At 60.3% G+C, this 100,532-nt stretch carries 61 protein-coding genes and 3 tRNA genes; 28 read left to right on the plus strand and 36 right to left on the minus strand.

Annotated features, from left to right (window positions below; genetic code table 11):
* Nucleotides 1–138 precede the first annotated feature (138 nt).
* The 3 genes from ACIONG_RS13315 (at nt 139) to ACIONG_RS13325 (ending at nt 6,156) form a co-directional block, all read left to right on the plus strand.
* Nucleotides 139–1,029 (plus strand): LysR family transcriptional regulator, encoded by an 891-nt coding sequence (locus ACIONG_RS13315; protein ID WP_201239074.1) that lies wholly within the window; start codon nt 139–141, stop codon nt 1,027–1,029.
* 69 nt (nt 1,030–1,098) lie between these two features.
* Complete coding sequence (locus tag ACIONG_RS13320; RefSeq protein ID WP_401299997.1) at nt 1,099–4,377, plus strand: PAS domain S-box protein; 3,279 nt, start codon at nt 1,099–1,101, stop codon at nt 4,375–4,377.
* Nucleotides 4,378–4,464: 87 nt separating this feature from the next.
* Nucleotides 4,465–6,156, plus strand: a complete 1,692-nt coding sequence (locus ACIONG_RS13325) for an Hsp70 family protein (protein ID WP_401300000.1) — start codon at nt 4,465–4,467, stop codon at nt 6,154–6,156.
* On the opposite strand, the gene ACIONG_RS13330 is transcribed toward ACIONG_RS13325, so the two are convergent.
* The 10 genes from ACIONG_RS13330 to gltX all read right to left on the minus strand — a co-directional run bounded on the left by ACIONG_RS13330 (nt 6,153) and on the right by gltX (nt 15,398).
* A complete protein-coding gene (locus ACIONG_RS13330; protein ID WP_401300003.1) occupies nt 6,153–8,831 on the minus strand; it encodes a DUF805 domain-containing protein in 2,679 nt (892 codons plus the stop codon). The genes ACIONG_RS13325 and ACIONG_RS13330 overlap by 4 nt on opposite strands.
* Nucleotides 8,828–9,523, minus strand: a complete 696-nt coding sequence (locus tag ACIONG_RS13335) for a DUF1266 domain-containing protein (protein WP_213028125.1) — start codon at nt 9,521–9,523, stop codon at nt 8,828–8,830. Before ACIONG_RS13335 ends, ACIONG_RS13330 begins: the two co-directional genes overlap by 4 nt.
* A gap of 187 nt (nt 9,524–9,710) precedes the next feature.
* Complete coding sequence (locus tag ACIONG_RS13340; RefSeq protein WP_103304855.1) at nt 9,711–10,157, minus strand: Hsp20 family protein; 447 nt, start codon at nt 10,155–10,157, stop codon at nt 9,711–9,713.
* A 121-nt stretch (nt 10,158–10,278) separates the two neighbouring features.
* Nucleotides 10,279–11,238, minus strand: a complete 960-nt coding sequence (locus ACIONG_RS13345; RefSeq protein WP_103304854.1) for a tRNA-dihydrouridine synthase — start codon at nt 11,236–11,238, stop codon at nt 10,279–10,281.
* 160 nt (nt 11,239–11,398) lie between these two features.
* On the minus strand, nt 11,399–11,848 hold the full coding sequence (locus ACIONG_RS13350; RefSeq protein WP_103304853.1) for a thioesterase family protein: 450 nt from the start codon (nt 11,846–11,848) through the stop codon (nt 11,399–11,401).
* Between the two features lie 46 nt (nt 11,849–11,894).
* Nucleotides 11,895–12,728, minus strand: coding sequence for an alpha/beta fold hydrolase (locus ACIONG_RS13355; RefSeq protein ID WP_401300008.1), 834 nt, complete (start codon nt 12,726–12,728; stop codon nt 11,895–11,897).
* Between the two features lie 30 nt (nt 12,729–12,758).
* Complete coding sequence (locus ACIONG_RS13360) at nt 12,759–13,298, minus strand: TetR/AcrR family transcriptional regulator (RefSeq protein WP_401300011.1); 540 nt, start codon at nt 13,296–13,298, stop codon at nt 12,759–12,761.
* Between the two features lie 182 nt (nt 13,299–13,480).
* Nucleotides 13,481–13,556, minus strand: a tRNA-Glu gene (locus tag ACIONG_RS13365).
* Between the two features lie 81 nt (nt 13,557–13,637).
* A tRNA-Ala gene (locus ACIONG_RS13370) sits at nt 13,638–13,713 on the minus strand.
* Nucleotides 13,714–13,916: 203 nt separating this feature from the next.
* A complete protein-coding gene (gltX, locus tag ACIONG_RS13375; RefSeq protein ID WP_401300013.1) occupies nt 13,917–15,398 on the minus strand; it encodes a glutamate--tRNA ligase in 1,482 nt (493 codons plus the stop codon).
* Nucleotides 15,399–15,626: 228 nt separating this feature from the next.
* Between gltX and ACIONG_RS13380 the strand changes: the two genes are divergently transcribed.
* Together ACIONG_RS13380 and ACIONG_RS13385 are read left to right on the plus strand one after the other, a co-directional pair.
* Entirely contained in the window at nt 15,627–16,676 is a 1,050-nt protein-coding gene (locus ACIONG_RS13380) for an HlyD family secretion protein (RefSeq protein ID WP_315445779.1), read from the plus strand.
* 49 nt (nt 16,677–16,725) lie between these two features.
* A complete protein-coding gene (locus tag ACIONG_RS13385) occupies nt 16,726–18,216 on the plus strand; it encodes an MDR family MFS transporter (protein ID WP_177431418.1) in 1,491 nt (496 codons plus the stop codon).
* A 139-nt stretch (nt 18,217–18,355) separates the two neighbouring features.
* Here ACIONG_RS13385 and uvrB read toward each other — a convergent pair whose 3' ends face one another.
* A complete protein-coding gene (uvrB, locus tag ACIONG_RS13390; protein ID WP_095123435.1) occupies nt 18,356–20,371 on the minus strand; it encodes an excinuclease ABC subunit UvrB in 2,016 nt (671 codons plus the stop codon).
* Nucleotides 20,372–20,708: 337 nt separating this feature from the next.
* Between uvrB and ACIONG_RS13395 the strand changes: the two genes are divergently transcribed.
* Both ACIONG_RS13395 and ACIONG_RS13400 read left to right on the plus strand, forming a co-directional pair.
* Nucleotides 20,709–21,905 (plus strand): amino acid aminotransferase, encoded by a 1,197-nt coding sequence (locus ACIONG_RS13395; protein ID WP_401300018.1) that lies wholly within the window; start codon nt 20,709–20,711, stop codon nt 21,903–21,905.
* Between the two features lie 226 nt (nt 21,906–22,131).
* The gene (locus ACIONG_RS13400) at nt 22,132–22,332 is read left to right on the plus strand and encodes a hypothetical protein (RefSeq protein WP_053118898.1); all 201 of its coding nucleotides are present in this window, start codon (nt 22,132–22,134) and stop codon (nt 22,330–22,332) included.
* Here ACIONG_RS13400 and ACIONG_RS13405 read toward each other — a convergent pair.
* Nucleotides 22,329–22,559 (minus strand): hypothetical protein, encoded by a 231-nt coding sequence (locus ACIONG_RS13405; protein ID WP_103304846.1) that lies wholly within the window; start codon nt 22,557–22,559, stop codon nt 22,329–22,331. The two genes, ACIONG_RS13400 and ACIONG_RS13405, sit on opposite strands and share 4 nt — an antisense overlap.
* Before the next feature lie 228 nt (nt 22,560–22,787).
* Here ACIONG_RS13405 and ACIONG_RS13410 point away from each other — a divergent pair.
* Nucleotides 22,788–22,863: transfer RNA gene (locus ACIONG_RS13410), tRNA-Asn, on the plus strand.
* 119 nt (nt 22,864–22,982) lie between these two features.
* On the opposite strand, the gene ACIONG_RS13415 is transcribed toward ACIONG_RS13410, so the two are convergent.
* Entirely contained in the window at nt 22,983–24,506 is a 1,524-nt protein-coding gene (locus ACIONG_RS13415) for a nucleobase:cation symporter-2 family protein (RefSeq protein WP_103304845.1), read from the minus strand.
* 289 nt (nt 24,507–24,795) lie between these two features.
* On the opposite strand from ACIONG_RS13415, the gene ACIONG_RS13420 reads away from it, so the two are divergent.
* Nucleotides 24,796–25,125, plus strand: a complete 330-nt coding sequence (locus tag ACIONG_RS13420) for a BrnA antitoxin family protein (RefSeq protein WP_315445781.1) — start codon at nt 24,796–24,798, stop codon at nt 25,123–25,125.
* Nucleotides 25,126–25,128: 3 nt separating this feature from the next.
* On the opposite strand, the gene ACIONG_RS13425 is transcribed toward ACIONG_RS13420, so the two are convergent.
* Both ACIONG_RS13425 and xth read right to left on the minus strand, forming a co-directional pair.
* Nucleotides 25,129–25,956 carry an arylamine N-acetyltransferase gene (locus ACIONG_RS13425; RefSeq protein WP_401300023.1) on the minus strand — a complete coding sequence of 276 codons (828 nt, stop codon included), beginning with the start codon at nt 25,954–25,956 and terminating at the stop codon, nt 25,129–25,131.
* A gap of 100 nt (nt 25,957–26,056) precedes the next feature.
* The gene (xth, locus tag ACIONG_RS13430) at nt 26,057–26,851 is read right to left on the minus strand and encodes an exodeoxyribonuclease III (protein WP_401300026.1); all 795 of its coding nucleotides are present in this window, start codon (nt 26,849–26,851) and stop codon (nt 26,057–26,059) included.
* Between the two features lie 128 nt (nt 26,852–26,979).
* Here xth and ACIONG_RS13435 point away from each other — a divergent pair, with 128 nt between their 5' ends.
* Nucleotides 26,980–27,561, plus strand: a complete 582-nt coding sequence (locus ACIONG_RS13435) for a GNAT family N-acetyltransferase (protein WP_401300029.1) — start codon at nt 26,980–26,982, stop codon at nt 27,559–27,561.
* Nucleotides 27,562–27,564: 3 nt separating this feature from the next.
* On the opposite strand, the gene ACIONG_RS13440 is transcribed toward ACIONG_RS13435, so the two are convergent.
* Complete coding sequence (locus ACIONG_RS13440; protein ID WP_401300032.1) at nt 27,565–29,007, minus strand: mechanosensitive ion channel domain-containing protein; 1,443 nt, start codon at nt 29,005–29,007, stop codon at nt 27,565–27,567.
* A gap of 219 nt (nt 29,008–29,226) precedes the next feature.
* The gene (locus tag ACIONG_RS13445; RefSeq protein ID WP_213028117.1) at nt 29,227–30,093 is read right to left on the minus strand and encodes a pirin family protein; all 867 of its coding nucleotides are present in this window, start codon (nt 30,091–30,093) and stop codon (nt 29,227–29,229) included.
* A 371-nt stretch (nt 30,094–30,464) separates the two neighbouring features.
* Between ACIONG_RS13445 and dkgB the strand changes: the two genes are divergently transcribed.
* Entirely contained in the window at nt 30,465–31,268 is an 804-nt protein-coding gene (gene dkgB, locus ACIONG_RS13450) for a 2,5-didehydrogluconate reductase DkgB (protein WP_401300036.1), read from the plus strand.
* Nucleotides 31,269–31,272: 4 nt separating this feature from the next.
* On the opposite strand, the gene ACIONG_RS13455 is transcribed toward dkgB, so the two are convergent.
* The 8 genes from ACIONG_RS13455 to ACIONG_RS13490 all read right to left on the minus strand — a co-directional run bounded on the left by ACIONG_RS13455 (nt 31,273) and on the right by ACIONG_RS13490 (nt 42,742).
* Nucleotides 31,273–34,491, minus strand: coding sequence for an ATP-binding protein (locus tag ACIONG_RS13455; RefSeq protein ID WP_401300039.1), 3,219 nt, complete (start codon nt 34,489–34,491; stop codon nt 31,273–31,275).
* A gap of 10 nt (nt 34,492–34,501) precedes the next feature.
* Nucleotides 34,502–35,128 carry a response regulator transcription factor gene (locus ACIONG_RS13460; protein ID WP_103304835.1) on the minus strand — a complete coding sequence of 209 codons (627 nt, stop codon included), beginning with the start codon at nt 35,126–35,128 and terminating at the stop codon, nt 34,502–34,504.
* 135 nt (nt 35,129–35,263) lie between these two features.
* Nucleotides 35,264–35,686, minus strand: coding sequence for a chemotaxis protein CheY (locus ACIONG_RS13465; protein WP_401300043.1), 423 nt, complete (start codon nt 35,684–35,686; stop codon nt 35,264–35,266).
* A gap of 155 nt (nt 35,687–35,841) precedes the next feature.
* The gene (locus tag ACIONG_RS13470; protein WP_103304833.1) at nt 35,842–36,231 is read right to left on the minus strand and encodes a hypothetical protein; all 390 of its coding nucleotides are present in this window, start codon (nt 36,229–36,231) and stop codon (nt 35,842–35,844) included.
* A 168-nt stretch (nt 36,232–36,399) separates the two neighbouring features.
* Entirely contained in the window at nt 36,400–37,116 is a 717-nt protein-coding gene (locus tag ACIONG_RS13475; protein WP_007913384.1) for an MgtC/SapB family protein, read from the minus strand.
* 142 nt (nt 37,117–37,258) lie between these two features.
* Nucleotides 37,259–39,958, minus strand: coding sequence for a magnesium-translocating P-type ATPase (gene mgtA / locus ACIONG_RS13480; protein WP_213028111.1), 2,700 nt, complete (start codon nt 39,956–39,958; stop codon nt 37,259–37,261).
* A gap of 835 nt (nt 39,959–40,793) precedes the next feature.
* On the minus strand, nt 40,794–42,128 hold the full coding sequence (locus tag ACIONG_RS13485) for a lysine N(6)-hydroxylase/L-ornithine N(5)-oxygenase family protein (protein ID WP_401300047.1): 1,335 nt from the start codon (nt 42,126–42,128) through the stop codon (nt 40,794–40,796).
* A gap of 131 nt (nt 42,129–42,259) precedes the next feature.
* Nucleotides 42,260–42,742, minus strand: coding sequence for a sigma-70 family RNA polymerase sigma factor (locus ACIONG_RS13490; protein ID WP_103306732.1), 483 nt, complete (start codon nt 42,740–42,742; stop codon nt 42,260–42,262).
* A 321-nt stretch (nt 42,743–43,063) separates the two neighbouring features.
* Between ACIONG_RS13490 and ACIONG_RS13495 the strand changes: the two genes are divergently transcribed.
* The 3 genes from ACIONG_RS13495 to ACIONG_RS13505 are packed head-to-tail and all read left to right on the plus strand — an operon-like array spanning nt 43,064 to nt 47,603.
* A complete protein-coding gene (locus tag ACIONG_RS13495; protein ID WP_401300050.1) occupies nt 43,064–44,227 on the plus strand; it encodes an efflux RND transporter periplasmic adaptor subunit in 1,164 nt (387 codons plus the stop codon).
* Nucleotides 44,228–46,201, plus strand: coding sequence for a MacB family efflux pump subunit (locus ACIONG_RS13500; RefSeq protein ID WP_103306730.1), 1,974 nt, complete (start codon nt 44,228–44,230; stop codon nt 46,199–46,201).
* A 7-nt stretch (nt 46,202–46,208) separates the two neighbouring features.
* On the plus strand, nt 46,209–47,603 hold the full coding sequence (locus ACIONG_RS13505; protein ID WP_213028109.1) for an efflux transporter outer membrane subunit: 1,395 nt from the start codon (nt 46,209–46,211) through the stop codon (nt 47,601–47,603).
* Nucleotides 47,604–47,780: 177 nt separating this feature from the next.
* Here the strand turns inward: ACIONG_RS13505 and ACIONG_RS13510 are convergent, their stop codons facing one another.
* Nucleotides 47,781–49,406 carry a PvdJ/PvdD/PvdP-like protein gene (locus ACIONG_RS13510; RefSeq protein ID WP_103306728.1) on the minus strand — a complete coding sequence of 542 codons (1,626 nt, stop codon included), beginning with the start codon at nt 49,404–49,406 and terminating at the stop codon, nt 47,781–47,783.
* 207 nt (nt 49,407–49,613) lie between these two features.
* On the opposite strand from ACIONG_RS13510, the gene pvdM reads away from it, so the two are divergent.
* From pvdM to ACIONG_RS13535, 5 genes are all read left to right on the plus strand, one after another.
* The gene (gene pvdM, locus ACIONG_RS13515) at nt 49,614–50,984 is read left to right on the plus strand and encodes a pyoverdine-tailoring dipeptidase-like protein PvdM (RefSeq protein WP_401300055.1); all 1,371 of its coding nucleotides are present in this window, start codon (nt 49,614–49,616) and stop codon (nt 50,982–50,984) included.
* The gene (locus tag ACIONG_RS13520) at nt 50,981–52,267 is read left to right on the plus strand and encodes an aminotransferase class V-fold PLP-dependent enzyme (protein WP_401300058.1); all 1,287 of its coding nucleotides are present in this window, start codon (nt 50,981–50,983) and stop codon (nt 52,265–52,267) included. The genes pvdM and ACIONG_RS13520 overlap by 4 nt, the downstream gene beginning before the upstream one ends.
* A gap of 36 nt (nt 52,268–52,303) precedes the next feature.
* Nucleotides 52,304–53,191, plus strand: coding sequence for a formylglycine-generating enzyme family protein (locus tag ACIONG_RS13525; RefSeq protein ID WP_103306725.1), 888 nt, complete (start codon nt 52,304–52,306; stop codon nt 53,189–53,191).
* A 109-nt stretch (nt 53,192–53,300) separates the two neighbouring features.
* Nucleotides 53,301–54,950 carry a cyclic peptide export ABC transporter gene (locus tag ACIONG_RS13530; RefSeq protein WP_401300061.1) on the plus strand — a complete coding sequence of 550 codons (1,650 nt, stop codon included), beginning with the start codon at nt 53,301–53,303 and terminating at the stop codon, nt 54,948–54,950.
* 115 nt (nt 54,951–55,065) lie between these two features.
* Nucleotides 55,066–57,546, plus strand: coding sequence for a TonB-dependent receptor (locus ACIONG_RS13535; protein ID WP_177431461.1), 2,481 nt, complete (start codon nt 55,066–55,068; stop codon nt 57,544–57,546).
* A 100-nt stretch (nt 57,547–57,646) separates the two neighbouring features.
* Here ACIONG_RS13535 and ACIONG_RS13540 read toward each other — a convergent pair whose 3' ends face one another.
* From ACIONG_RS13540 to ACIONG_RS13570, 7 genes are all read right to left on the minus strand, one after another.
* A complete protein-coding gene (locus ACIONG_RS13540; RefSeq protein WP_401300064.1) occupies nt 57,647–58,603 on the minus strand; it encodes an alpha/beta hydrolase in 957 nt (318 codons plus the stop codon).
* A 74-nt stretch (nt 58,604–58,677) separates the two neighbouring features.
* A complete protein-coding gene (locus ACIONG_RS13545; RefSeq protein ID WP_401300067.1) occupies nt 58,678–72,336 on the minus strand; it encodes a non-ribosomal peptide synthase/polyketide synthase in 13,659 nt (4,552 codons plus the stop codon).
* 13 nt (nt 72,337–72,349) lie between these two features.
* Complete coding sequence (locus ACIONG_RS13550; RefSeq protein WP_401300070.1) at nt 72,350–80,173, minus strand: amino acid adenylation domain-containing protein; 7,824 nt, start codon at nt 80,171–80,173, stop codon at nt 72,350–72,352.
* Entirely contained in the window at nt 80,170–83,571 is a 3,402-nt protein-coding gene (locus ACIONG_RS13555; protein WP_401300073.1) for an amino acid adenylation domain-containing protein, read from the minus strand. Before ACIONG_RS13555 ends, ACIONG_RS13550 begins: the two co-directional genes overlap by 4 nt.
* A 187-nt stretch (nt 83,572–83,758) precedes the next feature.
* Entirely contained in the window at nt 83,759–84,742 is a 984-nt protein-coding gene (locus tag ACIONG_RS13560; protein WP_401300076.1) for a TauD/TfdA family dioxygenase, read from the minus strand.
* 39 nt (nt 84,743–84,781) lie between these two features.
* Nucleotides 84,782–85,522 (minus strand): thioesterase II family protein, encoded by a 741-nt coding sequence (locus ACIONG_RS13565; RefSeq protein WP_401300079.1) that lies wholly within the window; start codon nt 85,520–85,522, stop codon nt 84,782–84,784.
* 72 nt (nt 85,523–85,594) lie between these two features.
* Nucleotides 85,595–86,767: an MFS transporter gene (locus ACIONG_RS13570; RefSeq protein WP_103306716.1), complete on the minus strand. Its 1,173-nt coding sequence runs from the start codon at nt 86,765–86,767 to the stop codon at nt 85,595–85,597.
* A 272-nt stretch (nt 86,768–87,039) separates the two neighbouring features.
* Here ACIONG_RS13570 and ACIONG_RS13575 point away from each other — a divergent pair, with 272 nt between their 5' ends.
* From ACIONG_RS13575 to ACIONG_RS13590, 4 genes are all read left to right on the plus strand, one after another.
* Nucleotides 87,040–87,840 (plus strand): glucose 1-dehydrogenase, encoded by an 801-nt coding sequence (locus ACIONG_RS13575; protein WP_401300083.1) that lies wholly within the window; start codon nt 87,040–87,042, stop codon nt 87,838–87,840.
* Nucleotides 87,833–89,659, plus strand: coding sequence for a glycoside hydrolase family 15 protein (locus tag ACIONG_RS13580; protein WP_401300086.1), 1,827 nt, complete (start codon nt 87,833–87,835; stop codon nt 89,657–89,659). Before ACIONG_RS13575 ends, ACIONG_RS13580 begins: the two co-directional genes overlap by 8 nt.
* A gap of 402 nt (nt 89,660–90,061) precedes the next feature.
* On the plus strand, nt 90,062–90,460 hold the full coding sequence (locus ACIONG_RS13585) for a hypothetical protein (protein ID WP_401300089.1): 399 nt from the start codon (nt 90,062–90,064) through the stop codon (nt 90,458–90,460).
* A gap of 66 nt (nt 90,461–90,526) precedes the next feature.
* Nucleotides 90,527–91,906: a hypothetical protein gene (locus ACIONG_RS13590; protein WP_401300091.1), complete on the plus strand. Its 1,380-nt coding sequence runs from the start codon at nt 90,527–90,529 to the stop codon at nt 91,904–91,906.
* Here ACIONG_RS13590 and ACIONG_RS13595 read toward each other — a convergent pair.
* Nucleotides 91,863–92,870, minus strand: coding sequence for a GlxA family transcriptional regulator (locus ACIONG_RS13595; protein WP_401300094.1), 1,008 nt, complete (start codon nt 92,868–92,870; stop codon nt 91,863–91,865). The genes ACIONG_RS13590 and ACIONG_RS13595 overlap by 44 nt on opposite strands.
* 89 nt (nt 92,871–92,959) lie before the next feature.
* On the opposite strand from ACIONG_RS13595, the gene inhA reads away from it, so the two are divergent.
* The 4 genes from inhA to ACIONG_RS13615 all read left to right on the plus strand — a co-directional run bounded on the left by inhA (nt 92,960) and on the right by ACIONG_RS13615 (nt 97,145).
* A complete protein-coding gene (gene inhA / locus ACIONG_RS13600) occupies nt 92,960–93,646 on the plus strand; it encodes an isonitrile hydratase (protein ID WP_213028097.1) in 687 nt (228 codons plus the stop codon).
* Nucleotides 93,647–93,875: 229 nt separating this feature from the next.
* Nucleotides 93,876–94,667, plus strand: coding sequence for a CPBP family intramembrane glutamic endopeptidase (locus ACIONG_RS13605; protein WP_213028096.1), 792 nt, complete (start codon nt 93,876–93,878; stop codon nt 94,665–94,667).
* A 102-nt stretch (nt 94,668–94,769) separates the two neighbouring features.
* Nucleotides 94,770–96,335, plus strand: coding sequence for a PAS domain-containing methyl-accepting chemotaxis protein (locus tag ACIONG_RS13610; protein ID WP_123533088.1), 1,566 nt, complete (start codon nt 94,770–94,772; stop codon nt 96,333–96,335).
* Between the two features lie 339 nt (nt 96,336–96,674).
* Nucleotides 96,675–97,145 carry a hypothetical protein gene (locus ACIONG_RS13615; protein ID WP_401300099.1) on the plus strand — a complete coding sequence of 157 codons (471 nt, stop codon included), beginning with the start codon at nt 96,675–96,677 and terminating at the stop codon, nt 97,143–97,145.
* A gap of 208 nt (nt 97,146–97,353) precedes the next feature.
* Here ACIONG_RS13615 and ACIONG_RS13620 read toward each other — a convergent pair whose 3' ends face one another.
* Nucleotides 97,354–97,719, minus strand: coding sequence for a DUF6124 family protein (locus tag ACIONG_RS13620; RefSeq protein ID WP_401300102.1), 366 nt, complete (start codon nt 97,717–97,719; stop codon nt 97,354–97,356).
* A gap of 1,432 nt (nt 97,720–99,151) precedes the next feature.
* The gene (locus ACIONG_RS13625; protein WP_401300105.1) at nt 99,152–99,832 is read right to left on the minus strand and encodes an alpha/beta family hydrolase; all 681 of its coding nucleotides are present in this window, start codon (nt 99,830–99,832) and stop codon (nt 99,152–99,154) included.
* Nucleotides 99,833–99,927: 95 nt separating this feature from the next.
* Here ACIONG_RS13625 and ACIONG_RS13630 point away from each other — a divergent pair.
* Nucleotides 99,928–100,532 (plus strand): cbb3-type cytochrome c oxidase subunit I (locus ACIONG_RS13630; RefSeq protein ID WP_401300108.1); only part of this gene is annotated, 605 nt, incomplete at its 3' end.

Consider the following 100,532-nt stretch of genomic DNA (forward strand, 5'->3'; position numbering starts at 1 on the left):
GACGGTTCCTCATCAGCTTGTTTCTATGCCCTGGGCTTATCAATAACCCTTTGGCTTGTGAGGCCGATCCTATGGGGTTAGATTAAATAACTCAAATTCATATTTTTTATGCTTTGGATAACCAACTGGAATACAACCATGGATCTGGCCAACCTCAACGCTTTTATCGCGATTGCTGAGACCGGCAGCTTCTCCGGCGCCGGCGAACGCCTGCACCTGACGCAACCGGCCATCAGCAAGCGCATTGCCGGACTGGAGCAACAACTGAAGGTGCGACTGTTCGATCGCCTCGGTCGTGAAGTCGGCCTGACCGAAGCCGGCCGCGCCCTGCTGCCGCGGGCTTATCAGATTCTCAATGTTCTGGACGACACCCGTCGGGCGCTGACCAATCTGACCGGTGAAGTCAGCGGCCGGCTGACGCTGGCCACCAGTCACCACATCGGCCTGCACCGTTTGCCACCGTTATTAAGGGAATTCACCCGCCGCTACCCACAAGTCGCGCTGGATATTCAGTTCCTCGATTCGGAAGTGGCCTACGAGGAAATTCTCCATGGCCGTGCGGAGCTGGCGGTCATTACCCTGGCGCCGGAGCCGCACACGCTGGTCAAAGCCACGCCGGTCTGGGACGACCCGCTGGATTTCGTGGTCGCCCCCGAGCATTCGCTGATCAGCAATGGCGCCGTCAGTCTGGCGGACATTGCCGGTCATCCGGCGGTTTTCCCCGGCGGCAACACATTTACACACCATATTGTCCAACGATTGTTCGAGGCCCAGGGGCTGACGCCGAACATCGCCATGAGCACCAACTATCTGGAAACCATCAAGATGATGGTCTCCATCGGCCTGGCCTGGAGCGTGTTACCGCGCACCATGCTCGATGATCAGGTGGCAAGCATCGCTTTGCCGGGCATACAGCTCAGTCGCCAGCTAGGCTATATCGTGCACACCGAACGGACGCTATCGAATGCGGCAAGAGCATTTATGGCCTTGCTGGATGCTCAAATCGATCTGCCAGGGACTCTGGGCTAACTTGTGCTACTCCTATAGAGCCGCTGTCCCTGTGCCTAAAATGCCACCACCGCTCAAGGCCTGTTAACGATGCCGAAATCTGTTGACCGAATTCCGCCGATGCCGCGCATTCAAGCCATTGACCCGCGACGTTCCGAGCAGAGCTGGGAGAGCGCGCCTCAATTGCTCGCCGCGCTCAACGGCGCTCGGCTCGGCGCCTGGTATTGGGACATCGAGCGCGGGCAGATCAGTTGGTCACGGGGCACCCAGGCATTGTTCGGCTTCGATCCGCGCCAGCCACTGCCGGAAGATCTTGAATACCTCGATTTGCTGCCGCCGGAAGACCGCGCGAAAACCGTCCGCGCCTTCCATGCAGTGATTGCCGGCGCGCCGCTGGAACAGGCGATGCATCACCGCATCCGCTGGCCCGATGGCAGCCTGCATTGGCTGGAGATCAACGGCAGCCTGCTTCCGGACAAAAACGGCCGCCCCCGAATGATCGGGGTGATTCGCGAAATCACCCACCAGCGTCAACGCGAACAGGCCCTGAGCAGCTCGGAGAAACGTTTCGCCACCCTGTTTCACCTGTGCCCGAACATGGTCTTGCTCACCCGCCAGGAAGACGGCCTGATCAGCGAGGCCAACCAGTATTTTGAAAGCCTGTTCGGCTGGCCGGTGCAGAGCGCGATTGGCCGCACCACTCTGGAGCTGGGCCTGTGGGTGCACCCCGAGCAACGCGCCGAACTGGTCAAGAAAACCAAGGCCAAGGGCGAACTGGTCAGCATGGAAGTGCAGTTTCGTGAGAGTAACGGGCAGATTCACGACGGCATTCTCAGCGCCCAGAAAGTCGAGCTCGAAGGCCAGCCGTATCTGCTCAGCACCTTCCTCGACACCACCGAGCGCAAAGCCGCCGAACACGCCCTGAAAGACAGCCAGGAACGCCTCGACCTCGCGCTGGATTCGGCGCAGCTGGGCACCTGGGACTGGCACATCCCCAGCGGTATGCTCTATGGCTCGGCGCGCGCCGCGCAATTGCACGGGCTGGAGCCGATACCGTTTCATGAATCGTTCGACGAGTTTTTCGAAGGCGTGCCCGGCGAAGAGCGCGACAGCATGCGCGACGCCTATCGCAGCCTGCGCGAAGGCCCGGCGGGCAATTACCAACTGACGTATCGCGTGCAACTGCCTGACGGCAGCTCACGCTATCTGGAAAGCCGTGCACGCCTCTATCGCGACGACAACGGTGCGCCGCTGCGCATGGCCGGCACGCTGTTGGACATCACCGATCAGGTCGAGCGCGAACAGCGGCTGGTGGCGTCCGAAGAGAAATTTGCCACGCTGTTCCAGGTCAGCCCCGACCCGATCTGCGTGACACGGCAGGACAGCGGCGAATTCATCGAAATCAACTCAAGCTTCACCCAGACTTTCGGCTGGAGCGCCGCCGACGTGATCGGCCGCACCGCCGAAGACATCGGCCTGTGGGACGCCTCGGCGAAAAGCCTGCAACGCATCGAACGGGTGATCCGCGAACAAGGCCTGAGCAATGTCGCGATTATTGTTCAGCACAAGGACGGCCAGTCACTGACCTGTGTGATTTCCAGCCGGCAGATAAGCGTCGGCAATCAGCCCTGCATTGTCACCACCCTGCGCGACATCACGCAGCAGCAACGCTCGGAGGCCGCGCTCAAGGCCAGCGAGGAGAAATTCGCCAAGGCCTTTCACTCAAGCCCGGACGCAATCACCATCACCGAACGCGATACCGGACGCTATCTGGAGGTCAACGACGGCTTCTGTCGCCTTACCGGCTATCGCGCCGATGAGGTGGTCGGCAAAACCGTGTATCAGGTCGGCATCTGGGCCGAGGAGAAACAACGTTCTGCGCTGCTGGCCGAACTGCAGATCAAGGGCCGCGTGCACCATCAGGAAATGCTCGGGCGCAACAAGCGCGGGGAATTGCTGACGCTGGAAGTGTCGGTCGAACCGATCACCCTGAATGAAACGGCATGTCTGCTACTGACCGCCCGCGACGTCAGCCTGCTGAAAAACGCCGAAGCACAGATTCGCCATCTGGCCTACCACGACCCGCTGACCAACCTGCCCAACCGTGCGCTGCTGATGGATCGCCTGAGCCAGCAGATCGCCCTGCTCAAGCGCCACAACCTGCGCGGTGCGCTGCTGTTTCTTGACCTCGACCATTTCAAACACATCAACGACTCGCTTGGCCACCCGGTCGGTGACACGGTGCTGAAGATCATCACCGCACGGCTCGAAGCCAGCGTGCGCATGGAAGATACGGTCGCCCGTTTGGGCGGCGATGAGTTCGTGGTGCTGCTCAGCGGCCTGGAAGGCTCGCGCAACGAAGTCAGCGCGCAGGTGCGCGAACTGGCCGACACCATCCGTGAATTGCTTTCGGAGCCGATGTTCCTAGACGGTCAACGCCTGCAAGTGACGCCGAGCATCGGCGTGGCACTGATTCCCGACCACGGCTCGACCCCGACCGACCTGCTCAAGCGTGCCGACATCGCCCTGTACCGGGCCAAGGATTCCGGGCGCAACACCACGCAGATGTACCACAACACTATGCAGAAAGCGGCCAGCGAACGGCTGCGCATGGAGACCGACTTGCGCCTGGCCTTGTCTCGTGGCGAATTCAAGGTGCATTTCCAGCCACAGGTCGACGCACGGGACAACCGCATCATCGGCGCCGAAGCCCTGGTGCGCTGGAATCACCCGGAGCTCGGTGCACAATCGCCGACCGAGTTCATCAAGGTGCTGGAAGACAGCGGCCTGATCCTGGAAGTGGGCACCTGGATCCTCGACGAAGCCTGCGAGGCGTTCAAACAACTGATCGCCACAGACCTGATCAACCCTTTCGACTTCAGCCTGTGCGTGAATATCAGTCCACGCCAGTTCCGCCAGAACGACTTCGTCGAACGCATCGAACACAGCATGACCAGCCACGGCCTGCCCTGCACGCTGCTGAAACTGGAAATCACCGAAGGCATCGTCATTCAGAATCTGGAAGACACCATCAGCAAAATGCGTCGCCTGAAAAAACTCGGCGTGAGCTTCGCCATGGACGATTTTGGCACCGGTTATTCGTCGTTGACCTACCTCAAGCGCTTGCCGGTGGACACGCTGAAAATCGACCAGTCGTTCATCCGCGATGCAACCACCGACCCGAACGACGCGGAGATCATCCGCGCCATTGTCGCCATGGCCCGCAGCCTCGAACTCGAAGTGATTGCCGAAGGCGTGGAGACGCCGGAGCAACTGGCGTTCCTGCAAGGCCTGGGTTGCCACTTGTATCAGGGTTATCTGCACAGTCGGCCCTTGCCGCTGGAGGACTTGAAAAAACTGCTGCCCTGACGCGCCCAATTTGCAACAACCGCGCAATTGCCAGGGTTGGCGGCAACCTGTAGGGTCGCTTTTTTTTGCGCCGTTTCGAGATCAGTCATGCAGGATGCAACCCTTCCCCGCCCGGCCCTGCTGGGCATCGACCTTGGCACCACCAACAGCTTGATCGCCGTCTGGCAGGACGGTCAGGCACGGTTGATTCCCAACGCCCTCGGAGATGTGTTGACCCCGTCGGTGGTCAGCCTCGACGAAGACGACACGATTCTGGTGGGCAAAGCCGCCCGCGCCCGCCTGACCACACACCCGGAGCGCAGTGCTGCGGCCTTCAAGCGGTTTATGGGCAGTGACAAACAAGTCGAACTCGGCAGTCGTCAGTTCAGCCCCGAGGAGCTTTCGGCGCTGGTGCTCGGCTCACTCAAGCAGGACGCCGAAGCTTTTCTTGGCCACCCCGTCTCGGAAGCGGTGATTTCCGTACCGGCGTATTTCAGTGACGAGCAACGCAAACGCACAATGTTTGCCGCTGAACTGGCCGGACTGTCCGTCACGCGCCTGATCAACGAGCCGACCGCCGCGGCCATGGCTTATGGGCTGCATGAACAGAAATTCGAACGCACGCTGATCTTCGATCTGGGCGGCGGCACCTTCGATGTCACGGTGCTGGAATACGCGCTGCCGCTGATCGAGGTGCATGCGTCCACCGGCGACAATTTTCTCGGTGGCGAAGACTTCACCGCCGCGTTGCTGCAAGCCTGCCTCAAGGACTGGCAACTGACCCCTGCAACGGTCGACGCGCAAGCCATGGCCAGCCTTGGCGATGCGCTGGAGCAGCTCAAGTGCAAACTGGGCGAAGGCAGACAGCAGCTGAGCTGGCGACATGCCGAGCAGACATTCGAGTGGTCGCTGGACGAGGCCGCTGCGGTGAAAATCTGGGAACCGCTGCTTGGCCGTTTGCGCGCACCGATCGAACAGGCCCTGCGCGATGCCCGGCTCAAGCCACGCGACCTCGACAGTCTGGTGCTAGTGGGTGGCGCCACGCGGATGCCGGCGGTGCAGCAATTGGTCGCCACGCTGTTCGGGCGCCTGCCTTACCGTCATCTTGATCCGGACACGATTGTTGCGCTTGGTGCGGCGACGCAAGCGGCGTGCAAGGCCCGCGATGGCGCGGTAGAAGAACTGTTCCTGACCGATGTCTGCCCGTACACGCTGGGGATTTCGACCATGCGCGGCGATGACATCAAAGGCGCGTTCTCACCCATCATCGAACGCAACACCATCATTCCGACGTCACGCGTGGAGCGCTACCACACGACCTCGCCTAGGCAGGAGTTCATCCGCATTGCGGTTTATCAGGGTGAACGGCCGTGGGTGCGCGACAACATTTTCATCGACGCCTTCGATGTCACGCTGACACCCACCGATCACATCCAGGCGCTGGACGTGCGCTTCAGTTACGACATCAATGGTTTGCTCGAAGTCGACGTCACGTTGCTGGAAACCGGCGAACGCCATAGCCACAGCATCGACCGCAGCCCTACCGGGCTTGACGAGCAATCGCGCCAGGCCAGCCATGAACGCCTGACCAGCCTGAAAATACACCCCCGCGATGCCCTGCCCAACCGCACCCTGCTGGCGCGACTGGAACGTGCGTGGATGCAAAGCCTCGGCGACGACCGGCAGCGTATCGCCGAGTGGCTGGACAGTTTCACTTCGGTGCTGGGTGGTCAGCGATCGGAAGAAATCGCCAGCCACCGTTCACAACTCAACAAAGTTCTGGATGAGCTGCGTCTCTAGCCGTTGAGTCGACGCAACGCGGCCTGCAAACCACCGGATAACGTGTCTTCTCGATCACTGTCCGGTGGTACACCGTAGCGGTTGGGCAACTTCTCACCGGGAAAGCCGAACAGCACCAGCGGCAGAAATGGCAAGACCGGGGTCAGGCCGGCCAGAATCAGAAAGCTTGCAACACCTCGGCCCATGTCGTGCAGACGCCTCAGAATGGCACTGAGCATCAGCATCAGCGCCACTGCCAATACCACGAAAGCGGAAAACATCGAGCCACTGAACAAGGCCAGCAATGGCGTAAGCAGCACGATACCAATCACCTGACCGATAAATGCCTCGCGCCCCAGTCGTGTGCCAAGACGCCAGAACGCGGTTGCAGGCGTCGGCCGAGTGTCAGCCTTGGCCAACAGCAAACGCTCTGACCACGACAGTAATGCACTAAAGGCAAAGCGTAAGCCGAGGCCATTGTGCGTGTTGTCCTTGGCCTGCTGCATGCGCATCAGGATTTTCTGTCGCGGCACCCCGGCGCTACCGTAACGCGCCATATCCTTGAGCACATCCAGCGCCAGGTAAAACGCGTCGGTGTAATCAACGCCGTCATCCTCCAGCACCTCACGCGGCGGGCGTGTGGGTTCACCTTTGATCAGACTGTGGCGGAATCCGTCGAACCAATCCTGTGGATTGACGACTTCGGTGATGCTCTCAAGCAGGTATTTGCGCTGTTGCGCATTGAGCAGCGGATCGTGATACAGCACCCCAGCCAACAGCATGCGACCGAGCAAATCCTCATTGAAACGGCTGATGTCGCTGCGCATGCACTCGTACAAACGGTCATTGCTCAACAGCCTTGCGCTGTCGAGCGCTTCCTGGACGCTGAACAGTTTACGCGCGAGCAAGGCATGCACCGGGTCGGCTGCTTGCAGCCAGCCCAGCAGGCCACTGGCGCTGCCCTGCTCGCGATTCAATCGACACAGCAGCGGCTGCAAACGCGCCAATGGATGCTCACGCGCAACGCTCATCGAATCAATGCAGTGCGCCGATTGCGCACCCAGCCAACGTGTCGGCTCGTCGAGGGTCGCCAGCAAGTACAGCGCCTGACGATGCCATTCCCAGACGGCGTCAGGGTTATCGATGGCCGGCAGTAGCATGCCTTGCTCGGCCAACTGCGCTTGCAGCTTCAAGCCATCGAGCACGACGTCGCGCTTGCTCAGACTGAATGCTTCGTCCAGCCGGGCCAGCGACCGCGTGTCATAGGCTCGCAAACGGCGCATCCACAGCAGGCTGAGCTCCAGCGGCTCGCCCTTTTGCAGTTCCGGCGGCAGCTGCGCCGATTCTTCGCTGGTCAGAAACGCATGCAAGGCACGCGGAATGGGGGCCTGGGTCAACCAGCAGATCTGTTGATCGGCTTGGTACTTGAAGCCTTCCAGCACCAGCTGATCAAGAATCTCAGGAGCCTCTGGTGCATCCATGACGCGTTGCAGCAAGGGCACATCGCCGCGGTGCAAAGCCCAGGCGTGCTGGTACAGCACCTGAAGTGCCGGGTCGTCGCTGGCAATAATCAGCCACGCCAGCAAAGGTAGTTCGTCACCGCTGATGCGCCACTCGACAAAGGCATCGGCGATGCCCTGCAAGTCCAGCTGCCGCGCGCGAAACCAGCGCCCCAAGGTTTCCGGACGCTGCGAAGGACTGCCATATTCCTGGGTGACATCACTGAGGTCAGCGGACCAGTCGCGGAAGTTTTCCAGACGATCAAACGCCTGGATCAGCAGCGGCAAGCGCTGTGGTTGATGACGCGCGCACAGATCCAGCAACCAAGTGGCGGCCTTGGGATGGTGATGCTCTCGCCAGAGTTGCACCCAGGCCTGAAGCGCCAACTCTTCCATGCCCAGCGCACTGCGCTGACAGGCCAGCAGATAAAGCCAGTCAACGTCGTCCGGCGCCAGCCGATGCTGCTCACTGATGATGTCGAGAAAGTCTTTACTGGCAATGCCGGCCTGACTGAACTGGATCGCCAGACGTTGCACCAGCGCATCATCGGCAGGCAGCGGGATACAGGTGTGCAGGCTGGCGAAATAGCGGAAATCGTCGAGCGAAGCGTTATGGTGAAGATGATTCAGCGTGCGCACATACCAGAGCGCTTCCAACTGCGCGACGACGGGCCAATGGCACATCAACGACGTGTCGAACGGGTCCGGTGCGGCTATCCGCTTCAAGAACTCATCGACATGTCGGGCGCTGTCGAAAGCCAGATCGAGCATCCGGCTCGCCCAGCCCAGGCGCTGCGCCAACAAGCGTGCGCAGGCGTGGGAAATCGGTCCAGCGTCGAGCAACTCACGCAACAATGGCCAGCAAACATCGTCCAACACGTCCAGAGGCAGGCGATCCAACTCAAGGTTGAATGCCTGCCAGGCTGCAGGACTGAAGCGACGTGTCGGATCGATCAGCAGCGCTTCGAAATCTGCCAATGTCTGGTCGGCAGGACTCGCCTCGTCATCGACTGGTTCGCCTGCCTCGTCCGGCTGCTCACGGGCGAAACGCATTGCTAGCTCGTACGCTTCGCGCAATGCCTGAAATCCTTCCGGATCGGTTTCAGGATGATGTTGCGGCAAGCGCGCGCGATAGGCGCCGCGAATGACGTCATTGTCTTTGGTGGGCTCGATACCCAAGCGAATCCAGCAGCTCATGACCAGTCGAACTCCCCTAATGAGTCGGGCCTTTCAGGCAGATGCAAGGGCATGTCCCAGGGCAACTGGGCAAAGAATTCGCGGGCATCGCGATCAAGCTTTCTGATGACCACCGTGGTGCCGATGTAGTCGCCTTGCCGATCGTATTCGTGGGCAAGTTCCTCATCTTTATTGCCCAGGCAATGCCAGAAGGCTTTACCGATGACAAAGCCATTCAGGTAACTCGTCCAACTGTCGTAGTAGTACCGCGCACGCGCCGCCATGCGGCCATGCAGCCAGAGACTTTCGGTGAGATCGATCCAGCCGTGCAGCACCGCCGAGCGCAGCAGAAAGCCCATTCGGCCAATGTCCCAGGCGCGAATACCGCCAGAGCCACACTCGCCGAACGTACGGCTGGCCAACTCATAAAAGGCGCGTTGGCGGGTATCCAGCGTGTCTAGCAGGGCTTGCCATTCAGACGGCAGACAACGTTCCCACTGTCGGTAGGCTTCGTTCAAAGAGGTCGCGTGCCCGGTGTCGGCCGTGCTCAACATGTCGAGCAATTGCGCGCGCGTGGTAATGCCCCAGCCGCCTTCGACATCGACGTGTTTGAGGTCGAAGCAGTAAGTGGGGGCGGCGTAGTCGGCATCGGGATTGAGGGCGACCAAAGGCGCAGAAAGCGCGTATAGCCAGCGCTGTTCCATTTCGTCCATGAACAAAGGCTCCGGGCCAGCGGAAATGAGAGAGTGCCGGCCTTGTTGGCGCGGATTGTAAAGAGCCGTAGCCGCAGCGGCAAACAGTGCGTGCGGTTTTCCTGCGCGCATAAAAAAGGCCCCGACGTATCGGGGCCTTCATTCAGCGGCTCAGCGCTTGATCAGACGATCGTGTATCTGCCTGTGATCAATGCTGCAGAACCGGTTGCTGCGTCCCGTTGATCGGGATGCGTTTGGCTTTCGCTTCTTCCGGGATCACCCGCAACAGGTCGATGCTCAGCAGACCGTTGCTCAGGCCGGCGGCCTTGATTTCGATGTGATCGGCCAGACGGAAGGACAGCTTGAACGCACGCTGGGCAATGCCCTGGTGCAGGAAGGTCACGCCTTCGTTGGCATCACGCTTGCCGCCACTGATGGTCAGCACACCCTTCTCGACTTGCAGCTCCAGGTCTTCTTCCTGGAAACCGGCTGCCGCCACGACGATGCGGTATTGGTCGTCGCCGTGTTTTTCAACGTTGTAGGGTGGATAGGTGCTGCCTGGCTCATTGCGCAGGGCGGTTTCGAACAGATCGTTGAAACGGTCGAAACCTACCGAGGAACGGAACAATGGCGCGAGGGAAAATGCAGTACTCATGGTTCAAATCTCCTGAAAACAATCAGCAAGGTTTTATGTCTCCGCGACCCGAATTCGGCATCGCGTAACCCTTAGATAGGGACCGCTGAAATGATTTCAAGAGATTATTTGCAGATTTTTTTCAGGCCGCTTCGGCGACCGGCAGACCAAGCAAACGCGAGACCTGATCAGGTTCCGTCTCGCGGCGCAGGACGGTGAACAGCTCGGTGGCTTCGGGATAATTGCGCGTCAGCATGGCCAGCCATTGCTTCAAACGACCCGGCGATTGGCGCGCAGTCATCTGCGCTTTGGCCTGTAGCCAGAAGTCCTGGATCAGCGGCAGCAGCTCGGTCCAGGTCATTTCCACGACCTCTTCACCGGCGCGTGCGGCAGCGATTTGTTTGGCCAGATCCGGGCGCGAGACCAGACCGCGACCGAGCATGATGTCTTCCACGCCGCTGATTTCGCGGCAACGGCGCCAGTCTTCGACGCTCCAGATATCGCCGTTGGCGAACACTGGCACCTTGACCACGTCCTGCACCCGCGGGATCCACTCCCAGTGCGCCGGCGGCTTGTAGCCATCCATTTTGGTTCGGGCGTGAACCACGATGTGTTCGGCGCCGCCCTCGGCCAGTGCCGTCGCACAGACCAGCGAACCGTCCGGGCTGTCGAAGCCCAGGCGCATCTTGGCAGTGACGGGAATATGCGCCGGTACGGCACGACGCACGTGCTCGACGATCTGGTTGAGCAGTTCAGGCTCCTTGAGCAGCACTGCACCGCCACGGGACTTGTTCACGGTCTTGGCCGGGCAGCCGAAGTTGAGGTCGATCACTTCGGAACCGAGCTCGCAGGCCAGCGCCGCGTTTTCCGCCAGACACACCGGGTCAGAACCCAACAATTGCACGCGCAGCGGCACGCCGGAACGGGTGCGCGCGCCGTTGAGCAGCTCCGGACCGAACTTGTGGAAGTAGGCCGGGGTGAGCAACTGGTCGTTGACCCGAATGAATTCAGTGACGCACCAGTCGATGCCGCCAACGCGGGTCAGCACGTCGCGCAGGATGTCGTCGACCAACCCTTCCATGGGCGCCAGAGCAATTTGCATGGGGAAAACACTACTTAAGGAAAAAACGTGCGGCAGTTTACTGGATATCGCAAGAAATCGCAGAAACCTTGTGGGAGCGAGCCTGCTCGCGATCGCGGTGCTTCAGTCACATGTGCATCGGCTGACATAGCGCGATCGCGAGCAGGCTCGCTCCTACAGTTTAGATTTGGACAGATTCTGAGGGCTGGATCGCCGGGCCATAGCCTTCGATGAACTCGGCCGGCATGCGCTTGGGTTTGCCAGTGGACAATTCAATGCAGACAAACGTGGTCTGGGCGCGCAGCAGTGTGGTGTTATCGCTTGGACGCTTTAGCTGGAAATGCCGGGTCATTTTCAGGCGCTGGTCCCAATCGACGATCCAGGTCGCCAACTGCAGTTCGTCGCCTTCATAGGCAGCGGCCAGATAATCGATCTCGTGGCGCACCACCGCCATCGCCCGGTCCAGGCGCCGGTACTCGACCAGATCCAGCCCCAGACGCTGCGAATGACGCCAGGCGCAGCGTTCGAGCCAGGTCACATAGACCGCGTTGTTCGCGTGGCCCAGCCCGTCGATGTCCTCGGCGCCCACTTGCAGATCAATGGTAAACGGCGTTGCCCGATCCCAGCCCATGCCCCACTCCCGGTCAATTTATTCAACCGGGGCAGTGTAACGGAGCTCACGCCGATTGGCGCGCCTGAAGGCTACGGCCCGCCAGCAGTGATAACACGCCATCAATCACCCGAGGGTCGGCCAGCACGTGCTGATGACCACCGCTTTCGAGGCGCAGCAAACGGCTGTCGAACCAGGATTCGTGGATCAGTTGCGATTCTTTGACTGAGACGAAATTGTCGTCCTCGGCGTGCACGATCAGACCGGGCATGTCCAGTTGATAGTGGGCTACATCAAGGGTCGCGGCGCGCATGCCGACATCCTGTTCGACCTGACGGATGAAAGCGGAACGCGCTCGTGGCGGCATCCCAACGTAACGAGCAAAACCCCGCAGCACACCGAGGATGCGAGCAGGAGCGGCAATGCTGACGAGGGTTTCGGTGCGCAGGCCCAATTGCACGGCGAGCATCGCACTGGCGCCACCCATGGAGTGGCCGATGACAGCTTGCAACGGCGGCAGTTCGGCGGCGGCTTCTAGCATGGCGCGGGCGAACAGTACGACATTGGCCTCACGTCCCGGCGACCGACCGTGGGCCGGGCCATCGAGTGCGACGACGGTGTAGCCCGCTTCAACCAGCGCGGTGATCAATGCAGCGAATTGGGTTGGCCGCCCTTCCCAACCGTGCATCAGCAGCACCGTCGGGCCTTGCCCCCAGCGCAGCGCCGATAAACCAAAGCGCAAGGTGATCCGTTCGGAATTGGCCAGTAATGGCAACTCCCAATCCCGCAGCGGCAAAGCTCGCGGCGTCATGAACGCCAGACGCATTTTGCTTGCTACCTGTTTCGGTGCAATCCAGCCCAAGGTGCCATTTACGCCACGAATCCACTTCAACGTGTTCATCGCTCTCTCCTCAGGCGTGTTGCCTTCAGGTCAACGCACCGCCGACTTGGCAGCGCGCAGCAATCGATCGGACAAATCTCCAGGGCCGAGCGCTCTTGCGAGGGCCAGACCACCCACCATCAAGGCCACATCGGCCAGGGCTTTGTCGGTGTCCTCAGGGCGGGACGCCAACTGCGCAATCATCAATTCCAAGTGTTCGTTGAGCGCGATTCGGAACGAGTCCGGCAAGCGACCCAGCTCACCGATGGACGCCGGAATCGGGCACGCCGCGTCACTGGAATCGCGGTGCTTGCGCGACAGGTAGAACGCTGCGACCAGCGCGCGACGTTCTTCGCCAGTCAGTTCGGCATCCATGTCGGCAATCAGGTCGCGGCGGCGCCCCAGCAATTGCTTGAACGCTTCGAGCATCATCGCGTCCTTGCTTTCGAAGTGCGCGTAGAAGCCACCGACGGTCAGGCCGGCCGCGCCCATCACTTCGCCCACGCTAGGGTCTGCCGGGCCGCGCTGGATCAGCGCAGCGCTGGCAGCCTTGAGGATGCGTTCGCGGGTTTGAGCTTTTTTATCGTTCATCGTTGCCTCCGAATATTACGACTAGAATATTATTCGCATAATAATATTCTGCAAGTCAAGGATATGACCGCTGGTCTGAAGCACAGTGTAAGGAAAAAGGAGATTTGGCCAAACGCCAGACAAACAAAAGGGCCATTCAATAATTGAATGACCCTTATAAAATCCCGCAGAGCGGGTAATCGTGGCGTCCCCTAGGGGACTCGAACCCCTGTTACCGCCGTGAAAGGGCGGTGTCCTAGGCCACTAGACGAAGGGGACACAAACCCTTCTATACAACTGATCAGTGCTGAGATCTGATCGATTCAAGGCCGGCGTGGCCAGACCTTGAACTTGTAAAATTGGTGGAGCTAAGCGGGATCGAACCGCTGACCTCCTGCATGCCATGCAGGCGCTCTCCCAGCTGAGCTATAGCCCCTCATCGTTGATGTCATCGCTGAGGACGGGGCGAATCTTAAGGGCGTATCGGAGGGCTGTCAAACTTATTTTTAAAATATTTCAAAGTTTTTTGCCGACATAACAATCACTTACCGCCCTCCCCCCGAAAATCCGGGGGAAAAACGCCGAAGGCCGGAATCAAACGATCCCGGCCTTCGGTTGTTCCTGCAGAGTCAGGCGTGCTTAAGCGATAGCGCCCAGCAGCTTTTCCCACTCTTTGTTTTCTTTCTTCGACACGCCGCCCAAGAGGTCAATCGCCTGACGCAGACGGAAACGGGTCAGGTCCGGGCCGATGATTTCCATGGCATCGAGCACCGACACCGAACTCGCCTGCCCGGTAATCGCGGCAAACATCAGCGGCATCGCATCACGCAGTTTCAGCTCGAGGGATTCGACCACCGCCTGAATCGTCGCGGTGATGTGGTCTTTTTCCCACTGACGCAGGCTTTCCAGCTTCCACAGGATCAATTGCATCAACTGGCGAACCTGATCACCGGAAAGTTTCTTCGACTCGAACAGCTTGGCATCCGGATTGACGCCGCCGGCGAAGAAGAACCCGCCCAGCGGTGCGACCTGGCTGAAGGTTTCAACACGACCCTGCACCAGCGGCGCGATCTTCATCATGTATTCCGGGTTCAACGCCCAGGTCTGCAAACGGCTGGCGAACTCTTCCACCGGCAGATCACGCAGCCACTGGCCGTTGAGCCACGAAAGCTTCTCGATGTCGAAGATCGGCCCGCCGAGGGACACGCGCTTGAGGTCGAAGTTGTCGACCATTTCCTGCAACGAGAACTTCTCGCGCTCGTCCGGCATCGACCAGCCCATGCGGCCGAGGTAGTTGAGCATCGCTTCCGGCATGAAACCCATGCGCTCGTAGAACGTCACCGAGGTCGGGTTCTTGCGCTTGGACAGCTTGCTCTTGTCCGGGTTACGCAGCAGCGGCATGTAACACAGCTCCGGTTGCTCCCAACCGAAGTACTCGTACAGCAGAATCAGTTTCGGCGCCGACGGCAGCCATTCTTCGCCACGCAGAACGTGGGTGATGCCCATCAAGTGGTCGTCGACCACGTTGGCGAGAAAGTACGTCGGCAGGCCGTCGGTCTTCATCAGTACTTGCATGTCCATGCGATCCCACGGGATCTCGACATCGCCACGCAGCATGTCTGGCACCACGCAGACGCCTTCGCTCGGCACTTTCATACGGATTACGTGCGGTTCGCCGGCAGCCAGGCGGGCTGCGACTTCTTCCTTCGACAACAACAGCGCGCGGCCGTCGTAACGCGGGGTTTCGCCACGAGCCATTTGCTCGGCGCGCATCTGGTCCAGTTCTTCAGCGGTGCAGAAGCACGGGAACGCGTGGCCCATGTCGACCAGTTGCTGGCAGTACTTCTGGTAAATCTCGCCGCGCTCGCTCTGACGGTAAGGACCGTGCGGACCGCCAACGTCCGGGCCTTCGCTCCAGTCGATACCGAGCCAGCGCAGGGCGTCGAAGATCTGCTGTTCGGACTCGCGAGTCGAACGCAACTGGTCGGTGTCTTCGATGCGCAGGATGAACTCACCGCCATGCTGCTTGGCAAAGCAGTAGTTGAACAATGCGATGTAAGCGGTACCTACGTGGGGGTCCCCGGTAGGCGATGGCGCGATGCGAGTGCGGACGGTGGTCATGGCATGTCTCGAAAAGAATGAAAAGCAAAACAATCAAGCGGCGAATGGTAACAGGCGACACCCGCCCCGCTCCAGCGGGCAGGGCATTTAAGCCAAGTTTGCGGCTGGAACACCCATAGACTGCGGTGAATGGCCGAATATCAACAGATGGCATTTACCGTTTATCGGCTGTATGCCAGATTCGTCTGCTGATAACTTTCCTTACAATTCCTCGACTACAGTTTGCCCATGCCTGCCCAACTCAAGCGTCGCCTGTTTATTTTCCTGCTTCTGGTCCTGTTGATCGCCGGGGGCTTTTTCGCCCATTGGTTTTTCAAGGGGCGCTTTTATGAAAGCACCGACAACGCCTATGTCCAGGGCGAAATCACCCGTGTCTCGAGCCAGTTGAGCGCGCGCATCGATGAAGTGCTGGTGCAGGACAACCAACATGTGGAAAAAGGCCAGTTGCTGGTGCGCCTTGAACCCAATGATTTCCGCCTGGCCGTGGATCGTGCCAATGCCGCCCTCGCCACCCGCGAAGCCGAACGCCTGCAAGCACAGAGCAAACTGACCCAGCAATCGAGCCTGATCGCCGCCAGCGATGCGCAAGTGGCGACCACGCAAGCGACGCTTGGCCGCTCGCAAATGGATTTGTCGCGAGCGGAAACCCTGCGCAAGCCCGGTTACGTTTCCGAAGAACGGGTGACCACCCTCTCCGCCGATGCCCACATTGCCCGCTCGCAAGTGGCCAAGGCCCAGGCCGACGCGCAGGGTCAGCGTCAACAGGTCAACGCCCTGAGCGCCGAGATCAAACGCCTCGACGCGCAGATCGCCAACGCCCGCGCCGACCTTGCGCAAGCCGAACTCAACTTGACCCGCAGCGAAATCCACGCGCCGATCAGCGGCCTCGTCGGCCAGCGTGCCGCACGCAATGGTCAGGTGGTGCAGGCCGGCGCCTATCTGTTGTCGATCGTCCCGGACGAAGACATCTGGGTGCAGGCCAACTTCAAGGAAACCCAGATCGGCCACATGCAGCCCGGGCAGAAAGCCGAGCTGACCTTTGATGCCTATGGCGATACGCCGATCGAAGCGCGGGTCGACAGTCTGTTCGCCGCCTCCGGCGCGCAGTTCAGCCTGCTGCCGCCGGACAACGCCACCGGCAACTTCACCAAGGTCGTGCAGCGGATTCCCGTGAAGCTGACCTTCAAGGCCGATAACCCGCTACGCGGCAAGATTCGTCCGGGCATGTCGGTCACCGCCACCGTGAATATCAAAGACGCTCCAGACGATGGCCGGTGATTCGCTGATCCGCCCGGTCGGCGAACCGACCCGGCGGGACTGGATTGCGGTGATGAGCGTGATGCTCGGCGCCTTTATGGCGGTGCTCGATATCCAGATCACCAACTCTTCGCTCAAGGACATTCAGGGCGCGCTGTCGGCGACGCTGGAAGAAGGCTCGTGGATTTCCACCTCGTATCTGGTCGCGGAAATCATCATGATCCCGCTGACCGCATGGCTGGTGCAGTTGCTCTCGGCGCGGCGCCTGGCGGTGTGGGTGTCGCTGGGTTTTCTGGTGTCATCGCTGCTGTGCTCAATGGCCTGGAGTCTGGAGAGCATGATCGTCTTCCGCGCCATGCAAGGCTTTACCGGTGGCGCGCTGATCCCGCTGGCGTTCACCCTGACGCTGATCAAACTCCCCGAACATCACCGCGCCAAAGGCATGGCGATGTTCGCCATGACCGCGACGTTCGCCCCGTCCATTGGCCCGACGCTGGGCGGCTGGCTCACGGAAAACTGGGGTTGGGAATACATTTTCTATATCAACATTCCGCCTGGGCTGATCATGATCGCCGGGTTGATGTATGGGCTGGAGAAGAAAGAAGCGCATTGGGAGCTACTGAAAAGCACCGATTACACCGGCATTCTCACGCTGGGTATCGGCCTCGGCTGCTTGCAGGTTTTTCTCGAAGAAGGCCACCGCAAGGACTGGCTCGAATCGAGCCTGATCGTGACCCTCGGCAGCATTGCCCTGGTGAGCCTGATTACCTTTGTGATCGTGCAGATTTCCAAGCCCAATCCGCTGATCAACCTTGGCATCCTGCGCAATCGCAACTTCGGCCTGTCGAGCATTTCCAGCCTGGGCATGGGCGTCGGGTTGTATGGCTCGATCTATCTGTTGCCGCTGTACCTGGCGCAGATTCAGAACTACAACGCCCTGCAGATTGGCGAAGTGATCATGTGGATGGGCGTGCCGCAGCTGTTTCTGATTCCGCTGGTGCCGAAACTGATGAAGTTCGTCTCGCCGAAATGGTTGTGCACGATCGGGTTTGGCTTGTTCGGGCTGGCGAGTTTTTCTTCGGGAGTGCTCAACCCGGATTTCGCCGGGCCGCAGTTCAATCAGATCCAGATCATTCGGGCGCTGGGGCAGCCGCTTATTATGGTGACGATTTCGCTGATCGCCACGGCGTACATCCTGCCGCAGGACGCGGGGTCGGCGTCGAGCCTGTTCAACATCCTGCGTAACCTCGGCGGTGCGATCGGGATTGCTTTGCTGGCGACGCTGCTGGATGCGCGGACCAAGACTTACTTCGATTATTTGCGTGAGGCGGTGGTGCCGACCAACCCGCAAGTGGCGGAGCGCCTGGCGTCGATGAGCGATCGGTTTGGCAGTGATACGGCGGCGCTGGGCAAGTTGAGTGAGATCGTCCATCAGCAGGCGGCGATCATGGCTTACAACGATGCGTTTCACTTTGTCGGGATTGCGCTGGGGATCAGTATGTTGGCGATCTTGCTGACCAAAAAATTGCCGCAGGGGCTGAAGGCTGGGGAAGCCCACTAACTTTTGTGATGCCTGCACCGACCCCATCGCTGGCAAGCCAGCTCCCACAGGGATTGATGGTGTATACAAATTTTGTAAGCACCAAAGAAACCTGTGAGAGCTGGCTTGCCAGCGATAGGGCCAGATCAGGCAATGAACATCAAACAGCCAGAAGCCGCTCACGCAATTTGGCGATTTCATCACGCATCTGCGCTGCCGCTTCAAACTCCAGATCCCGCGCCAGCTGATACATCTTCTCTTCCAGCGCACGAATACGCTTGGTGATCTCGCTCGGCGAGCGCAGTTCGGCTTCGTACTTGGCGTTTTCCTCGGCAGCCTTGGCCATGCCTTTACGCTTCTTGCTGCGCGAACCGGGCACGGTGGCGCCTTCCATGATGTCGGCGACGTCCTTGATCACGCCTCTTGGGGTGATGCCGTTTTCCAGGTTGAAGGCGATCTGTTTGTCGCGACGACGCTCGGTCTCGCCAATCGCCCGCTCCATCGAACCGGTCATACGGTCAGCGTAAAGAATGGCTCGACCATTGAGGTTCCGCGCCGCACGGCCAATGGTCTGGATCAGCGAACGCTCGGAGCGCAGGAAACCTTCCTTGTCCGCATCGAGAATCGCCACCAGCGACACTTCCGGCATGTCCAGGCCTTCACGCAACAGGTTGATCCCCACCAGCACATCAAAGGTGCCGAGGCGCAGGTCGCGAATGATCTCGACCCGCTCAACGGTGTCGATGTCCGAGTGCAGATAACGTACACGCACGCCGTGGTCGGCGAGGTAGTCCGTAAGGTCTTCGGCCATGCGCTTGGTCAGCGTGGTGACCAGCACTCGCTCCTCGACCGCCACACGTTTGGTGATTTCCGAGAGTAGATCGTCGACCTGAGTCAGCGCTGGACGCACTTCGACTTGCGGGTCGACCAGACCGGTCGGACGCACCACTTGCTCGACCACGCGCCCGGCATGTTCAGCTTCGTAATTGCCCGGCGTCGCCGAGACGAAAATGGTCTGCGGGCTGACCCCTTCCCACTCGTCAAAACGCATCGGCCGGTTGTCCAGCGCCGACGGCAGACGGAAGCCGTATTCGACCAGGGTTTCCTTACGCGAACGGTCGCCTTTATACATCGCGCCGACTTGCGGCACGCTGACGTGGGATTCGTCGATCACCAGCAAGGCATCGGCCGGCAGGTAATCGTAAAGGGTGGGCGGCGCCGCACCGGCCGGGCGCCCGGACAGGTAGCGCGAGTAGTTTTCGATGCCGTTGCAGTAACCCAGCTCGAGGATCATCTCCAGGTCGAAACGGGTGCGCTGCTCCAGACGTTGGGCTTCGACCAGTTTATTGTTGCTGCGCAGGTATTCGAGGCGCTCCTGCAATTCGACTTTGATGTGTTCGATGGCGTCGAGCAGGGTTTCCCGTGGCGTCACATAGTGGCTTTTCGGGTAGAAGGTGAAGCGCGGCATCTTGCGGATGACTTCGCCGGTCAGCGGGTCGAACGCGGAAATGCTCTCGACTTCGTCATCGAACAGCTCGATGCGGATCGCTTCCAGGTCCGATTCTGCCGGGTAGATATCGATCACATCGCCGCGTACGCGGAAGGTCGCGCGAGCAAAATCCATGTCGTTGCGGGTGTATTGCAGGTCGGCCAGCCGTCGTAGCAATGCACGCTGATCGAGTTTGTCGCCGCGATCGACATGCAACACCATCTTCAAATAGGTTTCCGGGCTACCCAGCCCGTAGATGCACGACACCGTGGTGACGATGATCGCGTCCTTGCGCTCGAGCAGCGCTTTGGTCGCCGAAAGCCGCATCTGTTCGATGTGGTCGTTGATCGACGCATCCTTCTCGATGAAGGTGTCGGACGACGGCACATACGCTTCGGGCTGGTAGTAGTCGTAGTAGGAAACGAAATATTCGACGGCGTTGTTCGGGAAGAACGCCTTGAACTCGCCATACAGCTGCGCGGCAAGGGTCTTGTTCGGCGCCAGCACCAGCGTCGGGCGCTGGATCTGCGAGATGACATTGGCGATGCTGAAGGTCTTGCCCGAGCCGGTCACACCGAGCAGCGTCTGGTGCGCCAGCCCGGCTTCGATGCCCTCCACCAATTGGCGGATGGCTTCTGGCTGATCGCCGGCGGGCTCGAAGCGAGTGACTAGCTGGAATTCGGACATACACACCTCTGGGATCGCGGCGCTCCGAGCAAAGCGGAGTACCACGGGGACGACCGCAAACGACCGATGTCGCGCAAGAAAAAACCTGGATTGTGCTCAATGTGGTGGCGATTGCCTCACCTTTCAAGGCAAACGTCCTACATCCGGTAAAGACTCTGACACGGTCAATCGACTAACGGTCAAGAAATAATCGGAAAAACTTACCCGAAAAGCCGATTCGCCTGTCGCCATTGCTCAGTGATGGCCTCTATACTAGCTCCCCGTTTGTGCACCGCTCTAGTGCATTCGGCTGGAGCGCGACACGTCCCTCCACACTCCATTCAGAGCCGCCGTAATAATGAGCCTGTTCTCCGCTGTCGAAATGGCACCCCGCGATCCAATCCTGGGCCTCAACGAAGCATTCAACGCCGATACCCGGACCACCAAGGTCAACCTGGGCGTGGGTGTTTACTGCAACGAAGAGGGGCGAATTCCACTTCTGCGCGCCGTGATCGAAGCTGAAACCGTTCGCGCTGCTCAGCACGCTTCCCGTGGCTACCTGCCGATCGACGGCATCGCCGCCTACGATCAGGCGGTGCAAAAGCTGCTGTTCGGGAACGACTCGCCGCTGATCGCTGCCGGTCGCGTCATCACCACTCAGGCCGTCGGCGGGACCGGCGCACTGAAAATCGGTGCCGACTTCCTCAAGCAACTGCTGCCGAACGCTGTCGTGGCAATCAGCGACCCGAGCTGGGAAAACCACCGCGCGCTGTTCGAAACCGCCGGTTTCCCGGTGCAGAACTACCGCTACTACGACGCCGCCACTCACGATGTGAACCGTGCCGGCCTGCTCGACGACCTCAACGCCCTGCCGAACGGCTCGATCGTTGTGCTGCACGCCTGCTGCCACAACCCGACCGGCGTCGACCTGAGCCCGGCTGACTGGAACAACGTGCTGGAAGTGGTCAAGGCCAAAGGTCACGTGCCGTTCCTCGACATGGCGTACCAGGGTTTTGGCGATGGCATCGACGAAGACGCCGCCGCTGTGCGCCTGTTCGCTGAATCGGGCCTGACCTTCTTCGTCTCGAGCTCGTTCTCCAAGTCGTTCTCGCTGTACGGCGAGCGCGTCGGTGCGCTGTCGATCATCAGCGAATCGAAAGAAGAAAGCGCCCGCGTACTGTCGCAAGTCAAACGCGTGATCCGCACCAACTACTCCAACCCGCCGACCCATGGCGCAAGCATCGTCGCTGCCGTGTTGAACAGCCCGGAACTGCGTGCGCAGTGGGAGGCCGAGCTGGCGGAAATGCGTCTGCGCATTCGCGGCATGCGTGAGCAAATGGTCAACCTGCTGGCAGAGAAAGCGCCACAGCGTGACTTCAGCTTCGTCGGTCGTCAGCGCGGCATGTTCTCCTACTCCGGCCTGACCACTGAACAGGTTCATCGCCTGCGTAACGAGTTCGGCATCTACGCCCTGGACACCGGCCGTATCTGCGTGGCTGCGCTGAACCAGAGCAACATCAAGGCTGTGACGGACGCGATCGTTCAGGTCATCTGATTTCGCCGCGTGATGAAAAACGGGAAGCCTTCGGGCTTCCCGTTTTTATTTGCCTGATTAACCGTGCCCATAACCTCTAGACTGCACATAAATCGAAACTGTAGGAGTGAGCCTGCTCGCGATAGCGTCTGATCAGTTGACGCTGCACTGCCTGACGCACCGCTATCGCGAGCAGGCTCACTCCTACAGGTTTTGTGTACACCCGGGATATCTGATGAGAGACAACATGAAAAACGACAACCTGCGCGCTGACCGTGACGATCTGGATGATTTCATCCCCCGTGCTTCGGCCAAACGTGAAAAAAGCCTGGTGCTGCAAGTTGCCGCCGGCGTCTTCCTCGGTGGACTGGTCCTGTGGCTGGTGCAACTGGCGGCGACGGCGGCTTACGCCAAACTGATGCTCGGCACCATCACCTTCGGCAGTTAAGCCAGCTCGGTCGCGCGCTGACTGGCAGCATCGTCATAGGCGACGTAAAGCGATTCGGCGATCTGGCTTTTGATCGCCTTGGTGCTTTCAAGCCCGAGGACAAATCCTTCAGCCTTGCCGCCGGCGCGGTTCAGCTCTTCAGCCGTACTGGCCTGAGTGATTGCATCGAAGAGTTTTTCGGCGTGTGGGCCAACCCCTTTGGGCAGGCTGATCTGAGTGATGCTCATGCGAGCACCTCGCTGTTGCAGGAATTGCGGACTGGGTGATTCATGGCGCGTACCTTTTCGGCGAATGGCCGGCAGCGCGTGTGACCACTTCCGGGCAGCCATGGTAGACCTCTGATACGGTTCTGGTAACCGCCAATCGAGGATAAACCACCGTCCGTCCCGCGAAATCACTTATTTTCCTGATCGACGCTTGACTTCTCTTTTTGAATCAGTAACATACGCACCAATTCCGCAATAGCTCAGTTGGTAGAGCAAATGACTGTTAATCATTGGGTCCCTGGTTCGAGTCCAGGTTGTGGAGCCAAATAGCAAAGCCCCTGAATCGAAAGATTCAGGGGCTTTTTTGTGGGCGCTTGAAAAGATCAAAAGAAAAGGGCCGATCTGCGCTTAACAGATCGGCCCTTTTCTATTCAGACGCAGCGGTCAGACATGTTCGCTGCTTTTCACCTGCGCTTTCGGCGCGCCATGTCCGTGGTCGTGATCATCCGGCTCGATCACCGGCACTTCCTTGCCATCGCAGTCATGCAGTTTGCCGTCGCTGAAGTAATCGCCTTCACGCAGCGCTGCCAGATCGCGATAACGCAGGGTCCGCTCTTCCGCTGCCGCAAACACTGACTGCTGATCCGAGTTGCCGGCGGTGAAGTGGTTGAACGCCAGGTTGAGCAGGATCGCCATGATCGCCGACGAACTGATGCCCGAGTGGAAAATGGTCGCGAACCAGCTCGGGAAGTGATCGTAGAAGTTTGGTGCAGCAATCGGGATCATGCCGAAACCGATTGAAGTGGCGACGATGATCAGGTTGACGTTGTTGCGGTAGTCCACCTTCGACAGCGTACGGATACCGCTCGCGGCCACGGTACCGAACAACACGATACCGGCGCCGCCGAGTACCGAGGTCGGCACTGCCGCAATCACCCGCCCCATGAACGGCAGCAGGCCGAGAATCACCAGGAAGATACCGCCGGTGGCCACTACGTAACGACTCTTGATGCCGGTCACCGCCACCAGCCCGACGTTCTGGGCGAAGGCGCTTTGCGTGAACGAACCGAAGATCGGCGCAAACATGCTCGACAGCATATCGGCCCGCAGACCGTTGCCCAGACGTTTGGAGTCAACCTTGGTGCCGATGATTTCACCGACCGCCAGAATGTCCGCCGAGGTTTCCACCAGGGTCACCATGACCACGATGCACATCGACAGAATCGCGGCGAAGTGGAAAGTCGGCATGCCGAAATGGAACGGCGTCGGGAAGCCGAACATCGGCCCGGTGGTGACGCTGGAGAAGTCCGCCATGCCGAGGAACACCGCCAGCACCGTGCCGATCACCATGGCCAACAGGATCGACAGACGCGAGATGGTCGAGCTGCCGACCTTGCTCAGCAGCAGCACCAGCACCAGCGTCACCGCCGCCAGACCGATGTTTTGCATGCTGCCGAAGTCCGGCGCGTGGCTGTTGCCGCCCATGGCCCAGCGTGCGGCCACCGGCATCAGCGTCAGGCCGATGGTGGTGATCACAATGCCGGTGACCAGCGGCGGGAAGAACTTGGTGATTCGCGAGAACACCGGAGTGATCAACAAGCCGATCAACGAGGCTGCAATCACCGCGCCCAGCACCGACTGGAAACCGCCCTCCCCGCCACTGCTGACAATCGCAACCATGGTCGCCACGCCGGAGAACGACACGCCCTGCACCAGCGGCAACTGACAGCCAAAAAACGGCAGACCCAGGGTTTGCAGCAGTGTCGCCAGCCCCCCCGCAAACAATGAAGCAGCAATCAACAAACCGATGTCCGCCGGGGACAGGCCGGCCGCCTGGCCGATGATCAGTGGCACCGCAACGATACCGCCGTACATGGTCAGAACATGTTGCAGGCCGTAAGCCATATTCGCGCCGACCCCGAGATTTTCGTCCTCGGGCCGTTGGTGTGAAACATGGGGCGTTTTCATGGTGGGGGGTTCCCTGGTTTTTGTTATGCGCACACTGTATTCAATACTCGGGACAAATGTCCATAGAGTTGTATACAACTTGTCAGTCACATAATGGATAGGTAGCCACCCACGCTTCTATGCCAGCGCTTCCCTTCCCCACAAATCCGGCAACACATGCCTTCCCGTCCTCCTGTCATCTACCACTAGGCTGAAGTGTCCATGGCGACCGACGGTACAGGCACGCTCTTCTCTATGCATATAAAGTATGCATAAGTGATGTGCGCAATATTCAAAGGGAATGTGCCTTATGAAAGACGAATTCGACTTCTCACAGAGCAAACGTGGCGCAGTGGCTACCAAGGGTAAAACCCGCATCACCATCATGCTCGACGATGCCGTTATCGATGCCGCACGCATCGCGGCGCAAAACGAGGGTTTTGGTTATCAGACGGTGATCAATAACACCCTGCGCCATGCCTTGCTGGATGGCGCAAGTAAACCGGAACAGGCCGATTCATCTCAGCCTGGGCAGCTCAAGCAAGGCATCACTGCCGGCGACCTCAAGAGTCTTGAGAAAAAGCTGTCAGCGGCCGCCGGGGAAATTCGTCGAGTACTGGAAGCGGATACAAAGCCCTAGGCCTCAGGCCGGCACGATCATCCGCGCCAAAGCACCGCGTACATGCGGCTGCTCGGGCAAGCGAAGATCGAATTCCTGCTCCAGCAATGCAATCAGTTCATCGACGTCCGTTACTTCACGCCGCTCACTGCTTGCCCCCATGCGATGGAGGGCAAAGCTGCCGTTGTTCAATGTCTTACGCCAGCCATCGCCGGTACGCGCAACCATCAGCCGCTGAGCGAATGGCGAATCTGGATGCGTCGAGACGTACCAGTTGCCGATGGTGTAATCGATGTCTTCCTGGCGTTGCAGATCGAACAGGTACATCGAGCGCCACTCACCTGCAACGTTGGCGCGCAGCATGTAGCCATCGGGTTGTTTTTCGATGCGATAGGGTTCGTGCGGAGTGGCTTGCTCGTCTTCGGTATCGAGGATCAACGGCGCGGTCGGCACCATGCCGCCGAAGCCGACATCGGTGATGTAGCGCACGCCGTCGAGGGTTACCAGGCTCAAGCGGTGAGTCCGTGCCGTCCAGGTGCCTTCGGGTTGATTCATGACCACGCGGCCGCTGATCGCCCGAGCGTCGAAGCCCAATTCCCGCAGCAAGGTAAAAAACAGCTTGTTCAGCTCGTAGCAGTAACCGCCACGGCCATCGTGCAGGACTTTCTGCTCGATCGAGGCAAGATCGATCGGCACTGGCGCGCCGCTGATGGTCGACAGATTTTCAAAGGGGAAGGCACCGGTATGGCGCAATTGCAACTGGCGTAAGGTTTCCAGGGTCGGCGCTGGCGGTGCGTCGAACCCCAGGCGTTGCAGGTACAGCTTCGAATTCGTCAGGCGTGGCTCACTCATTGCTCGGTCCTTAGGCATGGGGCCGCAGATCACTGCGTTGGTGGTCGCCATGTATACGGGATCAGGCGCTGTTCTCGACAATTGATTTCACCAATCGCCTCTAGCGTTTTTTCCTTGAACCGATTCGAATCCACGTCGGCGCATGATCGCTCGCGTGCGCTTCGTTGCGCACCCAGGCGTCTACGCCGGCCTCGTGCAAGTACGGACTGAGTGCTGGATTAAGCAGCAGATGGTCAATGCGCAAACCGGAATTGCTTTGCCAGTGTTGGCGGAAGTAATCCCAGAAGGTGTAGAGGCGATCTTCGGGATACAGATGCCGCAGCGAATCGGTCCAGCCCTGGTCCAGCAATCGTTGATAACACTCGCGGCTTTCGGGTTGCAGCAAGGCATCCTTGAGCCATGAACGGGTGTTGTAGATGTCCATGTCGGTGGGCACGACATTGTAGTCACCGGCCAGCACCACGGGGTGATCGCTGCTTTGCAGGTCTTTTGCGTAGCTGATCAACCGCTCGAACCACGCCAGTTTGTAATCGAATTTCGGTCCCGGTTGCGGGTTTCCGTTGGGCAGGTACAGGCAACCGACCAATACGCCATGCACCGCCGCTTCCAGGTAACGGCTGTGCTTGTCATCGGGATCGCCCGGTAAGCCGCGTCGGCTCTCTAGCGGTTGCGCGTCACGGGCGAGAATGGCCACGCCATTCCATGACGCCTGCCCGTGCCAGATCGCGCCGTAACCGGCGGCCTCCAGTTCGGCCGCGGGAAAGGCGCTGTCGAGCGATTTAAGCTCTTGCAGACAGACGATGTCCGGTTGCTCGCGCTTGAGCCATTCCAGCAGATTCGGCAGCCGTGCGCGCAGGCCATTGACGTTGAACGTGGCGATTCGCAGGTTTTTCATCGACTGAGGCTCCTGCCCCTGGCATGTGAAAATTGTGACCTTGCGAGCACTGTGCGGGTTGCATCGGATATCGCCGCTACGGCGTAATAAGCGCTCGTCTTTGCCCGAACTGTCGAGAGCCGCACTCCATGCACACCACACTGCAAGGCCAGCGCATTGTCCTGCGCCCGCTTCAATACTCGGACGCCGGTGCGCTGGTCCGCGCTGCCGCTGACGGCGAGCTGTGGAATCTCACCGTGACCGTTGTGCCGTCCGCGAGCACCGTCGACAGCTACCTGAAAAAAGCCCTCGATGGGCGGGATGCCGGCACGGTGCTGCCGTTTGCCATCACCTTGAAGGACAGCGGCGAAGTGATCGGCTCAACGCGCTTCTGGAAGATCGACCCGCTCAATCGCAAACTGGAAATCGGCAGCAGCTGGATCTCGGCGAGCTGGCAGAAGTCCTTCGTCAACACCGAAGCCAAATACCTGATGCTGCGCCACGCCTTCGAAGAGCTCGAATGTGTGCGTGTGCAATTCACCACCGACGAGAACAACCAGAAATCACGCCAAGCGATCCTGCGCCTCGGCGCGCAGCAGGAAGGCATCGTCCGCCACGAACGGATCATGCCGGACGGGCGCAAGCGCAACTCGGTCCGGTTCAGCATCATCGACGACGAATGGCCGCAAGTGCGCCTGCACCTGGAGCAGAAACTCGCCGGCTACGCGTAAGGCTCAGGCGCGATTGCGCAGCCATTGCAGGAAGCCTTTTTTCGGCACCACCACCGGCGCTTCCTCGGTCAGCGATTGCGCCTTGTGCAGACGGTAATCGAGCAGGGTTTTCATGGCGTCGCTGATGTCGTGACGGGCGTCGAGGCACGGCTTGAGGTAAGTTTTCTCGATGCGGTACAGGGCGCAGAAGGTCTTCGCGGCAAACTTCGCCGGCACCGAGGAATCGGAAAGAATCCCCGCCTCACCGATGACCTCGCCGGGGCCCATGCGTCCGGACTCGAACGGCGCTCCATGGCGGGTCAACGTCACCGTGACCACACCCGATTCGATAATGAACAAATGATCGCTGACCTCCCCCGCCTCAAGGATTGTCTCGCCAGCCCGGAAGCTTTGCAGGGTCATGTTCTGGCTGAAGGTTTCTTTTTCTTCCTGACGCAATGTGGAAAAAATCGGCGAGCTGTCGAGCAACGCCCGAGGCCGCGACAGATTGGTCGGTGCACTGCTTTCATCAGTCGACAGCAGATTGACCCCGGATGCCTGCAAGTGCCGATACGCCAGATCGAACAGCTGATTGCGCACCACCCGTTTCTCGCCCATCGAGGCGACGAAACCACTGATTTCGTATTCCGCGCCACTGCTGCCGGAGCTTTTCAGTGCGACGCTCGGCGCAGGTGTGTCGAGCAACTGCCGACAGCCCTGCATCGCCCGCTCCAGTGCGTCGATCACCGAGTTGGGTCGCGCGTGTGGGCTGACCTGTACGCTGACCGCGACGCCGAACATGTTGCTCGGCCGGCTGAAGTTGATGATCTTGGCCTTGGCCGCCAGCGAGTTGGGAATCACCGCCATGCAGCCCTGACTGGTTTGCAGGCGTGTGGCGCGCCAATCGATATCGGTGACCCGGCCTTCGGTGCCGTCGATGGAAATCCAGTCATCCAGCTGATAAGGCTTGGTGGTGTTGAGGACGATCCCGGAAAACACGTCGCTGAGCGTGCTCTGCAAGGCCAGACCAACGATGATCGCCAGGGCGCCGGAGGTGGCGAGCACGCCTTTGACCGGCAGATCCAGCACATAGGCGAGTGCCGCGATGATCGCAATGAGGAAAATCACCGCGCCGAGCAAGTCCTGCAATAGCCGCCCGGTGTGCCCGACCCGCTGCATCATCACCGCGCCGATCAACACCGTCAGGGTGCGTGCGCCGAACAGCCACCAGCCGATCTGCAACCCGGTCGCCGCCAGGTGCAACGGCACGTTATCGGCCCATGGCGCAGGTTCCATCGGGTTGAGGCCTTCGTTGAACAGCAGGATGCTGAACAAAGTGAAAATCAGCACCCGCACCAGCAGTTTCCATTCACTGCCATGGGAGCTGATCAGGCGCCACAGACCGAGATCGAGGAGGATCAGGATCAATGCGCAAAACAACGGGTGTTCAGTCAGCAGAGACAGCATCAAACAACTCCGACGAGGGCCAATCGCGAGAAGATCGCACAGATTGGGACAGTGTAGGAGCAATTGATTTCAGAGGATGAACACCCGCGCGAAAACACCACAAAACGAAGTGTGGGAGCGAGCCTGCTCGCGAAAGCGGTGGATCAGTCAAAGGTGCATTGACTGACATGACGCCTTCGCGAGCAGGCTCGCCCCCACAGGGTGAGTGTAATGGCGGGATCAGCCGTGCATCCGGCCAAAGCGCCCGGACTGGAAGTCGGCGAAGGCCTGATGGATTTCCTGCTCGGTGTTCATCACGAACGGCCCGTGACCGACAATCGGCTCGTCGATCGGCTCGCCACTGAGCAACAGCACCACCGCATCCTGACTCGCCTGGAGTGTGAGTTGCCGGCCATCGCGTTCGAACAACGCCAGTTGCCCTTGCTCCGCTGATTCCTGTCCATTGATCTGCACCGAACCCTTGAGCACCACCAGTGCAGTATTGCGCCCCTCGTGCAGATCCAGCGTCAGCAACTTGCCGGCGTTCAGCCGCAGATCCCACACATCGATTGGCGTAAAGGTCCGCGATGGGCCTTTATGGCCATCAAACTCACCAGCGATCAAGCGCAGGCTGCCGGCGTTGTCCTTCAGTGCAATGCTCGGAATGTCACCATCGAGGATTGTCTGATAACCCGGCGCAGCCATTTTGTCCTTGGCCGGCAGATTGACCCATAGTTGAACCATTTCCAGCTTGCCGCCAGTCCGGGCGAAGTTATCCGAATGGAATTCCTCATGGAGGATTCCGGAAGCGGCGGTCATCCATTGCACATCGCCAGGGCCAATGGTGCCGCCACTGCCGGTGGAGTCGCGGTGCTGCACTTCACCGTCATAAACAATCGTCACGGTTTCAAAACCACGGTGTGGATGCTGCCCCACGCCGCGCCGCTCGCTGGTTGGCGTGAATTCGGCAGGCCCGGCGTGATCGAGCAGCAGAAACGGGCTGATGTGTTGGCCCAGGTTGTCGTAGGAAAACAGTGTGCGTACCGGAAACCCATCGCCGACCCAATGGCCGCGAGGGCTGGTGTAGATACCGATGATGTTTTTCATGGTGGGCTCCAGATCAGTGAGTGACGCAATGGATTGAGCTTAAATCCATGACCATTAATGCACTAGACGGCAAAAACCGGTCTCAGCGTTCTATCTGAAGAACAGTGCGTTCGCGGGCAGACTCAAAACCGAGGCGCCGCCATCGCGGGCAAGCCCGACTCCCACAGGGATCTCCAGTGAACTCGGACTTTGCGAACACGCGAGAACCCTGTGGGAACTGGCTTGCCTGCGATGAGGCCAGCCCGGACAGCACGGATCCCGGAAAAGATTCATGACCTGAGGTCAAAGGTGCTTTGCCCCCCCGACGGTTTTTCTCACGGAAACAGACGCGGATACTCCTGCCCATTCCCACTGCAACCCTGGAGTCCTTCATGTCTGTTCCCGCTTTCGGTCTTGGTACGTTTCGCTTGCAAGGCCAGGTGGTCATCGATTCGGTGAGCACCGCCCTTGAACTCGGCTACCGGGTCATCGACACCGCACAGATCTACGAAAACGAAGCCGATGTCGGCCAGGCCATCGCCGCCAGCGGTATCCCTCGCGAAGAACTGTTTATCACCAGCAAGATCTGGGTCGCCAATTTTGCCGGGGATCGCTTGATCGAGAGCCTCAAGGAGAGCCTGCAAAAACTGCAGACCGATTACCTCGACCTGACTCTGATCCACTGGCCATCGCCGGACAATCAGGTGCCTGTCGAAGAATTCATGAGCGCGCTGCTGGAGGCCAAGCGTCTGGGCCTGACCCGGCAGATCGGCATTTCCAACTTCACCATCGACCTGATGAAACAGGCGATTGCTGCCGTCGGTGCCGACCACATCGCGACCAACCAGATCGAACTGCACCCGTACCTGCAAAACCGCAAAATGGTCGAATTCGCCAAGAGCCAGGGCATCCACATCACCTCGTACATGACCCTCGCATACGGCGAAGTGCTGAAGGACCCACTGATCCTGCAGATCGCTGAACGCCTGCATGCCACCCCGGCGCAAGTCACGCTCGCCTGGGCCATGCAATCGGGTTACGCGGTGATTCCATCGTCGACCCGGCGCGCCAACCTGCAAAGCAACCTTGGCGCCACGGCACTGACGCTGAGCGAAGCCGACATGGCGCACATCGCCACGCTCGATCGCGGCCATCGCCTGACCAGCCCGAAAGGCATTGCGCCCCTCTGGGATTGACGGCTCAGACCTGAAGACGCTGCGCGAGGCCATGCATGGCCGCGCGCAGCGTATCGATCGCCAGTCCCATGGCCACGGCTTCGGCCTCGCGGCAGGCCTGCTCCAGATCAGCGCAGGCCGATACCACCCGCGCCGCCCCGACCATCTGCGCGCCACCCTTGATATGGTGGGCCAGTTCGCGCAGCCCTTCGCGGTCATGCTCATGGAGCAGATCGTCCAGTCGCAGCAGGTCGCGGTGCAGACTACTCAGCACTTCCTCTCGCAAGCGCTCGATCAGCGAGCGATCGCTGCCGGCCATCTGTTCCAGCGTACTCAGATCAATTTCTGTCAGGGGATCTTCCACGGTCGGCTCGACCTCTATGTCGCCATGGCTGGCGCCATTCAACGCCTGCTGCAAATCGTGCAGGCGAATCGGTTTGAACAGGCATTCGTCCATACCGGCATCGAGACAACGCACCTTCTCCTCGACCTGTGCGTTGGCGGTAAAGCCGAGAATCAGACAAGGCGCCTGCCCGCTCGCCGCCTCCTCCTCACGAATGGCCATAGCCAGTTCGTAGCCGTTGCGCCGGGGCATGTTGCAATCGGTGATCACCACATCGAATGGCTGTGCCCGCCAACGCTCCAGCCCGGCGTGGCCGTCCTCGGTATCAACCGTGCGATGGCCAAGCTCACTCAACTGCCAGCACAACAACAAACGGTTCACCGGATGATCGTCGACCACCAGAACGTTCAGTGAGCATGCAGCAGCGACCCGTGTTGCAACGTGCGCTGGCGCTTGCGCGAGTGCGGCCAGCAGCGGCAGTTCGAGGCTGACTTCAACTTGCGTGCCGTAACCCGGCTCGCTGTCCAGGCGCAAGGCACCGCCCATCATTTCGCAGAGACTGCGGCTGATTACCAGGCCCAGCCCGGCGCCGCTACGCAGCGGTTGCGCGGTATGACTCGCTTGCACGAACGGACTGAACAACCGCTGCCGATCCTGCGCGCTGATGCCGATCCCGCTGTCCTCGATGAGCACCTTCACCGCCACGTACTCGGTGGACGTAACCGTCAGCGCAAGCCGCAGACTCACCTCGCCCTGTTCAGTGAACTTGATGGCATTGCTCAGCAGGTTCGACAGCACTTGCTTGAAGCGTGTCGGGTCAATCAACACATCGACGTCGCTGCGCCCATCGAGTTCGATATGCCACAGCAAGCGCTTTTGCCGCGCCAGCCCCTCGAACACCCGGCAGACCGACATCACCAGTTCACGCAGGTTGACCCGCTCAGGGGCCAGAGACAGATGCCCGGTTTCAATACGGGCGATATCCAGAATGTCGCCGATCAATGCCAGCAGTTGTTGTCCGGCGTTGGAGGCCACTTGAATTGCCAGGCGATCGGTCACGCCCTCATCGGCCCGTTTCAAGGCCAGTTCGAGCATGCCGATCAACGCATTCATCGGTGTACGGATTTCATGGCTCATGGTCGCCAGAAACGTGGTCTTGGCCCGGTTGGCGTCATCTGCCGCTTCCTTGGCTTGCTGCAATTGCTGCAACCACTGCTGACGCTGACGGATCTGCCAGCGCTGAAATCCGATCCAGCCCAGCGCCAGTACCAGCAAGCCCGCCGCACCGAAAAATCCGAGGAGGATCTCGCGGCGATGACGCAACCAATAGCTGTCATCGACCACCACATCATGGCTCCAGCGTTCAACCAATTCGTCCATCTGTTGCGGAGCGATGCTCAGCAGGGCTTTATTCAGGATCGAGTGCAGCACTGCCGCCTGCGGCGCAGTGGCCAGTGCAATACGTGCCGGTTGATCGCCGACGGTGCTGGTGATGCGCAGACGTTCGCGGTAGTGACGGGCGATCAGATATCGCGCCACCAGCAATGAGCTTACGGTGGCATCGACCTGTCCTTTGGCAACCTGCGCCATGCCTTCGGCGGGGCTTGCGACTTCGACAAAACGTATGCGCGGTACGCGCCCCTGCAGGTATTCGCGCAACGGATGACCGCGATAAATGGCCAGACGTTTGCCCACCAGATCGTCAAGCGTGCGCGGGCTCTGCACCGTGACTGCACTGACCAGCACGAACGGGTTGTTCAGATAAGCGCGGGTGAATTGCAGTTCGCTTTCCCGTTCACTGCTGGGTGTCACCACGGGCAGCACATCCAGTTCACCGGCCTGCAACTGCGTGATCTGGCGATCCAGCGAAACGCCACGCACGATGTCGAAATTCAGTCCGCTGCGTTGACTGATCAGGCTCAGCAGTTGCGCCGACAGCCCGTTGAATCGGCCATCGGCATCGAAAAAAGTCAGCGGCGCGAAGTCTTCGATGCCGCCCACGCGCACCACCGGATGTTGCTCCAGCCAATGCTGTTCGGCGGCACTCAGTTGCACCCTTGCCTGTCCCGCCATTTCGGCAGGTCCGGCGCTCCAGCGCTGTTCTATGCGTTGTCGATGCTCCATCGGAATGCTCGCCAATGCCTTGTCGACGATACGCTTGAGGCGCACCTCGCTGCGCAACAACGCAAAGCCGAACGGGTTGGCATCAAGCCCTGCCGGCCCGGCCAGATGCAGGTCGTTGCGATAATTGGTGTTGATCAAATAGTTGGCACTGATGAAGTCGCCCAGATACACCTCATCGGCGCCGAATGCCACGGCGCCGAGAGCGTCCATCGCCGAGGGATAACGCTGCACACTCGCTTGGGGGTAGAACGCCTGCACGATCGCCAGTGGCAGATAATCTTCGACCATGGCGACGCGCTTGCCCGCGAGATCTTCGGGCATCGTTTCGTCGAGCCGGGTCACCAGCATCGGCTGATCTTCAGCGTAGGCGCGGGACAGAACGAACGCAGGATCGGCGGTCTCGAAACTGTTGGACGTGCCCAACAGTTGGAGGTCGCCGCGCTTGAGTGCTGCCATCGCCAAATCCCGGTTGGCATAGCGCCGCACTTCAATATCGGTTCCGAGCAGTTGCGCCAGCAGGTCGGCGTAATCGGCCGTGAGCCCTTCCAGCTCATGCTGATTACGAGTGATCTCGAACGGTGGGTAATCCGGCCCGGAAATGCCCATGTGCAGCACCGGATGCTGACGCAGCCATTGCCGATCCTGTTCGTCCAGGCGAACCTCGACCGGTTCCACGCTGGCGCGGGTCAGGACCTCCAGCACCTTTGGCATTTCATTGGCCCAGCTCGAGACCACGAGGCTCAGCCACAACCCGCCAATCTGAACGACGCGGATCATGCCCGGCCGCTCAGATCAAATGATTGCGCTTGGCGAAATCGCGCAAGTGCACCGCTGAACTCACCCCGAGCTTCTTCATCAGACGGGTTTTGTAGGTACTGATGGTCTTGTGGCTCAGGTGCATCTCTTCGGCAATCGCCTTGTTGGCCTTACCTTGGCCCAGTTGCTCGAAAATGCTCAATTCGCGATCGGAGAGCTGATCGATCATCTGCTTTTCCGTGGTTTGCACAGCATTCAACGTGCTGACATTGTCCGGCATCGCAGAAAAATAGGTGTAACCCGACATCACCGCCTGAATGGCTTTGTGCAGTTGTTCCAATTGATTGGTTTTGGTCACGTAGCCCATGGCCCCGGCGCGCAGACAACGCTCCTGGTAAAACAAGGGGTCGTGGGAACTGAAAACGAGGACGCGACAGTCAAGTTCGTTGGCTTTGATCCGCGTCAGTACTTCCAGGCCGTCAAGGCTCGGCAAACGCAGATCGAGCACCACCAGCCGGGGTTTGTGCGTGCGGATCAGTTGCGACACCTCGTTGCCATTGGACGTTTCATGGACTTCCTTGAAACCTTCGGCTTTCAGCACGATGCGGATGGCAGCGCGCACCACCGGATGATCATCGACGATCAGCGCTGACTTCATGGCCACTCCCGGGGCAGATTCTAACGATGAAGCCACCGGCGTGGATCGATCCGGACTCAGTGGCTGCGCGGTGACTGTTGCACGGAACGGAAAGTGAATCACCTGTCAGGTCTGACAGTTGCGGTCAGCGTATTTCTATGCATACGCCCGACGCTGCACTGCTGGCTCCGGCTTCCACTGCGAAACATCGACGTGAGCCATCAAGTGCCTGATTGCCTGTTCATTAGGTAACGGCACATGACTGATCAGCACATTGTCCTGAGCGAAACCTGAAATCGCCTGCAGCGGCGCCGAGGGTTCGTTGTAGATCAACGCATGACGCACCTGTGGGTTATCGAGGAAGAACCCCAGCAGATCCAGCGACCCTGCCGCCAGACCGGCGTCGATGACCACGGCATCGAACGGTTCACAACCGTAGTCGACCAGCGTCAGCAGTTCGCCGAGGTTCTGCACCGGGGCCACGCGGTAATAATCGAGACCATTGAACAGGCGCTCGATTTTCATCCGGTGGAAGTGCTGCGGATCGGCGATCAGGATACGCAGGGCTTTGTTGGTCATGCTCAATCTCCAGAGAGGCAGGGTTCTGAGTGCGGCAAGACTACGCAAGCTCAACGGTAGGTTCTGTAGGACTTTTCCTAAAAACCGAACAATCAACCGAGATCTACCGGGTCCATGGACGCAGCCGCAAGCGGCACCGGGAGGTTGCTTGTCTTCTAAACATCAAGCTGCGCCAGCAGTGCACCCAGCGTCTGTCGATCCGGTGTGCGGGTCAGATACAACTGGCGTTGATGGTTGGCGTAAATCGTCTCGGTCTGCGGCTGACCGCGCCGCGCATCGTGAATGACACAGTGGCGAATCTGTGAATTGCTCTGAAAAAAGCGCACCGGGTCGACACCGGCAGCGGCGATCAACTCACCGTTGATCACCATCAGATCAAAGCGCTGGAACGGGTCATGGGCGTAGTGAGTCAAGGCCAGCAATTCACGAAAAGAATGCACCGGTGTGAGATTCCGGTAGCCCAGTTCGTTGAAGATCTTCGCGATTCTGCCTTGCAGAACACTCTGCTCTTCGGCAATGACCACTCGCCAGTATTTGTAGGACATAGGATTTAACAGCGTGGGAAAAGGTGCTGACCACGCTACTCACCCCCATTTAAAACCTCTGTAGGAAAATTCTTAAAAGCGGCCGGAAACCTCGCAAAAACCGGCAAGATCAAAGTCGTGGACTGCCAGATTAATCCTGTGGGCACGTGGGAAACGCCCAAGCGGAGCCTACTCGGTTGTACTCGGACTCCAGAACGCCTGCACCACCAGCGCCGAAGTCGAGATCCGTGCAACCAGTGCATCCAGTTCATCACCATCGACCGAAGTGGTCGCCAGTGTCGCTTCGATCTCGATTTCATCGGCACCAAACGCGTGTACGTCGACATCGCTGGCCGGATAGTTGCTGCGTTCCAGTTCCGCTTCGAGCAAGGCAAACACAGCCGTTTGCTGTGAGCGCCGGGCGATGACGTAGACGATGTTGGTGACTTCGGCCGAGACCACGTCCAGTGGCTGACGGTTGATGTTATTGACGATGGGACGCAGCAACGTGTTGGCGGCGAGGATGAACAGCGTGCCGAGCACGGCTTCGGCGAGCAGGTCGGCACCGGCGCAGGCGCCGACCGCCGCCGAGGTCCAAAGGGTGGCGGCGGTGTTGAGGCCACGGACGTTGCCTTCTTCGCGCATGATCACCCCGGCACCGAGAAAACCGATGCCGGAAACCACGTAGGCGACCACCCGCACTGCGCCTTCGGCACCGGCGAGACGGTTGGCCATGTCGACGAAAATTGCCGCACCGACCGCCACCAGCACGTTGGTGCGCAGACCGGCGGTGCGTTGCCGGTACTGGCGTTCGAAGCCGATCAGGCCGCCGAGGATGAAGGCGGCGCTGAGGCTGACGAGGGTGTCGAGCAGGGAATCGAGGTTGAGATTGTTGATGGCTTGCATGATGAAATCCTTGAAAAACACGCGATCTCTGTAGGAGTGAGCCTGCTCGCGATAGCGGTGTGTCAGGCGCTGGAAATCTTGACAGACAGATTGCTATCGTCGGAACGCCGCCCGGAGCAGGCTCACTCCAACAGGGGCAGCATTACTGCCAGCCGAACCGGCGGATGTAGAAACCTTTGACCGCCTGAGTCAGCGCCATGTACGCCAGCAGAATCACCGGCAGGAACACGAAGTACAGCGATGGCAACGCCTGCAGTTTGAAGTAATGCGCCAGCGGCCCCATCGGCAGGAAGATCCCCACCGCCATGATGATCCCGGTCATCACCAGCAGCGGCATCGCTGCACGGCTTTGCAGGAACGGAATCTTCGGCGTACGGATCATGTGCACGATCAGCGTCTGGGTCAGCAACCCGACCACGAACCAGCCGGACTGGAACAGCGTCTGGTGATCCGGGGTGTTGGCATCAAACACGTACCACATCAAGGCGAACGTAGTGATGTCAAAGATCGAACTGATCGGCCCGAAGAACAGCATGAACCGACCGACATCACCCGGCTGCCAGCGTTGTGGTTTCTTCAGCATTTCCTCGTCAACGTTGTCGAACGGAATGGCGATCTGCGAAATGTCATAGAGCAGGTTCTGCACCAGCAGGTGCATCGGCAGCATCGGCAGGAACGGAATGAACGCACTGGCCACCAGCACCGAGAACACGTTGCCGAAGTTGGAGCTGGCGGTCATCTTGATGTACTTGAGCATGTTGGCGAAGGTCCGGCGCCCTTCGAGCACGCCCTCCTCTAGCACCATCAGGCTCTTTTCCAGGAGGATGATGTCCGCCGCCTCCTTAGCGATGTCCACCGCGCTGTCCACCGAGATACCGATGTCAGCCGTGCGCAGCGCCGGGGCGTCGTTGATGCCATCACCCATGAAGCCGACGACGTGGCCGTTGCCCTTGAGAATGCGCACGATGCGTTCTTTGTGCGACGGCGTCAGTTTGGCGAAGACGTTGGTTTTCTCCACGGCCACCGCCAGTTCGGCATCGCTCATGCGTTCGACGTCATTGCCCAACAGCAAACCTTGCTGAGCGAGGCCGACTTCGCGGCAGATCTTCGCGGTGACCAGCTCGTTGTCGCCGGTCAACACTTTCACAGCCACACCATGCTCGGCCAAGGCCTTGAGCGCTGGCGCGGTGCTTTCTTTCGGTGGATCGAGGAACGCCACGTAGCCGATCAGCGTCAGTTCATTTTCATCGGCCAGGCTGTAAGTGTCGCGACCTTCAGGCATCGAGCGGGCGGCCACGGCCACCACGCGCAAGCCTTCAGCGTTGAATGCTGCAGTGACCTGACGAATACGGGTCAGCAATTCATCGCTCAAGGCTTCATCGATGTCGCCATGACGCACGCGGCTGCATACCGCCAGCACTTCTTCCACCGCGCCTTTGCAGATCAGTTGATGCGGTTGGCCGCGCCCTTCGACCACCACCGACATGCGCCGGCGATTGAAGTCGAACGGGATCTCATCGACTTTGCGAAACGCCGTGCCGACCTTCAGCTCACGGTGGACTTCCACGTGTTCCAGCACCGCCACGTCCAGCAGGTTTTTCAGGCCGGTCTGGTAGTAGCTGTTGAGGTAGGCCATTTCCAACACGTCATCGGAATCTTCACCCCAGACGTCGACATTGCGCGCCAGGAAGATTTTGTCCTGGGTCAGGGTGCCAGTCTTGTCGGTGCAGAGCACGTCCATCGCGCCGAAGTTCTGGATGGCGTCGAGACGTTTGACGATGACTTTTTTGCGCGACAGAAACACCGCGCCTTTGGCCAACGTCGAGGTGACGATCATCGGCAGCATTTCCGGGGTCAGACCCACGGCAATCGACAGCGCGAACAGCAATGCCTCGGTCCAGTCGCCCTTGGTGAAACCGTTGATGAACAGCACCAGCGGCGCCATGACGAACATGAAGCGAATCAACAGCCAGCTGACTTTGTTGACGCCTTGCTGGAACGAAGTCACCGCACGATCGGTGGCGCCGACCCGCTGCGCCAAAGCACCGAAATAAGTGCTGTTGCCGGTGGTGAGAATCACCGCCACCGCCGTGCCGGACACGACGTTGGTGCCCATGAACAGGATGTTGTCGAGTTCCAGCGGATTGCGTGTGTCGCGATCAGCCTGACGCGCAAACTTCTCCACGGGCATCGATTCACCGGTCATTGCGGCCTGGCTGACGAACAGATCCTTGGCGCTGAGCACCCGGCAATCGGCGGGAATCATGTCACCGGCCGACAGCACGATCAGATCCCCGGGCACCAATTGCTTGATCGGCAATTCGCTGCGCGGCGCATCCCGGCGCATCACCGTGGCGGTATTGCTGACCATGGCTTTCAGTGCATCGGCGGCCTGATTGGATTTGCTTTCCTGCCAGAAGCGCAGCAGCGTCGACAGCACCACCATCGAGAAAATCACGACGGCTGCTTTAAGGTCTTCAGTCAGCCACGAGATCACCGCCAACAGGGTGAGCAGCAGGTTGAACGGGTTTTTGTAGCAGTGCCACAGGTGGATATACCAGGCCAGTGGTTGCTCGTGCTCGACCTCGTTAAGGCCGTATTGCGCACGCAGGGCATCGACTTCGAAATCGGTGAGGCCGTCGGAATGCGTGCCCAGTGACGACAGCAACACACCGCTGTCGCAATGCGCGGCATCGACCAGGGTGTTGGCCAGGGTTGGCGGGACTTCACGGCTGACCGTGGTGTCGTTGATGGTTTCCAGCAAGGCCAGGCGACGGAAGTGCCGGGCGATGTGGCGGGTCCGCAGAAAACCTGCGAAAAATTCCTTGAGCGTAAGTTTCATGGCTGTTGCCCCTTTGGTCAGCCGGGAAACCGTCAAGCAGGTACGGCCGCGCCTCGTCCGCCGGGAAAACCGGCACGGCAAGGCTTGGCGCGCCGGTCAGAAAAGACAGGCGTGTCGATAGGGCTGCGATGACGACAATAAAGTCGAAATCACGCTCTTTCAGTGTCGATGAGAAGGACTTCAAGACATGACCAAGGACTGGCCATGTACGGGATGCCGCTGCTCGCTGTTACGGCGAGACAACGGCACAAAAGAGGCGCGTTATCTTGCCGAGAATCTGCCGGTTACCGAGACCGGCCGACAACTGTCACTCGAACAAGTACCCACTGTGGGTCTCCGCTATTGATGAAAACGCGCGAAGCTTACGCCCCGATGTCTGGAGAGTAAACCCGCAAAAGGAAGTGTGTCGGGGAATGTGGGGGATGTTCAGGAAGGGTTCAGGATTGTGAAGTTCTGGTGTTTTCGAAGGCCCCATCGCGAGCAGGCTCACTCCTACATTGGTCCTGCGTACACAGAACATTGTAGGAGTGAGCCTGCTCGCGATAGCGGTGGTCCATCAAAGGTGATGGTGCCTGACCCGCCGCCATCGCTGGCAAGCCAGCTCCCACAATGTTTTGTGTGATGTCCGCTACCGCTAACACAACACCGCCCCCTGTGGGAGCTGGCTTGCCTCGCGATAGCGGTGGTTCATCGAAGGCAATGGAGCCTGACCTGCCGCCATCGCTGGCAAGCCAGCTCCCATAATGTTTTGTGTGATGTCCGCTACCGCTAACACAACACTGATCCCTGTGGGAGCTGGCTTGCCAGCGATAGCGGTGTATCAGGCAATACAGAGTTAGCTGGCAGTCGCCAACAACAGATCAGCCATCGAACGATGCCCACGATGCTTGCCGTGCTCATACAGCGAGCCGGCAATCTCGTCCGCACGAATCGGCAACACCGACAGCAATGTATCGCTCAGACCATGGCTGGCCTGGCAGAAGCCCTGCATGTAGATGCCGGCCTTGCAGCGCTCGTCGGTAATCAGTTTGTAGTTGCGATCGACCTCGAACTCACCCAGGTACTCTTCCAGCGGCGCCAGCAATTTGCGGTGCATCTGGCGCTCGTAACCGGTGGCCAGCACTACGGCGTCGTAAAGGCGCACGGTGACTTCGCCAGTGGCGTTGTTGCGCACGGCCAGTTCGATACCGTTTTCGGTCGCGGTGGCTTTCTCGACGGTGGTCAGGGTGCGGAACGCATGACGGGCAATCCCGGAAACCTTCTGGCGATAGAAGATGCCGTAGATGCGCTCGATCAGGTCGATGTCGACCACCGAGTAGTTGGTGTTGTGGTACTCGTTGACCAGACGCTCCCGCTCGGCGCTGTTCTGCTGGAACACCAGATCGGTGAACTCCGGCGAAAACACTTCGTTGACGAACGGGCTGTCATCCGCAGGCTTCAGCGCCGAACCGCGCAGGATCATGTCGACCTGCACCGACGGGAACGAATCGTTCAGATCGATGAACGCTTCCGCCGCGCTCTGCCCACCGCCGATGATCGCAATGCTCATTGGCTGATTGTTCACGCACGGCTGCTCGGCCATTTGCGACAGGTATTGCGAGTGGTGGAACACGCGGGTATCGCCCTTCAGCGCCTTGAACGCCTCTGGAATACGCGGGGTGCCGCCGGCACTGACCACCACCGAACGGGTGGTGCGTACATGTTGCAGGCCCTGGTTATCGCGGGAAATAACGCGCAGCGCTTCAACCTGATGGTTGTGCAGCACCGGCTCGATGGTCAGCACTTCCTCGCCGTAACGGCTCTGCTCGGAGAACTGCCCGGCCACCCAGCGCAGGTAGTCGTTGTACTCCATGCGGCACGGGTAAAAAGTGCCGAGGTTGATGAAGTCGACCAGACGGCCGTGGTACTTCAGGTAGTTGACGAACGAGTACGGGCTGGTCGGGTTGCGCAGGGTCACCAGATCCTTGAGAAAGGAAATCTGCAACTCGCTCTGCGTCGACAGAGTGTTGCCGTGCCAGCTGTAGTTGGCCTGCTTGTCGAGGAACAGCACATCCAGCTCACCCTGAGTCGGGCCGCGCTCTTGCAGAGCGATGGCCAGCGCCAGGTTCGAAGGGCCGAAACCGACGCCGATCAGGTCGTGAACGATGGGCGATGCAATTGCCTGTGTCATTTCCAGTGTCCTCTGGATGAACCCCTCAACGCGGGGATAAAGCCTGGGTGGCCTGACCGGCCTGAATCAGGTCAGCAGGTCGTCTGTTGAGTAGGAACGAGGACGATGAAAGGAAATTTAACCGGGAAGGATCAATGGGCATCCCATTGTTTGATCCGCAACCGGCAGTGTTTCATGGCGTTGACGATGTGTTTTTCCACCAATGCCTTGGAAATCCCGAGGTGCTCGGCAATTTCCGGATGGGACAGACCTTCGATCTTGCGCAGCAGAAAACATTCACGGCAGCGCGGCGGCAGCTCTGCCAGCGCGCGCTGGAGCATCTCCAGACGTTGACCATGATCAAGGGTGCCATGGGGCGACGGGGTGAAATAGCGCTCTTCATTGTCCAGCACATCAAGTGACTCGACCTGACGCAGGGCATTGCGTCGATGATCGTCGATGACCAGGTTCAATGCCGTGCGATAAAGAAAGGCGCGCGGTTGTTCGATCGGCGTGTCGCTGGAACGCTCCAGCACCCGCACATAAGCGTCATGCACCACATCTTCGGCCACCTGACGGTTGCCTAGCTTGGCGTTAAGGAAACACACCAGCTCGCGATAGTAGTTTTCCAACATGACTCCCGACCGCATCGTTGCAGATCCTGTCCTTGAGCGCACCGATCCGGCCGCGGAATACGCAGTAGCAAGATAGTGGCAACTTGAGGGGCGTAATTTATAGTAATTCTCATATAGATTTAAAGCGCTGATTCCATATCCCGACCAAATAGTCCTGTCCGGACACCTGTTACATGATGTGTTAGCGCTTAAATTCCCTTGCACATGCCTCGTTTACAGGACAGCTCCCCGTATCTGTCGTGCCTTGCGACAGCGTTCAGCGCCCCTGCACGCCTGTGTACTGGCCGGATGACGGGCCGAATCCACTGGCCGGAACCCTGCATGAAACGTCCCCGCCCCGCCCGACGCGCCTTGTTCGCCGCCCTTTGCCTGATTCCCGTGATCGCTGTTGCCGCGTGGCAAGTCCTGCCACCCGGGCGCAACGCTCTCGCTACGGTGCAAGTGACCCGCAGCAATATCGAAAACAGCGTGACCGCGCTGGGCACGCTGCAGCCACGCCGTTACGTGGACGTCGGTGCGCAGGCATCCGGGCAGATCCAGAAGATTCATGTCGAGGCTGGCGACACGGTCAAGGAAGGCCAGTTATTGGTAGAGATCGACCCATCCACGCAAAAGGCCAAACTCGATGCCGGGCGGTTTTCCATCGAGAACCTCAAGGCGCAGTTGCAGGAGCAACGCGCCCAGCACGACCTCGCGCAGCAGAAATACCAGCGCCAGCAGAAACTCGCCGCGGGTGGCGCCACCCGTGAGGAAGACGTGCAGACGGCCCGCGCCGAAGTCCGCGCGACCCAGGCGCGCATCGACATGTTCCAGGCGCAGATCCGTCAGGCCCAGGCCAGCTTGCGCAGTGACGAGGCGGAGCTCGGCTACACGCGGATTTTTGCGCCAATGAGCGGCACCGTGGTCGCCGTGGGCGCCCGCGAAGGCCAGACGCTCAATGCGCAACAGCAAACCCCGCTGATCCTGCGCATCGCACGACTGTCGCCGATGACCGTGTGGGCCGAAGTTTCCGAAGCGGACATCGGCCACGTCAAACCCGGGATGACCGCCTACTTCACCACCCTCAGCGGCGGTAGCCGGCGCTGGAGCAGCACGGTGCGGCAGATTCTGCCGGTGCCGCCGCGCCCCCTCGAACAGAACCAGGGTGGCAGCCCCACCAACGGTCGCAGCGGCAGCGAACGCGTGGTGCTCTACACCGTATTGCTCGACGTCGACAACGCCGACAACAGCCTGATGACCGACATGACCGCGCAGGTGTTCTTCGTCGCGCAACAAGCGCAAGACACCCTGACCGTGCCCACCGCAGCCCTGCAACCAGGTTCACGCCCGCAGTGGCAACGGGCGCAGATCGTCGCCGCCAACGGCGAAGTTCTGTCCCGCGAGGTACGCACCGGCATCAGCGACCGCCTGCGCACACAAGTGCTGGAAGGCCTGGCCGAGGGCGATCACATCCTCAGCGCGCCGACCACCGGCAGCGGAGGCTGAATGCAGACGCCTCTGATTGACCTGCGGCAGATTCGCAAATCCTACGGCGGCAATGACAGTCCGCTGGTGGAAGTGTTGCGCGGCATCGATCTGTCGATACATGCCGGCGAATTCGTCGCCATCGTCGGTGCGTCCGGCTCCGGCAAATCGACATTGATGAACATCCTCGGCTGCCTCGACCGCCCCACCAGCGGCGAATACCGTTTTGCCGGTGAAGACGTCGCGCAACTCGACACCGATGAACTGGCCTGGCTTCGCCGCGAAGCATTCGGTTTTGTGTTCCAGGGTTATCACCTGATTCCGTCCGGCTCCGCCCAGGAAAACGTCGAGATGCCGGCCATCTACGCCGGCACCCCGGCCGCCGAACGCCACGCCCGGGCCAGTGCCTTGCTGGAGCGGCTCGGCCTGGGCAGCCGCACCGGCAATCGCCCGCATCAGCTTTCCGGCGGTCAGCAACAGCGGGTATCGATTGCCCGCGCGCTGATGAACGGCGGCCACATCATTCTCGCCGACGAACCCACCGGCGCCCTCGACAGCCACAGTGGCGCGGAAGTCATGACCCTGCTCGACGAACTCGCCGGTCAGGGCCATGTGGTGATACTCATCACCCACGATCGCGAAGTCGCACAACGGGCCAAACGCATCATCGAAATCCGGGACGGCCTGATCATCAGCGACACCGCCGAACACCCGTCAGCCGCGCCCCGCACTGCCAACCCCGGCGCTTTGCAAGCGGTTGATCTGCGCCAGCGCCTGAGCACCGGCAGTACGCAGACCGGCGCCTGGAAAGGTGAACTGGTCGACGCCGTGCAAGCGGCGTGGCGAGTCATGTGGATCAATCGCTTTCGCACCGCCCTGACGTTGCTGGGAATCGTCATTGGCGTTGCTTCGGTGGTAGTGATGCTGGCGGTGGGCGAAGGCAGCAAACGCCAGGTAATGGCGCAGATGGGCGCTTTCGGCTCCAACATCATTTACCTAAGCGGTGCGGCGCCCAACCCGCGCACGCCGCCGGGCATCATCACCCTCGACGACGTCGCCGAGCTGGCCGCCCTGCCCCAGGTCGAACGCATCATGCCGGTCAATGGCTCCACCGCCGGTGTACGTTTCGGCAATGCCGACCACAGCAGTTACGTCGGTGGCAACGACACTAATTTTCCAACCATTTTCAACTGGCCGGTGGTTCAGGGCAGTTACTTCACCCAGGCCGATGAAGACAGCGCCGCCGCCGTGGCGGTGATCGGCACCAAGGTCCGCGACAAGCTGCTCAAGGATGTCGCCGACCCCATCGGCCAGTACATCCTCATCGAAAACGTACCATTTCAGGTCCTCGGAGTTCTGGCCGAGAAAGGCTCAAGCTCCGGCGATTCCGACAGCGACAACCGCATCGCCGTGCCCTACTCGGCGGCCAGCACGCGTCTGTTCGGCAGCCGCAATCCGGAATATGTGGTGATCGCCGCCAAGGACGCACGCAAAGTCAAAGACGCCGAGCAGGCGATCGAACAGGCAATGCTGCGCCGGCACAACGGCAAAAAGGATTTCGAACTGACCAACAATGCCGCGATGATCCAGGCCGAAGCGCGCACGCAAGGCACGCTGTCGCTGATGCTCGGCGCCATCGCTGCCATCTCCTTGCTGGTCGGCGGTATCGGTGTGATGAACATCATGCTCATGACCGTACGCGAACGCACTCGGGAAATCGGTATTCGCATGGCCACTGGCGCCCGACAGCGCGACATCCTGCGCCAGTTTCTCACTGAGGCGGTGATGCTCTCGGTGGTCGGCGGCATTGCCGGTATCAGCCTGGCGATGCTGGTCGGCGGCGTCCTGTTGTTCAGCGGCGTGGCAATCGCATTTCAATGGCTGGCCGTGCTCGGCGCTTTCGCCTGCGCGCTGGTCACCGGCGTCCTCTTCGGCTTCATGCCTGCCCGCAAGGCTGCCCGGCTCGACCCGGTCACGGCCCTTACCAGTGAATGATCGATCTATGAAAGCGCCACTGACAATCCTTGCCGCCAGCCTGTTGCTGGCAGCCTGCAGCAGCCCTGCGCCGCGCCCCGACAGCGGCGTGCAGCCACCGCTCGCCTGGCAATCGCCTGACCATCCCGGCGCCGTGCAAGGCAATCGGCAGTGGTGGACGCAGTTCGGCAGCCCTGAACTCGATCAACTGGTCGAACAGGCGCGGCTGGGCAGCCATGACCTCGGTGCCGCCGTTGCGCGGGTCAGACAGGCTCAGGCCAGTGCGACGATTGCCGGCGCCCCGCTGCTGCCGGAAATCAAGGCCGGCCTCAATGCCAACCGACAGAAACTGTTGCACGGCAAGGGCTACAGCCAACTGGACGTCAACCCGGATAACCGCTCGCTGGATTATTACGATGCCGAGTTGAGCGCCAGTTACGAAATCGACTTCTGGGGCGGTAAACGCGCCACACGCGACAGCGCCGTGTTCGGTGTGCAGGCCAGCGAGTTCGACCGTGCCACCGTCGAACTGACCCTGCAAAGCGGCGTCGCCACCAGCTACACCCAGGCCCTGGCCTTACGTGAGCAGACGCGTATTGCCGAGCTCAATCTGGCCAACGCGCAAAACGTTCTGCACCTGGTGCAAACCCGTTTCGACGCCGGCAGCGCTACCGCGCTGGAACTGGCCCAGCAAAAAAGCCTGGTGGCTGAACAGCAGCGCAAATTGCCGCTGGTGCAGCAACAGGCCCGCGAAGCATTGATCACCCTCGCAGCCCTGCTCGGCCAACCGGTGCAGGCACTGTCGTCCCTGCAACAACCGTTCGAGCAGTTGCAGTGGCCGAACATCGCCAGTGGCGTACCCAGCGATCTGCTGAGCCGGCGTCCGGATATCGCCAGCGCCGAAGCCAGACTGGCAGCGGCCCAGGCTGACGTCACCGTGGCCCGGGCGGCCATGCTGCCGAAGATAACCCTGACAGCCAGCCTCGGCACCGGCGCCGATCTGGCGGCGGATCTGATGCGTACAACGTTCTACAACCTGTCCTCGGGATTGACCGCGCCGATCTTCAACAACGGCCGATTGAGTGCTGAACGCGATAAGGCCAGGGCGCGTCAGGACGAACTGCTGGAGTCATATCGCGGGGCAATCATCAACGGTTTTGCCGACGTCGAAAAAGCCTTGAGCAGCATTCGCGGCCTCGACGAACAGCGCCAGTGGCAAAGCGAAGAACTGAGCCAGGCGCAAACCGCATTCGACATTGCGCAAAGCCGCTATCAGGCCGGCGCCGAAGACTTGCTGACGGTGCTGCAAACCCAGCGCACCTTGTATGCGGCGCAGGACATGAATGTGCAACTGCGCTTGTCGCGACTGCAGGCGAGCATTGCCTTGTACAAAGCGTTGGGCGGTGGTTGGCAAGTCATCTGAGCGCAAATTAGCGACTGTCCCGACGCCTTCGCGAGCAGGCTCGCTCCCACATTGGATCTGCGTCGTTTACAAAGTCCCCTGTGGGAGCGAGCCTGCTCGCGACAGCGCCAGGTCAGGCGAAACCAATCTCTCAGGGCAAAAAAAATCGCAGCACCGGGCTGCGATTTTTTTTTGCGCTTAGAGTTGCCGCCCCTTCACTTTCAGATGCCGGGCATACCACGGCCGCTGCGGCACTTTGCGGAACAGGTCGGCCATGTTGTCTTCATCGCCAAAGGTGATGCGCAACGCGAGCTTCATCGTTTCCGGGTCCATCTCCACCGAACGCCCGATTTGCAACCCTGGCACGGTGCTGCAGCCATGGGTATCCGGGCCCAGCCAAGGATCATCCACTTCGACCCAGCGCCCCGGCGCGAACCACGGCACGCCGTTGACTTCCAGCCGGCTGACCTCGCCCGGGTGAAAACGCTCATGAGCACGGAACCAGTCTTCGATACGGTCATCGATCCAGCCGTGGAAACGCCAGAACACCGGGTTCACATGGGAGGAAAACGGGTCGCCGAGGAAGTCGTTTTCCGGGGCGTACCAACGCGCGGCAAAATCCGCCTGATCCCGCGCCATCGGCACTGGAATGTCATTGGACGGATCACGTGCCACCGACGCCCAGCGCATGTGCAACCAGTCGTGCAGGCCCAGTTCGACTTCCGAACCGAACTGGCCGAGGGTGAGTTTCGACAAGTAGCGCGGATCGCGGTATTGCGATTCCCACACCTGGAAATTGCTGTGGTAGGTCTCGGCCGCTTTGATGTCGCTGACCCATTTGGTGTATTCGTCATCGCCTTCGGTCAGCCACGTCGGCGGCAGTGCGTTGCCGTCATGATTGTCGAAGTAACGGGCGAACCCCTGGCGATCACGCTCCAGCTCCGGTTGCGGCATCGGGAACGCCTGCCATGACGGCAAGTCCTGCATCGAACGGGCCTTGCCCAGCATGTGTCGATGCATGAAGAAAAAGTCGATGCCCGAGCCGTTGCGATCCTTGCTCGGCCCACGGGCATCGCGCTCCTTGTCACGGGGGCCGGGTTGCCAGCCGATACCGCGCAGGGCTTCGCGTTTTTTCTCCGAGAGCTTGTGCCACTTGTCGCGGCTGGCGTGCCAGAGCTGGTGGAACAGCCGATGTTCCGGCGCGACCAGCCACGCCAGCAATGTCGGGTTCAACCCGGTGCGCTCGCGAGCCTCGGGAAAACGTCGCTTGATGGCGATGAAATGATTGTCGAGTTCGGGCAGAGCCAACGGTCGATCCAGGCGCGACACTTGCCCGGTGAACGTGCCGCTGCCGGCATTGCCGAACGCCGCCCAGACTTCGTCCAGTTTCACTTTGAATTCGTAGACTGGCGGCGCTTGCAGCGTATCGGTACGCATCAGCCGCCAGTACAACTCGGCGCCGTTGCCTGGCGCCAGATCGCCGACCACTTGGTAACGCGCAGGTTCTTCGGAACGCAGGTTGGCGCCGGTATCGAGATAGCCGCGCAAGCCGCGACCACGGTGGGCAATGTCGAGAAACAGTTCCAGACCTTCGCGCGGCAAGCCATCGAGTCCGGCAGCAGCTCCGCTGAAACGGATATCCCACACGCCGCGCAGGTTGTCCGCCAACTGTTGGCCGGCCGTATCGGCCAGGTCGACCGTCGCCTCTCCCGGGGTGATCGGAAACTCCTCACGGGTCAGCTCGCGATGTGCATAAAAAGCGGCAGGCAGCGCAGCGCCCGTGAGTGCCATGCCCGCCATGAACCAGCGTCGAGAGATCGTCATTGCCCTACCTGTGTCAGCCATGAAGCAGGCTTTATCCAAGCTAGAACGTTTTCTCGTCGGGGAAATTTACGGCCCCGGCAAAAGATCGCTACGCGTCGTCAGCGCTTTTCCTGCGCGCGACTAAATTACCCGCCCGACCACTCGTTCCTCCCAGATAGCAAAGGCCCCTGCGCCTGCACCTCGACGGCGAACCTGAATGAGATGGCAATGACAAAACCGCGTTCGAAAAAGGCTCTATTTATCGGCCTGCCGCTGGCCTTGGCGATCAGCGCCGGCGCAGGGTTTCTGGCTTGGAATTACTGGTTTCGGGACAACCCCGGCTATCCGGTAAAAGTGATGAAACAGGCGACCGAGCTGCAGGACCGCATCCTCTCCTTCGACAGCCACATCACCGTGCCCCTGAGTTTCGGCGCCCACGGCAACGAAGCCGACAAGGACGGCTCCGGGCAGTTCGACCTGATCAAGGCCAATCGCGGCCGCTTGTCCGGCGCTGCGCTGACGGTGTTCGGCTGGCCGGAAATGTGGAACGGTCCGAACGCTCCGCATCGCCCGACCGAAGGTTTTGTCGAAGAAGCCCGTAACCAGCAGGAAGTGCGCTACAAGATCATCACTGGCATGGTCCGCGACTTTCCCAATCAGGTCGGCATCGCCTACACCCCGGATGATTTCCGCCGTCTGCATGGTGAAGGCAAGTTTGCGATTTTCATCAGCATGCTCAACGCCTATCCACTGGGTAACGACCTGAGCAAACTCGACCTGTGGGCCGGACGCGGCATGCGTATGTTCGGCTTCAGCTATATCGGCAACAACAGCTGGGCGGACTCGTCGCGCCCGTTGCCGTTCTTCAATGACTCCCCTGATGCCCTCGACGGTCTCTCCGATATCGGCAAGCAAGCGGTGCACCGTCTGAACGATCTGGGTGTGATCATCGATGTTTCGCAGATGTCGACCAAAGGTCTGGAACAGGTTGCGCAATTGAGCCGCACACCGTTGGTGGCCTCGCACTCGGCACCGCGTGCGGCCGTGGATATTCCGCGCAACCTCAGCGACAAGGAATTGCAGCTGATCAAAAACAGCGGCGGCGTGGTCCAGGTAGTCGGCTTCTCGCAATACCTGAAACCGCTGACCCAGGGCACTCAGGACAAGCTCAATGCCCTGCGCGCACGCTTCGATCTGCCGCCCTTGCCTAACCTGGCCATGGCACTGATGCCAGGCGACCCGATCATTACTGCGTGGTCGGAGCAGAAACTCGGCCAGTACGCCAGCGGCCTCTACGGCATCCTTGAAGAAGAACCGAAAGCGACCCTCAAGGATCTCGGCGACGCCATCGATTACACCGTGCGCAAAATCGGTATCGACCATGTCGGCATTTCTTCCGACTTCAACGACGGCGGTGGCATCAAGGGCTGGGAAAACGTTGGCGAAATTCGCAACGTCACTGCCGAGCTGATCCAGCGCGGCTACTCCGAAGCGGACATCGCCAAACTGTGGGGCGGCAACTTCATGCGTGTCTGGGACCAGGTGCAAAAAGCCGCGAAACCGGCACTGATTTCCCGTCAGGACGCAGCCAAGCCATGACTGATCGCCGGACCTTTCTGAAACAGGCGGGCGTGGTCGCAGCCGCGCTGCCGTTTGGCGCCAGTCTGGCAACGCCGGCAATGGCAGCGACCACCCCTGTGGCATCCGCGAACAAGTGGACACAACTGCGCCAGTTGTTCGATCAGGATCCGCAGGCGATTCACTTCGCCAATTTTCTGATCACCTCCCATCCAAAACCGGTGCACGAGGCCATCGAACGCCATCGCGCCGCCATCGACCAGAACCCGGGGCTGGCCATGGATTGGGACTTCGGTGTCACCGAGAAGCGCGAAGAAAACGTGCGGGTCTGGGCCGGTAAATACTTGCAGGCCAAACCCGGCCAGATCGCCCTCACCGGCAGCACCACCGAAGGCCTGGCGATGATTTACGGCAGCGTACAGGTGCGCCCGGATCAGGAAATCCTCACCACCGAGCACGAGCACTATTCCACCCGCAACATTCTCGATTTCCGCACCCGCCGCGATGGCACCCGGGTGCGCAAACTCAAGTTGTTCGAGTCCCCTCAAAGCATTTCGCTGGATCAGGTGCTCGACATCATCAACCGCAACATCCGTCCCGAAACCCGTGTACTGGGCATGACCTGGGTGCATTCGGGCAGTGGCGTGAAGTTGCCGATCAGCGATATTTCGCGACTGGTCGATGAACACAATCGTCAACGCGACGACAAGGACCGCCTGATTTACGTGGTCGACGGGGTGCATGGTTTCGGTGTCGACGACTTGAGCTTCGCGCAAATGAACTGCGATTTTTTCATCGCAGGTACCCACAAGTGGATGTTCGGCCCGCGTGGCACCGGCATCGTTTGCAGTCGCAGCGAAGAGCTGAAATACGTCAGCCCGAGCGTGCCGACGTTCTCCGAAGCCACCTCCTTTGCCACCATCATGACCCCGGGCGGTTATCACGCTTTCGAGCATCGCTGGGCGGTGGACGAAGCCTTCAAGTTGCATCTGCAACTGGGCAAGGCCGACGTTCAGGCACGCATCCATCAGCTCAACAGCTATCTGAAGCAACGCCTGCGGGAACAGTCGAGCATCGAGTTGGTGACCCCTTTCGATCCGCAGTTTTCTGCCGGTTTCACCTTCTTCCGCGTCAAGGGTCAGGACAGCGATGAAGTCGCCGCCTACCTGATGCAAAACCGGGTGATCTGCGATGCGGTCAGCCGCGACGTCGGCCCGGTGATTCGCACTGCGCCCGGCCTGCTCAACAACGAAGCCGAAGTTGACCGGTTCATGGACATCCTCGGTAAAAAACTGCGCGCCTGATTCTCGACTCCAGTTTTCCTTTCACAGAGACGACTCATGAAAAAGCCTTACGCCTCTTTCACCCTCAAGGCGCTGCCGGCGCTAGCCCTGACTGCGCTGTGCGCCGGTCTGCTGCCGGGGGCCGCCCAGGCTGCCACACCGCCGGCGCCGGGCAAGGTCTTCAAAGACTGCAAGGACTGCCCGGAAATGGTCGTACTGCCGACCGGCACCTTCACCATGGGCACCCCGGATGACGAAGTCGGCCGCGAACCGGACGAAGGCCCGCGCCACGACGTGACCTTCAGCAAACCGTTCGCCATCAGCCGCTTCCAGGTGCTCGTCGGTGAGTGGGATGCGTATGTGCGCGAAACCGGCAACAAGCCTTACGACTTCGATGATCGTCCGGGTCGCCGCTGCACCGCCGGCAAGCCTGAATTCAAACAGACCGCCCGCGACCCTGCCGTGTGCATGAACGTCGCCGAAGCCCAGGGCTACATCGACTGGCTGTCGAAAAAGACCGGCCACGCGTATCGCCTGCAAAGCGAATCGATCCGCGAGTACGCCGCACGCGGCGGCAGCACCGGGCCCTTCCCTTTCCCGTTCGATGAAGGCAACAACTACCAGATTTCCAAACACGCCAACACCTATGGCGCCGCCGACGGTTATAACTTCACCTCCCCGGCCGGCACCTTCCCGGCCAACGCCTTCGGCGTGTACGACGCCCACGGCAACGTCTACGAATGGACCGCCGACTGCTATCACAAGGATTATTCTGGCGTACCCGACGACGGCCGCCCATGGACCCAGGAAAACTGCGAACGCCAGGTCATGCGTGGCAACGACTGGGGCGAGGCGCCGGTGTTCTCGCGTTCCGGCAACCGCAACAGCAGCTGGCCGACCAGCAAAGGCGACTGGCTCGGGTTTCGTGTAGTGCGCGACCTCTGATCCTGCCCACCGCGACCGCAGCCCCGCCTGCGGTCGTTTAAAGAAAGTCCGTGACCATTCGTTTTCCTTTAGTACCGGCACTCCCTCCGCACCGAAGCAGGAATCCTCCATGACCAAGCCTACGCGTGGGGCGATCAACGAATTGTTCGCCTTGCTCAAGCCCTTCCGCCTGATCGTCTCTGTGTCCATCGTGCTCGGCATGATCGGCGGCCTGAGCGTCACCGTGCTGCTGGCGACCATCAACAATGCCCTGCACTCCGACGACGGCCTGACCCGCACCGTGGTGATGATCTTCGCCGGCCTGTGCGCACTGGCCTTGCTGACGACGATTCTGTCCGACATCGGCACCAACTACGTCGGTCAGCACATCATTGCCAAACTGCGCAAGGAACTGGGGGAGAAAGTGCTGTCGGCGCCGATCGACCAGATCGAACGCTACCGCAGCCACCGGTTGATCCCGGTGTTGACCCACGACGTCGACACCATCAGCGACTTCGCCTTCGCCTTTGCCCCGCTGGCGATCTCCATGACCGTCACCCTCGGTTGTCTCGGCTATCTGGCGTTGCTGTCCTGGCCGATGTTCCTGATGATGCTGGTGGCCATCGCGATCGGCACAACCATTCAGGCGATTGCCCGGGCCAAGGGCATGCGCGGTTTCTACGCTGCCCGCGACTCCGAAGATGACCTGCAAAAGCACTACAACGCGATCGCCGAGGGCGCCAAGGAACTGCGCATTCATCGCCCGCGTCGCCAGCGCATGTTTGTTGCCGGGATTCAGAAAACCGCCGAAAAAATCTGCGACACGCAGATCAAATCGATCAACACGTTTGTCATCGCCAAGTCCTTCGGCTCGATGCTGTTCTTCGTGGTGATCGGCATGGCGCTGGCCCTGCAGTCTTTCTGGCCCAGCGGCGACAAAGCGGTGATGAGCGGATTCGTGCTGGTGCTGCTGTACATGAAGGGGCCGCTGGAACATCTGGTCAGCACCTTGCCGATCATCAGCCGCGCACAAATTGCCTTCCGCCGGATCGCCGAGCTGAGCGAACAATTCTCCTCGCCCGAACCGCACCTGCTGCTCGAAGACCAGGGCAAGAAACCCGATGCCGTCAACAGCCTGGAACTGCACAATGTGCGCTACGCCTTCCCGCCCGTGGCAGGCAGCGAACCGTTCCGCCTCGGGCCGGTCAACCTGCGCATCGAACAGGGCGATATCGTGTTCATCGTTGGCGAAAACGGTTGCGGCAAAACCACCCTGATCAAATTGCTGCTGGGTCTTTACGCGCCAACCGAGGGCGAAATCCGCGTCAACAATCAACCGATCACCGCGCTCAATCGCGATGACTACCGCCAGAACTTCACCACGATCTTTGCCGACTACTACCTGTTCGACGACCTGATCCAGGGCGACCGCGAGGTGCCGCAGGACGCCACCCGCTACCTCGAACGTCTGGAGATCGCGCACAAGGTCAGCGTGCGGGACGGCGCCTTCAGCACCACCGACCTGTCGACCGGCCAGCGCAAGCGTCTGGCATTGGTCAATGCCTGGCTCGAAGAGCGTCCGGTGCTGGTGTTCGATGAATGGGCGGCGGATCAGGACCCGACCTTCCGCCGCATTTTCTACACCGAGTTGCTGCCCGACCTTAAGCGTCTGGGCAAGACCATCATCGTCATTTCCCACGATGACCGTTACTTCGACGTCGCCGATCAACTGGTGCGCATGGAGGCCGGCAAGGTCAAGAGCGAACTGCAAACCGCTTGATTGAAGAGGCCGTGGCCAGGTCGGAAAAAATAATTTTCCGGTTTGCCGCGGCTTCCTCGTCTTAATGAGATGAATAAGAACCATTAACAACTATACCTGCCAAGGTCTTAACCTCATGTCCGCATCCCGTTTCATGCTTCGCCCTCTGACTCGAGCCCTGCTGATGCACGGCGCGACACGCACTCGACTGGCCGGCACCGGCCTTGGTCTGGCACTGACCCTCACCGCAGCCCCGTATGTCCAGGCCCAGGAATGGACCCTGAACATCCCATCGCAGCCACTGGCGCAGGCGCTGCAAACCCTTGGTCAGCAGACCAGTCTGCAAATCATCTACAGCCCGGAAAGCCTGCAAGGTCTGCGTTCCAGCGCATTGAATGGCCGCTACCAGGATGATGAGTCGCTCAAGGCGATGCTCAACGGCACCGGCATCCGCTACCAGCGTGACGGCAACACCGTGACTGTCCTCGGCCCTGCCACCGGCAGCGCGATGGAACTGGCACCGACCAACGTCAACGCCAGCCGACTGAGCGCCACCACCGAAGGCAGCAACTCCTACACCACCGGTGGCGTGACCATTGGCAAGGGCGTGCACTCGTTGAAGGACACCCCGCAGTCGGTCACGGTCATGACCCGCAAGATGCTCGATGACCAGAACCTCAACACCATCGAACAAGTGATGGAAAAGACCCCAGGCATTACGGTCTATGACTCGCCCATGGGCGGTAAATATTTCTACTCCCGCGGTTTCCGCATGACAGGCCAGTACCAGTACGACGGCGTGCCGCTGGACATCGGCAGCAGCTACGTGCAGGCCGACAGCTTCAACAGCGACATGGCCATCTATGACCGCGTGGAAGTACTGCGCGGCGCGGCCGGCATGATGAAAGGCGCAGGCGGCACCGCCGGTGGCGTCAACTTCGTACGCAAACGCGGCCAGGACACCCCGCACACACAACTGTCGCTGTCGGCAGGGACGTGGGACAACTATCGTGGTCAGGTCGATACCGGTGGCCCGTTGAACGACGCCGGCACCATCCGTGGCCGCGCCGTAGTCACTGAGCAGACCCGTCAGTATTTCTATGACGTGGGCGAACGCAGGGATCAGATCTACTACGGCGCGCTCGACTTCGACCTGAGCGACTACACCACCCTGGGTCTGGGCATGGCCTATGAAGACGTCGATGCCACGCCGTGCTGGGGCGGCTTGCCGCGTTACGCCGATGGCAGTGACCTGAAACTCTCGCGTTCCACCTGCCTGAACACCGCATGGAACAACCAGCGCAGCAAGCGGGCCACTTACTTTGGCGATCTGAAACACGAGTTCAACGACAACTGGGCGTTGAAGGTCGCGGGTGTCTACTCGAAAAACACTCAGGACATGGAATACGCCTTCCCGAGCGGTTCGGTACCGGTTGGCGCCACCAGCACCAATACCCTGATGATCGGCAGCACCTTTGACTACGATCAGGTCGACTACGGCCTCGACGCTTACGTGGACGGCAAGTTCGACGCATTCGGCCAAGAGCACGAACTGGTCGTCGGCGCCAACGCCAGCCGCTCCCACAAGGATGACTTCTACGCCGTGGCACTCCTGCCTCAAACTCAGGATGTGCTGAACCCCAACCACCACCTTCCCCAGCCAGATCAAAGTTACTACCTGGCCAACGCCACCCGGGGTGGTCCGGTGGACATGCGGATCAAGCAATACGGCGCCTACTCCACGGCACGCCTGAAACTGGCCGATCCGCTGACCTTCGTCCTGGGCAGCCGCGTCAGCTGGTACAAGTCCGAAACCGACTCCGTCTCGTACTGGCGCGGCGAAGGCACACCGACCAGTTCCCAAGCCAAGGAAACCGGGCAAGTCACCCCGTTCGCCGCGCTGTTGTTCGACATCAACGACAACCTGACCGTTTACACCAGCTACGCGGATATCTTCACCCCGCAAGGCAACTACAAGACCATTAACGGTTCGACCCTCAAGCCATTGATCGGTCAGAGCTATGAACTGGGGATCAAGGGTGAATGGTTCGACGGTCGCCTGAACAGCTCCTTCAACCTGTTCCGCACCGTCCAGAAAGACGCAGCCCAGGATGACCCGGCCTGCCCGGACAGCACCTGCTCACTGAACTCCGGCAAAGTGCGCGCCCAAGGCTTCGAAGCTGAAGTCAGCGGTGAAGTCATTGACCGCCTGCAACTGCTGGCCGGCTACACCTATACCCAGACCAAGGTGCTGGAAGACGCGGATGCCGGTCAGGACGGTGTGGTGTATAACTCGTACGTGCCGCGCCACCTGCTGCGCGTCTGGGGCGACTACGCCCTCAGCGGCCCACTGGAACGCGTTACCGTCGGTGCCGGCGTCAATGCCCAAAGCAGCAACTACCGCGTCTCGCCGAGCAGCGGCAACGATGTCACCCAGGCGGGCTATGCGGTCTGGAACGGTCGAATCGGCTACCGCATCGACGACACCTGGTCCGTGGCACTGAACGGCAACAACCTCTTCGACAAGCGCTATTACGCCACGGTCGGTACCGAAGGTTGGGGTAACTTCTACGGTGAACCGCGCAACTTCGTGATGTCGGTCAAGGCTGACTTCTGATTCTGCAGCGCCAATGAAAACGCCCCGCAATAGCGGGGCGTTTTTTTGTGTACAAGGCGAGAAGCTGCATTCCCACGAGAAGCGTGGGAACGATCAATGTTCAACCCAAATGGCGACTCAATGCCCGACTCAAGCTGTCATACACGCTCAGCACCTCCGGCATGACCGAGACCAACCTGAGCAAGTCATGGGTCAGGCCCGGGCAATGCTCGAGTTCGACATTCACCCCCTGCGCGCGCAATTTATCGACGTAGGCCTGGCCTTCGTCGAGCAACGGATCAAACCCGGCAAGCAGCACGATTGCCGGCGGCACACCGCGCAGATCTTCGGCCAGCAACGGTGAGAAGCGCCAGTCCAGCAGGTCTTCGGGGCTGCGGGCGTAGTGCTGGTAAAACCAGTCCAGCGTATCGTTCTCCAGCAAATACCCTTCACTGAACAACAAGCGCGAATCGTGGGTGCGCGACGCATCAGTGACCGGATAACACAGCAGTTGCACCTTGGGGACGATGGCCACGGTGTGTGGCTGAACCACCGCTTGCAAGGCCAGCACCGTCGCCAAAGTCGCGCCGGCACTGTCACCGCCGAACGCGACACGACCGGCATCCAGCCCCAGGGACTGCGCCTGTTCCACCAGCCAGGACAAGGCGTCTTCCCCGTCCTCCAGCGCCGTCGGGAATTGCTGCTCCGGCGCCAGTCGATAGCCGACGGACAACACCGCGCACGGCGTACGTCGGCAGAATTCACGGCAGACACCGTCATGGGAATCCAGGCTGCCCACGACAAAACCACCGCCATGGAAATACACCAATACCGGCATCAGCGCCGTCGCTTCGCTCGGGCGATATAAACGCAACGCCAGTGGCGCACCATCCCGCGCCGTGGTGTTGACCTCCAGCACGTCAATATCCTGAGGAGCATTCCAGCGCAATTGCGCCGTGGTTTGTTCGAAAATCGCCCGGGCCTCTGCCGGGGTCAGTTGATGCAACGCCGGCTGGCCTGCGTCCTGGCTGTCTTGCGCCAGGTCCAGGAAGGCTTCCAGATCAGGGTGTAACGACATCGAAAAAATCCTTATGTCCGTAAAAAGGGACGCGCCTGAGCAACGCCCCCCTGCAATGATTAAAACCCCGGCTCTCAGCCCACCCGCGCCATGCAATGCTCGATCAACGCCTCAAGCTCGCGCTGATAATCCTGCATGAACGACTCCATAGTGCTGGCCCGATAACGCTGAGTGCTGTAGATGCAACGCAGCGCCAACTGACCGTCGTACACCTGGCCGACAACCTCCAGCCAGTTGCCCAGATTGGCTTGCAGGCTGTAGTTGTCGCCGGTTTCTTCCAGCGCCGGCACCAGCAAGGCCTGCTCATCGAAGCTCTGGTCGAACTGCCCCAGATAGTTGAACGTCACCCGTGCCTGCGGCAGGTCGGCCAATTGGCGGGCCAGTTGCGGGCCGGCCAAGTGACGCAACACCCCGTAGCCGATTCCTTTCTGCGGAATGGCCGCCAACTGCGCCTGCACGTTGATGATCGACGCACCGATGTCCGTGCTGTCGGGAGTGAGCCGGACCGGGAACATACTGGTGAACCAGCCCAGGCTGCGACTCAGATCGATGTTCTCGAACAGGTCCTCGCGGCCGTGCCCTTCCAGCAAGATCAACGCCGACGGCTGTTCGCTCCAGCGACACAACGCCCGGCTCAGGGCCGACAGCAGCAAATCGTTGATCTGCGTGCGATAGACCGCCGGTGCCTGCTTGAGCAACTGCTCGGTATGCTCGCGGGACAACTTGAGTCGCGCCTGAGCCTGGTGACGCACCTGATTCTTGCCGCGACGGTTGTCGCATGGCAGATCGATGCCCGGCTGATCCAATTGCTCCAGCCAGTAACCCAATTCCTGCTCGGCAATGATCGGCGCCTGCTCCTGCAGGGCTTCGGCAAATGCGCGATAGCTGCTGGTACGGATCGGCAATTGCGGTTCGATGCCGATCACGCAAGCCTCGTAGGCGACCTTCAAGTCGTCGAGCAAAATCCGCCACGACACCGTGTCGACCACCAGATGGTGGATAACCATCAACAGCCGCGCCTGGCCGTCCGGCAAGGCGATGTGCACCACACGCCAAGCCGGTCCATCATCGAGTTTGAGGCTGCGCTGAGTGAGGTTCGCCAAGGCCTCGACCTGCTCGCTGCTCTCGACTTCACGGCGCCACAGCAACGTCTCGCGGCGCTCGGTTGGTGCGGCATAGCGCTGCAACCAGCGCCCGCCTTCCTGACAGAAGCGCAGGCGCAAGGCGTCGTGATGGTTTTCGATCCAGCCCAACGCCTGTTCCAGGGCATCCAGATCCAGCGTCTGACGCGCACTCAGCAAAAACGACTGGTTGTAGTGATGAGACTCGGCCATGCCTTCGCCAAAGAACCACTCCTGAATCGGCAGCAGATTGAACAACCCTTCACTGGCCACATGGGTGAGGTCCACCGACGGTTGCGCGGTGACGGCCTTCACCACGTCCTGCTCGACGATGCCAGCAATGGTCTGATAGCGCATCAGATCGCGCAGCTTGAGGTCCATCTGCAGGGTCGGGTGGTTCCTGACCCGGGAAATCACTTGCAGGCTCAGGATCGAGTCGCCGCCCAGTTCGAAGAAGTTGTCGCTGATACCGACCTGCTCCACCTGCAACACCTGCGACCAGATCTGCGCCAGTAACTCTTCCTGCTGATTGCGCGGGGCAACGTATTCCTCGCTTTTGAATTCCGGCTCGGGCAATGCCTTGCGGTCGAGCTTGCCGTTGGGAGTGATCGGGAAGGCACTGAGGCAGACGATCTGCGCCGGCACCATGTATTCCGGCAAGGTGCTGCGCAGACCGGCCTTGAGTTCTTCACCCAGTTGCTGGCCGGCGTCGGTGACGACGTAACCGATCAGTTGCTTGCCGGAGGCATTGTCCCGGGCGATCACCAAGGCGTCGCTGACCTGCGCCAGTTGCCGCAGGCTGGCCTCGACTTCACCGAGTTCGATACGGAACCCGCGCACTTTGACCTGATGGTCGATGCGACCGACGTAATCGACCACGCCGTCCTGGCGCAAACGCACCAGATCGCCGGTGCGGTACAGCCGCTCGCCGCTGGCATACGGATTGGGCACGAAGCGTTCGCAGGTCAGGTCTGGCCGCCCATGGTAACCACGGGCAACCCCATAGCCACCGATGTACAACTCGCCGGCGAAACCTGGCGGCAGCGGATTCAGTTCTTCATCCAGCACATAAAGCGAACGCGCACCCACCGCTCGGCCGATCGGCGCATAGGCTGCTTCACACTGCTGGCTCACCGGCACTTTCCACAGCATCGGCGTGACCACGGTTTCCGTCGGGCCGTAGCCGTTGGTGAAGTACTCGGGACGCAGCGCCGCCTTGACCTGTTCAAAAGTCTGGTCCGGCACCGCATCGCCGCCGAAGCAATAGATGCGCACCGGTGGCGGTGCAATTGCGCTGGCGGCGGCGTACTCGGCCAGTTGCTTGAGATAAGCCGGCGGGAAGCAGGCGATGGTCACGCCGTACTCGTGCAACGCCTGATAGGTCTGCTCCGGCGTCCACAGGCAACCGTCGCGCACCACCAGCCGGCCGCCGCTGTACAGCGTACTCAACCAGCGCTCATGAGCACCGTCGAAAGCGAACGACATGAAGTGCAGCTCGCAACTGCGGTTGTCCATTTCATACAGTTTGGCGATGGCCTGACAGTGCATGCTCAGTGGTCCCTGAGTAACTGCCACGCCTTTTGGCCGTCCGGTGGAACCCGAGGTGTAAACCAGATAGGCCAGCCCTTGCTCCAGCACGCGACGCACCGGCGCTTCATCGCCATAGCGGGATTCGTCGAGGTGATCCAGCTCAAGGCGCAACAGGCCTGCGGGCGCCGGCAACGCTGCCCGCAGGCTGCTCTGGGTCAGCAGCAGCGCCATGCCGGAATCTTCGATCATGTACGCCAGACGCTCCGGCGGGTAATCGATGTCCAGCGGCACATACGCTGCGCCGCTTTTGAGCACGGCGAGGAAGCTGACGACCATTTCCAGTGAGCGCGGCAGTGCCACGCCGATCACTACTTCCGGCCCCGCGCCATGCTCGATCAAGCAATGGGCCAGACGGTTGGCCCGTCGTTCCAGCTCGCCGTAGCTCAGGCTCAGCCCGGCGCATTGCACCGCAATGGCCTCGGGCTGACTCAGTGCGTGTCGGCTGATCAGCTCCGGCAACAGCTGCGATTGGTGCTCCGCCGCCGGTTCGGCGCTCCAGGCTTGCATCGCCTGCCATTGTTCAAGCGACAGACGCTGCAGGTTACCCAGACGTTCGTAAGGCGCGCGCATCATCGCCTCAAGGGTGTTTTCCAGGGTCAGGCGAATGCCTTCCACCGCCTCGGCACTGAAGTGGCTGCGCAGGTACAGGTATTCAATCGACAGTTCGTCGCCGAGCATCACCGCCAGGTCCATCGGCACGTTCGTCACGTCATGCCCGATGGATTTGCCGAAGCTCAGGCCGGTATCGTTGTCCTCTTGCAGGCGATCATCGATCGGGTAGTTCTCGAACACGATGATGCTGTCGAACAGCGCCTGCCCGCCCAGGCCGGACCAGCGTTGCACGTCTGCCAGCGGAGCCTGGGAATGGTCGCGTATATCCAGGTTGTAGGCCTGGATCCGGTTCAGCCAGTCTGCCAGAGGCTGATCCGGTTCCAGCGTCTGAATGATCGGCAACGTATTGATGAACAGACCCAGCATGTTGCCGACATTGGGCAAACTCTCGGGACGCCCGGAGACCGTGGCGCCAAAGGTCACGGTGTTTTTTCCGGTGTAGCGCTGCAACAGCAGCAACCATGCGCCCTGGATCAACGTGTTCGGCGTAATCCGCAGATCGCGACAGAACTGCAGCAGACGACCGGTCTGTTGCATGTCCCAACGCGAGTAAATGGCGTTGTGGCCGGGTTCATCCGACACATGCCGAGGGTGGATGGCCTGGCTCAACGCCGTCGCCTCAGTGACCGGGGCCAGCCGGGCTTTCCAGAACAACTCCCGGGCATCTTGGTCCTGGGCTTGCAACCAGGCGATAAAGTCGCGGTAGCGACCGTTCTCAGCGCTGATTTCACCCTTGGCGTAGTGCTGGATCACCTCACCAAACAGCCGCGAGCTGCTCCAGCCGTCCATCAGGATGTGGTGACTGGTCCAGACCATCTGATACTGATCTTCAGTGCTGCGAATCAACAACACTCGCTGCAGTGGCGCCTGGGTCAGCTCGAAGCCTCGCGCGCGGTCCTCGGCGGCCCGCGCGGCGATGTCTGCCTCGCTGGCGTCGCGATCACGCCAGTCGAGCACCTGCAAATCGAGCGTCGCCTGACGCTGGACAACTTGCAGCGGTTTGGCCAAGCCATCGTGCCAATGGAAGCTGGTGCGCAGGATGGCCTGACGCTCGATGACCGCCTCCCAGGCCTTGCGGAAACGCTCAACATCCAGACCGCCCACCGGCAAACTGATCTGATTGACGTACAGGCTCGAACCATTGTCCGACAAGGTATGGAACAGCATGCCCTCTTGCATCGGCGACAGCGGATAAATGTCTTCGATCCGGGACGGGGCTACCGGCAAGGCGTCCAGTCGGGCCTGATCCAGCTGCGCCAGCGGGAAGTCCGAAGGCGTGACGCCGTGGCTGTCCGGCTGGCAACAATGCTCGATCAGCAGCTCCAGCTCCCGGCCGTACTCTTCGGCCAGGTGTTCGATGGTCGAGGCGTTGAACATGTGCGTGCTGAATGACCAGCCGACACTCAACTCGCCGCCGTACACTTGGCCATTGAGCGTCAGCCAATTCCCCAGCAGCGCATCGTTACTGTGTTCTGCGCCCTTGAACTCATCGGCCGGCACAAACAAGGCACCGCTCTGGCTATCGAAGCTACCGTCAAACTGGCCCAGATAATTGAAGGTGATACGCGGTGTCGGCAGGGTCCGCAGCGACGCCTGGCAAGCCTCGTCACCCAGATAACGCAGCACACCGTATCCAATGCCACGATCCGGAATCGCGCGCAGTTGCTCCTTGATTTGCTTGATCGAACCGGCCAGCTCCTGGGTCGGAGTCAATTTGACCGGAAACAGGCTGGTGAACCAGCCGACTGTGCGGGTCAGATCGAGTCCGTCGAACAAATCTTCACGACCATGGCCTTCGAGCTGAATCAGCACCGACGACTGTTCGCTCCAGCGGGCGATCACCCGTGCCAGCGCCGTCAGCAGCAGGTCGTTTACCTGTGTGCGGTAAGCCGCCGGGGTCTGTTGCAGCAGTCGTCGGGTCAAGGTTGCGTTCAGGCGACTGTAAAGCGTCATGGCATGGCGACTTTGCAAGCTGCCCTGAGGGTTATCTTGCGGTAGCGGCGCGTCGTCCGAGCGCTGCGCCTGCCAGTAAGGCAGTTGCCCAAGCAGCGATTCACTGCGGGCGTGACGTTCCAATTGCTCCGCCCAATGCTTGAAGGACGTGGTCTTGGCCGCCAATGCCAACGATTCGCCGGCCAGTAACTGACGGTAACTGCCCTGCAAGTCCTCCAGCAGAATCCGCCAAGACACACCGTCGACCACCAGGTGATGAACGATCAACAACAAGCGCTGTTCGCCCTCAGGCAAATCGAACAACACCGCGCGTAACAACGGGCCTTGTTGCAGATCCAGGCTGCGCTGGGCTTGTTCGGCGACGCGTTGCAGGTGGGCGGCATCACTGACCGTTTCCTGCCACAACGGTGACAGGCGCTGTTGTTCCACGTTTCGATAGCTCGCCGACCAACTGCATGGCGTTTGTGTAAAGCCCAGGCGCAGGCCGTCGTGATGATCGATCAGCGCGTGCAAGGCCTGTTCAAGCGTCTCGGCCACCAGAGGGTTTAACGGTTTGAGCAGCACCGACTGATTCCAGTGATGGCGTTGCGGCAAGGGCTGTTCGAAGAACCATTGCTGAATTGGCAGCAATGGTGTCTCACCTGTCACCGGGCCTTGATCGGTTGGCGTCAGGGCTTTGCCGATCTGCGCGACAGTGGCCAGCCCCTGGACGGTCTGCTGCTGGAACAGATCCTTGGGTGTGAAGCTGATTCCCTGCTGACGCGCCCGGCTCACCACCTGAATGGAGATGATCGAATCGCCGCCCAGGGTGAAGAAGTTGTCGGTCAAGCCGACCCGTTCGAGTTTCAGAATGTCCTGCCAGATCCCGGCAATCTGCTGTTCCAGCGCGGTGCGAGGCGCCACATAATCGCGCTGCGACTGACTGGCATCCGGTGCCGGCAGCGCCTTGCGATTGAGTTTGCCATTCGGCGTCAACGGCAGTTGTTCAAGGAACAACCACTGCGCCGGCACCATGTAGTCCGGCAGATGCGCCTTGAGGGCGGTCTGCAGCGCTCCACTCAAGTCGTCCTGTTCTTTGAGACTGAGGCCGCTATCACTTGGCACCACATACGCCACCAGTTGCTGACCACTGTTGCCATCCACCGCCAACACCACACCGTCACGCACGCTGTCCTGAGCAAGCAAACGCGCTTCGATTTCACCCAGTTCGATACGGAAGCCACGCACCTTGACCTGATGATCAATGCGGCCGACGTATTCGATCCGGCCGTCATCGCTGAAGCGAGTCAGATCGCCGGTGCGGTACATGCGCTCGCCAGTGGTCGAGAATGGATTGGGCAGGAAACGTTCAGCGGTCAGGCCCGGGCGGAACAGATAACCACGGGTGATGCCGTCGCCGGCCAGATACAGCTCCGCCGCCACGCCAATCGGCGCTTGTTGCAATTGGCCGTCGAGCAAGTACGCCGTGGTGTTGACCAGCGGCCGGCCAATGTTCGCTTGGCCACCGAGTTCACGGCGGGTGCAGGTCGAATACGTGGTGTCTTCCGACGGGCCGTACAAATCATAGACATGCGCCACCGCGGTTTCGCGGTAGAGCGTGTCGACCAGACTTTGCTTCAGTGGCTCACCGGCGAGGTTGATGATGCGCACGCCCGGCGGAATTTGCCCGGTGCGTTGCAGCGCGGCAATCGCCGACGGCACGGTGTTGATCAGACGCACCTGATCGCGCTCCGGCAAGTCCGGCAGCTCCAGGGCATTGCGTGCCATGACGAGCGAACCGCCGCGTGCGAGGGTGACGAAAATCTCCCACACCGACAGGTCGAAGCACACCGACGTCGACGCCAGCACACCTTGCAGATCGTCTTCGCTGTAGACCTCGGCGGACCAGTGAATCAGCGCCTGCACGTTGCGGTGGGCGATGGCCACGCCTTTCGGCTTGCCGGTGGAACCGGAGGTGTAGATCACGTAGGCCAGATTGGCGGAGTCGCCGCGCACACCCGGATTGTCGGAAGACTGCTCGGCAAATGCCTCACCGCCCGCCTCGACCAGTACCACCTGCGCATCCGTCTGCGGCAGTTGTGCCAGCAGCGACTGCTGCGTCAGCAAGACTTTCGCCTGACTGTCGTCGAGCATGTAGGCCACGCGATCAGCCGGGTAATCCGGGTCCAGCGGCACATAGGTGCCACCGGCCTTGAGCACCGCCATCAGGGCGATCACCAGTTCTGCAGAACGCGGCATCGCCACGCCCACGCGGACTTCCGGGCCGACACCCAAGGCCAGCAGATGATGCGCCAGTTGGTTGGCACGTTGGTTGAGTTCGGCATAGCTCAGGGCGGTGCCGGCGTGACTGAGTGCCGGTGCTTGCGGATGGGCTGCGACGCGCAGTTCAAAACTCTGCGGGATCAGTCGTTCAGCGGGATACGCGCCCTGATTGTCGTTCCATTGCGCCAATGTCTGGCGTTCGGCGAGAGGCAACAGGCCGATCTCACCAAGCAGACGTTGTGGCACCTCGATAAACTGCCGCAACACTTCTTCAAGATGGCCTGCCAAGCCCAGCACGCTGTGTTCGGCAAAGTGCTCGGTGAGGTAGTTGAAGTCCAGGTTCAACACGTCGCTGGCCCCGGCGATCAGGGTCAGACCGTAGTTGGTTTGCTCGCGGTGCTCCAGGCCGGCGAAACGCAGTCCGCCCGGATTGGCTTCCAGCGCTTCGGACACCGGATAGTTTTCAAACACCAGCAACGTGTCGAACAGCGCTTCGCCGCTCAACTGAGCCAGACGCTGGATGTCCTGCAACGGGGTCTGCTCGTAGTCACGCAGCAACAGGTTCTTGTCCTGCACGCTGCGTACCCAGTCGCCGACGCTGAGCGTGGCGTGCGGGCTGGCGATCACCGGCAAGGTGTTGATGAACAGTCCCAATTGTTGCTCGATGCCCGGCAGATCCACCGGACGCCCCGACACCGTGGCGCCAAACGCTACGGTGGCCTGGCCGGTGTAGCGCTGCAACACCAACAGCCAAGCGGCTTGCACCAGACTGTTGAGGGTCACTTGCTGCTGACGGGAGAAACCGTTCAGGCGCTGAGTGAAGGCTGCGTCGAAATGCAGGCGATGCATTTGCTTGCCTGGGCCCGGCACCGTACGCCCGTGGCAGGCCGAAGCCAGCCGGGTCGGCTCGTCCAGTTCGGCCAGTTGCCCGCGCCAGAAATCCTCTGCGGCGGCCTTGTCCTGACCTTGCAGCCAGACCAGGAAATCACGGTAACGGCCCTGCGCGCTCGGCACCGGCTGGCCGGCGTAATCCTGCAATACCTCGCCGAACATCCGCGAGTTGCTCCAGCCATCCATAAGGATGTGGTGGCAGGTGAAAATCAGACGGTGGCGGTCATCGGCCGTGCGCAGCAGGCATAGACGCAGCAGCGGCGGATTCTGCAGATCGAAGCCGCGTTCACGGTCGGCCTGCGCCCGCGCTTCGAGCACGGCCGGCAGGTCCGTTACACCGCGCACATCCACTTCCGGCATTTCCAGGGTCAACTGGCGATTGATCACCTGCAGTGGCGCATCGAGACCGTCGCGGCCCCAGATGAAACCGGCGCGCAACACTTCATGGCGATCCACCACGCGTTGCCAGGCCTGCTGGAAACGCACCACGTCGAGGCCGTCGATGTCGAGCAGCATCTGATAGACATAGGCGCTGGCATCGGCGTCGTACAGGCTGTGGAACAGAATGCCTTGCTGCATCGGCGCCAGCGGATAAATGTCCTCGATCCGCTGGGCAGCCATCGGCAGGCTGTCCAGATGCGCCTGCGACAACCCGGCCAACGGCACATCCGACGGCGTCAAACCGCCACTCGGATGGTTCAGGCAATGGTCGATCAACTCACCCAGCGCCACTTCATAAGCGCGGGCCAGGGCGTTGATGGTGCTTTCCTCAAACACATCGCCACTGTAGGTCCAGGTCAGGCTCAACTGGCCCTGATAGACCCGGCCATCAATGGTCAGCCAGTTGGCCATCGGCGCGTTTTCGTCCTGGCCGGCGCCCTTGTCTTCGGTGGCCGGAACCCACAGGGCGTCGTCATCGAAGTTGTTGTCGAACTGGCCGAGGTAGTTGAACGTCACCTTCGGTTGCGCCAGTTCGTTCAATGCCGCTTGCGACTCGGCGCTGCCCAGATGACGCAGCAAACCATAGCCGATGCCTTTGTTCGGGATCGCGCGCAGTTGCTCCTTGATGCCTTTGATCGAGGTTTCGAGACTCGCGTCCGGGGTCAGGCGCACCGGGAACATGCTGGTGAACCAGCCCACCGTGCGGCTGAGGTCGAGGTCATCGAAGAGGTCTTCACGACCGTGACCTTCCAACTGCACCAAGGCACTGTCGGTGTTGGTCCACTGACACAACACTCGGGCCAACGCGGTCAACAGCAGGTCATTGACCTGGGTGCGATAAACCGCCGGCGCCTGTTGCAACAACTGACGGGTGCGTTCGGCATCAAGACGCGTGTCGACGCTGCGCTCGAAACGGTTGCTCAATTGGCCCTGCGGATTGTCCAGCGGCAGCGCAACCGAAACGTCGCGCAGTTGCCCGTGCCAGTAATTCAGTTCGCTTTCCAGTTCGGCGCTGCGGGCATGACTTTGCAGACGCTCGCCCCAATCCTTGAACGCACTGGTCTTGGCCGGCAGACGCACCACCTGACCGCAGCTCAGTTGTTGATAGGCGGTTTGCAGGTCTTCCAGCAGGATCCGCCATGACACGCCATCGACCACCAGGTGATGGATCACCAGCAGCAGACGCTGACTGGCGTCCGGCAAGTCGACCAACACCGCGCGAATCAGCGGGCCATCGAGCAGATCGAGGCTGCGTTGCAAGTCCAGGCAAAGCGCTGGCAATGCAGCGCTGTCGTCCAGCGCGACCGTGCGCAGCAGGGCTTGCGCCTGATTCGCAGGTGCGTGGCTCTGCTGCCAGCCATCGTCGGTCTGGCGGTAACGCAGGCGCAAGGCGTCATGATGACGTTGCAGGTGCAACAGCGCCTGCTCCAGCGGTGCCGGTTGCAGCGCGGTGGCCGGGGTCAGCAGGATCGACTGGTTCCAGTGATGCCGCGCCGGGATGTCGCTGTTGAAAAAGTAATGCTGGATCGGTGTCAGCAGCGCGTCGCCGAGCACATCACCCTGCTGCATCTGTACCGCGCCGCTCTGTTGCGCGACGGTCGCCAGACGTTGCACGGTCTGATGCTGAAAGATGTCTTTGGGGGTAAAGCGAATGCCCGCCTGACGGGCGCGGCTGACCACCTGAATCGAAATGATCGAATCGCCGCCCAGCTCGAAGAAGTTGTCATTGAGCCCGACACGCTCGACCTTCAACACGTCCTGCCAGATCTCGGCCAGACGCTGCTCCAGTTGGTTGCGCGGTGCGGCATAGGCTTCCTGCACTTGCGCAACTTCCGGGTGCGGCAGTTGCTTGCGATCAAGTTTGCCGTTGGCCGTCAGCGGCAGGCGCTCAAGAAACGCCCAACTGACCGGGACCATGTAATCCGGCAGGGTTTCGCGCAAATGCGCCTTGATCGAATCACGCAGTGCGCCCTGCCCTTCGCCGTCCAGCACCTCGTTGGCGACGATCCAGGTCGCCAGTTGCTGACCGCTGAGACCGTCGACCGCCAGCACCACCGCTTCGCGCACGTCAGGGTGCTTGAGCAGTTGCGCTTCGATTTCGCCCAGTTCGATACGGAAGCCGCGGATCTTCACCTGATGATCGATCCGGCCGATGTACTCGATCACGCCGTCACCGCGCAGACGCGCCAGGTCGCCGGTGCGATACAGCCGCTCACCCGCCTGCGGGTTGAATGGATCGGGAACGAATCGCGTGGCGGTCATGCCGGCCTGATTCAGGTAACCCCGGGCCAGACCGGCACCGGCGATGTACAACTCACCGATGCAGCCTTGCGGCAGCAGGTTCAGCGAGCTGTCGAGCAAGTACCACGACAGGTCGACAATCGGCTCGCCAATCGGGCTGCTGTGGCTTTGCTGCAGATCGTCCATCGACAATGGACGATAGGTCACGTGCACCGTGGTTTCGGTGATCCCGTACATGTTGATCAGTGTCGGTGCGCGGTCGCCGAAACGTTCGAACCACGGGCGCAGGCTCTGCACTTCCAGCGCCTCGCCGCCAAACACCACGTAGCGTAATGCGTTATTGCGTGGCGACTCGCTGGCGATCTGCATCAATGGCTTGAACGCCGACGGCGTCTGGTTCAGCACGGTGACGTTTTCATCGCACAACAGGGTGTAGAAATCTTCCGGGGAACGGCTGATGTCATGGGGCACCACCACCAGTTTGCCGCCGTACAACAGCGCCCCGAAAATCTCCCAGACCGAGAAGTCGAAGGCGTAGGAATGGAACAGCGTCCAGCTGTCCTGCGGGCCGAAATCGAACCAGTGCTCGGTGGCGCTGAACAGGCGCATAACGTTGCCGTGCGGCAGCAACGCGCCTTTCGGTTTACCGGTGGAACCCGAGGTGTAGATGACGTACGCCAGACTGTCCGGTGTGGTCAGGCAGACCGGGTTGGCTTCGTTGCCATGTTCCGGCGCCTGATCCAGATCGAGGCACGCCAGTCCCGGCGGCACCGGCAGTTGCGCGAGCAGATGGCTTTGGGTCAACAGCAGGTCGATGCCGCTGTCCTCGATCATGTAGCTCAAGCGATCATCCGGATAGCTCGGGTCCAGCGGCACGTAAGCACCACCGGCCTTGAGCACGGCGAGGATGGCGACGATCATGTCCAGCGAGCGTTCGACCGCGACGCCAACGCGCACGTCCGGCCCCACGCCACGGCCGATCAGCGTATGCGCCCACTGGTTGGCGCGGCGATTGAGTTCGGCGTATGTCAGGCGCTGCCCGGAATAAGTCACGGCGACCGCGTCGGGATGACGCTCGGCCTGCGCTTCGATGGCTTGATGGATGCACTGCGACAGCGGTTGCTCGATGCGCTCAGGATTCCACTGCGCGAGCAATTGTTGCTGTTGACCGGCATCGAGCATCGGCAACTGGCCGATGCGCTGCGTCGGCTCGGCAACGATGGCCCGCAGCAGCGCGTTCCAGTGCTGCGCCAGACGCTCGATGGTCGCCGCGTCGAACAGATCCGTGGCGTACTTGAGCACCGCTTCAATGCCATGCGCCTGTTCGGTGGTGTTGAGGGTCAGGTCGAACTGCGCGGTCTGGCTTTGCCATTCCAGCGGTTCGATGCTCAGGCCATTCAAACGGGTTTCGACGCTCGCACGGCGCTCGGCCTGATGGTTGAACATCACTTGGAACAGCGGGCTGTGACTGAGGCTGCGGCCCGGCTCCAGCGCTTCGACCAGTTGTTCGAACGGCAAGTCCTGATGGGCTTGCGCTTCCTGCGCGGTCTGTTTGACCTGACGCAGCAGATCGACAAAGGACATCTGCCCATCGATGTCGGCCTTGAGCACCTGAGTGTTGACGAAGAAGCCGATCAGCCGCTCAATCTCCACCCGGCCACGGTTGGCATTCGGCACGCCGACGCGGATATCGGCCTGACCGCTGTAACGATGCAACAGTGCCTGGAACGAAGCCAGCAAGACCACGAACAGGGTGACATTTTCCTGGCGGGCGAAGGCCTTGAGCGCATTGCTCAGCGCCGGATCGAGAATCAGGTTGTGACTGGCGCCGGCGAAGCTTTGCTCGATGGAACGCGGGCGATCCATCGGCAGTTCCAGCACCGGTTGCTCGCCGCCGAGTTTCTCCTGCCAGTAAGCCAATTGCCGCTCCTGCTCACCGGCCTCCATCCACTGCCGTTGCCACAGGGCGTAGTCGGCGTATTGAATCGGCAAGGCCGGCAGACCGGCGTCGTGACCGAGGTTGAAACCGGCGTACAACTGCACCAGCTCCTCGATCATCACTTGCAGCGACCAGCCATCGGAGACGATGTGGTGCAGGGTCAGCACCAGCACGTGGTCATTCGGGGTGACTTGCTGCAGCGCTGCGCGCAATAGCGGGCCGTGCTGCAGGTCGAAAGTTTTCTGGCTCTGAGTCTGCACGAACGCCTGGATAGAGGCATCCGGGTCGTTCGCCAGCTCAGCGCTCAGTTGATGGATCTCCAGCCCAAAGGGGCCTGCGGGCAGGACCACTTGCAAGGGTTGCGCGGTTTCCTGAGTGAACACCGTGCGCAAGGTTTCGTGTCGCTCGATCAGCGCCTGAACGCTGCGCTCCAGCGCGGTCACATCCAGCGGCCCCCGCAAACGCAGGGCCGTCGGAATGTTGTAGGCCGCGCTGTGCGGCGCCCACTGCCAGAGAAACCACTGGCGCTGCTGAGCGTAGGACAGCAGCAACGGCTCTTCAGCCGTGCGCTTGAAAACCGGAGCAATGTCAAAGAGGTTGACGCCTTTCTGCTTGAGCAGAACCGCCAGAGCCTTTCTTTGCTTAGCCGAAAGTTGTCCTACCGACTCGATTAACTCTTGCACGCGTTTTTCCCTCTCAAGAAATCAGTTTTTCCAGATCATCGAGGGATAGACGTTTGAGGGCCTCCAGGGATTTAGCCAATTCATCCTGAACGGGCGACATTTCGACGCGCAAGGCCTCGATTCGCGCGCAGAACGCCTTGAGGGTATCGGTTTCGAACAATTCCTTGAGCGGTACCTTGTCGCCCAGACGCTCCTTGATCCGGGTCACCACCAGCGTGGCCAGCAACGAGTGCCCGCCGAGCTGGAAGAAGTTGTCGGCAAGGCCCACCTGCTCGACCTCCAGCACTTCCTGCCAGATCGTCGCCACTTCCCACTGCAAATCGCTTTGCGGCGCCTGATAGTGCTGCTGCGTCGGGCTGTCGCCCAAAGCCATCAACGCCTTGCGATCGAGCTTACCGTTGGGGGTCAACGGGATGGCGTCGATCAAATGCAAGTGGCCCGGCACCATGTGCGCCGGCAAGCGACTGGCCAGCGCGTTGCGCAGGCGTTCCGCCAACACCGCCTGATCGGTCACTGCCTGCGCCACCACATAGGCATGCAGGTGTTTACCGGCGGCACCGTCCTGAGCGAGGACCACGGCTTCGCGGATCTCGTCCTGCTCCAGCAGCCGCGCTTCGATCTCGCTGAGTTCGATACGGAAGCCGCGAATCTTCACCTGATGATCGGCCCGACCGATGTACTCGATATTGCCGTCATGGCCCTGACGCACTAGATCGCCGGTGCGGTACAGCCGCTCGCCGTTACTGGCGTACGGGTTCGGCACAAAGCGTTCGGCGGTCAGCGCGGCGCGCAGCAGATAACCACGGGTCACACCGGCACCGCCCAGGTACAGCTCGGCGGGCACGCCGCCCGGCAACACTTGCAACTGGCTGTCGAGCAAGTAAGCCACAGTGTTTTGCAGCGGTCGGCCGATGTTCGCCTGCCCTTGCGGCGTGCGCAGGGTGAAGGTCGAATAGGTGGTGTCTTCCGACGGCCCGTACAGATCGTAGACCTGCTGCACCGAGGTGCTCGCGTACAAGGTGTCGACCAGACTTTGCTTGAGCGGCTCACCGGCCAGATTGATGGTCGCGACCGAATGCGGAATCTGTCCGGCACGTTGCAGCGCGGCAATCGCCGACGGCACCGTGTTGATCAGCGTGACCTGTTCGCGAGCCGGCAAATCGGCCAGTGCCAGCGCGTTGTCCGCCAGCACCAGGCAGCCACCGCAAGCCAGGGTGACGAAGATTTCCCAGACCGACAGGTCGAAACAGATCGACGTCGACGCCAGCACGCCGCGCAACTGTTCTTCGCGATAGACCCCGGCCGACCACTGAATCAGCGCCGACAGGTTGCCGTGGGTGATCGCCACGCCTTTCGGTTTACCGGTCGAGCCCGAGGTGTAGATGACATAGGCCAGATTCTGCGCAGTGACACTCGCCTGCGGTGCGGTGATCGGGAACGCGCTCAAGGCGCCCTCTTCCACCAACAGCACCTCAGCGCTCAAGGTTTGTGGCAACAGCGCCAGTGCGGCGGGCTCGGTGATCAGCACGGCGGCGCGGCTGTCGTCGAGCATGTGCAGCAAGCGCTCCTGCGGATAGTCCGGATCCAGCGGCACATAGGCACCACCGGCCTTGAGAATGGCCAGCAGCGCCACGAGCATGTCCGGCGTGCGCCGCATGCACACCCCGACACGCACCTCCGGACCGACGCCCAGCGTTTGCAGCTTGTGCGCCAGGCGGTTGGCCCGGGAATCGAGGCTCTGGTAATCGATCTGTTGCTCGGCGAACAGCACCGCGTGTGCTTGTGGCTGACGCTGCACCTGCGCGGCGAGGTGTTCCAGTACCGTGCGGGGGTCCGTTGCCGTGACGTCGGCCTTGCCCCAATCGATGGCCTGTTGACGCTGCGGTTCTACGAGCAATTGCAGCGCACCCAGCGGTTGCGTGGCATCGGCGAGGAACTGCGTGAGCAGGCTTTCGAGTTGTGCGCTCAACGCGCTGATCGCGGTCGCAGCGAAACTGGCCTGGTCATAACTGATCCCCAGACTCAGCTCGCGACCGGTGACCGCCACCAACGTCAGCGGGTAGTTGGTCTGTTCCTGACGACGAATCGCCGAGAACGTCAGACCGGTGGCCGGGCCTTGTTGCAAGGCTTCGGCCATCGGGTAGTTTTCGAACACCAGAATGCTGTCGAACAACGCCCCGTTACCCGCACCGGCCCAACGCTGAATATCGTAGAGCGGCGTGTGCTCATGCTCGCGCAGCGCCAGATTGACGTCCTGCACCTGTTGCAGCCACTCGCTGACGACGATCTCAGCGGACGGCGCCGCCACCACCGGCAAAGTGTTGATGAACAGACCGATCTGTTGCTCGACGCCCGGCAAATCCGTCGGGCGCCCGGCGACCGTCGCGCCGAATGCCACATTGTCCTGCCCGGTGTAACGCTGCAACAGTACCAGCCACGCCGCTTGCACCAAGGTGTTGAGGGTGACTTTCTGCTCGCGGGCAAAACGGTTCAGATCCGCCGTCAACGTCTCACTGAATACATGCTCGTGATCGGCGTAACCGCTGGCCACTTGCTGCGCGCCGGACAAGGCACCGGCCAGACGCGTCGGCTCATCAAGGTCCGCAAGGGCTGTCGTCCAGAAATCGCGACTGGCCTGCTGATCGCGCTGCCCCAGCCATTCGATGTAATCGCGATAACGCCCCTGCCCGACCGCCGGGTTCATGCCGGCATAACGCTGCAGCACTTCGCCGAACAACTGCGACGTACTCCAGCCGTCCATGAGGATGTGATGGCAGGTGTAGATCAGGTGGTGAGTCGCCTCATCCGTGCGCACCAGGGTCACCCGCAACAGCGGCGCGCCGGTCAGGTCGAAACCGCTGGCAAGATCTTCGCCGGCCAGTTGATCCAGTGCCGTGCAGAGGTCATGGCGACCGCGCCAGTCCTGCACGCGCCATGGCATCTGCGCACTCTGGCGCACCACTTGCACCGCAGCGGCGGCATCCTGTGGCCACACAAATGCCGTGCGCAGGATTTCGTGAGCATCAACGGTTTGCTGCCAGGCCTGATGGAAGCGCTCGGCATCGAGATGTTGCACATCGACGCGCAATTGGTTGGTGTAGGCCGGGCTGTGCGGATCGTTGACGCTGTGGAACAGAATGCCCTGCTGCATCGGCGACAGCGGATAGAGGTCGACGATGTCGCGGGCCGGAATAGGCAATGCCGAGAGTTGTGCCTGGGTCAGCGTTGCCAGACTGAAGTCCGACGGCGTGACAGCCGCCTCGCCACTGTCGCAGCAGTGTTCGATCAAACGCGCAAGCTCACGACGATAGGCCTCGGCCAGCGCCTCGACGGTTTCTGCGCGATACATGCCGGTGCCGAAGGTCCAGGTCAATTCCAGCTCACCGCCGTAGACCTGACCGTCAACGCTCAGCCAGTTACCCAACGGCGCGGCTGCGTCCTGGTTGGCCCCGGAGCTTTCACCGCTGGGCACGAACAGCGCGCCGGCGTCAGCGTTGAACGCGCCGTCGAACTGGCCGAGGTAGTTGAAGGTCACGCGCGGCTGCGGCAATGCCTGTAACTCGGCGCAACGGCTCAAGTAGCGCAGCACACCAAAGCCGATGCCTTTGCCCGGCACTGCACGCAATTGTTCCTTGACCGCGCACAGCGACGCACCCGGCGTTGCCTCGAGGGTCAGGCGCACCGGGAACAGGTTACTGAACCAGCCTACGGTGCGGCTCAGGTCGATGTCGTCGAACAGGTCTTCACGGCCGTGACCTTCGAGCTGAATCAATACCGAAGGCTGCTCGCTCCAGTCGCACAACACCCGCGCCAGCGCCGTCAGCAGCAGGTCGTTGATCTGCGTGCGATACGCCGCTGGCGCCACTTTCAACAGCTTGTGGGTCAGCGCCTGGCTCAGGCGCGAACTGGCGTGGGCGGCCTGTTCGCGGGTCTGCGTGTCCTGCGGGAAATCGCGTGGCAGTTGCGCGTCGCCCGCCTCCAGCGTCTGGCGCCAGTAGGCGCTCTCAGCGGCCAGCGCTGCGCTCTGCCCGTAACGGTGCAGATGCTCGGCCCAGCTGTGCAGCGAGCTGCTTTTGCCCGGCAGAACCAGCGGCGTACCCGCCGCCAGCGCGGTGTAAGCGTGCTGCAGATCTTCCAGCAGAATGCGCCACGACACGCCGTCGATCACCAGGTGGTGGATGACCAGCAACAAGCGTTGCTCGGCGTTCGGCAGGTTCACCAGCACCGCCCGCAGCAAATGGCCTTGTTGCAGATTCAGGCTGCGCTGGGCTTGATCGGCGAGCGCCGGCAACGCGTTCAGGCTGTCCAACTCACGGACCCACAACAGCTCTGGATCACGCTGGGTCTGCGGCGTTGCCTGCCACACGTCGCCGGACGCCTGGAAATTCAGCGTCAACGCGTCGTGCTGTTCGATCAGCGCCGCCAGCGCTGTGCGTAGGTGAGCGGCGTCAAGCAGCGTGGTCGGTTGCAACATCACCGACTGGTTCCAGTGCTGACGCTGGGCGATCGGGGTTTCGAAGAACCGTGCCTGAATCGGCAACAATGGCAACGGTCCGCGAGCTGCCGGCACCGCAGCCGCAACGGGTTTGCCTTCGATCAGTTTGGCCACGACGGCCAGTTGGCCGATGGTCTGTTTTTCGAACAGCTGCTTGGGGCTCAGCTTGATGCCCTGGCGTTTGGCCCGGGCAATGATTTGCAGGCTGAGGATCGAATCACCGCCCAGCTCGAAGAAGTTGTCGGTGCTGCCGACGCGCTCAAGCTTGAGGACATCGGCCCAGATTGCCGCGAGTTTCTCTTCGACTTCACCTTGCGGCGCGACGAAGTGCTGAGTGACCACGCCCGGCACCGGCAAGGCACGCTTGTCGAGTTTGCCGTTGGCCGTCAGCGGCAGTTGCTCGAGCAGGACGATCTGCGCCGGAACCATGTAATCCGGCAGGCACGCCTGCAATTGCTCGCGCAGCGCCTGTGCCGCTAACGAAGCACCTGCGACCGGCACACACCACGCGACCAGTTGCAGACGCGTCGGGTCATCATCCAGTGACAGCGCCAGCACCGCCGCTTCACTGACGCCGTCGAGACCGAGCAGCACACGCGCCACTTCCGCCGGCTCCACGCGATAGCCGCGCACCTTGACCTGATCGTCGGCGCGGCCGATGAATTCCACCGCTTGCTGACGATTGCGGCGCACCCGGTCACCGCTGCGATACACCCGCGTACCCGGCGCACCGAATGGATCCGGCAAGAAGCGCTCCGCCGTCAGCCCCGGCTGATTCAGGTAGCCCAGCGCCACGCTGTCGCCACCGATATACAACTCGCCAGCCACCTGATCGGCGACGTTGTTCAGGACATCGTCGAACACGTAGACGTGAGCGCCGGTCAGTGCGCTACCGACCGGCACGCTGCGCGTGAGCGTCAGATCAGCGACTTCATGGGCCAACACGCCCACCGTGGTTTCGCTCGGCCCATAGTGGTTGATGATGCGGCAGCCCGGTTTGAGCTGACGCACGCGCTCCACCAGCGCCGGCGAGCACGCCTCGCCGCCGACGATCAGCGCGTGTTGCGGCAGCACGTCGGCTGCCCTTGCGGCCTGCAACAACGCGGCCAGATGACCGGGGACGATTTTCAGCATGCCCACATGATGCGTTGCCATGTACTCGGCAAACCGTTCCGGATCGAAACCCAGCTCTTCCGGCAAGACATGCAACAGGCGCCCGGAACACAGCGCGCCGAACAGCACGGTGAAACCCAGATCCGCAGCAATGGTCGAGACCAGCGCCATGCTGCTGTCCGCCGTCGGCGCCAGTCGCTCCAGCACACCGCGGACATAACTGCCCAGCGCGCCGTGGCTGACCAGTACGCCTTTCGGTTGCCCGGTGGAGCCGGAGGTGTGAATCACGTACGCCGCTGATTGAGCGCACAACGCCACGGCCGGACAGGTGTCCGGCATTGACTGCCACTGCCGCGCTGCGAACGCGATGCCCCGACAGCCGTCAACCGCCAACCCGGACACGCGCGCATCGCCTTCGGTGCACAACAACACCCGCGCCTTCGCCGCACCGAGCATCTGCTGCAAACGTGCATCCGGCGCCTTGACGTCCAGCGGCATGTACACCGCGCCGGCCTTGAACACCGCCAGCACACAGGTCAGCCAGTCCAGCGAGCGCTCCATCAGCACCGCCACCGGCTCGCCGACGTTCACGCCCTGCGCCAGCAGATGATGGGCCAGACGATTGGCCGCCTGATCCAGTACCCGATAACTCAAGACCTGATTCAGGTCGCGGGCGGCTGGCGCTTCAGGCTGGCGGGCGACTTCACGATCCCAATGCTGCAACACCGACAACGCCGGCGCGGCGGGTGCCGGAAGTGGCGCTGGCAAGGTCACCGCAACGCGGTGCAGTGGCGCTTGCGGCGCTTTCAACAACTCGCTGAACAAGCCGAGCAAGGCCGGCACAAACCCCTCGACCGTCTGCGGGCGATAGAGGTCGCTGGCATAGGTCATCTGGCCATGAATCAGCGTGCCGTCATCGGTGATGTCCAGCGCCAGATCAAAATGAGTACCGTCCTTGTCCAGCGGATATTCCGCCACGCTCAGCCCTGGCAGGGCCATCGATCGCTGCTTCTGCATGCCGACGTTCTGGTTGAACTTGGCCTGGAACAACGGGTTGTGGCCCAGGGTGCGTTCAGCCACCAACTCGTCCACCAGTTGCTCGAACGGCAGTTCCTGATGCGCCTGGGCACCGAACGCGGCTTCACGTACACGCGCCAGCAAATCCTCGAAACTGCCGCGCTCGTCCACCTCGCATCGCAGCACCTGAGTGTTGACGAAAAAGCCGATCAGCCCTTCGACCTCAGCACGGCCACGGTTGGCATTCGGCACCCCGACACGAATGTCGCGCTGCCCGGCCTGCCGCGACAGGAACAGCGAGAACCCGGCCAGCACCAGCATGAACAGACTGATGCCCTGGCTACGGGCAAAGGCGTTGAGTTGCAGGGATAACGGCGCACCGAAATCAAAACTCAGGGTCTGGCCCTCGAAGCTTTGCGTCACAGGACGGGCAAAGTCCGGCGCCACTTCCAGCAGCGGATGCTCTTCACCCAGTTGCTGGCGCCAGTAATCGAGTTGCCGTTCGCCCTCGCCGGCTTCCAGCCAGCGCCGCTGCCAGATCGCGTAGTCGGCGTATTGCAGCGTCAGTGCCGGCAATTGCGGCTCGCGTTCAAGGCTGAAGGCCTGATAGCACTGGACGAATTCCTTGACCATCACATCCATCGACCAACCGTCGGAGACGATGTGGTGCATGCTCACCACCAACACGAATTCTTCTTCGGCCAGCGCAAACAGGCTGGCACGCAACAGCGGCCCGTGGCGCAAATCGAACGGCCGCGCCGTGACGGTCTGCACCTGTTGCGCCAAGGCAGGCTCGCGCTCTGACGGCGGCAGGCTCGTCAGGTCGATGCGTTCCAATGTCAACGGCTGTTGCTCAAGGATCACTTGATGCGGCTGATCACCGTCGGTCTGGAACACCGTGCGCAGAACTTCGTGACGCGCCACCAGATAATCGAACGAACGCTGCAACGCCGATTCGTCCAGACGCCCATTCAAGCGCAAGCCGGCGGCCATGTTGTAAGCGGCACTCTGCGGTTCGAGTTGCCAGAGAAACAGCAAGCGCTGCTGGGCAAACGACAACGGAATCGGCGCGACATCGTGACGACTGACAGGCAGCGGCAACAGGCTGAAGTCCTTGCCGTCTTCACGCAGCTTGGCCAAAAACAGCCGACGCTGTTCCAGCGGCAAGCCGACGAACCTTTTCGCGATGCGCTCCGCCATGGTGCCGCTCATACTTCCTCTCCTTCCAAAGCATTCATGAACTGATCCATATCGGACCAGTCGTCGTTCGTTGCGCCGTCAGCCAGTTGCGCAAGCATTGCCGCCAGATCGGCCAGAACCGGTTTCTCGAACAGGCTGCGCAGCGGCAACACCACGCCCTGCAGGTTTTTCACCCGGGCGATGACTTGCGCGGCCAACAGCGAGTGGCCACCCAATTCGAAAAAGTGATCGTCCAGACCCACCCGCGACACTTGCAGGACATCCGCCCAGATCTGCGCCAGACACCGCTCGGCGTCCGATTGCGGGGCGCGATAGTCGCCCTGCAACTGCACAGGATCCGGCGCGGGCAACGCCTTGCGATCGAGCTTGCCGCTCGGCGTCAGCGGCAGGTTCGCCAGCAACAGCAGATGGCCCGGCACCATGTAGTCCGGCAGATCGGCTTGCAGCGCCGCGCGGATTTGCTGACGGAACGCCGCTTGCGTCGCCGCGCTGTCGAGCACGGCCTGATCGCTGACCACGTAGGCCACCAGTTGCAAGCCACCACTGAGCGGCACCGCCAGCACCACCGCCTCGCGGATGCCCGGGCACTGTTGCAGGCGCGATTCGATTTCGCCCAGCTCGATACGGAAGCCGCGAATCTTCACTTGATGATCGACCCGACCGACGTACTCCAGCGCACCATCGGCGCGTAGTCGGGCGCGGTCGCCGGTACGGTACAGGCGCTGGCCGTCAGCGAACGGATCGGCGATAAAACGCTCGGCGCTGAGCATCGGCTGACGGTGATAGCCACGCGCCAGGCTCGGTCCGCCGATATACAACTCGCCCACCGCACCTTGCGGCAGCAGGTTCAAATCATCATCCAGCACGTACAAGCGACGCGCGTCGAGACCTTGTCCGATCGGGATGCCGCGCCACGACACGGCGTCCGCCGTCAGTGCCGTGCAGTCATGAATGGTCGAAACCACCGTGGCCTCGGTCGGCCCGTAGGTATTGAGCAATCGCACATGGCCCAACCCGGCCTGTTGCCATAGACGCAAACCGTCCACCGCCATGGCTTCGCCGCCGACATGAATCTGCCGCAACGCAGCGAAACCGCTCGGTGGGTTGGCGGCGTATTCCTGCACCAGCCAATACCAGTAAGCAGCGGGCAAGTCGGCCAGGGTGATGCCGTGTTCGAGGATGACCTGATGCAACGACGCGCTGTCCCACAACCGCGCATCACGCAGCACGACAGCAGCGCCGTGGCACAGTGGCGGGAAAAACTGCTCGACGAAGCCGTCGAAACTGCTGGTGGCGAATTGCAGGACCCGGTCGCCTTCACGCAGTTCGCTGTAATCGATGGCGCGGTCGATGAACTCGCTCAACGCGCCGTGACTGATCGCCACGCCTTTCGGGCGCCCGGTCGAGCCTGAGGTGTAGATCACGTAGGCGAGGTTTTGCGCCTCGACCGTCACCGAAAGATTGTCGACCTGCCCGTCATCGGCCAACTGCTCCAGACACAGGCAGTCGACACCGTCGAGAGCCGGCAGGCTGGCGAGGCTCTCGCGATCAGTCAGCAGCAGTTTCAGGCCACTGTCATCGAGCACGTGGCGCAAACGTTCAGCCGGTGTTTGCGGATCCAGCGGCACGTAAGCGCCGCCAGCCTTGAGCACTGCCAGCAGCGCCACCGCCAGTTCCAGCGAGCGCCCCAGCGCCACACCGACCAGCACGTCAGGGCCGACACCGCGAGCGCGTAATTGGTGGGCCAGACGATTGCTGCGGGTGTTCAACTCGGCGTAGCTGAGTGACGGCGACGGCTCGGTCGCGAGGATCACCGCCGCTGCCTGCGGCGTTCGCGTTACTTGCGCTTCGAAGCGTGTTTGCACACTGGCGAATAGCGGATCGGCCTCGGTGCTCTGAATCAATTGCGCGTGCTCGACGTCCGCCAGCAGCGCAACTTCGCTGATCAATTGCTGAGGGTCACGGCACACGGAGGCCAGAATGTTGCGCCAATGTCCGGCCATCGCGGCGATGGTCGCGGCGTCAAAAATATCGGTGGCGTAGGTGAAGGCAGCGAACAGTTGCTCGCCCTCCTCGCGGGTGTCGAGCATCAGGTCACTGGTAGCGGCATGTTGGCGACCGCTGCCGGCCAGTTGCTCTTCAGTCAAATAGCCGACCTGCAACCCCGATTCCAGTTGCACATGCTGCAAGTCGGTCACCAGCGGCTGGTGGTTGAACATCACCTGGAACAGTGGATTGTGGCTTTGGCTGCGCGCCGGTTGCAGGGCTTCGATCAACGCGTCGAACGGCAGCTCCTGATGAACCTGAGCACCGAGCGCAGCCTGACGCAGGTTGTGCAAGAGATCGGCAAAACGCGTTTGCGCGGTGACTTCGCTGCGCAGGATTTGCGTGTTGACGAAGAAGCCGATCAGGCCTTCGGTTTCGCTGCGGGTGCGGTTGGCGATCAGCCCGCCGACACGAATGTCGGTCTGGCCGCTGTAGCGATGCAACAAGGTTTTGAACGCGGCCAACAGCACCACGAACAGGGTTACGCCCTGACGCTGGGCGAGGCTTTTCAGTTCCTGGCGCAGCGCTGCGTCGATGACCGTTTCCAGCCGCGCCCCCTGATGACTTGATTGCGCCGGATAGGCGCGGTCAGTCGGCAATTCAAGCACCGGGTGTTCGTCACCCAATTGCGCGCGCCAGTAATCCAGTTGCCGCTCGCGCTCGCCCGCCTCCAGCCAACTGCGCTGCCACAGCGCGTAATCGCGGTAATGCACGGTGAGTGCCGGCAACGATGGCTCGCGCCCCGCGACCAGGGCGTCGTAGGTGCGCATGAACTCGTCGATGAGAATGTTCATCGACCAGCCATCGGCAATGATGTGGTGCAAGGTCAACAGCAGCACGTGCTCCTGCTCGGCCAGACGCAACAGGCGCAGGCTCAGCAGCGGGCCGTTTTCCAGGTCGAACGCCTGCGTGGCCTCGGCCATCATGTGCTGCTGCGCCAGAGGCCAACGCTGGGCCTCGGGGACGGCACTCAGATCGGTGATGACCAGCTTCAGAGGCTGAGGCTCGGCGACGCGCTGAAAAGCGCGCTCGCCTTCCTGACCGAAGGTGGTGCGCAGGCACTCATGCCGCGTCGCCAAAAGGCTGAATGCCTGCTCCAGCGCCTGCGCTTGCAGATCGCCCGTCAGGCGCACGGCCATCGGCAAGTTGTAAGCAGCACTGTGCGGGTCCAGCTGCCAGAGAAACCACATCCGCTGCTGGGCATAAGACAGGCCGTCACGCTCGGCGATGCCGTCACAGGCGGTCATGGGAAGCTGCGCAAAATCGATGCCTTCGCGGGCCATGCCGGCGAGAAACAAACGGCGTTTGTCCTGCGGCAGTTCGATAAAGCGACGGGCTAGTTTCTGTGCGTCTGCGGCATTCATGCATGGGGTCCTTGCTGATCGGCGGCGTGACCAGGAGGCCCGGTCGTATCAACAAGAACGAATGACAAACGCAATGATTTAGCGCGCCGGCGCAATACCGGCCGGGCGGCACTCCCGCCAGATGCAGAAATGCCGAAGCCGCGGCAAGAGCGGCTTCGGCAAGCGTTCAGACAAACGCCGGGATCGCTCAGCGAGCGTCCAGAGAATGCCCCTCGGCCATGGCGACAATCACTTTGCGCGGGCCCTCAAACGGCGATCGGGCGTGGGCCGACAGCATGTTGTCGAGCATCAGCACATCGCCTTCCTGCCAGGGGAAGCTGATCGCGCACTCGTCGAGCACTGCGCGAATCTGCGCAAGCACCTCATCTTCAATGGCCGAGCCGTCGCCGTAATAAACATTACGCGGCAAGTCCTCTTCGTCGACGATGTCCAGCAGGCTTTCGCGCACTTCCGCTTGCAGGTTGGAAATGTGGAACAAGTGCGCCTGATTGAACCAGACGTTGTCGCCGGTCACCGGATGCACCGCCACCGCCTGACAGGTCTGACGGGTGCGCAGCTCACCGTCGTCCTTCCATTCGCAAACAATGCCGTGGGCCTTGCAGTAGACCTCGACGACCTCGCGATCCTCGGTGTTGAACACATCTTCCCAGGCCACATCCAGACCATTGCCGAAGTTGCGCACATACATCAGGCCTTTGCTGACGAAGCGCTCGCGAATCGCCGCCGGAATACGCCGATAGACTTCACGGCTGTCGGCAATCGGCGTTTCGCCACCGGACTTGGCCGCGATCATGCTGTAGAACCAGATCTTCATCGGCCAGTCGCGGGAATAGGCCTGCTCGTTGTGCAGCGGAATGCTTTGGTGCGCCGGGTATTCGGTGGACGTGTACACGCCTTGCGTCACGTTGGTACGCGGCGTCGAGCCGAATTCATAGTTCAACAACGGATGGCCAAAACTGGCCGCGAACTGACGGAACTGTTCAGCACCGTTCAGACGGAATCCACGGAACAGCACCCCGCCATCGCGCAGCAAATGTTCGTCCACCAGCTCTTTCAATTCATCGAACACCGCCAAAAGGTCGGTGTCCGCATCGGTCGCTTCCACCAACAACGGCAAGCGCCCCCGTTGCGGCAGCAGCGGCCGAACGGAAAATCCCACAGCAACAGCCATGACTGGCCTCCTGTAATCACTCGATAGGTGAACCGCGCACTAAAACGCCGGTGCCGCTGCCTGCGCATGGCGGCGGTGGTGGACTTCCAGATGGGTCTTGATCGTGCGGATGACCCGGGCTTCGTGTTCATGGATGAAGAAATGCCCGCCGGTCATCATGTCCACGGAAAAACTGCCCAGGGTTTCTTTGCTCCAGCCGATCAGTTGTTCGGTGGTCGCGCGGTCTTCCTTGCCGCCCAGCACGTGCACCGGGCAATTGAGCAAGGGCCGCTGCGCCGGCGTGAAACGTCCGCACATCATGAAGTCGGCACGCAGCACCGGCAGCGTCAGGCTCATCAGTTCCTGGTTGGCCAGCACTTCCTCACTGGTGCCTTGAAAGGTGCGCAACTGCTCGATCAACTCGTCATCGCTGCGCGCCTCGGCAAAGCCACGATCGTAGTCACTGCGCATGGTCGGGGCGGCTGTGCCGGAAGCGAACAACGCCACCGGCTCCGGCGCACCGAGTTCGCGAAAAGCATGCGCCATTTCGCACGCCAGCAGCGCACCCAGGCTATGCCCGAACAGGGCATAAGGCGTCTGCAAGCCGGGCTTGTGCTCACGGGCCAATTGGCAGGCCAGCGCACGCATGTCGATCTGCAAGGGTTCGTCGAAACGGGCACCGCGCCCGGGCAATTCCACCGGTTGCAGGTGCAGCCACGACGGCAGTTGGCGCCGCCAGCGGCTGTAAACCATGGCGCTGGCGCCCGAATAGGGCAGGCACAGCAGTGTCAGCTTTGTCACCGCGTTTACCTCAATAGGGTTATCTGTAAAAGAGAACGGATGAGGCGACGCGCGAATTAGTCAGTTGGTTGATCACTTCAGATGACGGAAACTCTGCACCGCCGACGCGAGGACCACCGCCCCGGCGGCAATCGCCAGCCAGAAGCCACTGCGCGCGCCAAAGGCATCTACCAGCGCACCGGAACCGGCGGCGCCGATGGCAACGCCGATGCTCAGACCGGTCACCAGCCAGGTCAGGCCTTCGGTGAGTTTGGCCGGCGGTACGATGCGTTCGACCAGTGCCATCGCGACAATCAGGGTCGGCGCAAAGAACAGCCCGGCAATGAAAACCGCCAGCGCCAGGCCGAGAATGTTGCTCGCCAGCAATAGCGGCAACGTCGTCACTGCCGTTGCCACTCCGCCATACAGAAACAGTCGCGGCAGCGGCAGTTTCGAACGCATCGCCCCAAACGCGATCCCGGCCAGACACGAACCGATGGCATACACCGACAGCACAATGCTCGCCGCTGCCGGTTGCCCCTGTTGTTGGGCAAACGCGACGCTGACGACATCGACCACACCGACGATCACGCCCATGGCTATCATCAAGGCCAACAACAGCTGAATATCTGTCGAGCCGATGATCGAACCGTGATGTTCAGACGCGTGCGGATGCACCGGCGGCTCGGTGCTGCGCTGGGCGACAAACGCCGTTACGCCGATCGCCAGCGCGAGCAACGCCGCCAGTGGCCCGGCTTCGGGAAACACCGCCACGCACAGCCCCACCGACAGCGGTGGGCCGACGATGAAACAAACTTCATCGAGCACCGACTCCAGCGCATACGCTGTCTGCAATTGCGGCTGGCCGCGATAGATTTCCGTCCAGCGCGCTCGCACCATCGCCGACATACTCGGCATGCACCCAGCGAGCGCGGCGAACACAAACAGCGTCCAGGTCGGCGCCTGCAACCGGGTGCACAGCAGCAACATCAACAGCGCCCCGCCACCGATCAATGCCGAAATGGGCAGCACTTTGCCCTGACCGAAGCGGTCCACCAGTCGCGATACCTGCGGTGCGCAAAACGCCGTGGCCAAGGCAAATGTCGCCGCCACCGCACCGGCCAGTGCGTACCCACCATACAGCTGCGAAAGCATGGTGATCACGCCGATGCCGGTCATGGAAATCGGCATGCGCGCGATCATCCCGGCCAGCACAAAATTTCGGGCGCCGGGGGCGTTGAACAATTCACGGTATGGGTTTGCCATCGGGTCACAGCCTCGTCAGGGGCGGCCAAGTTGCCATAGAGGCTGATGAGAGAGGAAGCGGGGAATTGTTGGTGGAATGTGAAGGCCCCATCGCGGGCAAGCCCGCTCCCACAGAGGTACTGGTCGTACATAAATTCATGTTCATCTATGCTCCCTGTGGGAGCCTGGCTTGCCAGCGATGAGGTCCATACTTTCACCACAACCCACAGAAATGAACTCTCACGCCAGGCAATCGGTCAGCTGATTAAGCCCTCAACCCAGGCGCCTCCTCTATGCACATTTCTCTCGCCGGTCAGGTAGCTCTCGTCACCGGCGCCAGTTCCGGCATTGGCCACGCTTGCGCCAAAGCCCTGGCCGCTGCCGGTGCCGCCGTGGTCATCAACTACAACCGCCAGGCCGAACCCGCCGAAGCACTCGCCCGACAAATCATCGCCGAGGGCGGTCAGGCCCTGGCCATCGGTGCCGATGTCTCCAAGGAAGACGAGGTCGAACGGCTGTTCGCTGAAACCCTCGACGCTTTCGGCTCACTGGACATTCTGATCGCCAATTCCGGCCTGCAAAAAGATGCGGCGGCTGTGGATATGTCGCTGGATGACTGGAACGCGGTGATCGGCGTCAACCTCACCGGCCAGTTCCTCTGCGCCCGTGCCGCGTTGCGCATTTTCAATCGCCAAGGCATTCGCGAAGGCGTATCCCGCGCCGCCGGCAAAATCATCCACATGAGCTCGGTGCATCAGCGCATTCCGTGGGCCGGGCACGTCAATTACGCGGCGTCCAAGGGCGGTGTCGATCAGTTGATGCAGACGCTTGCCCAGGAAGTCAGCCATCAGCGCATTCGCATCAACGGCATTGCACCGGGGGCGATTCGCACGGCGATCAATAAAGAAGCCACCGAAGGCGCTGCCGGGGAAGAGCTGCTCGACCTGATTCCCTACGGGCGCATCGGCGATGTGGAAGACGTCGCCAATGCGGTGGTTTTCCTCGCCTCCGATGCTTCTGACTACATCGTCGGCACTACCCTGTTTATCGACGGCGGCATGAGCCTCTATCCGGAGTTTCGCGGCAATGGCTGAGCATCATCCAGAACGACAAAGCCCGATCGACGCCCACGGCATCATCGGCGACATGCGCAGTGCGGCACTGGTCAACGACAAGGGCAGCGTGGATTTTTTCTGCTGGCCGGAGTTCGACAGTCCGTCGATTTTCTGTTCGTTGCTGGATACCCCCGACGCGGGGATTTTCCAGTTGGCGCCGGACTTGCCCGATGCCCGGCGCGAGCAGATTTACCTGCCGGACACCAACGTCCTGCAAACACGCTGGCTCAGTGACGATGCCGTGGTGGAAATCACCGACATGCTGCCGGTGGGTGACAGCGAAGATGACTTGCCACTGCTGATGCGCCGTGTGCGGGTGGTCAGCGGCGAGGCGACTTTCCACATGCGCTGCGCGGTACGCCACGACTATGCCCGTGCCGACACTCGCGCAGCGCTGGATCAAAACGACGTGGTGTTCAGCGCCATCGGGCAACCGACGCTGCGCCTGGCTTCTGATCAGCCCTTGCAGGTGGACGCCGCAGCGGCGATTGCCCGTTTCACCCTCAAGCAGGATCAGACGGCGGCCTTCATGCTCGGCGCCAGCGACGATCCGCGCTTCGCCGAAGGGGCCGGCGACTTCTGTATGGAGCGCACGCTGAAGTTCTGGCGCGACTGGATCGGCCAGTCGATTTACCGTGGACGCTGGCGGGAAATGGTCAACCGCTCTGCCCTCGCGCTCAAGCTGCTGACCTCGCGCAAACACGGCGCGATCCTCGCCGCCGCGACCTTCGGCCTGCCGGAAACGCCCGGCGGCGAACGCAACTGGGATTATCGCTACACCTGGATCCGCGATGCGTCGTTCACGGTTTACGCGTTCATGCGTCTGGGCTTTGTCGGCGAAGCCAACGACTACATGCGCTGGCTGCGCCATCGGGTCAGCGATTGCCATGGTCAGCCGATGAAACTCAACATCTTGTACGCCATCGACGGCCGACAGGAATTGCCGGAAACCGAACTGGACAACCTGTCCGGGCATGGCGGCGCCCGACCGGTGCGCATCGGCAATGGCGCTTACGACCAGATTCAGCTGGATATCTTCGGCGAGCTGATGGACGCGGTGTATCTGGTCAACAAGTACGGTGACGCGATTTCCCACGAAGGCTGGAAACACGTGCGCGAAGTGGTCGATCAAGTCTGTGAGACGTGGCAGACCACGGATGTAGGCATTTGGGAAATGCGCGGTGAGCAGCATCACTTTCTGCACTCACGGCTGATGTGCTGGGTGGCACTGGATCGGGCGATTCGTTTGGCTTCAAAACGCTCGTTGCCGGCACCGTTCGCCCAGTGGGATCAAACCCGCCAGGCGATCTACGCCGACATCTGGGACAACTTCTGGGACGAAGAGCGCGGGCATTTTGTCCAGTACAAGGGCGGCAGCTCCCTCGACGGCTCGATGCTGCTGATGCCGCTGGTGCGTTTCGTCAGCGCCAAGGATCCGCGCTGGCTCTCGACCCTCGAAGCCATTGAAAAGCATTTGGTACGCGACGGCATGGTTTACCGCTATCGCAACGATGACGCCAACATCGACGGCTTGACCGGCACCGAAGGCGCGTTTGCCGCGTGTTCGTTCTGGTACGTCGAATGCCTGGCCCGCGCCGGTCAGGTGGAAAAGGCCCATCTGGAGTTTGAACAGTTGCTGCGCTACGCCAATCCGCTGGGGCTGTACGCCGAAGAATTCGACAGCCATGGCCGGCATCTGGGCAATACCCCGCAAGCGCTGACGCATCTGGCGTTGATCAGTGCAGCGAGTTTTCTGGATCGACGGTTGAGTGGGGAAAAGAGTGAGTGGCAGCCGTAAAGCTCGCCACTTTCTGTAGGAGATACTCCACAAAACTGTGCTTTAGCGGGCTAATCCCTACGCAGCAATCAGCAGAGTGACACCCCTGTGGTGAGGGGATTTATCCCCGATGGGCTGCGAAGCAGCCCCCAACCCTGCGTCCCCACTCCTCCAGAAATACCGCATTCACTGACTTTGCGACTGCTGCGCAACCGGTCGGGGCGGTGCGACGTTTCGCTAAATCCCCTCACCACAATTGCGCAGCTCAGCCCCTACATCTTCTAAACACCCCCCCAATCCCTCCCCCACAACTTGCACTTACACCCCGAAATACCTTGTTGCCAGCTGTTACATCCCCCCCTACCATCCACCGCAACGGGCACAGCGGAGCTGTCCAATAAAACCCGAATTCAAGGAACCAGAATGTCCCAGCACGTCCAGCGCAGTATCGACACGCCCCTTCGCAGCGGCCTGACCCGCACCCAACTCTGGGAAGCCGCCGACAAAGGCCTGATCAAATGCTGGGAAATCGGCCGCCAACGCGCCGCACGCTTCCCCGACCTCGCCTTGAAATGCCTCGCTGGAGAATTACCGGTGCTCGGCTGGAAGGGCGGGGTCAGTCGTAGCCTGAAGAAAAACGAAAAATACGGATCGCTGAAATACCTCGCCCAGTGGCAAGGGTTGCGTGGGGAAGATCTGGATATCGATTTGAGCGAAGAACGCTCGCTGACCTGTTCGCGTACCAAGATGCGGGTGACGTTTACTCCGGATCGGACAAAATATTTCAATCAAGTGGCGGAAGCTGAGGCACTGACAATTTAATGACCGTTAAAGCTACTGACCTCCTAAGTATCCACACCTCAAAAAATTAACAGCATAAACCGGGACATGAAAATGCCACACCTTCACGACATGGAAGAACTTGTAAATAACATTAATGACAACCAAGTAAAGGACTACATGAAAGAAGCCATGTCCTGTTACATGACCAGCGCGTACCGAGCATGTATAGTCCTGACTTATATCGCACTATTTGACGATATCGTAAAAAAGTTAGGAGAGCTTGGCAAAGTAAACAAGAAAGCAAAAAAAATACATGACGAAGCAATGAGCAAAATAAACGGCCAAGATGTGTATGAAAGCTATGTAATTGACCAACTTAAATCCAATAGCCTACTACCCGCTTTGGACACCACTTTTTTAGATACACTGAGAGTACTGAGAAACAAATCGGCCCATCCATCCGGGCATCATGCATCTGCTGAAGAAGCACGCTTCATTTTTTTTGAAGCCATAAACCGTTTCCTATCAAAACCAATTTTAACAACAACCCAACTAATTGACGAACTCTTAGCACGATTAGACGGAAAACATTTCTTCCCTTCAACAGACATATATAAAATAGCCAGCACCGTCAACAAAGAGCTAATTAACACCCATACTGAGACATACCCATACTTAATTAACAAATTTCTGGAAAAAACACAAAACCCCAACGCAGACATATCCAAAAATGCTGGATTCTTTCTAACAGGATTGGCATATACAAAAAGCCAAGCCTCTGAAGCTTGTCTAAAAAAATACGTCATTGACAACAAGTCCTCTGACTCAAATTATTCAATTATGATTTTGCGCTTGATTTCCGCAAACGGAAAACTTGTGTTCGATCTAGATCAAGTAACTTATGATCGCCTTAAGTCAATCCTAAACGATCGCATTAAAAACGTAGAAAACTCACTGGAACACACACGTTTCTCGCATCCAGCATCAGCCCTGAAATCGATACTCTTAGATGCGGGCGAAGACACCTTACTAAAGCATTTTTCAGAAGAGCTAAAGCTATTCATCGGAAAAAACGTTCTAAGTAATTATTTTATTGCTCACATCAAAGGCCATCCGCGCACCATCAATTTGTATTTCGACATCCTTTGTAAAGACGCGGGCTCCAACGACTTTTCAACAGCTAACCATATATCACGAAATATAAGAGATATCGATGCGCCGCTTGCCGAATGCTTAAGCGTAGAGCAATCGTTTACTCTCTTTATGAACATAATTTCTGCCGCCAGCCGTAATGCTTGGGGAGCCGCATCACTAAGAGACTCCCGATTTTCCTCATTAACGAATCTAAAGAAACTTTCGCTATCACTTGTAACCACCGACCAAGAGCTTGCGAAGTTGATAGTCAAAAAAACACTTGGTGAAAAAGAAGACTACCAACACATTATCGACAACTACCTCCTAGACCCTCAACCAGAAGAGGCTTAATACTGTCGCTGACCGAAAACCGCTCGCGATAAGCCTGCGGCGTCACACCAATCGCCCGCAGGAAACTGCGGCGCAGCGTCTCTTCGCTGCCAAATCCACAATTGGCCGCGACCCGTTTGACCGGCAGTCCGGTATCGCTCAACAACCGGCGGGCGGTTTCAACGCGGATCAGTTCAATCGCCCGCGCCGGGGTCTGGCCGGTGTCGGCGCGGTAGTGGCGGACGAAACTGCGTTCGCTCATCCCGGCCTGCTCAGCCAGGGTCGGGATGCCGAGGTCACAGGTGAGGTTCTCGGCGATCCACGCGTGCAGGTCGTCAAAACGATTGCCCTGATTCTGCAGCGATAGCGTCACGCTGAATTGCGACTGCCCGCCCGGGCGTTTGAGGAACACCACCAGATGGCGGGCGACGTCCAGCGCGATGTCGCGACCGAGATCTTCCTCAACCATCGCCAGCGCCAGATCGATGCCGGCGGTGACTCCCGCCGAGGTCCACACCGGGCCGTCGTTGATGAAGATCGGATTGGCTTCGACTTGCAGTTTTGGGTGCTGCTGCGCCAGTTGTTCACAGCGGGTCCAGTGGGTGACCACACGGCGGCCGTCGAGCCAGCCGCTGGCGGCGAGCAAAAATGCGCCGGTACATACCGAAGCCACGCGCCGGCATTTGCCGGCATGCTCGCGCACCCAATCCACCAGCGGCACATCTTCCGCCGCCGGATAAATGCCCCAGCCACCGGCGATGATCAACGTGTCGCTGGGCGCTTCGGGCAACGGCTCGGCCAACACCGCCAGACCGGCCGAGGACATCACCGCCCCGCCGCCGCTGGCAATCACGCTCGGCGCATACGGAATGGGCAATCCGCGCTGACGGGCGAGGTCATTGGCCGAGGCGAATACCTGCAACGGCCCGGTGACGTCGAGGATCTGCATGTTGGCAAACGCGAGTACGTGGATGGCTTTGGGCATTTGGCGTAATTCGTGGGGTTATTGGCGTATGCGCCAGAACCTACGCGCCTACAGTGAAGCCGTCTACCCCTTTTCATGGAGCAAGAACGATGACGCTGCAGATCGGTTTTCTGTTGTTTCCACAGGTTCAGCAACTTGACCTGACCGGGCCGTACGACGTGCTCGCCTCGCTGCCGGGCGTGCAGGTGCATCTGATCTGGAAGGACCTGATGCCGGTCACGGCCAGCACCGGGCTGCTGCTGAAACCGACCACAACGTTCGAGGATTGCCCGGATCTGGATGTGATCTGTGTGCCCGGCGGTGGCGGCGTCGGTCCTTTGATGGAGGATGCTCAGACGCTGGATTTCATCAAACGTCAGGCTGCGCAAGCGCGTTACGTGACGTCGGTGTGCACCGGGTCGCTGGTGCTCGGCGCGGCGGGTCTGCTGCAAGGCAAACGGGCGACTACGCATTGGGCATATCACGATCTGCTGCCGACACTGGGCGCGATTGCGGTGAAGGATCGGGTGGTGCGTGACGGCAATCTGTTTACCGGTGGCGGGATTACCGCAGGAATCGATTTTGCGCTGGTGTTGGCGGCTGAACTGTTCGATGCCGACACGGCGCAACTGGTGCAGTTGCAGCTGGAATATGCGCCGGCGCCGCCGTTCCATTCGGGCAGCCCGGAAACGGCACCGAACGCGATTGTCGATGAAGCCCGCCTGCGTGCCGCGCCATCGCTGAAGCTGCGCACGGAAATCACTGAGCGCGCGGCGGCAAAACTCAACCTGCGCTGATCCCTCAGCCAAAAACAAAACCTTGTGGGAGCTGGCTTGCCAGCGATAGCGGTGAATCAGCCGATGACGATTTCGGCTGTGCAATCGTCATCGCTGGCAAGCCAGCTCCCACAGGTATCGGGTCGGCCAGAGGTTGTGGACTGTCCCCGGTTCTCGCCGCACCTTGACTTGTCCCCCGCCGCTCGTCCGTGTAGAAAGCCCTTCCACAAAATCTGCACAAGGACCCTCCATGAAGTCTCTGCCATGGCTCTATCTGGCACTTCTCGGCCTCGGCTACGGTTTGGCGCTGAGCTACGGTCAACTCGGCTGGCTCGCACTGATCTCTATCGGGCTGCTATTGATGGCCGGTTTCGCCGTACGCCAGCAACACGTGCCGTTTGCGCGTTATCTCGGCCACGGCCTGTTCATCGTGCTGGCTTTGGCGCTGGCCCTGCACTGGCTGCCAGGGTTCTACAACGGTCGCGCCATTGATCCGCAACGTTTCACTGACAACGCCGTGCCGTTCTCGATGTACCTCAATCAAGATAAACCGCTGATTGGTTTCTGGCTGTTGCTGGTCTGCCCATGGATTGTCGCCCGGCGCTCGCTGCGCCTGACGGTCTACGCCACCGCCCTCGCCCTGACCTTGAGTGTGATCCTCGCCCTCGGCGGCGCGTTGTTGCTGGGCGTGATCGCCTGGGCACCGAAGTGGCCGGATCAGGCGTGGCTGTGGGTGCTGAACAATCTGCTCCTGGTGACCCTGGTCGAGGAAGCGCTGTTTCGCGGCTATATACAGGGCGGCCTGAGCCGGCGTTTCAAACACCTGCCCTATGGCGAAAATCTTGCCCTGCTGCTGGCCTCATCGCTGTTCGGGCTGGCGCACATCGGTGCGGGCTGGACGTGGGTGTTGCTGGCGGGTCTGGCAGGTGTCGGCTATGGTCTGGCCTACCGTTTTGGCGGACTCGGCGCAGCAATCGCCACGCACTTCGGGCTGAACCTGCTGCATTTCGCACTGTTCACCTATCCGATGCTGGCGGGTTGAAGCAAGGCCCGTTTTGCGACGCTGTACTGATTACTGAAAGAAAAATTCAACAATTTCCTGCCACCGCCGACAACCTTTCAAAGCCTTGCGGATTGAAAAACCATGCGTAACAACCAGCCCATTACACAACGCGAACGGACTTTCCCGGCTCAGCAGCGGTTGATTTCCACAACCGACGCCAAGGGCGTGATCACCTACTGCAACGACGCCTTCGTCGAGATCAGCGGGTTTTCGCGTGAGGAGCTGATCCGTGCGCCGCACAACCTGGTTCGTCACCCCGACGTCCCGGCTGCGGTGTTTTCGCACATGTGGGGCACACTGAAACAAGGCTTGCCATGGATGGGCATTGTCAAGAATCGCTGCAAGACCGGTGACCACTACTGGGTTAACGCCTACGTGACGCCGGTGTTTGAAGGCAATCAGGTGGTCGGTTACGAGTCGGTGCGGATCAAACCCACCGCCGAACAGATCCGCCGCGCCGAAGCGCTCTACCAACGCATCAACCAAGGCAAGTCGGCAATCCCTTCCAGCGATAAATGGCTACCGGTGCTGCAAGACTGGCTGCCGTTCATTCTGGTCAGCCAACTGAGCTTCGTGATCGGCGCGACGCTGAACTCGCACTGGGGCTTTGCCTTGGCGGCGGGTCTGTCGGTGCCGTTGGGCCTGATGGGCCTGCAATGGCAGCAACGTGGGCTCAAACGCCTGCTGCGCCTGGCCGAGCAGACCACTTCCGACCCGTTGATTGCGCAGATGTACACCGACAGCCGTGGCGCGCAAGCGCGTCTGGAAATGTCGATCCTCAGCCAGGAAGCGCGCCTGAAAACCTGCCTGACCCGTCTGCAGGACACCGCCGAACACCTGACCGATCAGGCCAAGCAGTCCGACGCCTTGGCACACAGCAGCTCGACCGGCCTGGAACGTCAACGCGTGGAAACTGAACAGGTCGCCACCGCTGTCAACCAGATGGCCGCGACCACTCAGGAAGTGGCCAGCCACGTACAGCGCACCGCTGACGCGACCCAGGAAGCCAACCGCTTGACCGGTCGCGGCCGCGACATCGCAGGGGAAACCCGCGAAGCCATTCAGCGTTTGTCCGTGGTCGTGGGTGAAACCGGTTTGACCGTCACTCAACTGGCCAAGGACAGCGACGAAATCGGCGGCGTGGTCGACGTGATCAAAGGCATCGCTGACCAGACCAACCTGCTCGCGCTCAACGCCGCCATCGAAGCGGCCCGTGCAGGCGAGATGGGGCGTGGTTTTGCCGTGGTGGCTGACGAAGTGCGTCAACTAGCGCAACGCACCAGCGAATCGACCGGGCAGATTCATGCCTTGATCGCCAAGTTGCAGCAAACTGCGTCCAGCGCTGTGCAGACCATGGAAGCTGGCCATCGTCAGGCGGAAGAAGGTGTGGCGCGGGTGCTGGAAGCGGATCAGGCACTGGTCGGGATCAGTGAAGCGGTGGCTAATATCACCGACATGACCACCCAGATCGCTGCGGCGACCGAAGAGCAAAGTGCGGTGGCTGAGGAGATCAGCCGCAACATCAGCAATATTTCGGAACTGGCGGATCAGACCTCGGAACAGGCGCAAAACTCGGCGTTGCTGAGTGAAGAGCTGACGAAGACGGCGAATACACAGTACTCGTTGGTGGAGCGGTTTAACCGCTGATTGATGTGTTGCAGACAAAAAACCCGGATGGCGCGAGCTTCCGGGTTTTTTTGTGTCATTGAAAATACCCAATTCGGGGTTCGGTTTGAGTTGAGGCTGCGCATCAAGAGCTCACTCACCCATCCCGCCACAACCGCCAACCCGAGGCATCTAATACGCTAGGTGCACCTCTCTGAAAAATCTTGTGTTGAACATTCAAAATCTTGGCAAAAACACACAAAACATTGCAACTGTCTACTGTCAGGTCTGACAGTAGACGGCCAACCTCCATGGGTTTATCTATAAATCGTCGAACAGTCCATTCGCAATTGTTCCCACGACATGACCAAGGAGCTAAAGATGACCGCACAACTTATTTACATACCGAAAGCAGATTTTACTCAAAAGCAGGGAAATGTCCTCACTTGGCAATTCGGCACCAATCCCGAAACGAAGTCCATAAGAACTTTTTTTGATCTACACCATTTTATTCCGACAGACGAAAAGAACTGGTCAATCTCTGGATCGACAGGAACTATGGAAGACGAAAACTTCTTTGCCTACCTTTTCTCGATCCCCTACACCAATGACGCTCCGTTCAATAAAACCTATACGTTAAAAGATGGGCTAAGTTTCAAGCATGGTCACTCATCGCCTGCACCTGAGGGATTTTACGGTGTTGCCTACGTTGATGCTGATGAAGCCATACTTAATATCGACATCCATCCCACCAAGGGAATTGCTACAGGTACATTTGAAGCAAAGTTTAAAAGCCATGGGTACCGTACACAGCCTAAAGGAACTTTCAACTTGCTAAGAGATGATTTGTGATCCTCTTCCAACTACGGCTTCGAGCCGCTTTGCCATAACAGGTTTTTTTCAGTAACAGGCAAACGACATAACTGACCTCATAGCCATATTGCTATCGCGAGCAGGCTCGCTCCTACATTGGATATGCTGTGATCACAGATAATATGTCCGACGACAATTCACTGTGGGAGCGACCCTGCTCGCGAAGAGGCCATAACTGCCAGCGAAATTACTGAGGCAACTTCAGCTTATCCAGCAGTCGATTAATCAACAGTTCGTTCAGCATGATTACCTGTTGCAGCGCCAGCAGCGGTTTGCGCTCCGGGCCGCCGATTGAGTTGGCGATGTTACCTGCCATGGCGTGAGCGTATGAAAGCGACTCGCTCGCTTCGACCAGCAGGGTTTCGTCATCCAGCGTTGGATTGACCAGATAGACGGGGCGAAATTTGGGCGAGGCTGGCGGAGCCGCGAGGTCTTCAGGTTTGAGGTAGTAGTCGAGGGCGCGATCGGTTGCTTCTTTGATCTTTTGCGGGCTGAGCGCTGGGTCGTGGGGGATTGGATCTTTGGGCGGTGGGTTTGGCGTGATTTTGAACATGGATGAAACTCCTATCGCAGTTAAGGAGTCATCACTCTCGCTACCAAACGAGAGGGTGGTGGCCATACGCGGGTTGGTAGACCGGCTGCAATAGGAACCCGGCGCTCACGAGTGAGCCCCACGCATGACCACCATAAAACCGAGCCCCAAGAAGAGGGACTGCATACGGTGTTGCCATACAGCTATTACAGACGGGCTACCAAACCCGATCACTGTTTTTCAGTGACTGGGAAACGATACAACCCGCCCCATAGCCGTGTAAGCCGGCGGATTCTGGCGTACGCGTAGGTAACGGCGCAAGGTGTCGTAGGCCCGATGGCGTAACGGGTTGTGTGATTTAAACGTGCTTGCAGGATTGCGTTTACTGACAGAGAAAACTGGAAATTCCCCTGTTGTATTGATGTTGTTTTTGAGGCCGTTTCGCGAGCAGGCTCGCTCCCACATTTAGATCGGGTGCATCAGTAAGAGATTGGTCGGCTGTCAGGCCGCCATCGCTGGCAAGCCAGCTCCCACAATGGATTGAGTGCGTTCATTTAGAAACTGGTCGGCTGTCAGGCTGCCATCGCGAGCAGGCTCGCTCCTACAGATGGATTGAGTGCATTCAGTTAGAAACTGGTCGGCTGGCAGGCCGCCATCGCTGGCAAGCCAGCTCCCACAATGGATTGAGTGCGTTCATTTAGAAACTGGTCGGCTGGCAGGCCGCCATCGCGAGCAGGCTCACTCCTACAGATGGATTGAGTGCATTCAGTTAGAAACTGGTCGGCTGGCAGGCCGCCATCGCGAGCAGGCTCACTCCTACAGATGGATTGAGTGCGTTCATTTAGAAACTGGTCGGCTGGCAGGCCGCCATCGCGAGCAGGCTCGCTCCTACAGATGGATTGAGTGCATTCAGTTAGGAACTGGTCGGCTGGCAGGCCGCCATCGCTGGCAAGCCAGCTCCCACAGTTTTGATCTATGTAAAGCACGCGGCGCATGCCGCCCCACTCAAAGGATGAGCGTTAGCTCGGCTTCGGCTTTTGATCTTGATCCACGGGCGACGTCGGAAGGCTGAGCGGAGTGATTGATCCGGGGGTGGGAGCGCAGCGACCGTTTGGCGAAGCCAAACACATCGAGAGGAGGTGCAGCGAAGCAAACCGGAGGCGATGCGCCCGGATCCATCCCGGAGCGAAGGAACCCCGAGCCCCAGCGAGCGGGCCGAACGTAGGAGCAAGCGTTTTTTTGCTTACTTTTTTTAGGCGTTTGTAAAAAAAGTGAGTCGCCGTAAGGGCGAAACCCTAAGTGGCCGTTACCGCAGCAATGGATATGTACCCAAAACGAAGAACTGCGGCGCATCCAAGATCCATCCCCCTCACCCCAGCCCTCCCGAAACGTCGGCCCCCCCCAAGGGGGCGAGGGGAAAGGGAGCCGATCTTTATGCAGTTCGGGATCTCGGTTAACCCTTGAGAAACTCGGCTACCTTCTGCGCGGCGCTGGCCAAATGCTGTTCATGGGTAAACCCGGAAACCTTCAATGGCTTCAAATCATGATCCCCAGCCGCCAGCCACAACACCTCAATCCCCGGCGCTAACGAATACCCCTCGACCGCCTCACGATTGCCAAGCGCATCCCGCTCCCCCTGCACAATCAACGTCCGAGTCTGCAAACCAGCCAAATGCTCAACCCGAGGTTTCTCCGGTTTACCCACTGCATAAAACGGATAGCCCAAACACACCAACGCATCGGCACCCAATTCGTCAGCCAAGAGACTAGCCATTCGCCCGCCCATGGACTTGCCGCCGATCCCCAGCGGCCCAGCGACATGACGTCGCACTTCGGCAAACACTTCGCGCCAGCATTCCAGCAGTTTCGGCGCGGGGTTCGGCGGACGCTTGCCACCGTCGATACGCCGCTGCGCCATATACGGAAACTCAAACCGCAACACGTTCACCCCAAGCCCGGCAAGGCGCTCAGCCATGTCGTTCATCCAATCGCTATCCATCGGCGCACCGGCACCGTGAGCAAGGATCAACGTCGCTGAAGCCTCACCATTGGCGGCATCCCAAAGCCACCCATGATCGAGCACGCACTGCGCCCATTGATCCCCGTCAATACTGGCCTTGTGCTGTTTGTCCATGCTTGCCTCGCTTTTAGTCTGCCTATAACTCCAGACGAAGGATTCGCCGCGTGTTTTGCGCGCGCTCACTTCGGCTGAACCGTGGATGGGGAACCATGAACACTTCTATCAGTACCGCCTACAACTACAAGGTGGTCCGCCAATTCGCCATTATGACGGTGGTGTGGGGCATCGTCGGCATGGGCCTCGGGGTTTTTCTCGCGGCCCAATTGGTCTGGCCCGAACTCAACTTCAATTTGCCCTGGACCAGTTTCGGCCGCCTGCGCCCACTGCACACCAACGCGGTGATCTTCGCGTTTGGTGGCTGTGCGCTGTTCGCCAGTTCCTTCTACTCGGTACAACGCACCTGCCAAACCCAATTGTTCGCGCCAAAAATCGCCGCGTTCTGCTTCTGGGGCTGGCAACTGGTGATCCTGCTGGCGGCGATCAGCCTGCCACTGGGTTACACCAGCTCCAAGGAATACGCCGAGCTGGAATGGCCGATCGATATCCTGATCACCATCGTCTGGGTCGCCTACGCGATCGTGTTTTTCGGCACGATCATGCAGCGCAAGACCAAGCACATCTATGTGGGCAACTGGTTCTTCGGCGCATTTATCATCACCGTGGCGATCCTGCACATCGTCAACAACCTTGAGTTGCCGGTGAGTTTCCCCAAGTCCGACTCGGTGTACGCCGGTGCAACCGACGCGATGGGGCC

This window comes from Pseudomonas sp. NPDC087817 (assembly GCF_044742875.1).
In the GTDB taxonomy this organism is placed as follows: domain Bacteria; phylum Pseudomonadota; class Gammaproteobacteria; order Pseudomonadales; family Pseudomonadaceae; genus Aquipseudomonas.

Bases quoted from the DNA above. Each gene is read 5' to 3' on its own strand.
- ACIONG_RS13445 (WP_213028117.1), bottom strand. From the start codon at position 30,093: ATGAAAAACATCATCGGTATCTACACCAGCCCTCGCGGCCATTGGGTC.
- ACIONG_RS13505 (WP_213028109.1), top strand. From the start codon at position 46,209: ATGAAAGCGCCACTGACAATCCTTGCCGCCAGCCTGTTGCTGGCAGCC.
- ACIONG_RS13465 (WP_401300043.1), bottom strand. From the start codon at position 35,686: ATGACCAACAAAGCCCTGCGTATCCTGATCGCCGATCCGCAGCACTTC.
- ACIONG_RS13595 (WP_401300094.1), bottom strand. From the start codon at position 92,870: ATGCCCAAAGCCATCCACGTACTCGCGTTTGCCAACATGCAGATCCTC.
- ACIONG_RS13330 (WP_401300003.1), bottom strand. From the start codon at position 8,831: ATGAGCTGCTGGATTCGCTTGGGTATCGAGCCCACCAAAGACAATGAC.
- ACIONG_RS13355 (WP_401300008.1), bottom strand. From the start codon at position 12,728: ATGAACACGTTGAAGTGGATTCGTGGCGTAAATGGCACCTTGGGCTGG.
- ACIONG_RS13570 (WP_103306716.1), bottom strand. From the start codon at position 86,767: ATGGCAAACCCATACCGTGAATTGTTCAACGCCCCCGGCGCCCGAAAT.
- ACIONG_RS13420 (WP_315445781.1), top strand. From the start codon at position 24,796: ATGAAAGACGAATTCGACTTCTCACAGAGCAAACGTGGCGCAGTGGCT.
- ACIONG_RS13335 (WP_213028125.1), bottom strand. From the start codon at position 9,523: ATGGACGAAATGGAACAGCGCTGGCTATACGCGCTTTCTGCGCCTTTG.
- ACIONG_RS13460 (WP_103304835.1), bottom strand. From the start codon at position 35,128: ATGAAGTCAGCGCTGATCGTCGATGATCATCCGGTGGTGCGCGCTGCC.
- ACIONG_RS13360 (WP_401300011.1), bottom strand. From the start codon at position 13,298: ATGAACGATAAAAAAGCTCAAACCCGCGAACGCATCCTCAAGGCTGCC.
- ACIONG_RS13560 (WP_401300076.1), bottom strand. From the start codon at position 84,742: ATGGCTGTTGCTGTGGGATTTTCCGTTCGGCCGCTGCTGCCGCAACGG.
- ACIONG_RS13525 (WP_103306725.1), top strand. From the start codon at position 52,304: ATGAAAAAGCCTTACGCCTCTTTCACCCTCAAGGCGCTGCCGGCGCTA.
- ACIONG_RS13610 (WP_123533088.1), top strand. From the start codon at position 94,770: ATGCGTAACAACCAGCCCATTACACAACGCGAACGGACTTTCCCGGCT.
- ACIONG_RS13590 (WP_401300091.1), top strand. From the start codon at position 90,527: ATGAAAATGCCACACCTTCACGACATGGAAGAACTTGTAAATAACATT.
- ACIONG_RS13500 (WP_103306730.1), top strand. From the start codon at position 44,228: ATGCAGACGCCTCTGATTGACCTGCGGCAGATTCGCAAATCCTACGGC.
- mgtA (WP_213028111.1), bottom strand. From the start codon at position 39,958: ATGAAACTTACGCTCAAGGAATTTTTCGCAGGTTTTCTGCGGACCCGC.
- pvdM (WP_401300055.1), top strand. From the start codon at position 49,614: ATGACAAAACCGCGTTCGAAAAAGGCTCTATTTATCGGCCTGCCGCTG.
- ACIONG_RS13325 (WP_401300000.1), top strand. From the start codon at position 4,465: ATGCAGGATGCAACCCTTCCCCGCCCGGCCCTGCTGGGCATCGACCTT.
- gltX (WP_401300013.1), bottom strand. From the start codon at position 15,398: ATGACCACCGTCCGCACTCGCATCGCGCCATCGCCTACCGGGGACCCC.
- ACIONG_RS13575 (WP_401300083.1), top strand. From the start codon at position 87,040: ATGCACATTTCTCTCGCCGGTCAGGTAGCTCTCGTCACCGGCGCCAGT.
- ACIONG_RS13440 (WP_401300032.1), bottom strand. From the start codon at position 29,007: ATGCTGTCTCTGCTGACTGAACACCCGTTGTTTTGCGCATTGATCCTG.
- ACIONG_RS13535 (WP_177431461.1), top strand. From the start codon at position 55,066: ATGTCCGCATCCCGTTTCATGCTTCGCCCTCTGACTCGAGCCCTGCTG.
- ACIONG_RS13425 (WP_401300023.1), bottom strand. From the start codon at position 25,956: ATGAGTGAGCCACGCCTGACGAATTCGAAGCTGTACCTGCAACGCCTG.
- ACIONG_RS13490 (WP_103306732.1), bottom strand. From the start codon at position 42,742: ATGTTGGAAAACTACTATCGCGAGCTGGTGTGTTTCCTTAACGCCAAG.
- ACIONG_RS13350 (WP_103304853.1), bottom strand. From the start codon at position 11,848: ATGGGCTGGGATCGGGCAACGCCGTTTACCATTGATCTGCAAGTGGGC.
- ACIONG_RS13400 (WP_053118898.1), top strand. From the start codon at position 22,132: ATGAAAAACGACAACCTGCGCGCTGACCGTGACGATCTGGATGATTTC.
- ACIONG_RS13395 (WP_401300018.1), top strand. From the start codon at position 20,709: ATGAGCCTGTTCTCCGCTGTCGAAATGGCACCCCGCGATCCAATCCTG.
- ACIONG_RS13510 (WP_103306728.1), bottom strand. From the start codon at position 49,406: ATGACGATCTCTCGACGCTGGTTCATGGCGGGCATGGCACTCACGGGC.
- ACIONG_RS13550 (WP_401300070.1), bottom strand. From the start codon at position 80,173: ATGAGCGGCACCATGGCGGAGCGCATCGCGAAAAGGTTCGTCGGCTTG.
- ACIONG_RS13345 (WP_103304854.1), bottom strand. From the start codon at position 11,238: ATGCAAATTGCTCTGGCGCCCATGGAAGGGTTGGTCGACGACATCCTG.
- ACIONG_RS13340 (WP_103304855.1), bottom strand. From the start codon at position 10,157: ATGAGTACTGCATTTTCCCTCGCGCCATTGTTCCGTTCCTCGGTAGGT.
- uvrB (WP_095123435.1), bottom strand. From the start codon at position 20,371: ATGTCCGAATTCCAGCTAGTCACTCGCTTCGAGCCCGCCGGCGATCAG.
- ACIONG_RS13455 (WP_401300039.1), bottom strand. From the start codon at position 34,491: ATGATCCGCGTCGTTCAGATTGGCGGGTTGTGGCTGAGCCTCGTGGTC.
- ACIONG_RS13620 (WP_401300102.1), bottom strand. From the start codon at position 97,719: ATGTTCAAAATCACGCCAAACCCACCGCCCAAAGATCCAATCCCCCAC.
- ACIONG_RS13530 (WP_401300061.1), top strand. From the start codon at position 53,301: ATGACCAAGCCTACGCGTGGGGCGATCAACGAATTGTTCGCCTTGCTC.
- ACIONG_RS13555 (WP_401300073.1), bottom strand. From the start codon at position 83,571: ATGAATGCCGCAGACGCACAGAAACTAGCCCGTCGCTTTATCGAACTG.
- ACIONG_RS13520 (WP_401300058.1), top strand. From the start codon at position 50,981: ATGACTGATCGCCGGACCTTTCTGAAACAGGCGGGCGTGGTCGCAGCC.
- ACIONG_RS13625 (WP_401300105.1), bottom strand. From the start codon at position 99,832: ATGGACAAACAGCACAAGGCCAGTATTGACGGGGATCAATGGGCGCAG.
- inhA (WP_213028097.1), top strand. From the start codon at position 92,960: ATGACGCTGCAGATCGGTTTTCTGTTGTTTCCACAGGTTCAGCAACTT.
- ACIONG_RS13585 (WP_401300089.1), top strand. From the start codon at position 90,062: ATGTCCCAGCACGTCCAGCGCAGTATCGACACGCCCCTTCGCAGCGGC.
- ACIONG_RS13485 (WP_401300047.1), bottom strand. From the start codon at position 42,128: ATGACACAGGCAATTGCATCGCCCATCGTTCACGACCTGATCGGCGTC.
- ACIONG_RS13380 (WP_315445779.1), top strand. From the start codon at position 15,627: ATGCCTGCCCAACTCAAGCGTCGCCTGTTTATTTTCCTGCTTCTGGTC.
- ACIONG_RS13315 (WP_201239074.1), top strand. From the start codon at position 139: ATGGATCTGGCCAACCTCAACGCTTTTATCGCGATTGCTGAGACCGGC.
- ACIONG_RS13320 (WP_401299997.1), top strand. From the start codon at position 1,099: ATGCCGAAATCTGTTGACCGAATTCCGCCGATGCCGCGCATTCAAGCC.
- ACIONG_RS13435 (WP_401300029.1), top strand. From the start codon at position 26,980: ATGCACACCACACTGCAAGGCCAGCGCATTGTCCTGCGCCCGCTTCAA.
- ACIONG_RS13615 (WP_401300099.1), top strand. From the start codon at position 96,675: ATGACCGCACAACTTATTTACATACCGAAAGCAGATTTTACTCAAAAG.
- ACIONG_RS13415 (WP_103304845.1), bottom strand. From the start codon at position 24,506: ATGAAAACGCCCCATGTTTCACACCAACGGCCCGAGGACGAAAATCTC.
- ACIONG_RS13580 (WP_401300086.1), top strand. From the start codon at position 87,833: ATGGCTGAGCATCATCCAGAACGACAAAGCCCGATCGACGCCCACGGC.
- dkgB (WP_401300036.1), top strand. From the start codon at position 30,465: ATGTCTGTTCCCGCTTTCGGTCTTGGTACGTTTCGCTTGCAAGGCCAG.
- ACIONG_RS13405 (WP_103304846.1), bottom strand. From the start codon at position 22,559: ATGAGCATCACTCAGATCAGCCTGCCCAAAGGGGTTGGCCCACACGCC.
- xth (WP_401300026.1), bottom strand. From the start codon at position 26,851: ATGAAAAACCTGCGAATCGCCACGTTCAACGTCAATGGCCTGCGCGCA.
- ACIONG_RS13475 (WP_007913384.1), bottom strand. From the start codon at position 37,116: ATGCAAGCCATCAACAATCTCAACCTCGATTCCCTGCTCGACACCCTC.
- ACIONG_RS13540 (WP_401300064.1), bottom strand. From the start codon at position 58,603: ATGTCGTTACACCCTGATCTGGAAGCCTTCCTGGACCTGGCGCAAGAC.
- ACIONG_RS13470 (WP_103304833.1), bottom strand. From the start codon at position 36,231: ATGTCCTACAAATACTGGCGAGTGGTCATTGCCGAAGAGCAGAGTGTT.
- ACIONG_RS13495 (WP_401300050.1), top strand. From the start codon at position 43,064: ATGAAACGTCCCCGCCCCGCCCGACGCGCCTTGTTCGCCGCCCTTTGC.
- ACIONG_RS13605 (WP_213028096.1), top strand. From the start codon at position 93,876: ATGAAGTCTCTGCCATGGCTCTATCTGGCACTTCTCGGCCTCGGCTAC.